Source organism: Nostoc sp. (genome assembly GCF_036917435.1).
Taxonomy (GTDB): Bacteria; Cyanobacteriota; Cyanobacteriia; order Cyanobacteriales; family Nostocaceae; genus Nostoc.
Genome location: NZ_JBALDM010000023.1, coordinates 1 through 115343, shown reverse-complemented (window position 1 = coordinate 115343; position 115343 = coordinate 1). Strand labels below are relative to the sequence as shown.

Below are 115343 nucleotides of genomic sequence, written 5' to 3'. Positions count from 1 at the left end.
TAACTTTAATCGCCTCTACATAAGCTTGTAAAGCTATATCCAGGCGATTTTTCTCCATGAATATATTGCCCAGATAATTTAGCGCAGCCCCAAGGCTAGGATCTCGCTGTAATGCTTGACGAAAAGCAGATTCTGCACCCTGTAAGTCTTTGCGGTTATAGCGTGTCACTCCCTGCTGGAAAAAGCTAGCTGCTTCGAGATCCTGAGAAACTGCGGTTTCTGCTAGCAGCTTACTTCCTAAAGAATTAGTAATTGCCGGTGCAGCTAAGATCAAAAATGCAGAACAGCTATAGAGTGTCACCCGGCGAAATAAATTTAACCACTGAGAAAATAGGAATTTTTCAGACATGAATCACAGACCTATACTTATTTTTCACTCCTCATAAGTCAGAGTACCCACCACGAAAGCAAAAATTCCAAATTTCCAACTTTTGTACAGACGCGATTCATCGCGTCTCTCCTAACTCCTAACTTCCACAGCTTCCGGTAAAATTAGCATGGCATCGCCGAATGAATAAAAACGATATTCAGAAGCGATCGCTTCGTTGTATATATTCAATAACCGTTGTCTGCCAATTAGCGCACTTACCAACATCAGCAAACTAGAACGTGGTAGATGAAAATTGGTAATTAAACCATCCACCACCCGCCATTGGTAGCCGGGATAAATAAACAAGTCTGTTTTACCGCAAAATGGTTGTAAATTCCCAGATTGAGCCGCCCCTTCCAAAGCCCGTACTACCGTTGTTCCTACAGCAATAATTCGACCGCCAGCTGCTTTAGTGGCGCGGATTTGCTCTACTGTGGCCGCAGGGACTTCAATCCATTCTTCATGCATCTGATGGGTAGTTACGTCTTCCACTTCCACAGGGCGAAATGTACCTACACCAACATGTAGGGTTACAAAAGCTTGATTGATTTTGCGATCGCGCAACTTTTGTAATAATTCTGGGGTAAAGTGTAATCCTGCCGTTGGAGCTGCGATCGCTCCTGGTTGTTTGGCATAAACTGTCTGATATTGCTCATCATCTGCTGACGAGGTAGTAATGTACGGTGGTAGCGGTACTTCACCAAATATCTCTAACAGTTGCACCAAAGGCTTTCCGTCTGGCACATCAAATTGCAACAAACGCCCCCCGGTTGCTGCGTCTGTTGCTAAAACCGTAGCTGTGAGGAAGTGAGGGGATGAGGGGGATGAGGAGGACAAACCAATTAATTTATCTCCCTCATCTCCCTCATCTCCCCCATCTCCCCTAGCTTCAAAAATAATCTTCGTTCCCTGTTTAAAACTTTTTCCTGGCTTCACTAAAGCTAACCAACAGTTATACTGTTGTTCTTCCAATAGCAAAACCTGGATTTTAGCACCAGTAGATTTATGACCATAAAGCCGCGCTGGAATAACTCTTGTATTGTTCATAACTAACAAATCACCAGAGCGTAACAGTGCAGGCAAATCATGGAAAATGTGGTGAGATGGTTCTGTCTCAGTCCCTGTAGTAAGAGAATTAACCACCAGTAACCGGGAACTATCTCTAGGAACTACTGGGTTTTGGGCAATGAGTTCTGGAGGTAGTTTGTAATCATAGCCTGCTACCGAGCAATCTAATTCCAAATCTTTTTCTTGTGAGCTAGAAGTATCTTTCAAATTGGCTTGTACTAGTTTCTGCTTTATTTTAGTATTTATACTCTCTTAAACAAGCTGGTTTGAATTTTCTCTTCTAAAGGAACTTTAAGGCATCTTTGCCCAATTTTCTCGCTAGGCGATAAGATTGTTACTATTAAGTAACACGGAAAAATTAACATAAAAATTGGGTAAACCTCCCCATCTAAAAACGGGGGCTTTTACCCTACCGGGAACAGGCACTGATTGACGAAAATAGATATGTAGGATTGGCTTTGATCCCAAGCACCAACAAACATGGAATATTTGTATTATCTGGCAAATGCCAGTCTAACCCTGAGGGTCGTTCAACACCTGCACGCTAGACCCCAGACACCAGTTTCGTTCGTCACCGTAATTCATCAAATTGATGGCTGGGTGGTTAGGATCAAACTCAAAGGTCAAGTCTCGCCCCAAGAAGATGGCGACTTTCGCGCTTTTCTAAATGAATTAGGAATTAGCTACGAACCGCCAATGAGGGTGCAAATGGCACTTTGGAGTTTGGAAGCGGGACAATGCCCTGTAGAAGTGATGCGTCGCTATCAGGTAGCGATCGTTTCTCATGGTAGTCCAGAGAGAGACGAAATCGAAGCTTTCCGGCAACAATTTGTCAGGGGCTTAGGCTACTGTCCAGAAACTTTGGCGTGATGGCATTTGGTTACAACACCATTACAAAATTATTGGTAATTAAGATATCTTAATCCATTACCAATTAACCATTCTCAATTGAAGAGTCGAAAGCTGCCAGAATGTATTCTTGCAGCTTAAACTTATATCCGGCTGCCGATGAAGTAGCTAGAGCTTCCTGAGTTGCTATAACCGCAGTCTGATTTTTTGATATCCTTTGACAGCAGACAATAGCAACATCAAATCGGCAAGAATAATCTGCCTTCTCAGGGTACTGGGCTAAGAATATTCCAGCTGTTCGTGAGATTTTTGCTTGCTTTTGTGGGGTAATTGCGCTTCTTCCCCCTGCATCCCAACTACCAAAACTGCGGGTTTTCACTTCAACAAATGCCAGTAATGAGTGTTGAGTCCTGAGTTCTGTTCCTACTCCCCCTGCTTCCCCGACTCTTCCATCATATTGGGCGATGATATCGATTTCTCCCCAACGGCTAGAAAAGCGACGATGCAGAATTATCCAACCTGTCGATTGCAACCATTGGGCAACTAGGTCTTCTCCTAATTCACCAATATTTGGATAATGAGATGGAGGAAGGTTAGCCATTTACTAAAAATATGATGAATTTTATGAATTCTAGGTTAAGCGATGCCTGCGGCGGGCTACGCCTATGCACAGCAGGTTCTACACTCGACTCATCCCGAAGACAATTCGGGTTTAAGTGTAAAACAGACTATCACTTTTGGGCAAGTATACTCAGCTTATTCCTGTGGGGAATAGTTGGCATCACAGCAACCGTGGGTTTTGCCCCAACAGCTTTGGCACTTGAATATAATAAGGAAATTTTGGTCGAGGCTGATTTTTCAGGGCGTGATTTAACTGACTCCAGCTTTACCAAGGCTAATCTTCGTCAGAGTAACTTCAGCCACGCAAATTTGAATGGTGTCAGTTTTTTTGCAGCAAATTTAGAATCTGCGAATTTGGAGAGTGCTGATTTAAGAAATGCGACTTTAGACTCAGCTCGTTTAGTGAGAGCAAATTTGACAAATGCGCTGTTAGAGGGTGCTTTTGCCGCTAACGCCAGATTTGATGGTGCAATCATTGACGGGGCAGATTTTACCGATACACTGCTGCGTTCGGATGAGCAAAAAAAATTGTGCAAACTTGCCAAAGGGACTAATCCAATCACCGGACGAGATACACGTGATACGTTGTTTTGTCCTTAGTATTTTCTACCTGGGAATTGGGAATTGGGGATGGGTTATTCTCATTGTCATCCTCATCTCCCCATTCCCAATTAACAAAGTACTGAGTAACTACCAACCAATCGCCCCAATCTTTTGACAAACAATTTTCATTCCTTTACCTGGTGAAGAATTTGCGACAAAAGGTATTTCTCCTTTTTCCTTATCTTCTTCAAGTAGCTGCCCCTCTGAACCGTAAATGGCAATGCGATTCCGAAAAAGCCGCGATTCTGTACATGATGCATCAAAGGTAGTCTCGAAGAGGCCATCTCCGTACATTCCGTAAAGTTTGTATGTTGTGCCCTTAATAGTTTTTGTGTCTATAGCTATGCTATTGCCTAATTTATCATGCCCCACAGTAATATATCTTTGTGCATCTTGAGCGATCGCTGAAAGTGTTGGCGCAGCGATCGCACTACCATTACTTAATAAAATAGCGATCGCTCCCACCATCCCGCCGATTTTAAAATACATACGCTTTCAAAATATAAGATTTCATATATTTCTATCCGCAATCAAAGTTGTTCTGGCAGGGTAGAAGCACTGAAATCAAGATATGTCAAGGTGTTATACTACTTCGTAATACCTGATGAGAAGCGTAAGACACTATATAAATAGCTGCAATACTTTTCAAAGTATGAGTGAAACACTTGCTGATATTGCCATACCACCCCAGTTTCCCGATCACACTCAATTACCAGAGTCTGATGGTACTTTTGTGAAAAATTTTCAAGAGCATCCCCAAACCATCATTCTCACAGACTCAATTGCTCAAATTTTGCAAAACTTACATCCAGATGGACAGTATTGCATTGGTCAAGATTGTGGTATTTACTGGCGAGAAACCGATCCACCAGAAAAAGGAGCAGCAGCACCAGACTGGTTTTATGTCCCTGGTGTACCACCAAGGCTAGATGGCAAAAACCGTCGCTCTTATGTTTTGTGGCGGGAATACATACCCCCATTGATTGCCATAGAACTAGCTAGTGGTAATGGCGATGAAGAACGAGATGTCACTCCTTTACCTCTAGCTGGTAGTCGGGAAGGTTCAAAACCCGGTAAATTTTGGGTATATGAGCGAGTAATCCGAATTCCCTACTATGCCATTTATGAAATTAGTCATGAGAAACTAGAGGTTTATCACCTGGTAGATTTCTCGTACCACAAAATGCAGCCTAATGAGCGAGGCCACTACCCGATTCCTCCTTTAGGAGTGGAACTAGGGTTGTGGCAGGGAAGCTACTTGAATAATCCTGAGCAATTTTGGTTGCGCTGGTGGGATTTAGAGGGAAATCTGTTGCTGATTGGTAAAGAAGAAGCCGAGTTGCAAAGGCAAAGAGCCGAGCAAGCAGAACAAAAAGCTGCACAATTAGCAGAACGGCTTAGGGCAATGGGTATCGACCCAGATGTAGAGTAATATTTACTAATTCCATGACCCAGAACTATGAAAAGCGATCGCCTCAATATCAAAAAACACTGATACTGGGACAAACTTACTTGGAGATTCACACCCCGATGTCGCCACTAGTCCTAATATTTTCTTATTTGTCAAGTTTCGTCTTTATAAATTTTACTTCGATGCCCTACTTTAACTACACTTATTAATAAAATATCATCATATATTTCATAAATTATCCGGTAATCTCCTACTCGAATACGATAAGAATTTTCATCACCTTTTATTTTTTTAACTCCGTCTGGACGCGGTTCTGTAGCTAAATCTAAAATTCTGACATCGATGCGTTCTTTAATGTTAATTGGTAGTTTGTTTAGTTGTTTTATAGCACCCTTAGTAAATTCGATTTGATACATTAAGCCGTTTCTCTGTTATATCCTTTATATTCACCCCAAGACACAGTACCATTGATATGTCTATCTTCTCTAGCTTCTTTAATAGCTAGTATATCTTCCTCATCTTCTATATCATCAATTCTTTTTAAATGCGCGAGTATTTCATCTAAAATACTGTCGTATGCTTGGTTTAACAGCACGTTGATAGCTTGAATTGTTTCTTTTCTTTCCTGTTCAGTTTTCATTTCTACTCATCCGCATTATTTTTACTTTTTCTGTCACCGCCTCTAGTTTCACCTAAAGACATCTCATCATTATCAATAATACCCACAGCAACTGCATAAACGGCATCAAAACCAATTCTTTCTCCCCAAAGTGCTGCATCGGTTTGCTTAGATCGTAATCGAAGACTAGTTTCGACTAAATCATCACCGATTTCGTAATCTCCTGTTTCAACATTAATCGAGATAATTTTGCCAATGTTCTCTTCTGTCTCAACTTTGGCACGGATACTTCTTTGATAGAGTTCCTTTCCACGTCGGGCGACTTCTTGGCTACTGAGGGTAGGGTGGGACATAAATAAATCCCCTGTTTAAGGTGCTAGATTCTTCACTTCATTGTAGAGCAGAAGCTCTATAGGTTAGAGAGCAAAGCTTGATCCTGTAGGAGTTAGGAGAGCGATCGCCTCAAAGCGACAAATGGTAAAAAAGCGAATAGAATTCGCGGCTATACAGACAAAACCCACCTCCGTGGGTTTCAAACACCCAACTTTTCCTTAGTCCGCAGAGGCGGCCTACCCTTCGGGAACGCTAGGGCAAACGTTTGTGTAGCCGCGATTTCTAATCGCTAGGTATATTTGCAAAGGTGAGATACTCCCTATCGTTTTTGCGTTGTCGCATTTCTCAAACTCCTTGCGTAGCCTCGCTTCACTGACCTTTCTGATCTAAAAAAAATTACAAACAAAATTATCGGCTCAACATTGAACTTGTGGGAGAATGTAAAACTAATACTGATGCAATTACCGTTTTGCGGCGTATTACTCAAGATTATTTTAAATTTTAGAAAAATAGTCCAATGAATCAGCATCTAAATAACGAAAATGAGCCGCCATACCTGAATGAGACATTAAGCAAAGCGCAACAGAAAGCCAAGTGGCAGATTCGCACTGGAGGCACCATGTTGGCGTTGTCTGTAGTTGGGGCAATAATCGCTGGAGTATATGCAAATAATATGCTTCAACAAGCAAAGGAGGCACAAAAAGATATAAAACTGGAACAACAAGGATTTATAGCTTTAAACCAGTTTCAGAACCAACAAATAAAAGCCTTACTAACAGCGATGGAAGCTGGAAACAGGTTGAAAAAACTAGTTAAAGATGGACAGCCATTAGAAAAATATCCGGCTGCAATTCCTATTCTTGCTTTACAGACAATTCTTGATAATATTCACGAGCGAAACCAAATACAAAAGTATCGTGATGAGGTCTATGACATCAGTTTTAGTTCAGATGGACAGCGCTTTGTTACTGTCTCTAAAGCAGGGTTTGCTGAAGTCCGCGATTTGTCGGGTAAGTTGATAGCAGAACTCAAAGGGCATTCGGATGTTAGAAGTGCTAGCTTTAGCCCAGATGAGCAGCGTATCCTCACTTGGTCATACAACAGTGTTCGTATCTGGGATTTATCAGGAAAGTTGCTATCAGAATTAAAAAATGACATCGGAGTCTCAAAAGCAAGTTTCACTCCAGATGGACAGCGTATCCTCACTTGGTCATACAACGGTATCCGTATCTGGGATTTATTAGGAAAGTTAATAACACAATTTGAAGTGAAAGATGGGTTGAAGAATAATGTAATCTTTAGTCCAGATGGACAAGTTCTCGCCATTACATCACAAGAAGGTATTTTTATTCGGGATTTGTCAGGAAAGCTGCTAGCAAAACTTGAAAATCCTCAAAAAGAATCTTTTACTCTACCAATTGCTAGTTTTAGCCCAGATGGACGACGCATCATAACCACTCAAGAGTTTGGGAAAAATGCTTCTATTTGGGACTTTTCAGGCAAGCTATTAAAGGAATTTAAGTTTGAAAATGGATACTGTGCTATTAGTCCGGGTGGACAGCATTTTGTCTGTTTGTCTTTTGAAGGTGATAAAGCTATAGGGCAAATTTGGGATTCGACAGGAAATCTTATTAAAAAATTTGAGCTATCCAGAATAGGAAATGTCAAGTTTAGTTTGGATGGAAAACATATAGTCATATCGTCATCAGAAAATACATTTGAGCCGTCATCAAAAAAAATAATTCAAGTATTGGATTTGTCTGGAAACAAATCTCTACCAAGCATGAAAGTGGATTTGCCAAGCTTGTTAGACAGTGTAATTGTTAAACCTGACAAACAAATTATAATCACTGTCAGCCAAGAATCAGATTATTTGTTTGGAGGAGGTACATGGAAAAATGTTCAAGTATGGGATTTGTCAGATAAGCAGCTAGCAAAAATAGGAAATGATCAAATCTCAGATGCAAGTTTTAGCCTAGATGGAAAGCATATTGTTACTTATGGCTACTCGAGTAAGACTCCCTTTGTTTGGGATTCTTCAGGCAATTATTTAGCAAAACTAGAAGGAATTCAAGCCGACACTAGGAGTGCAAATTTTAGCCCAGATGGAAAGTTGATAGTTACTACTTCAGAGGACAAAATAGCCAGAGTGTGGGATTTATCAGGGAAGCTGTTAACAAAACTGGAAGGACATCAAGATAGTGTCTCCAATGCAAGTTTTAGTCCAGATGGGCAGCGTATCATTACTACATCATCATACGTTGCCCAAATTTGGGATTTATCGGGTAAATTACTAACAACACTTGAACAAAACGCTTCTAAAGCTTCTATATATGAATCAAAAACTTTCTTAGAAAATGCAAGTTTTAGCCCAGATGGAAAGCACATCCTTGCAATACCATCTAAGTTCATTGGTGGACAAGATAAAAAGATTTTTATCTGGGACTTGTCGGGTAAACAACTAGCAAAATTAACTGGCACAAGTGCAGCTTTTAACCCAAACAGTCAGCAAATCGTTATTACAAATGGTTCTATTGCTTCAGTGCATGATTTATCTGGCAAGCTACTAGCAAAACTGGAAGGGCATCAAGCTTATGTCAACAGTGCAAGTTTTAGTCCTCATAGGGAATACATCGTTACAGCTTCCAGTGACCAAACAGCTCGTGTGTGGGATTTATCAGGAAAGCTCCTTGTCGAACTTAAAGGGCATAATGGAGAGGTTGAAAATGCAAGTTTTAGCTCGGATGGGCAGCGAATTATGACTACATCCAATAATACTCGAATTCCCAACAAGAATACTTATATTTGGGACTTGTCAGGCAGACAGTTAGCAAAATTTGAAAATTCAGGTAAGGCTAGTTTTAGTCCAGATGGAAAGCAAATTTTCATTGTTTCGTCTGGGGTAGAGGTGTGGCGAGTTGGCGGGTTGGATGAGTTGCTGGTACGGGGTTGCGACTGGCTAAACGATTACCTAGCTTCCCATTCAGAAGCGCGGGAGGAACTGAAGGAGTGTCAGCAAAGGTGAGTGGGGAGTAGGGTGATTCTTAAACGTGCAACCGCGCAAGCATGTTGAGATGTCGCTTTCGCCCCCTAATCGACAGCGCTTTTAGGCAAGTCAATGAATTCCGTTTCTTACTCAATTTTCTTAAAAGCGCTCAAGTGCATAAATGATTTCATCATTATTACTTGATAGGCATTGATTAAAATATATGTCAGGCGATCGCCTCAAAGCAGCAAATGGTAATATTTATGATTTCACAGCAGATATAACCGCTACTCCATATTTTCCAAAGATAGTATCGGAAGTAATTATAACCATCTTTTCTAACATCGCTTGTGCTATTAAAAGTCTATCAAAAGGGTCTTTATGATATTCAGGTAGCGATGCTGCTTTAACAGCGTGGTTTTCTGTCATTGATAAAAAACTAAACTGAGTATCAATAATCGCTTGTATTAAATTTTCCGGCGTTTTAAGCTGCCCTTTTTTTCTTTTTATTTCTATTTCCCAAACACTAACAGCGCTAACAAACACTTTATTTGAAGAATCTGAAATTTGCTGACGAGCTTCAGGTAAAAGACAAGGGTTATCTTCAAGTGACCATATTAAAGCACAGGTGTCAAGCAATAATTCCATTATCCTTCTATACCAAATTCACAAAGAATATCACTTGATGTTTTATAAAAATCTTCTGAGATTTCTATTTGACCTTTCCAAATACCTAAAGGTCTAGGAGATTTTTGAGTAGAAGTAATTTCTTTTATTTCACCACCAATGTTAAAACTGAATACAGGTGAACTAACTACAGTCGATTCCTTTACACATAATGTTTGAGGAATAGTTTTTTTATCCTTCAAACTTAATGGATGTAAAGTCAAAACATTCATGTCAGTAGTAGAATTATGAAATTCGATAGAACTATTGTAAATTCCTTCATTGATATATTCTTTAATATTATCTACATTTTGTGTACTAATAATAGAATCAATTTCTTCTTTCAACGATTGTAAGTCTGAAAGAGTTAAAGAAGATAGTATGGATGATATTAAACGTGCCTTATCGCTAATAGACATAATGTTATTAGGTGTAAAATAAACTACAGTCAACAGCTAAAGACGAAATTTTTATTTCACTACTATTTTAATCTATCTGGTTAGACTCTATATCTTCTAAAGCGTGTAGTAATGGTTGTTATTATCGCAACATTGAGCAAGAACTAGTTAAAAAATAGCGATGGGCTACGCCCCTGTGGAGGCGATCGCACTCCAGCAAGGTTAGAGAGCAATGCTTGGTTCTGTAAAACAGCGATCGCCTCAAAGCAGCAGAGAAGAAAAATACTTTGAAAACCCGAAAGTAACAAACTCCCGCACAAAACTTCTTACTTTAGTTTTTCTTAACAGACTACGGTTGTATGTCCAATAGAGCGATCTTCAGGTTTGGGTTTAATTGTAATTTCTACATCATTACCCAAAATATTCAGATAGCTAATTAATCTATCAGTTGAAAACCCACTTAATCTTCCTCTAATTAATGAAGAAACTTTAGGCTGATCAATTCCTAAAATTTCACCAGCTTGCACTTGTGTTAATTTTCGACTAGCAATGATTTCACTAATTTTACGGACAAGTTCGGCTTTTACTAGTCTTTCTTCGGGATTGGGTAATCCTAAATCAGCAAATACATTCCCGCTACTAACGTAAACATTATTTTCGTTGCTCATTTTTTAGCTGTTTCCGTTGAATAATCTTCCTGAGCGTCTTTTAATCTTTTTTTAATCAAATCTATGTCTTGTTGCGGTGTAGCAATACCATGTTTTGATTTCTTTTGAAATGAATGCAATAAGTAAACAACTCCTGCAAATTTAATAGTGTAAATTGCTCTGTATGTATCCCCATCAAAATTATCTACAATTTCTAAAACCCCAGCCCCTGAAAATCCATGTAGAGGTTTTGCATCAGGATGCTTTTCACCATGTTGTGCCAAATCTAGAGCATAACCCATTACATCTTGTACATCTTCAGGAAACTCCTTTAAATCATCAAGAGCGCTTGCAATCCATTTAAGGGGTTTTTCTTGTTGTTCACTCATGTAATATCAATTATGCTAAAATTGGCATATTGTGTCAACAAGTAATTTTGTTGTATCAAATTTAATCTATCGCCATCAAATACTGATTAAATCTTGCAAGTGACTTCAGAACTAAAAAAGAGCGATGGGCTACGCCCCGCCGGAGGCGATCGCACTTCACCAAATACAACACTCGTTTTACCTGCAAATCTATTTAACACTCCTAAACCACTCTGTAATCCCCTGAGCGATCGCAGCAGCCATTTTCTTCTGTTCTTCTGGGTTCACTATCTGCTCAAATTCATTGGGATTGCTCATAAAACCCAATTCCAGTAACACCGATGGCGCAGCTGTCGGACGTGTCAGCGCCAGGTTATCCCAAAACACACCATAAGAAGGCTTACCAAGTTTTTTAACTACATAGTTCTGTAAAAACATTGCCAAATTGTGGGCTTGGGGTTGATACCAAAAAGCGCCGAATCCCTTAATTTTTTCGGCATCGCCATTATCGGGTAAAGAATTGTGATGGATGGAAATAGCGATCGCAGGTTCTTCTTTACTAATAATTGCTTGACGTTCTACTAGAGAAAGTTCGCGATCGTCCTCCCGCGTCATCACTACCGTTGCTCCTCGCTTCACCAAATCGTCGCGCAGCAACTTAGATAGCACCAAATTCACATCTTTTTCTAAATATCCAGTTGGGCCACTGGCACCAGTTTCTTTACCGCCATGCCCTGGATCGAGTACAATCTTAAAATTAGCTAAAGGCTTGCGTCTTGTGTTACCGATCTTAGGCGGATGACGCAAAGCCAAAACCAGGGTTGTACCGTCATATCTCAGCTTGTATCCCCACTGTTGAGCTTTTTTGAGGTTAAAGGTGTATTTTACTTGTTCTGGAGCCTCCTGTTGCCAATCTAGGCGAGAAATTAGGGGGTCATTATCCAGGCGAATAATGTCAGTTTGGGCAGTGGTATTGTAAAGAGTGAGAGCGATCGCTTGCTCACTTTGTTGCACGCTCACAGGTACGGGAATTTGTAAGGGGAAAACTATCTCTGTGGCACCAGGGAGTTGACGGTATCCGACACTGCGAATTATTGTCTGTGGCGGAATTGCACCAGGTAGAATGCGGGTTTCTTTACTATTAATCCAAGCGCCATAGTCTAGGCGTAACCATTCACCTTCTCTACCTGTTATTGTGGCGCGTGTGCCTTTGGGCAGTGGTGTGAGTCGAGAATAATCGGTGCTTGGGCCAGTACGAGCAACGCCTGACTCTACTGTAACTTCAGAAATTGGCAATTCTGCTCTTGAGAGGATTTGAATTTTACCAGTCCCTGGTTGAGTTATCGTCTTGCCATTCAGCGTTAGTTGAAATTGAGGTTTTCCCAGATCGGCAGCTGTTGCCACTGTGGTGCAACCTTGATAATCGCCTACGCTAGACTGGGCATGAGGCTGATTTTGCCCTGTTAAAGCTGCCAAATTACTTGGTAGTTGTGCCTGTTGAGGTTGAGGTGAAAGAACAATGGTTTGATTAGCCAGGGTTACAGAGACATTGGCGTTAGGGGGTGCGATCGCGCTAAAACAAATTAGTTCTCCCGGTAATCTGGCAATGTCAACTGCGGGAGTTAGCGAATCTTTCGCAAAGGCTACCCCCTGTGGTAGTTCCGGGCTAGTGTTCAGCCGAATCACCTTAATCTTAAGTTCTTGATTTTGGCGACGCACAGTAAAAAGATTCTCCCCCAACTGCAAGGGGAAACTAGGGGAAAAATGACCGGCTTTGCTGCGAGTAATTGGCTTACTATTGATCAAAACCTGACCATCTGGTGGTGCAGTTCCCAAAAAAAAGATTTTTTCGGAACTAGTCTGGTAGTTTGTTTCGGGAAAAACGACTATAAGAGATGGCTCTGCCAATGCTATGGAGGATGCGAAAATACAGCCTAATATTACTAATCCTAAAAGTTTTTTCACGACAAAATCACAGAAGATTACACCACAACAACTGTGGCACAATGACGGGATGTATTTTTAGAAGTTGTGAGAAATTTAAACTACTATGACTAAGTTTATCTTCGTAACTGGAGGCGTTGTTTCCAGTATTGGTAAGGGCATTGTAGCAGCAAGTCTAGGGCGTTTGCTCAAGTCGCGCGAATATTCGGTGTCGATTCTCAAACTCGACCCTTATATCAATATCGATCCTGGCACAATGAGTCCCTTTCAGCATGGGGAAGTATTCGTTACCCAGGATGGTGCAGAGACAGATTTGGACTTGGGGCATTACGAACGCTTCACCGATACCTCAATGTCGCGCTTAAATTGTGTGACTACTGGCTCAATTTACCAGGCAGTCATTAATAAAGAGCGGCGTGGAGACTACAATGGCGGTACTGTACAGGTTATTCCTCATATTACCAATGAAATAAAAGAGCGAATTCTGCGAGTTGCTAAAAGTACAAACCCCTCTGTAGTAATTACAGAAATCGGCGGTACGGTGGGAGATATTGAATCACTACCGTTTTTGGAAGCCATTCGCCAGTTCCGCAAAGAGGTGGGAAAGCAGCATGTACTGTATATGCACGTAACGCTAGTACCTTGGATTGCTTCTGCGGGTGAGATGAAAACTAAGCCAACACAGCATTCAGTTAAGGAACTGAGATCCATTGGCATTCAACCAGATATTTTAGTTTGTCGAAGCGATCGCCCCTTACCCAAAGGATTAAAGCAGAAATTATCGGGATTTTGCGATGTCCCCGAAGAATGCGTCATTACTTCCCAAGATGCCAAAAGTATCTATGAAGTACCCCTGAATCTGGAACGGGAAGGAATGGCAGAACAAGTACTGAAGTTGCTGCAAATGGAACAACGCAAACCAAATTTGACGCAGTGGCAAACCTTGGTACAACGGTTACATACTCCCAAGCACGAGGTAGAAATTGCCATCGTCGGGAAATATGTGCAGTTAAGTGATGCCTATTTATCTGTAGTGGAAGCACTAAACCATGCTGCAATCTCCACTTATGGCAAACTACGCCTGCGTTGGGTGAACTCAGAAGATTTGGAAAGTGAATCAGCCGAAACTCATCTTCAGGGTGTCGATGGCATAGTTGTGCCAGGAGGTTTTGGGGTTCGGGGAGTGGATGGCAAAATTGCCGCTATTGAATATGCACGCGATCGCCAAATTCCCTTTTTGGGTTTATGCCTGGGGATGCAATGTTCTGTAATTGAGTGGGCTAGAAACGTAAGGGGATTAACAGATGCTAATAGTGCTGAATTTGACCCCCATACAACCAATCCCGTAATTAATTTATTGCCAGGACAGCAGGAAGTTGTTGATTTAGGGGGTACAATGCGGTTGGGGCTATATCCTTGTCGTGTTCTCCCTGATACTCTAGCTTTCAAGCTTTATCAAGAAGATGTAATTTATGAACGACATCGACATCGCTATGAGTTCAACAATGCTTACCGCGATTTGTTATTAAAGTCTGGCTATGTAATCAGTGGTACTTCTCCCGATGGACAGTTAGTTGAAATTGTGGAATTACCCAAACACCCATTCTTTCTTGCTTGCCAATTTCATCCAGAGTTTCAATCGCGCCCTAGTACCCCTCATCCTTTATTTAAAGGGTTTATTCAAGCAGCGATCGCTCTTTCTCTATCAATTCCAGGTACACCAAAACCATTGGAGGTGTCATAACAATTAAAAATTAAAATTAATTTTTAATTTGTACAGAGCAACATTAACTTAAGGCGTCAGTAGATTTTGACATATAGGGTGCATCATTCGTAAATTTTTGACTTGAGGAGATGTTGTGGCGTACTGGGTGAAAATCCTTTACGAGAGGAGAGAATATGTAGTGAATTTTGAACGTGTCCATGCTTTTTGTTATGAAGTAAATGGCAGAGTTACTTTTTGGCTACCCGATAGTGCCATTCCAATAGTAATTAACCCTCAAAATAACCTGGAAGACTATCAAAAAATTCTCGATTATTTAGAATGTGTGACGAGGTTAGAATTAGATCATGCCCATTGGGTAAAAATCTTTTACGACAAAAACGAATATGTAATTAATCTCAACTGCATCAGTTCCTTTTGTCATGAACCGAATGGCAGGATAACTTTCTGGTTGCCAGATGGTATTATTCCCATTATTATCAACCCTGCAAGTAATCCAGAATCTTATGAAAAAGTTGTGCAATACGTTCACAAGACAACAGGATATTCTTTGTCTTAGTATTACAAATTATGAATTGATTCTCCAAGGCGCTTCAATATACTAAGTACTTGGTGTAATTCTGAATCACGTTCAATTGATAGGGCATAAGATCGTCCATACCAAGCATGTTCTTGTCGAATTAACTTGACAAAAACAAATTCTCTCCCGTTGATTAGTAAGCCAAAAGTTGGTTGTGCAATATTTGGACAATCAAGCATATAAGCTAGTGCTTGAGGTAAAGCTGTCATCACATCAAATTTACTGCTTTTAGATTCGATGACAAGTACCCAAAAACGTTTTTGGATGACAAGAACATCAATGTTTCCTTTAACTATAAAACTCTCATCTTCAGCAGAAATTTCAATAGAAGTCTCGGTTTCAATTTCAAAAGGAAGTTGATAAAATCCAGCTAAATCGAGTAAAGGAGATAGCACCACCATTTTTACTGCCTCTTCTGACATCAGACGGTGCTTATTCAAGTTTACATAATTGCTTTTCACTCGTGCGATTGCTTGCTTTTCACCATCAGTTAGAGTTGGTAAATTTTCTGTCCATTCTGTAAAGAAGTTGCTATCTGTAGCAAGTTGCAAACCAAATTTTTCTTCTAATTCGTAAAGACTGATGTCTCTAGCTGGGATTGTTTGAACCATAATCTAAAACCCTGAATAGCATTGCCATGCCAACTTAGCTGCACCCACTATCCCGGCAAAATTTCCTAATTCGGCTGGCAAAATCTGTAAACCCGTTCGTGATAAAGGCTGAACTCGCTTCTCAATTTCTGCCTTCGCTGCTGGTAAGAAAAACTCAAAGCTGCCACTTATCCCACCACCAATGACGATCGCTTGCGGTGTGAGTACATAAATCAAACTCGTCAAACCAATCCCCAAATTCTTACCATACTCTTGCCAAAAAGTCAATGCTTCGGGATCTCCTTGTTGGGCAAGAATACCCAATTCGATGGGTTCCTTGAGAGTGCGGCGGCGAATGGCAGTAGCAGAGGCATGTTGTTCTAAAGAGCCTTGATTGCCACTATTACAAATTGGCCCATCAGGATTTAATGAAATTAAACCCAATTCCCCGGCGGCTCCTTGATGTCCAATAAATAGTTTGCCATCAAGGATAATTGCGCCACCAACCCCAGTTCCTAAAGTTAGCAGAATCAGATTTTGCAAATGGCGACCGGCTCCTAGCCAAGCTTCTCCCAAAAGAGCGCAGTTGGCATCGTTAGCGATCGCAGTAGGTTTGTCAGTTTTGGCTTCCAACCAGTCTGCTAAAGGCACATCGAGCCATCCAGGTAAGTTAATGGCGATTTTGGCGATGCGTCCTGCTGCATCGGAGGGGCCAGGAGTCCCAACGCCAATAGCAACAGCTTGATTATCTGGATCGATTTGTGCGATCGCATCTAGCAGCACCGCCAACACCGCCTCCGGCGTTGTCGGTTGGGGAGCCGCCACAGTCAAAGATTGCAGACAAGTACCATCGTCTGTAAACCGCCCCAGCTTAATTGCTGTTCCCCCTACATCAATGCCAATTACTTGAATTTTGTCATTTGTCATTTGTCATTTGTCATTGGTGAACAGCTATTACCTATTCCCTATTCCCTATTCCCTATTCTCCAGTTCATTTTTTTCATCCCCGATCTGTTCGCGCAGCCTCTTCTTCCAGGGGAAGACGCGAAGCTTTCAATTCCCATTTCTGTGAATTAGCAAAATTCGTGGTGCGGAAACTCGATTGTTCCTGCCAACCTGTAACCGGCGCACCTCTTAAAATGCCAGCGAGGGCAACAGAAAGGATAAATCCACCAGTGGCGGCGGCAATTAATGTCAGATTATCTTTCACACAAATCTCTCCAGTTATCAATTACTAGTTATCAATGATTAGTCCGTTGACTAATAAGTGTCCACTATTTATTAACTAACGCGATGTGCAACTTATTATTGGAACCCCGCTTCCATTCCTCTCCCCGTTGGCGTTAGCCTGTCGTCAGACAAGGGTCGAGAGGCTTTGATCTTGCTCCCCTTCCCTTGTAGGAAAGGGGTTGGGGGTTAGGTTCGAGAGAAAGTTGCACACGGCGTTAACTATTTTCGGATTCCATTTTCTCTCCGTAATCGGGGATTGACAAATTCGTTTAACCCTTCACCAAGTAGTGATAACCCTACCACCATGAATGTCATGGTTAAACCAGGGAAAAGTGTAGTCCACCAAATGCCAGTAGGTAGAGCTTCTAAGGCTTGTTTTAAATCATGTCCCCATTCTGGCACTTCTTCGGGAAGTCCTAGCCCCAAAAAGCCCAACCCGCCTAACACCAAAATTGCATCAGCAGCGTTGAGTGTAAAGAGGACGGGTACGCTTTGAATGACGTTGAAAAATAGATAACGAGAAAGCACAACCCAAGTGGAAGCGCCCATTGCTTGAGCCGCTTCGATAAACACTTCAGTTTTGACGCTAACGGTGTGGTTGCGAACAACGCGGTAATATTGGGGGATGTAAGCAATGCTAATAGCGATCGCTGCATTTAATATTCCCCGCCCCACCACAAAAGCTAGTGTCACAGACAGCAGTAGCCCCGGTAAAGTGTAGATGCTATCCATCATAAACAGCAACACTTTATCCAATTTACCGCCGAGATAGCCACTCAGCATCCCCAAAGGCACACCGATAATCATACTCAGCGACGTTGCCAAAATCACCACCTGCAAGGCAGCTTGAGCGCCGAACAATGTCCGAGAGAACACATCATAACCCAACCGACTAGTACCAAACCAATGTTTAGCCGAGGGTGGCTCGTGAATTGGATTAGAGAGAAAATCTTTCGGATTTTGCAGCCATCCCCAAGCCTGGAATAAAGGAGCGAAGAATGCCAGGAAAATGAAAAATAGGGTAATGGCTAACCCAATGAGCATGAGTCTTTGGGAAAGATTGGAACTTTTGCCAAATTGTAAAAATGTCGGTAGTCGCCGTTTTGTAATGGCCATAAAGCGATCGCCTGGAGCAAAGCTTGATACGCTGACCATTTTACATATCAGATAGGCGATTGCGTAAACATCCTTAATAAAAGTCCGACTGCTTCGAGGTGAATACAGAGCTAGACTGAGAAAGAGGCGAGATTATGCTTTATTTTTGGTTGAGGTAAATTACCAGCGAAGTGTTCCCACAAAGGTAAATGATTCCAAGTAAAGAAAGATTTTAATATACTTTGATATGCCTGCAAGAGATATTTATCATGATGCTGTTAAGAACGCCTTAATTAAAGAAAGCTGGATAATTACAGATGACCCCTTACATTTAAAGTGGGGTCAAAAAGATATGTATGTAGATTTAGGAGCCAAACAACTCTTAGCCGCAGAACAAGGAAGTAAAAAAATAGCTGTAGAAATTAAAAGTTTTGTCAGTCCCTCAGAAATGGCAGACCTCAAAAATGCCATTGGGGGATTTATTATGTATCGTGCTGTTATCCATCGCCTGGAACCAAAAAGAACATTATATTTGGCAGTGCGTAACAGCGTATTTACAGCTTTGTTTGAGGAACCAATTGGTACACTTTTAATAGAGACTGAAAATCTAAAGTTACTCGTTTTTAATCCAGAAACTGAGAGGATTATCCAATGGATACCTTAGATAATTATCGACGGATCGTTAAAGAGGTATTAGTACCCTATACACAGATTCCTTATTCGCACGCAGCGATTGAATGTCAAGTAGTATTTGACAGCGAAAATGACAGTTATTTGCTGATAACTTTAGGCTGGGATGGTGTTAAGCGAATTCACGGTTGCTTAGTTCATATTGACATTATTGATGATAAAATTTGGGTGCAACGGGATGACACAGAAGATGGTGTTACCTACGAATTAGTAGCAGCAGGAATTCCTAAAGAGAAAATTGTTTTGGGATTTCACCCGCCCAATGTTAGGCAACACACAGGATATGCTATTGCCTAACTTATTAAGGCTACCACTTAAGCAAAGTGTATTGGGTATTGGGCAAAGTCTTCCCCAACCCCAAATACCCACTATCTCAAAGATTGCTTTCAATTAACTGGCGATATTCGCTCTTTTGCTTCACACCTTTGACTTCCTTCACCAGTTCCTTATTTTTGAACAATTGAACTGTTGGCGTTCCTGTCACACCAGCATTTTCAGCAATATCTCGGTCTTTGTCGATGTCAATTTCTACGAAGTGAATAATGCTTTCAAATTCATCCACCACTTTATTTAAAATTGGCTTCAGGGTATGACAAGGGCCGCAACCAGGAGAGACGTATTTAACCAGGAGTAAGCGATCGCTTTCATGGAACAATTTCCGTAAAGCATAACCTCCCACATGGCGCGTTTCATCCAAGTTAAATCCAGCTTCTTCTTCGGCTTCAGTCTTTTTGGCTGGCTGATGTTCTAATTCATTGTCTGCTGCTTCTGGCTGTTGATGGAATTCTTGAATCAACCCACTAGATGATAACCAACGTTCTGCCAACATCGCCGCCATACAGCCAGTACCCGCAGCCGTAATTGCTTGCCGAAACTCATGATCTTGCACGTCACCAGCAGCAAAAACACCCTCTACACTGGTTTCCACAGTACCGTGCTTGGTGACAACGTAACCCACCTCATCTAGTTCTAATTGTCCCTTGAATAAAGAGGTATTGGGACTGTGACCAACAGCGTAGAATAAACCCTTAGCGTGTAGTTGGCTTTCTTCTCCAGTTTTAGTATTGCGGATTTTCACCCCTTCCATGCGATCGCTACCAAAGATATCCACCGCTTCTGTATTCCAATGCACCTGGATTTTTGGATTACTCAAAACCCTGTCTTGCATGGCTTTAGAAGCCCGCATCTTATCGGTGCGTACCAACATATTTACCTTAGAACCGTATTTGGTGAGGTAAATCGACTCTTCCGCCGCCGAGTCGCCAGCACCAATTACAGCCAATTCTGCGCCGTGAAAAATCGGTGTTGCACCATCACAAATTGCACAAGCAGAGATACCCCGACTCCAAAATTCATGTTCGCTAGGTAAACCCAAACGCTTTGCTGTCGCACCCGTAGCAATGACGATGCTATTGGTTTTAATTTCCCTTTCTTGCGATCGCACTGTAAATGGACGCTGACTCAAATCAACTGATATAACATCTTCTGTATATAGTTCAGCCCCCCAGCGCTCTGCCTGTGCCTTCATCTGATCCATCAGTTCCGGCCCCGTAATCCCTTGGGGAAACCCTGGAAAGTTCTCGACTTCCGTCGTTGTCATTAATTGTCCACCAGGTAAACCCCCGGCTTGGAAACCTTCAAATACAACAGGTTTCAGGTTAGCGCGTCCGGCATAAATGGCGGCTGTGTACCCTGCTGGGCCAGAACCAATAATTACTAAGTTTTCTACTGTGGGGTTAGTCATGCTTATATCAAACTCATAACGACTACGCTTAATATAGCATAATAAATTATGATTGGCTATGACAGATGATGAGCGATGTCTCCGACGGGCTACGCCTACGCACAACGCCTTCCTATGCGCTCAACACTTGCCAAACATCCTCTTAACCGCTAAGGAAGATGGATTAAATAAAATGCAAAACTTCATCCTGTCTCTAGCTTCCCTCTCCTTTATAAGGAGAGGGATTGAGGGTGAGGTAAGCGAGGGACACAAACCTGTATCTTATTTAATTCTTATTCCTAAGACTCTTCTTGGAGATATTTCCTGATAGTTTCAACATCTAGCTCTAAAAATTCAGCTATTTCTTGAATGCTCATACCTTTGTCAATACATTTTGTGACTAATTTCAGCTTGGTTTCTGGTTCTGTCTTGGCCAAGATACTCTCGTACAATCGAGTATTTTTGAATGCGTCTAAATCGAGCATGGCTTCAATTTCCTCTAAAGAAAGATTAGGAAACTTATAAAATATAATGGCTTGGATAAATGCTAGCACTTTCTTTTGAAGATTTTCATCAAGCAAGTTTTCCCTTGCCTGATTGATTAGCTGTTGGGCTAAGGAAGTAGCTTTTCTAGGTGTTTCTACAAGTAGTTTGGCAATTCCTATCCCCAAGGAATCTTCAGCCCTAGTAGAAAGTTCATTCAGGTAAATACAGCGTAGATGTTGTTCTACTAAAACCTGATAGCGTGGGTGAGGTGGGGTTTCATGAATGCGTTTATCGTAGATAACAATTGCGTACCAATCTGAGTTTGCGGGTTTATATTGACGAAAGTAAACAAAAATCTCCCCAAAAAGTCGCTCGTAAAATTCATCATCTTTGTAGGTTTGCAATTCTACAAAGTATATAGGTTCATTTTCAAATCCCTTGATAGTAGCAAACAACCCATCTAAACGAAATGATTGTTGTTTGACTTCCGGTGCAATAAATGTATAGATATTAAAATTAGTATCAGGTTTATCAATTAGTTCAAAAAATATCTGTGGTAGTTCCTTGATAAGTTCATAAAAAATTATATCTGTTTTCATTGATGCTAGTTATGGCAAACCTTAGATCCCCGACTTCTTTGAGAAGTCGGGGATCTGGACACCGCGAATTTTCGTTAAGATTGCTATATTGTAGCTTTCTTATAGGATACGTATTGATAGATATAAAAGCCTTATTTGGTGTATTACAGCAGATTGCAACAGGCGTGAGGTACAGATCATCGTAGGGGCACAACATGTTGTGCCCCTACCCCTGTACTTTATTTACCTGTGATACGCTGTATGTCCCTCACCATCACCGATTTAGAGCAACTACAAACTGAGCATCCAGAATGGCAGATGGAGTTGGTAGACGGAAAAATCATAGTTTCTCCGCCATCAGATTACGAGTCAGAAGAAATTGGCACTCGTCTAATTACACTCTTAAATAACTGGGTAATGTCTCGCAAGCTAGGGAGAGTAACTGGTTCTAGCGCAGGCTTCATATTACCCAGAATAGAAGAGGACGACTTGGAAAAAAGAAACCTGCGTGCCTCTGATGTATCTTTTGTCCGCGCCGATCGATTGAAGAAAACCAAGCGCGACTTTGTAGAGTTAGTTCCAGACTTGATAGTTGAGATTAAATCTAAAAGCGACAGAATCAAACCCCTTGAAGAGAAGATTCAGTTATTTTTGCAACTTGGATCTGTAGTCGGCATACTGATAGATCCTGATAAAATCACAGTAACAGTTTACCGATTAAATCAAACTCCAGTGATGTTGGAGAATGGAGACACACTTACATTACCGGACTTGCTACCGGGTTGGGAACTGGCGGTATCAGAACTCTGGCCACCTGAGTTTGAGTAAACGACTCTCACAAACGAAATTAAGAATCTAGCCCTTGGTGAACACAAGGGGCTTAGTTATATCTGTGTCAATTGGGATACAAGGATTTTGGATTGTATAACCAGATATTGCCAAATTTTTTTTCTGAGGGTGATAGGAAAGCGATCGCAGTTGGGTAAGTTATATCTAGAACAACCAAGCACTTCCTACCCCCAGGAAAACACTTATGAAAACCGAACTAAAAGCAAAATTTCTCCAACACATCCTCGACAAAAAGAAAGAAAATGAGGGTTTTACACTCATTGAATTACTAGTAGTAATTATTATCATCGGTATTTTGTCTGCGATCGCACTTCCTTCTTTCTTGAACCAAGCTAACAAAGCCAAACAGTCTGAAGCTAAAACTTATACAGGTTCCATGAACCGGGCCCAACAAGCTTTTTACTTGGAAAATACTGGATTTTCAAGTCAAATTGGTACTTTAGGACTTGGTGTTGCAACACAAACCGTAAATTACATCTACCAAATTAATGGTGGTGGTACTGGTTCTAGTCAAGCAAGCAACCAAGCAACAACAGTAGTTGCAAATGCACCTCTCAAAACTTATATGGGTAATGTGGGTGTAACAACCCAGGCCGCTACCAGTGAAGCTACTACCATAGCTGTTTTATGTGAAGCTACACAAGCTAGAGTTAACGGTGGTTCAGATGTAGTTACCACCGGCAATTTCAACGCCACTACTAATTCACCGACTTGCCCTGCTAACTTTGTCAGTTTAGCTAAGTAGATATATCAGTTAATAGGGTAACAGGGGAAACATTGCTAGTTCTTCAGTACTTGAGATAAAAGTTAACTTGTCACAACCGCTTTTATTAAGCTAAATTACGTATTTTCTCAAGTGGGTAGAGTATTCTATCCACTTTATTTCAGTTTTGTGATTTATTCACCATTAGATTGCCGATACTTTTTCTATGAAAATAAAAATGATTACTGATATTATATATAATTGGCAAAATCAGGCTGAAGAATACTTCATTCAAGAGAAATATTTGCAAGCAGCAAAGTTATACGAGCAAGCAATAGCAATAGAACCAAATACTATTTCTTATTATTGGCGTTTAGGACTACTAATGTTATTACAAGGGCAAGAAACTGAAGCTCAAATGACTTGGATGCTGCCAATGACAGAGGCTGATGAAGAACAGTTACCAATTTGGATAAATGAACTAGTTCAAGTTTTGCAAAGAGAAGCTGAAAGGCGTGAAACACTGGTAGAATACTCTCTAGCTTGGTTAATTCGCCAGCATATTCGTGAAATCAATCCTAGTTGTATAAATAATTTGCTTCAAATTGTCATCCTTTCTATCAAATTGGAAAAGCTTGAAGAAATTGATTATTTGAATGAGTGGGGATTAATTGAAAGATTAACCGCAAAAGAAAATATAGAAATTAATACCGAGTTACTAATCCAAGTTTTAAAAGAATTTTTAAATACTGTTCCCTTACATCCAATCAATCTAAATTTAATAGAAGCTAGTCTGCCTTATTTCTCTGATCCTCATCAATGCTTCTCTATACTCCTTCCTGCTGCTCTGAAAATTGGTCATACTTTGCGGCAGCCTTTACTAGCAGCATCTCTGCTAAAATTGCATTTACGATTGGAGCCAGATAATGTAGAAATTTTGCGGCACTTAGCGATTTTTTATCAAGACTCTCGTAATTATTCTCAAGGAATAGAGACAGCTAAGTTGTGTTATTCCTTATCAGAAGGCTTGGCTGATAAAATTTTTGCACTCCATTTACTGTTAAGGGGTCTAATGTCAGCAGGAGGATATTGGCAAGAGATATGTGAAACTTGTCAAGAATTGGAACCCGTGTTTCAACAGTTTATTAAAGCTGAACGAATTCCTTTAGAAGAAGGAAGAATATTACGGTTGCTTACTCCATCTTTTGCAATACCTCATATTAAAGATGCTCCTGCTGATTTCCGAGCTATTCATAATAAGGTAGCTGAGATTTTTAATAATTATATTCAAGCTTTTGCACAATCCGAAGGAAAAAAATACTGCCACAAAAATATCAACAATCAAGATTTATTTTCGCGTTCTAATAAATTAAAAATTGGTTATATATCTTACGCTTTAAGGAATCATTCTGTTGGTTGGCTAGCTCGCTGGTTATTTCATCATCACGATCGAGATAAGTTTGATATTCATACCTATTTTGTGAACTATCAATTAGTAGATGATTTTCTACAGGATTGGTATGCAGAAAATGCAGGTAATGCTCATAAATTAGGTATGAATGCTCTAGAAATTGCTGATCAGATATATCAAGATGAAATTGATATTTTAATTGACCTTGATAGCATCACTTTAGATATTACCAGTGAAGTGATGGCACTCAAGCCAGCCCCAATTCAAGTTACTTGGCTAGGGTGGGATGCATCGGGTATACCTGCAATTGATTACTTTATCGCAGATCCTTATGTACTGCCAGATGATGCACAAAATTACTATACAGAGAAAATCTGGCGATTACCCCAAACTTATATAGCAGTAGATGGTTTTGAAGTTGGTGTACCAACACTCCGCCGTGATGACTTAGATATCCCTATGGATGCCGTTGTATATCTTAGCGCCCAAAGAGGATATAAACGCCATCCAGAAACAACAAAATGGCAAATGCAAATTATCAAACAAGTACCTAACAGCTACTTTTTGATTAAGGGGCTTTCTGAAGAGGAAACAATTAAACGCTTCTTTTACCAAATTGCTGAAGAAGAAGGTGTAGATTTTTCTCGGTTACGATTTTTACCAATAGTTCATTCAGAATCAGTTCATCGTGCTAATTTAGGCATTGCTGATATTGTATTAGATACATTTCCCTACAACGGAGCGACAACAACCTTAGAAACATTATGGATGGGTATCCCCTTGGTGACGCGAGTCGGCGAACAATTTGCAGCGCGTAATAGCTACACCATGATGATGAATGCAGGAATCACAGAAGGTATTGCTTGGACTGATGAAGAATATATTGAGTGGGGTATCCGATTGGGGAAAGATGAGACTTTACGCCAGCAGGTGGCTTTAAAATTGAAAGCATCTCGACAAACAGCACCCCTATGGAATGGTAAGCAGTTTACCCGTGAAATGGAGAAAGCTTACCAACAGATGTGGGAGAATTATAGCGGTTCTCAATTGTATGGAATAAAGCAAGGTTTTTAACCAGATCGGGCGGGTTTTACCACTATAGGGGTATCACAGTTTCAGCAGATTGTTCTAGCTCATGACGAGGGCGAAGATGCAAGGTGATTTCCGTATCGAGTCGCTTGAGGAAAATGAGGAGTTTGCCCTCGCTGAACCGTTGAAACTCTCCTTTCATCAAATGAGATACTTCTGGCTGGGGAATGCCAAGAAGTTCGCTGATTTCGCGCTGTTTCAGGTTGCGTTGAGAGAGGAGGCGGAGTACCTGAATCCCTATTTTGCCCCGCGTAAAAAGTTCATCTGCATTCGACAAACCAAGGTCAGTGAATACGTTGCCACTGCTTTCTTCAAAAACGGTTTCCTGTGTCATTGTTGTTTCTCCCTAGCCATTGCGTCCTTATAGCGTTGTTTAATCAGGTCAACATCAGCCCGTGGGGTTTTAATTCCCTGCTTTGATTTCTTCTGAAAAGCATGTAGGACATAGATTTTCTCTCCAAGCTTTACCGCATAAACAGCCCTGTAAGTATTGGTATCGTAGCGTTTGACGATTTCATACACGCCGCTTCCAATCCCTTTAAAAGGCTTGGCATCTATTGGTGTTTCTCCTGCTTGCACTAATTGCAGCGCATAGCCCACTGATGCACGGACTTCTTCAGGAAATGAACGGATATTTTTGAGAGAATCTCCCATCCAAACCAAAGGTTGTAAAGGAATTTCTATAATATCTTCGCCATCATCCATTTTATATGAAATTTACTATAAAACAAGTTAGACAATAGCATAAAATGTCCCCCGCGCCACTCTGAGGTAAGTTGCGAGAGGGAAGATTCGGTACATTAGAAATTTAAGCACTTTAGTGCTTACTACAAACTTAAGTTGTCTACGTCGGATAATGGAAGAGTTTCGGCTTTTGCTAGTGCGATCGCACATTGATTATCTGTTTCTAAAGTAATTCGACTATTAATTCTAGGCAAAATAGTTTTCCATTGTGTCTCACTTATCTTACCTAGCAGAGAAATTTCTGGCCCCTCAGTTATATCTACATCATCTTCCATAAGCAAATTCATGGTCAAAGACGATAAAAGCATATCCGCTTCCTCCTCAGAAATATTTTGAGTATCTATCAGAAGAGTTATATGACTTTTATCTGGGTGAGTAGTGAGAATAGAAATAACATTTGCTAAATCTTGATATAGCAAGTCTTCTGGTTGTGACCAGTCTGGGAAAATAATTAGGTTAATATCTCCTAAGCGGAAATTTTGACTCAGAGTATCTGCAAGATATTTACTAAATAGTTCTTGGAAAAGTTCGCCTATTTTAGCTGAGTAAGAGCGACTATCTAGAAAACTAGGATTACCTTCCATTTTTTCTTTGATTTGGGCGCTCTTTTGTTGGCGTAATTCAGGATCAATTCCAAGTGCAACTGCTAACTGTATGTAAGACTCTTCACTATCCGCCACTAAGTCAGGGACATCCAATGCTTGAATCATTGCGGCTCCCATTGCAGATCGAAAGCTATTTCCCCGTCTAGCAATAACTGGCAGATTAACCTCTAATGGTTCTACTAGAGAAGTTGTTCCTGCAAATGGATAAGAATCTAAATACACATCAGCAATACTGAAATATGCTTTAACCTCTTGTCGATTTGGTACTGGTTGAGGATCTAAGACTATTAATCGATCTGCTGGTATTCCATGCTTTGAAAATACTTTATTCAAGTGATTCACAAAAGCTTTTTTAGGATAAGCATTTGACCAATTTGGGCCGAATGGTAGAAGTACTAAAACAGATTTTGGAACTGCAAAAATAATTTTTGTCCATGTATTAATGAGTTGTGGAATGCTTTTGAAGTAGTTAGCACCAGAGATAAAAATAACTGTTTCTTCAGATATACCCAAACTTTCCCGATCAACTTTTACAGTTGTATTGTCTTGTTCATTTCCATAACTAAAGCAATGAGCAGTTCCTTCAAGTTTCACCAACTTTTCTTGATATTGCTCTTGTGCCATTAGTGAGGGATCGGTTAGTGTACCAGAGATGTAATAATCAATATGTCGCATTCCGGTAGTAACAACCGATCCGCCACTTGTGACTTGTATTCTAGCCAACCGATGCATTGACAAGAGGCAGATTTGATTCATCACCGCCGTCACATTAGTAGCGATGAATAATATATCGAGATCGTCATCTCGAATAATATTTACCTGTTCTGCTAAATTTTGTGGTAGTAGCTTGAAGGAGTTTGCACAGCTTTGGCAATATTGCTCTAGTTGATGACCAGTTTGATTAAGAGAGTACAAAATTACTTCAAAATCTCTACTGATATACTCATAAATAGGAAGGTAAGCAAATGTTTCAGAGCCAGGTAAAAAATATGCAGCCAGGACACCCAACCGTATTTTTTTTCTTGTTATAGGTCTATCAGCAAACTCGTAATCTACCTCATAACCCTTAAGCTTCAGGAAAAACTCTATAATCTCTCCACGTTTAGTATAGATATCTTTAAGATTATGCTCATTAAAATATAGGGGAATAAAATTAGCAATGGGAGCAAAATTATTAATTATTTCATCCCACAAAGGAGAATCAGTATTTTTTAGTATCGATGTGTGTAAATAATCAATCCAACACTGGATATAGTAATAGTAATTATCTGCATCGTCTAGTTCTTGAAAGTTGACTGGGGATGAAAATAGGAATTGCAAATAGTCCTTAAGTAACCAACGAGGTATGGAAGATAGATCATGCTGTAATGGTAACTGGTCAGCACGACGATACAGCATAGCTGCTAGTAAATGCTGTATCGCTTTTGGCTGCTCAAAACCTTGAGATATATTTTTAACTATATGATTAGCGAAAATTTCTTCTTCCTCAGTTAGACTTTCATATTTGATGCTACTATTCAGTAACATCTGATGTGTTTTACCTAGCAGACTCACGTACCTATCTTTTATCTGTTCATCTGAAATATTTAGCCATTCTTCTGCTATTTGTTTTCGCAAGTGACATAATTCAGCATTCTGGTCATTTAAAGCTGCGTATCTATAAAGAGCCTGTTGTCTCGTTACTTGAGGATAGCGTGTATCATTGTAAATTGTCTGAAACAGCTTTTGGTAATCTAATAAAATAGTATCCTTTAAAGCAATATTTCGACGAGTTTGTTGTTCTGAATGTATCCTAAAATGAGATAAAATTTTGTCAACAAAACCAACTTTGTATCGACTCATAATTCTGAGCCACATCTCTAAATCTACAAGTTGACAAAATTCAGGATTAAATAATCCTACTTTGTCAAACACATCTTTTCTAATAAGGACTGTGCTTGGTTCTCCAATTTTATTAATTGGATTATCAAGTACATTTGCATCTAGTAAAAGTTCCTGTCCTGATTGAATCAGTTTTAATGTTGACCAAGCTTTGTGTACATCCTTGGCTTCGTGATGCATTAAAAAGTTTGAATCATAAACGGTATGACCAGTATTAGTGAAGAGTGCTCGCGGCGAAAAAACTAAACCTATCTCTTCATCTTGTTCGGACAAATTGACCATTTCTTCAATAGCATTTGGCTCTAATACATCATCTTGAAACAAAAACTTTATATATTTGCCTTTAGCTTGAGAAATACAAAAATTCCAATTATTAGCTAATCCATATCTCTCGTGCTTAATAACTGTAAAAATAGCAGTGGTTTTCTCTAGAACTAACTTGATGAGTTCTAGAGTTTGATCGCTAGAATCATCATCAGAAAAAATAATTTCTATAGAAGGATAAGTTTGAGATATTACACTAGAAATAGCTTCTAATATAAATGATTCTCCATTAAAAGTAGGAATACAAATACTAACTAAAGGTAATTCTTTATTTTTACATAATATGCTTTCTATCTGGATTGATTCACTGGACTTAGGAATGTTATCTCTTTCTAACCTGCTATTAAATACAACTTCGCTAGATAGAGAAATAATCCTAAATCTCGTTTGAGTCCTAAACAGAAGTTCAGCATCAATTAACTCTTGACAAAGTTCTAGGCTCGATTTAAGATTCTTAGCACCGAGGTAGTAATCAACTATCGCCATTTGTGCTGGTGTAGTCTGAGGTTGAGGCACGGCGAAAAGTGACTTTAAAGCTAATTCTCTATCAGGAGGTGTGTATGCAATGTCATGTTTGAGTAGAGCTTCACTTTCAGCCGTGTAAGTACTCTCAATTGAATTTATGTGAAAGTAAGAACAACCAGATTTGATGGAATAAAACATGTGTGTTCCTAGCTCATTACCAGAAGCATAGCGATACATGGAACAAAGATGATAAAAACGGAATAAAAAATTAGGGTCAAAAACATGTCCAGCAGAAACTATTTGTATTCCTCTTTTTTGAAATGGAATATGCCTACCTAAGTTAAAATCTTTCCAGTATAGACATACTGTAACAGGTTGATATTCATCATCAAGATGTATTAATTCTTCTGCAAGGGCTTCAAAGTCCATTTGAACTGTAACGTAACCAGTGGAGTGAGAAGGGAAAAAGATAGTTCCACTGCGATTAGGTTTTGGTTCTCTTTTCAGAATTTCTGTTGCATATAAAAATGGTGATGCTGCTGGGATAATACTTTTTTTAGCTTCGCAGTTTTTAACTGCGTTAATATATACATCTTCTCGATAACTTGGATAACAATATATATTAAGCAAAGGAGATTCTATCTCTGCTTGCCACAGATGGTTGTTGCTCAAATCTGGACCATGTACCAATAAAACTTTTAGCGGATATTTTTCAGGAAAATTTACGTATTTCTTGATAATGAAATCCATGCCATAAAAAGAATTTCCAAAAAATACCTCATTAGTTTGTAATGGTCGGTCAGCACATAGTAGAGCGAGGTCTTTTTGACTGGCAATTACATCTTCTATAGTTAACATTTTTAATTTCCGTATTTTAGTATTCTATCGATTGAAAAAGTACTAGGTTCCTAATATGTCTAAAAAATCTCTTTTTCTCAGATTTTTAACAACTTAGGGCGATCGCCTTAGTTTCTAACTAACTTACCCAATCCCATCTGGCTGGTGTTCCCCTTTTGACATCTTGTTTGATTTGTTTACCGAGGAGAAAGTCGTAATACTTTGGTGGTAAGCCAAGACTAGGACGTATTGCCTTCAGATTCTCCGGCGTAAATATATCTCCCGTCTTCATGTCTTGGGTAATGTAGAGCGATCGCCTAAAAGTCAAAGATGTTTTCTCCGCTTCCATCGGCCCGTAATTTATCTTACCCAGCGCTTGCCAAGCTTTTTCAGTTTCAACAACCAGTTGATGCATTTCTTCTGGTTCCATTGAAAAAGCAGAATCAACGCCACCATCAGCCCGACGGAGGGTAAAGTGTTTCTCAATGAATGTCGCCCCCAAAGCAACACCCGCAACAGCAACACCAATCCCCATTGTGTGATCAGATAACCCCACCTGCACATTGAATAAATCGCCAAGATGAGGAATGGTTAGCAAGTTAGTATCCTTTGGTGTAGCTGGATAAGTACTGGTGCATTTGAGTAATATCAAATCCCGACAACCAGCTTCCCTCGCTGTCTGCACTGTTTCGTCTAACTCTGAAATTGTCGCCATACCAGTAGAAATAATCATCGGTTTACCAGTGCTGGCAACTTTGCGAATTAGAGGTAAATCAGTATTTTCAAAAGAAGCAATTTTATAACAAGGTACTTCTAGAGATTCGAGAAAATCTACAGCAGTAGCATCAAAGGGAGTACTAAAACCAATGATTCCCAGTTCTTTACACCGAGCAAAAATCGGTTTATGCCATTCCCAAGGTGTATGAGCTTCTTGGTATAACTGATATAGTGATTTACCAAACCACAAACTCTGAGGATCTTTAATATAAAATTCACCCTTGTCTATGTCTAAAGTCATTGTATCGGCAGTATAAGTCTGGATTTTCAGACCATGTACCCCGGCTTGTGCCGCAGCTTCAACAATTTTTAGGGCTACTTCTAATGATTGATTATGATTCCCAGACATTTCGGCAATAATAAAAGGCTTATGGATGCTTCCTATCTTCTGTTGCTGGATTTCTATTTCATTCATAGGGCTAATTTTGTGAAAAACATAATTTTTCTAATTTAGGTTTATTAATTATCCATTCATCAACTAATAGAGCCATACTTATTACGTCTTGGTATATATTATTTTTGAATATATGCTGTTTAAAACAACCTTCTTCTCTAAAACCGAATTTCTGGTGTAACTTAATAGTCGTCAAATTAAATCCAAAAACTTCACAACATAGTTTTCTAATTTTCAATTCTTCAAAAATATATTTGAGAAAAAGAAACTCCATGACTGCCCCACTACCTAAAGGTACGTTTTCATCTCCTAAATAAAAAGCCCAAGAACATTTTTGATTAACTCTGTCTATTTGAGTAGCATTAACTACCCCTAATGAACGAGCCTTAAATTCAAATATTTTATAAACATCTTTATCATCTTTAGTAATTTTTTCAAACCATTCTCTATGCTCATCCATGCTAATAATGTGGTCAGTATACATATTTGCGCGGATACGATCAGAATTACGCCATTCTAACACCTGTTGTAAATCTGACTCTTCTAAGGCTCTGAGTCGGTAATCTTCACTCTTAGGTTTTTCCATTAATGGTATTTCCTCGCATAATAGATTTGCCTTCTTCACTAATATCATCTCTGGTATTTTCAAGAGATAAAGGTGCATTTATACTACTATTTACATGGTCTAAAAATGTATTGGAAGCAGTTGCAGATTTTGCAATTATATAACGCAAAGATATTCTAGAACGAGATTCTACTGTCGGTTGAGTACCGTGCAAAAAACAAGGATGCCAAAACCAGACATCACCAGCAAAACCAGTTAATGTTTGACACTGTAAAAGTTTACGATGACCTCGACGATCTGAATATGCCCAACCATTAGGAGCGTGTTCACTGGGTACTAAGTCATGGGGAAATGTTGTAGCTCCAAATGTGTGACTTTCAGGGAGAATAAACAAAGGTGAATCTAATTCAGAAACCTCATCTAAATATATATAAAGAGTAATAAAATCTGAGTAACAATTTTTGTAATCAATGATATCTTGGTGAAAATCTATACCTCTAAAATAAGTTATATCTCGATATTCTGGCTTAATAAAACATCCCAAGTTAGCAACTGGTAGATTGTCAATTTCTGAGCATACCCAGTTAGGTATCCATTCTTTTGGTACTCCACAAATTACTTTTTTAATTACAATATAATAATCATCACCTAACAATTCTGTTAGTAATGGATGCAGCACTTCATTCTCTTCTATAAAACTGAGATTTATCTTTTCCAGAAGATTTCTTCCAGGGACGGGATTTACACCTTTGTAGTGTGGGCTAACACGAAAATCTGCCTCATCTGAAAACAAGTCTAGACCAAAATTTCTGGTGCTTTTTGTATATTCCAGTACTTCGCGGCACTTTTGTTGATTGATAAGCTGACTCAGAAAAACGTAGCCTTGATCAAGCAATTGTTCGAGTTGATGAGATTTGATTTTCATAGTTTTGAGACTCCAATAAATAATAGTTCATAAAAATATAGAGACTATACTATTTCACGTTACGTTGAGTTTTTACCTGTCAAAAACATTACAACTCTAGCAGCCCCTTTGCCATCAACTAAACCCAAACTACATTTAGTCATATCTAATCGTGTTTTATTTGATGTGAGTAATTGTGAAACCGCATCTGCTATGTTAATAGCGGAAATATCCTTATGCCAACCTAGATTCCTAGCTACTCCCATTGCATTTAATTTTTGGGCGATCGCTTGTTGGTTTTCTGCCAAAATTAAAATCAAACTGGGTAAACCCATAAAAGCCAGTTCCCAACAAGTGCTACCACCAGCAGTTACCACCAAATCAGCCCAAGCCATTAACTCAGGCATATTTGTAACATTCCTTTCTATCCGAATTGGAAACTGCAATGCTTGTGATGCTAATTTCAGTTGTTCATAATGGGGATTATTGCCTCCGACAACAACCACAACTTCCAGTTCTTCAACTGATATTAGCTGTAACCCTTCAATCACTTTCAAAGTGACGTTATCAGGGTCAGCACCTCCCATTGTAATTATTAGCTTAGTGGCTATGGGCGGGTTGATTCGTTGCCATCCTTGCCACTGCCAAAACTCCTGCCGCAATAATGTGTAGCACGTGCCAAGTAATAATTGAGTATAAGGTTCTCGATTTCTATATAAACTCTCATGAGCCGAAATATTTTGATTTAAGACAATATCGGCATAGTAATGTTTTGCGTGTCCATAGTCATCAACAAATAAAAACTTTAACCCATAATCTTTAATTATTTGTTGATATTCTGCCTGAAAGTGATAGCCATCTACAACAACCCATTGACAATTAAGCTGCTGTGCCAGATTTGATATTTCTTGAGCATCTTCATTACTTCCTGGCGATGATTTTAAATAAACAACTTGCATGGATTGTGATATGAATCTAGATGCTAAAACTGATGCTTTATCATTTATGCAAAAAACAACTTTCCCTTCATTTCTTTGCCAAGTCTGGGCTAAAGCAAAACAGCGCATTAAATGACCTGTACCAATTTGACTTGAAGCATCTGCACGAATTACCAAATTCATTTAAGGTTTCCTAGCAACCAGTAACATATTTGATGAGAGTTTATTTTCCGATAAAAATTTCTGGAATGCTTCGCCTTTACTTTCCCAATCATCCATTAATATTTGTTTTAGAAAAGGTTGATTAGTCACATCAAATTCACCAGAAATAATTTTGTTGCGTACTAATTCAGCATCCAACTGTCCAGGAGTTTGTTTCTCAATAACTTCCAAACCACAAGATTCTAACAAAATCGTTAAAGATTGAATATTGAACAAATTAATATGTTCATTATCCACAGCACTAGAAATATTTCCTAAAGTTACTATATCAAAGCCCTTGACATTTGGACAAGTTAAAATAAATATTCCTCCTTCAACTAGAAGTTCATAACACTTCAATACAAATTCTTTAGGCGAGAATAGATGCTCAATTACTTCAAAATTAACAATTACATTGATTCGGTTATTCCCAAAATCAATTTGTTCTATGGGTTTTTCAATTACCTCTATACCACGATGACGACAAGTGTCGGCTAGATCCGGAGCAGGTTCTACCCCCAATACTCTTTGGAAAACACCAGTTTTTTTCATCTCCTCGCAAAAAATACCAAATCCTGTTCCCACTTCTAATATCGTGTCTGTTGATACATTAAACCTGTGGCAAATATCAATAACTTTTTGAACTCTTGGCTTGAAAATTTTTTCTCTTCTTGTTATTTCAGAAGCTGGAAATATATATTTATTCCAATAAGCATAATTTTTGGAGTACTTATAATACTCTTCCAAATGTTCCGGTCTAGGTCTTGGATTAGCATAAACTGTTTCGCATTCTCGGCAACTTACAAACTGAATACCGTACTTTTCATAAATGCGATCGCTATTTATTGAACAGCAAGCAGGACAAGAAACAGAGACAAAATCATTTTTGTATTTTAGTAAAAGATTTATATCATCAGCTAATATTTCAGCTTGTCCTGCTAATAATTCTTTTGGGCGAATGTCTGCTTCTTTAAACATAATTCTTTGATTTTATTAATTAAGCAAGTATTAATCCGTTGTCTCTAACTAATTGAAGAAAATCTTCTTGATATTGATAATCTTTCAAATAGTAATATGTTGGTCGGCTATAAATAAAATTTTTATAGCTAACAACATGCTCATTATTGGCACTACAGGCAATAAAAATTGCAAATTTCTGCTTTGAATCTGGTATTGAATCTACAGCACATTTAATTGGCAAAGAGGCTTTATGGTTAATGCGGAAATCAAATAAAACTAAATCACCAGCCTTACTTGGAATTGAATGAATATAAGGTGGTGGCGTGATTTTTGACCAAAAATCATGCGCTGTACTATTTGTTGATAGATCAGGATATAGATGAGAACCTGGAATAACATCAAGACCACCACCATACTCATCATTATCTTGAAGATATATGGCTGCTTCTAACATTAAATAGTTAGGTTCCCATTGAAACTGGAGTCCGTTCGCTTCTTGTGATGTTGTATCTTTATGCCAAGTTGAATAAAAGGATTTTTGCGCTCCGATCTCAGGAAGATAAACAAAGTCTGTTCCTAATAGAGACTTTAATACAGACAGTATAGGCTGATGTATAAGTAGCCATCGAAATTCCTGATACCTATTACAAATATCATTTCTTAAATTATTATTATCTCCTTCAAACTTGATTTCCGAGTTAAACAAACTGATCAGAGAATTTCTCAATTCCACAAGTTGCTCTTGTTTTAAAACCGATGGCATGAGTAGAAATCCATCTTTATGGAACTGTTCTATTTGAGTCTTATTAAGCATATTTAACCTTGTATATCCTGTAAGTAACCTCTATTTTTCACACTCTTTTTTTAGACTTTTTAACTCTGATGAACAGTGCCATAGGCTGATGGCTCTCCCCAAATGTTATCTTTTACCCACTGTCCGTTTTCAATACGCCACACACGGCGATCGCGGAAAGTATCACAAATGGAGTCAAACTCCTCTTCAGTCATATCAACGTACTTCAACCAGCGTTCTAAATCTCGACGCGGCTTGACGTGATCGTATTTTCTTACCATCTCAATTCCGTGTTCACGGGTCATAATGCCGGGTCGGATATCTCTACATGCATGATCTGATCCACGTCCATAACCGAATTTAATAAACTTTAGATAATCATGTATGCCGTTTTCGTGCATGTCATCTAAATTGGATATTCTGCGGTAAGTACGCTCAAAAGGTTGCTCTGCTGGACGCCACCCATACAGTTCTGTCATCAGCTTAGTTTGTTGATTTCCTTCCCAGTCCAGAAAGTTGAATAGGTAGAGACCACGCACCCCTACTTGATCAATCTCTTCATCAGATGGATACTGCCCCCACATCAAATCTTTAGCTGTCAAACCTTCTTTGAGTTCAGAACGCCCCAGCTTTTCCAAACCATCATCGGTGAAATCATCCCAGTCATATCCTCTAAGGTTATGCTCTAAACGATGTTTGGCGGTAAACTCCACTAAATCATTGTAGGAATACATACCCCCTAAATCCATAAAACCGTGTTCACCCCACAAGAGCAAAGGTACTTTATAACGAACTGCAACTTGAATCGGTACTGTAAAAATGCCACAGTGTGCGTGCCAGTTCATATCACCTTGTAGCTTGAAACCAACACGATTCATTTTAATTAGGGCATCCACACTAGGGCGAACAATTATATGGTCGCAATCAAATACTTCGCGCATACGATAAAGATTGTATTCGCCTTCAGGGAGATAGTTGTTGCCGTGATAAGTTACTAAAAGTGCCTTGAGACCTAATTCTTTAACAGCAATATGAGTCTGAAAGTAACTATCTTTACCTCCACTAACTGGGATAACAATGTCATAGTTACTATCACTACGATACTCATCAGTAAGTTCTTTCAGCCATTGCCAGCGTTGCTCCCAATCTATAGACTTTTTCTGTTCATGAACACGACACCCAGAACAAACTCCTTCCTCATCAAACATTAAAGGAACTGCACTTGATGAAGGATAAACACATTTTGTACAATATTGAACCGACATAATTTATCTTCCTTTTTGAATTTTTTACAACCTAACTTCAATACCAGCCTTTGCTAATGCTCGCTTTCCTCCTCTATCTGACAATTCCTTAAAATGCCAGATATTAGCAGCAGCGACAGCAGAAGCACCAGCTTTTATGCCTTCAACATAATGCTCATATCTACCAACACCACCACAAGCAATAACTGGAATTTTAGTATTAGAGGTAACTACACTAATGAGTTCTAAATCATAGCCTTGCCCAGTGCCATCACGATTTATACTATTCAGTAAAATCTCTCCTGCGCCTCTTTCTTCTGCTTCTTTAGCCCAGTCTTCAGGTTTCATGCCTGTAGGCTTACTACCACCATCAATAAAAACCTCTGTTTCTCCATTAGGATGTCGAAATACATCAATACTAACTACAATTGCTTGACTACCTAAAAAGTTTGCAGCTTGAGTAATTAAATCTGGATTTTCTACTGCTGCTGTGTTGATTGTAATTTTATCAGCACCTCTACTAATTATTTGTTGCATCTGGTCAATTGTACGAATTTTTCCTCCCCAAGTTAACGGCATAAAACAAGTTTTACTAACTTCGTCTAATATTGTTAGCGGTTCTGTTAAATCTTTAATTTTGTGGTCATCACGACGTAAGTCGTATGTCTGATTTTGACTAATGTCGAGATATATTAATTCATCAATATTCCATTCGTTAAAACGTTTAACTTCATGAATAGGATTACCAATAATTTGATGAATTTTAAATAACTCACTACGAACCAGCAAGCCATTTTTTAGAAGTAAAATAGGGATGAGTCTTTTTTTAAGCATTATCTGGCATTGTTGATTTAATAAAATTTCTTAACACTGCCAATCCAGCTTTTTGGCTCTTTTCTGGATGGAATTGAGTCGCATATATATTACCTTTATGAATACTGGAAATAAACTCTAAACCATGAGAAGTAACTCCACAGACTATACTTGTATCTTCTGGATGAAAGACATAACTGTGTACAAAATAAAAAACTTGAAAATCACCTAATCCAGTATATAAATAGTCATTTTTTAAAAAGTGAACATCATTCCATCCGATATGAGGTACTCGGATACATGATTCGTTGCTTTCTAACCGTTTAACCGTACCAGAAACCCAATTTAAGCCTTTGTGAAAACCATGCTCAGTTCCAGCAGTAGCTAATAACTGCATACCCAGACAAATTCCGAGAAATGGTTTACCGTTTTCTATGACTTCTTTTTCTAAAATATTTACCCAACCAGCAGATTGAAGATTTTTTATACCATCACCAAAAGCACCAACACCAGGTAAAACTATATGGCTAGCTTGGGATAAATCCTCTGGATTTTTGGTAATAAATGCAGGATAGTTGAGAGATGCAAAAGCATTAGCAACCGAACGCAGATTACCCATTCCATAGTCAATAATTGCAACTTTACTTTGATTCATTAAATTAGTTATGTATTTCTTTTTGCTGAATATGAGTATTTAGTGTTGCCAACTCTGGCTTTTCTTTGAAGAGTGAGATTACTTCTTCAGTTGAAAAGATTTCACTATCTTCATATAAGTTTGTGTAAATTGATTCTATCAATGTCCAATCAGCTTCAGTATCTAAAGTCAAGCGATAATGAGATATATCTTCATCGTTTGTTTGATTATGTAGAGAAAATTTTTCAGGATGCTCGTATATATAGGGCGTAACGTGTTCCCTCTCATAAGGCTTTTCTGCTTTTTCAAATGCTTTTTCTAAAACCTCATAGGTAAAAACCTCTGCATCTAAACCACGCGGATAGCTGCGATTCAAGCAATTACTCAAATAATCTATTTTTAAACCCTCAACTGTTTCAGTTTTAAAGTATTCCAACATCTGTGAAAGAACTTCAGGATCAAACAGTGGGCAGTCAGAAGTTACTCTGACCACCACATCAGCGCTATATTTTTTAGCTGCTAGATAGTAACGCTCTAGCACATCTTCTTCGCTTCCGCGAAACCATTTAACACCACATCTTTCTGATTCTGCCACAATCACATCATCAACTAAAGATGTAGTTGTTGCCACAACCACTTCATCAACTAATGGACAAGCTTGAACCCGACGTATTACGTGTGCCATAACAGTCTGACCGCAAAGTTGTTTCATTACCTTCCCAGGTAGGCGAGTAGATCCCATACGGGCTTGAATAATAGCGACAATTCTCATAAGACAATCTCTTGTAGTGTCTTGACTACTCTTTCTTGCTTTTCTTGTGTTAAGCCGTAGTACAAAGGAAGGGAAATTGCTTCCTGGTAATACTTCTCAACTTGGGGGAAGTCTCCCCACTTAAAATTTAGCTGCTGATAATAAGGTTGTGTGTGAACAGGAATATAGTGCAAATTCACACCAATTCCTGCATTGCGAAGTTCTTCAAATATCTGTCCATAAGTTTTATCAATCTTATCCAGCTTGAGCCGAACTACATAAAGATGCCAGCTAGAGTCAGTATTTGGATGTTGCCACGGCAGTATCAACGGTAAATCTTGCAGTAGCTGATTGTAGCGGTTGGCTAAAAACCACCGACGTTCTACAAACTCATCGAGTCGTTGCATCTGACTAGCACCCAATGCAGCTTGGATATCTGTAATCCGATAGTTGAAACCTAATTCCAATTGCTGATAATACCAAGAACCGTGAGATTCTCCTTTCATCAAATCTGAATTGCGAGTTATGCCATGACTTCTTAATCTAATCAATATCTGATATAACTCCTCCTGATTTGTTAGCACCATACCGCCTTCACCAGTTGTAATAATTTTTACTGGATGAAAGCTAAAAACCGCCATATCGGAAAATTGGCAGGAACCAATAGGTTGTCTCTGATAGCTTCCGCCAATCGCATGAGAAGCATCTTCGATAATTTTGAAACCATAACGCTGTGATAAAGCAGCAATTTGTTCCATTTCACAAGATTGCCCTGCAAAATGCACTGGTATTAATACTTCAGGCAAACAACCTTGCTTTTCTGCCCAAGTCAACTTACGTTCTAATTCATCTACGCTCAAATTGTAGGTATTTGGGTCAATATCAACAAAGTCAACCTTTGCACCACAGTAAAGTCCACAATTAGCTGAGGCAACAAAGGTATTTGGTGATGTCCAGAGAATATCTCCTTGCCCCAAACCAGCAGCAAGACAAGCAATATGTAATGCAGCTGTCGCACTAGAAACCGCTACAGCATATTTCGCTCCACAGTAGTTGGCAACAGCTTGCTCAAATCTCTCTATAGCTGGGCCTTGAGTAATCGAGTCTGAGCGCAAAACTTCAATTACGGCATCAATATCTTCTTGACTAATATCTTGTCGTCCATAGGGAATGTAGTCATTCATTGCTTCAACATATCTAGTAGTTGGAAACCTTTTAGCCATTCTGTATTGATCTCAGAACTATATTCAAATCCTTCTGGAACTGGAATTCCTTTTTCACTCAAAACGTTGCAGGTATAATCAACAGTATGAACACATTCAATGGTCGGTCTAATCAGATAATGATCAGCAAACTCTAAGGCTAAATGTGAAGCTTCAGCAGAAAACATAGCTTCATGTAGTTTTTCTCCTGGTCTAATGCCAACAATTTTAGTTGGGACTCCCGGTGCAAGTGTTTCAGCTAAATCGGTGATTTTCATTGAAGGAATTTTAGGTACAAATATTTCTCCTCCATGCATTCTTTCAAAGCTGTTAAACACTAAATCTACACACTGTTGGAGCGTAATCCAAAAGCGGGTCATGCGTGGATCTGTAATGGGAATCTCTGAGGCTTTTTCTTGAATCAGTTTTTGAAAGAAGGGTACAACTGAGCCTCTTGAACCCACTACATTTCCGTAACGAACTACAGCAAATCGAGTTTGGAGTGAACCAACAATGTTATTTGCAGCTACAAAGAGTTTATCAGCAGCTAGTTTTGTTGCACCGTAGAGATTAATTGGATTGACTGCTTTATCTGTGGACAGTGCAATTACCTTTTCCACATTTTGCTCAATTGCGGCATCAATGACATTATTACCGCCATAAATATTTGTCTTAATACATTCCATTGGGTTGTACTCAGCAGCAGGAATATGCTTAAGTGCAGCAGCATGAACTACATAGTTCACATCCCGCATTGCCAGACGCAGGCGATCGCGATCGCGCACATCCCCAATAAAGTAGCGCATTGCTGGTGCGTTAAACTCCTGCGCCATCTCATACTGCTTGAGTTCATCCCGTGAATAAACTATGACTTTATGCGGCTGATATCGACTGAGAACCGTTTTTACGAATTGCTTGCCGAATGAACCTGTACCACCAGTGATTAAAATAGATTTGCCATTAAACATTTTGTGCTTCTTTGTGATCTCAAAATTAGGTTTTTTGCAAAAATATTAAAGTGGAATTTTTAATTAGATTTGGGCTGCTTATCTGTGCTGCGATCGCTATTTCCCTCTTTTTGACCTTGTTGCTTCTTAACCCGCTCTAATACAATTTTGTAATCTTGCCGATCGGGGTGCAACTTCACCAGTTTCTCTAAAGGTTCCATTGCACCTTTAGCATCCTTCAATTGCAACCGCAGCATAGATAGTTTCTCCAAAGCAAGTTGATTTTCTGGTTCTCGTTGTAAAACCATCTCGTATCCTTGCGCCTGTTGCTGTAATACTGACTCAGCAGAAACAGACGCAGTTATAGGCTTAGGTTGACTAGCCCGTTGGATTACTGGAATGACTGCAAATACCGTAGATCCAAAAAACGAGAATATCGACACTATCGTTAAAATCTTTTGTCGCCGCCCAATCTGCTTTTTGCGGGCGATTAGGTATGCTTCGTCTGAGCCAGCCATGTATCAATTATTGCTGCGTTAAATAGTTAGGTGTCAGCAACCCTCCCGTTTTGAGGATACCCATCTGCTCAACAGAAACTAACATCTTGGCTAAAAATTTTTTACACAAACTTTAAAAGCTGACTCTGAAGACGGAAGAACTTTATGGTAAGCCCATGCTACAGCCATAATTTTGCCGTGCGTAGTTTACCGCCGTAGGCATCGCTCTTACGCTTTAAAATAAAACCTTCTCTTACCCCTGCACAGAGCTAACCCTCCAGGTCTGATTCATTGGAGAGAACATCAAGATTATATAAAGATTTGCGATTATTCTACCTAATGCTAGATGTTTGCGATATTCTAATAACGTTTAAATGAACATAAACAGTGGCAATTTATAGTCAATTGCAAATTTCCCTGTAAGTCAAAAACCTTTAAACTAGACTGTTTCCTATGGGTTTTTCAACAAGCAAGCATATTTTTCGCGATCAAAACAAATAGAATTTTCCTAGTGGTCTTCTGTCTCACTACTTAGTGTAATTTTTCAGGGGACTAATTGTTTTGCTCAGTGTTCACAATTTGGACTAACTTCTGCAAAAAGTTTATGCACTGCTTGGTGAAATTAGAGTTTTGTGGTGGTAATTACCGTACAAAACCGAATTTACCAGTAATTTAGTAGAGTTTGTTATGGTATAGTTAAAAAGTTAAGACTAGCTTTACCAAAATTACACCACTCTACGATCCGGCAACAATTGCAGAATGGGAAGCAGTTTTAATCAAGTATTTACCAACAAACAAAATCTGAATTGAATCGAGGTTATGACTCAGAAAGTGATTCACCCGATGGTGAAATTGCAGCGCAACGTGCAATCACTAATAGAATCTAATATTATCAAGCCAAGCGATAGCATCTGGAAAATCGCTTTGCTATATGGTAATGAATGGCAGCACTGGAAACAGGAACTGCTTGATTTTGGCTTTAGTATGCAAGACCCAGTTAGTGAATTGCTAGCTGTAGAAACTTGGGATGAAGAATTAGGGGATAGGGCATAGGGGATAGGGCATAGGGCATTGGACTCTCCGCCATTATTGCCTTTATTGGCAAGCAGCTAAGGCTGTGGCTAATTCCTTGGCAGTTTGGTAGCGATCGCGTGGCAATGGTTCTGTAGCGCGATCGATTACATCTCTTAATTGGGAACTGATGGTGGGAACTTTTGCCACATCAAACCTGAAGTTTCGCCCCCGTTGGCGGTAATACTTGAAAGGGTTTTCGCCTGTGAGGAGAAAAATTATCGTTGGCCCAATTGCATACAAATCAGATTGAGTCAAAGGTTGTCCCCGTTCTTGTTCAGGAGCGCAATAACCTTCTGCACCAATTCGAGTACCGGGCGCAGTGCCAATTTCCTTAACTGCGCCAAAATCCAGCACTACTATGCGATTTAGTGAACTTCGCACCATTAAGTTAGCGGGTTTAATGTCGCGGTGAATTAGCGGTGGCTCTTGGCTATGAAGATATTCTAAAATATCGCAGGTTTGGATCATCCAAGCGATCGCTTGTTTTGGTGTAACTGGGCCAGTAGTATAAACACGTTTCTCTAAATCTTGTCCCTGAATTAGTTCCATTGCCAAGTATTTTTTTCCGCCTTCTACAAAGAAGTCGTAATACTTGGGAATTCCCGGATGGTTAAGGGATTTGAGAGTATACGCCTCACGCTCAAATAATTCCTGAGCTTTGGCAATTTTTGCCATATCAGCATTCATTTGTTTTAACACCAGCAGTCGTGGGGTAATCCCAATCTGACTAGCCCCATCCCAAGCGAGATAAGTAGTACCCATACCTCCTTGTCCGAGAGTTCGCAACACCTGATAATGGCGAATTTTGTGTTGTACAGAGAGAGGTTGACCGCAGTGGATACAAAACAGATTGTTTGGGGAGTTACCTTCGTGCGTGCAAGTGTATTTGCCTTGGGCTGAATAGACTGTTGCAACAGCGTTTTCTTCTGTCTCTTGCATTTGTAGCGATCGCAAACCAGTTTCCAATACTGTTACTTCCTGAATTTGGAATTGCAATATTGGGCCTCCCTGTGCTAGTTGCAAAAGAGAATTATCTGGTAACGGACTCTGAATCACAAGGATACCGTTGAGGAAAGTCCCATTAGTACCCTGACTAATCAGCCGCCAACCACCATTATTGTCGGCAGAATCGACGTGTCTCAGTTCTAGATGATGCCGCGAAACTAAACTATCAGTTAAAACAACGTGATTATCTGCCGCTCGACCAATCCGAATTATGGAAGAGTTCTCAAAGCACCACTGTTGAAGGGGCGTTTTTTGTTTCGGTTCTAGCAGAGTCAGACTAACCACAATACAACCTATTGGGGAATTGGGAATTGGGAATTGGGCATTGGGAATTGGGCATTGGGCACTTGTACTGAGCGAAGTCGGAAGTCGAAGTATTGGGCATTTAACTATAGGTAAATTAGATTTTGAACCCTGATTTATAAGGCTTTAAGGTTAAATTGAAAATATCTATATTGGAAATTGATGATTGTACTTATTACCCATGCCCAATGCCCCATGCCCAATTCCCAATTCCAATTTATAATTAACTTTCCAAATTTGGACGTACTTTTGCCCGAATTAGTATACCAGTAATGTTGTCGTGACCATTATGTTGGTTTCCCAAATCAATTAAGTTTGTAACACCCTGTTCTAAGTTAGCGCCCGAACTAAGTAAGGGTTCTAAATGAGTCTGCCAATGGGTTTCTAGTAAATCATTATCTGATAGACCGTCTGATGCTAACAGCAGAAGAGTATCTTCATTAATATCGAAAAAGCCGACATCGGGATTAATTGAGTTTTCATCACGAGGCCCCAAGGCTTGGGTGAGTTGGTAGGCATCAGGGCGGGCATAAGCTATGCTTGCTTCCACTCCTCTGGTAATTTCCCGTTGCCCAACTTCGTGATCTACTGTGACTTGTTCTAGTCCCCGCTTACGCGTCAAGCAATAGAGACGGCTATCTCCTACGTGGGCAACTGCTGCTTGAGTATCTTGAATTAAGAGCATTACCAGAGTTGTACCCATACGCCCTACTCCAGAACGGGCATCTTTTTGATTTAGCTTATAAATCGCCTCATTAGCTAAATAGACTGCCTCACGAATACTATCTTCTGTTGGCAGTTGGTTAGTAATCCAATGTTCTTGAAAGTATTGCCGTAGGGTGTTGACTGCTAACTCACTGGCTATCTCGCCGCCAGCGTGTCCGCCCATACCATCGCAGAGAATATATAAACCATGTCCTTCTAGAACTCGACTTTTAGGGAACTCTAACTTCTGAATTTTGGTTTCAATGCCAAAGTAGTCTTCGTTATGATGACGTTGACGGCCTACATCTGTACGTCCGGCATCTTCCAAACTACTTAACTGCATGGCCAGCACAACAGTCGGCATATCATCACTTTTGCTAATGATGTCTTCTGGTTCGGCTGATTGCGGCATAGTGGGCACAGTAGTATTGTTTTCCTTTACTGGGGGCAAAGTTGCGGTTTCTAGTGCTTGTAGTTCAATAGAGATTTCTTCTAAACGCGATCGCAATTGTGCGATCGTGTTAATCTTACCTGCATCTAAATCCCCCAACATCTGGACTACAGAGCCAAATTGAGTGCGTTGAGACTGCCTAAATAGTGCTTGCCAAACCCGCCCTAAAGCTTGAATGCTTAACGGCTCTTCTGGAATCACAGATGTTTGAGCTTCGGCATTTTCTGACAATTCCGTGGCAAGCAAAGGACTTGATGATTCGAGATACAACCTTTGCAACGCTAGCGTTTGGTCTTCATCCAATCGCAAATTCGCCAAATCTAAAAGGCTTTGACGACAATTTACTGGTTCCAACAATGCCCAAAGTTGAGCCATTTGATAACACCAGTGCAAAATTTTTAACGAACTTGTTGTCTCTTCTTGCCACAAGTCTACTAAAGGCTGCCAATTTGAGCGGTCTTCAATTATTACTACCTGTATATCTCCCTGCTGCCATGCATCATGAATCAGTGGTATCTCGCGCTGACCTGGGGACTGTAAGGTAATATAAAGTTTAGCAAGGTGAGGAATTCCATTCGCTTCTATTGATGGCGTTAGCAAATCTGATTGCTGACTTGCTAGCATTGCCTCAATGCATGACATTTCATAAGGCTGGCAGTCTAGAACTCTCACACCTACATCAGTAATGGCGCTACTTTCCGTTTGGACAGGTAGCGGATCTAACAATTGATAGCGCTCTTGAGAGTCTAAATAGGAGCCTAATGCAATCTGGGAAGTAGGGGATAGTGGAGATGACGAGGATATTGTTTCCTCATTTCCCGGCTCTCTCTGTATTCCCAAAGCTTCTACAGTCGTTTTTTTAGCAATAATTGCCCAAAACACTGTTCCGCATTCCGCGCCACAGTTATGACAACTTAGTGCATTGACAGGTACATCTTCGGCACTACATTCAGGACAAACTTTGTGGGTTAGAGATGTGCCACAGCTTTGACAGAATTTGTTGTTTTTGGGGTTTTCAAATTTACACTGAGGGCAAATCAGCATAGTGGAAGTTCCTTTAATTCCCGCTCCAAGGTGCTTCTAGCTACTAAGAACCAAGGTGCCACAATTGGCTGTCCCTGACTAAAGTAGACCTACAAGAGATTGTAGTTTTTGAACCTCGCATTGACGTAAAGTCACGCGATTCCTGCTTCATAGATCCCTGCCTAAATTGCTCCAGGTCTTATGGGTTCTCCACAGGCGTTTTGATGAGTCTCCGACGCATCGGCGGCGACTTTTGAACAAGTACCTTAAAAGTATGTTCAACCTCAGTACCTTAAAGATTTTACCTACTACAAGGATGCGGCACAATGTACCTATTTCTCAGTAGAACCCCGTATCTTTAGTTGTCGTGGTTCTGTTAGCTTGGTTTTCACTATGTATATAGTGTATCAGAATATGGAAAGCTTTTCTCATGACTGGAAGTCACGAGTGTGCAGCTTGCAGAAATCAATTAATTTTGGTGGCAGTATTAATTGTGACGCATATTAGATAAATATTTAATATTTTGGGAATTGGGAATTGGGAATTGGGAATTGGGAATTGGGAATTGGGAATTGGGAATTGGGAATTGGGAATTGGGAATTGGGAAGATGAGTTTTTCCCTCTGCCTTTTTATCAATGCCCAATGCCCTATTGTCAAGAGTCTGGCAATTGCGGGGGTTCTGCATTAAACCATTTTTGATAAATTTGCTTGTAAGTACCGTTGGATAACAAAGTCCCTATAGCTTTGTTAATTGTATCCAGATGGGGGGAGTCTTTTGGTGTGGCAATCCCGTAGTATTCTTCGGTAAGCAAATCGGCAACAACTCTGATGCCTTTGAGGTTGCCGTTTTTTATCGCATACAGAGTTGCAAAAGCATCACTAATTACAGCATCAACATTGCCATTGAGTAAATCTTGGAAAAATTCTGGCCCAGAATTAAAAGTACTAATTTTGGCGTTGGGGATGGTTTTGGCAAAATCTGCGCCAGTAGAACCAATTTGGACAGCGATTTTTTTACCTCTGAGACTATTGAAATCTTGAATATTTTGGTTGTCTTCGCGGACAGAAATGGCTAGTCCGGCTTTAAAATAAGGTCGTGAAAAAGCAATTGTTTTCAGGCGTTCGGCGGTAATGGTGATTCCACTAATTGCTGCATCGACTCTTTTAGCTTGCAAAGTCGAGATCATGCCATCAAAGGGCAGACTTTCAAACTGGACTGCAAAACCTGCTACTTTAGCGATCGCATTCATCAAATCAATATCAAAGCCTTCCAAGTCCCCGCTAGCTTTTTGGATTTCAAAGGGGACAAAGGTGGGATCTGTCGCCACCCTAAGAGTTATGGCATCTGGGTTATTGGTGGGATAGAAACTTTTACAGGCAATAATCAGTAGCAGACAGCCTAAGCTGAGAATTAGCTGCTGCCACTTTATGTTAATTAATTTCACTGTAGTAATTCCGTTCTATCGGTCAATATTCACGATACTTGTCATGATGTTATAAGAAAGAATACATCCGTTAGCAGTGAAAATTTACTATAAATTCTGGGCGACTAATGAAAGTTTAAGACCCTCGTCTTGTGAAAAGTTTAGACCGGAGGAAGCTTCTAATCTGACTTTTCGTTAATTACTTACTTGTGTTTTCTGTATTTTGACTTCCAATTTTTAACTACTTATGGTTTCCACAACCCCTGCTTATCGAATTACTGATTTGTTCGCTGAACGAGCAAAAAACCTCGCACCACCTACTTACGGTACAGAGTTAAGCAAAGTTGTCACTGTCAGCTTTGCCTACGGTTTAGCCGATCCAATTCTTTTTCCTCACACTGAATTGGCTGCTGCAAGTGCCGTTGTGCTGGCAGAAGAGGCTCCGATCGCTCTCAATTACGGCCCACCTTCTGCTCAACTGTATGAGCAAATTATCCTCCGCTTGCAGGCTAAAGGAATCGCTGCCGATCGCGATCGCTTAATCATTGGCTACGGTTCTGGTCAGATTCTCGGTTTGCTACCAGATGTGTTTGTGGAACCTGGTGATGTAGTAATTGTGGAAGGGCCAACTTTTTTAGGAGTAGTTGCCAGATTTGTCCACGCTGGCGCACGCATAATTACTATTCCTGTGGATGAGTTGGGGATGGATGTAGATGCCCTAGAAGTCACATTGAACGATTTAAAGAAAAAGGGCATCCGACCCCGATTTATTTATACTATTCCTACCTTTCATAATCCTACGGGCGCTACTATGCCCTTATTTCGTCGCCAAAAGCTGGTAGCATTAGCGGCTGAGTATGGCGTTCTCGTAGTGGAAGACGATGCTTATAGCGATTTGCGCTTCCGTGGAGAAACTATGCCCCCACTGGCAAGTCTTGACCAAGATGGGTGGGTATTATATGTAAGTACCTTCTCGAAAATTATTGCGCCTGGTATCAGGTTAGGATGGGCTTGTGGCGATCCAGCAATTATTGAGCGGTTGGCAATGTTCAAAAGTGAGGGGCCTGTGGGGCCATTTGTCAGCCATGTTGTTGCTCGTTATTGTGCCACAGGGAAACTAGAGAATCACACTCAGGAGCTAATCGCCTGTTACAAGCATAAGTGCAATTTGTTGTTAGAAGCGATCGCTCAAGAGTTCCCCAGTGATGTAGTTGCCTTGCGTCCCGATGGCGGCTTTTTTGTTTGGTGTAAATTGCCACCAGATATCAGCGCTAAAGAACTCCTTATGGCTGCCAATGAACACGGTATAAGTTTTCTGCCAGGAACTCGCTGTTACACCAATGGACAAGGGGATGATGCTATGAGGTTAGCTTTTAGCTTTCAGCCTACACAGAAGATTGTTGAGGGAATCGCTACATTAGGAGCGGTGTTGCGCGGATTGCGGTAATTCGTAATTCGTAATTTACCTCGTTTTCAATATCAGACGGAAAATGCTTTTTAGGAGATTAACGCCTCCCAATAACTCTTGTGGGGTGGGCATCTTGCCCGCCCTCTATATGCAAATTAAATGTGGTAGAACTTACCTAAAAACGAGATTTCAGCAGATTTTAAATTTTGTAAATATTTAAAAAATTTGTTCTAAGCGTTGGAAATCGCGCTGCACTTCATACCAAAGACTTTTATTATGGGGGTCTGTTTTCAAAGCTTTTTTGAGATAAATTCTGGCTTTGAGCAGTTGGTTTTCAGAAATTAATGCCCGTCCCCAAATTTGATAAGCGATCGCTTGCCATTGTCGAACTTCTGCATCTGTTGACAAACGATCTGCCAAAGCTTCTACCAGTGCGATCGCTTGCGGAAATCGTTTCTCTTGCAAAAATCTCTGTAATTGCTCATAAGTCTTCCACTTCAGCCGTTCTTCTATTTCCAACAGATTAGGCGGCTTTGGTTTCCCTGGTTGTTGGTTTACCACCGTTGTGACTGGTGTTTTCTGTCGCTGCGTTGCCTTAGCGTCATTACTCCCAGTTGACACCTGACTTGAATGTGCAATAGTTTCCTCTGGCAGTACTACTGTCAGCAGGAGTTTGTAAGCCTCTGTCAAGGCAATAAACTTATCTTTGGCTTTGTTGTCATCTGGGTTGATATCGGGATGATATTGCTGCGCTAATCGTCGGTAAGACGCTTTGATGTCAGCAAAAGAAGCTCCCGATCTTAAACCTAGCAAACGGTAGCAATCTCCAAGATCCATCTTGAGCTATGAGCTATCGAATATTTAGCTATCGGCTATTATCTGTCTATTATCAGCTTTAAGCCTGGATTATTAATGATAAAGGCTAATTTTATATTTTAAAGTTCAATGTTGACTATTTGTTTATAAAAGGGCATTGGGCATTGGGCATTGGGCATTGGGCATTGGGCATTGGGCATTGGGCATTGGGCATTGGGCATTGGGCATTGGGCATTGGGAAAAGACTTACTGTAACTTCTCCTCATCTCCCTCATCTCCTTACTCCCTACTCCCTACTCCCTACTCCCTGCCCCCTGCTTCCCTACTCCCCTGGTACTATAGAAGTTCTTTCTTCAATCACACGGTCAATTAAACCGTATTCTTTCGCCTCTTCAGCAGACATGAAAAAGTCACGATCCATATCTTTTTCAATTTTTGCTATGGTCTGACCTGTTTTATCGGCATAAATGCCATTAAGCTGGTGACGAATCCGCAGAATTTCTCTAGCTTCAATTTCGATATCGGTTGCTTGTCCACGGGTTCCACCTGAAGGCTGGTGAATCATAATCCGGGAATGAGGCAATGCTAGGCGTTTACCTTTGGTGCCAGCAGCCAATAGGAAAGACCCCATTGAAGCAGCTAAACCTACGCAAATAGTTACCACATCTGATTTGATATGTTGCATGGTGTCAAAAATAGCCATGCCGGATGTAACCATTCCACCGGGTGAATTGATGTATAAATAAATATCTTTACCTGGATCGTCGGAGTCCAGATACAGCATTACAGCAATAATTTGATTGGCAATTTCATCATCAATATCTCGCCCCAAGAATATAATCCGTTCCCGGTAAAGGCGATCGTAAATGCTAATCCAATCTGTATATTGTCCTCCGGGCATCCGGTAAGGAACTTTAGGAACGCCTATAGGCATAATTTACTCCGTTCTTAATAATTTGGGGCGGTATGAGAGCTAGAAATAGCTCATAACTCCTGATACAGAAGCGATTCATCGCGTCTCTACTCAGCACTCAGCACTCACTAAAGGACACTGGCTGGAAGTGGAGGATTTGCGAGTTCTTCTTTTTCAAAAACTCGGTCAATTAGCCCGTATTCCTTCGCTTCGTAGGGTGTTAGATATAACAACCGATCCATGTCTTTAATAATCTTTTCTGGGGGCTGTCCTGTGGTGCGATGTAGAATATCAACTAACGCGCCTTTGTTTACCAAAACTTCCCTTGCCCGAATTTGAATATCCGTTGCTTGACCTTGGGCGTAGCTTTTGGGCTGATGCAGGATAATCGAAGAGTGAGGCAAACTAGCGCGGCAACCTTTTGTACCAGCGCTGAGAAGCATGGCTGCCATACCCATTGCGGAACCGACGCAAATGGTGTGGATAGGAGGCTTGATATATTTCATGGTGTCAAAGATGGCGAAAGCTTCGGTTTCAAAGCCAATGGGTTCGCCACTGTAACCGGATGTGCCGGTGGAGTTGATATAGATTTTAATGGGCTTTTCTGGATCGTCGGACTGCAAAAATAGCAATTCGGCCACAATTAATTCTGTGACAGCAGGCACCAGTGGCATCCCAATATAGACTATTCGCTCCTTCAATAAGAGGGAAGGTAAATCTGGCGGTGGTGTCCGGTAAGAGCTATCGCCGTAGTATGGGGCTTGAACAGCCTTGATTGGGGAAATGTCCATAGCAACTGATCGCCTGAAAGTATGCCGTTAACTGTAATACATCCTAGCGCGATGTACGATTACCTCAAGGTGCGGATTTCTCCCTAATGCTTCAGGTAGCTTCGCATCTGCCAATGCTTGGCTTGTAAGATATTCTGATTATTATATTGGATAAGTTTTCCGTAGAGCTAAAGTGGTGCTTTGAAGTTATTTATTAATATGTATATCCTGAATAGGGACTTTGAGTTATGAAGGTTAGTTTGCAGCCTGCCTTGAATGATGGTAATTTGGACGCGAATCAACTGAATAGTCAGCGTCAGTTGGGAATTTCGATTTCAGCGATCGCAGAAACTCAAGACCGGAATGTGCCACTTAATCTATGCTTGATTCTGGATCATAGTGGTTCCATGAATGGGCGATCGCTAGAAACGGTGAAAAAAGCAGCGAATCGTCTGGTAGACAGACTCAATCCTAGCGATCGCCTCAGTGTTGTAGTTTTCGATCACCGCGCCAAAGTCTTAGTACCTAGTCAAAGTGTCGAAGATCCAGAAAAAATCAAAAATCAAATCAACCGCCTAGCCGCAGATGGTGGAACTTCAATTGATGAAGGATTGCGTTTAGGTATTGAGGAATTGGCGAAGGGAAAAAAAGATACTGTTTCCCAAGCCTTCTTATTAACCGACGGGGAAAATGAACATGGTGATAACAATCGCTGTTTGAAATTTGCCCAATTAGCTGCTAGCTATAATTTGACTTTGAACACTCTGGGATTTGGTGACAATTGGAATCAAGATGTTTTAGAAAAAATTGCTGATGCTGGTTTGGGTACTTTATCTTACATTCAAAAACCAGAAGAGGCTGTGGATGAGTTTAATCGCCTGTTCAGCCGCATTCAAACAGTGGGATTGACTAATGCTTATCTGTTATTCTCCCTAATACCCAATGTCAGATTAGCCGAACTCAAACCTGTTGCTCAAGTTTCCCCAGACACAATCGAGTTACCACTGCAACAAGAAACTGATGGACGCTTCGCTGTGCGGTTGGGAGATTTAATGAAAGATGCGGAACGAGTTATTTTAGCTAATATTTATTTGGGACAATTGCCAGCAGGTGAACAAGCGATCGCTAATGTGCAAGTCCGGTACGACGATCCAGCCGCTAACAAGGTAGGTTTAGTTACACCAAATATCCCCGTTTATGCCCATGTGGTGAGAAACTACCAAGCAGATCCGAATCCCCAGGTGCAACATTCTATTTTAGCATTAGCTAAGTATCGCCAAACCCAGTTAGCCGAGACGAAATTGCAGCAAGGCGATCGCAGTGGTGCAGCGACAATGTTACAAACGGCTGCTAAAACTGCTCTGCAAATGGGAGATACTGGCGCGGCGACGGTGTTACAAACTTCTGCCACCCAGCTACAATCTGGTGGAGATTTATCGGAAAGCGATCGCAAGAAAACTAGAATGGTCTCCAAAACAGTTTTGCAAGATACTCCTCCCCAGTAAACTCAGGTTTAGATGAAAGTTAAATTGCTATCGGCGTTAAATGACAATAATGTTGATGTGGCTCAAACAAGTAGCCAACGTCAACTAGCAATAACGATTTTTGCGATTGCTGGCGAGTTTGACCAAAATCTGCCCCTTAACCTCTGCTTGATTCTAGATAGAAGCGGTTCTATGCACGGACAACCGATTAAAACGGTGATTCAGGCAGTGGAAGGATTAATAGATCGGTTAAAAGTTGGCGATCGCATCTCAGTTGTGGCTTTTTCTGGTTCTGCGGAAGTCATTATCCCCAACCAAGTCATCGAAGACCCCGAAAGCATCAAATCTCAAATAAAAAGCAAACTGACTGCTAGCGGCGGTACAGCGATCGCTGAAGGTTTGGAACTGGGAATTACAGAACTGATGAAAGGCACAAGAGGCGCTGTTTCCCAGGCGTTTCTGCTGACAGATGGGCATGGTGAAAGCGGTTTGCGAATTTGGAAGTGGGATATTGGGCGAGATGACAATAAGCGGTGCGTAAAACTAGCGCAAAAGGCTGCCAAGCTGAACCTAACTATCAACACTTTCGGATTTGGTAATAGCTGGAATCAGGATTTGTTAGAAAAAATTGCCGATGTCGGTGGTGGGACTTTAGCTCATATTGAACATCCTGAAGAAGCTTTAGAGCAATTTAGCCGACTGTTTGGACGGATTGAGTCCATTGGGCTAACTAATGCCTACTTGCTGTTATCTCTAGTGCCTAATGTCCGATTAGCAGAATTAAAACCCATTGCCCAAGTTGCCCCAGATACAATCGAGTTACCAGTGGAAGCAGAAGCTGATGGTGTCTTTGCTGTGCGTTTGGGAGATTTGATGCAGGATGTAGAACGGGTAGTTTTGGCGAACATTTATCTGGGACAATTGCCAGAAGGGAAACAAGCGATCGGGCATTTGCAAATTCGTTATGATGACCCGTTAATTAATGAAGAAGGCTTACTTTCGCCTCTTGTGCCAGTGTATGCAGATGTGGTGCGATCGTATCAACCGGATTCTAATCCCCAGGTACAGCAGTCTATTTTGGCATTAGCAAAGTATCGCCAAACCCAATTAGCCGAGGCGAAATTGCTACAAGGCGATCGCACTGGTGCAGCTACCATGCTACAAACAGCCGCCAAAACTGCTTTACAAATCGGAGATAAAGGTGCAGCGACAGTATTACAAACTTCCGCCACCCGCTTGCAAGCTGGCGAAGAACTTTCTGAAGCTGACCTCAAGAAAACTAGAATTGTATCAAAGACGATTTTACAGGAATAGTAAAAATCCAGCTTAAGGTAATGGATGGTTGAGATGGACAAGTATGATTCATATCCGTTTTAGTGACAACAATTATGGCGGTGAGATTGATCTGTCAGGTACACCGGGAGATTTGAGAAGCATTCGCCAATCGATTATTAAATTGCTTCAAGCTCAGGATGTGCAAGTTTGTATTCCTGCCAATGAAGTTAAGCCAGCACCTTATGATTCTTGTTTAAATTCGTTGGTCATTCGTAAGAGTGATTGTTCTGTCAAAGTTATGGTTGCTGGCAGTTCTTTAAAGATTGAAGGAACACCAGAAAAACTGAAAGTATTTGCAGACTGGTTTAATTTTGGCGATAGTACAGAATCAGGATATCATAACCACTTTGACTACTACGAAGGAAATGAGTGGGTTGATCCTGCCTCAGTTTCATTAATAATCTCGTGTAAATACAGAGGTACAAAATGACAATTAAAGAACAGATTACCCAAGAACTAGAAAAATTACCTGAACCGCTATTACAGGAAATTTTAGACTTTGTTCAGTTGTTACAAACCAAACATCAACAAATCGGTATATCTGCAAATAACCAACCAGAGCAACCATTTATAGCAGAGCATACTTTAACAGGTTCCACTGCCGAAGATTTATTAGATTTTGTGGGAACTTGGTCAGGTTCGGACATTAAAGAATGCCTACAACTGGTTCATTCTAGTCGTATGCCACTAGAATTTTAATCATGTATCTACTTGATACTAATCACTGTTCCTTCTTGATGGAAGGTGTACCAAGTGTCGCCAATCACTTGCGATCGCTTGGTCAAGTACAATTAGCAACTAGTGTCATTGTTGCAGGAGAGCTACGCTTTATGGCACAAAATTCAGAGCAAAAAGCCGCTAATTTAATCAAAATAAATGCGTTTTTGCGACGAATTAACCTATATGGAATCGACAAAGAAACAACAGAAATTTACGGTGATTTTAAATCAGAAATTATTAAGCAATTTGGCCCAAAAGAAAAAAGTAAACGTAGAACAACTAAATTAGCTACCATTGGCATTAGTGAAAATGACCTCTGGATAGCTGCGACAGCTTTACGTCACTCGTTGATTGTCGTTTCATGTGATAGTGACTTTGAGCGAATGCAACAAGTACGAGAATTTCTTTGGGAAAGTTGGGTTTAAAGCAAGGAACAAGAAATAGGACTTCTGCCACTAAAATATAAAAATTATTCACGAGCGTTGTAGTTATGGGTAATGAAGTTGAACTACTTGAACAGTGGCGAGAACTCACATCCCAAAAGCAACAAAAAGTTTTGGAGTTTGTTGAACTACTTAAATCTGAGTCAGAAATAACACCCCCCGAATCTGATTTTGTGTCACAAACACCCTTAGCCAAAAAATTATGGTCGATCCGACAACGAGCGATCGCTGCTGGATTGCAACTTCGTAAACGTTGACGAAATTCTGTTCACGGCTGTCATTTAAACGAGAATTTTATGCTTCCAGAATTTCAGAGATTTTTTTAAACCCCAGTTATATACAAATCTTCTCAAGTAAGTTATTATTCTTCTGATGATTTGATAGTAATTATAACTAATAAGGTTATCCATGCTTTTTCCCTTCTTGATTATGTTCAGAGAGGGCGTTGAAGCTGCACTTGTCGTGGGCATCATTGCCAGTTATCTCAAGCAGACTGGGCGTACCCATTTGATGAAGTCAGTGTGGGTTGGCATCGCACTAGCGACTTTTGTTTGTCTAGTTACTGCAATTATCTTGCAAATGACCAGTCAGGATTTTCCCCAACAAGAACAAGAATTATTTGCAGCAGTAATTTCTATCGTCGCAGTTGGGGTTCTCACCTGGATGGTTTTTTGGATGCGCCGTGCTGCTCGTTCTATGAAAGGCGAGTTGCAGTCTCAAATTGAAACAGCTATTCAGTCAGGGGATAAATGGGGTACAGCACTGGTGGGGATGGCATTTTTTGCTGTGCTGCGAGAAGGTTTAGAAACAGTAGTGTTTCTGCTGGCAACATTCCAGCAAAATTTAGGACTTCAAGCCCCAATGGGAGCATTGTTTGGATATGCAGCCGCAGTCGCTGTCGGTGTAGGCATTTATCAAGGTGGTATCCGCATCAATCTGAAGCGATTTTTTAAATGGACAGGAGCCTTTATTATCCTGGTTGCTGCTGGACTCTTAGCAAGTGGGGTGAGAGCTTTCCATGAAGCTGGAGTGTGGAATTTACTGCAATCAGTGGTATTCGATGCTAGTGGGGTAATTCCTAATAATGGATTTATAGGTTCACTTTTGGCGGGATTTTTTGGATATAACGATGCCCCGACAGTGAGCGAGGCGATCGCCTATTGTGGCTATCTAATTCCTACCATGTTGCTGTTCTTCTTGGGGGATAACGCTGGACAGAAGCCTACAGCAAGGCATTCGTAATTCGTAACGGTTTTAGATATTTCAACTAGTGGTTTATTTTGGCCTTGCTGTAGTAGCTAGTTCAATAATTTTTAGGAAGATATAACAATGAAAAAATTTTTAAAGCGCTCAACAATCATCTGTCTGATTGCCTTGACAGTAGCTGCGTGTGAATCGAATAAATCAAATGATACTTTGGGAAGTAATTCTCCAGAAGCGAAAGTAGCTAGTGATACTTCTACTAACAATTCTGCCGAAACAGCTTTGACTGTAACAGATAAAGGTTGCGAACCTAATCAGCTGACACTGAAATCTGGACAAAACAGCTTTGTAATTACCAACAAAAGCAGTCAACCTTTGGAGTGGGAAATTTTATCTGGGGTAAAAGTCATTGAGGAACGGGAAAATATTGCTCCCGGTTTCGTTCAAAAACTCAAGACGAATCTAGAAGCAGGTGAGTATGACATGGCTTGCGGTTTACGTAGCAATCCCAAAGGAAAAATCACAGTGAAGGCAGGAGTTGGAGATTCTCAAGCCAAAGGGACTATAGATCAAGGTAAATTAGTCGGTGCGATCGCAGAATACAAAGTCTACGTTACCAAAGAAACTGACCAGTTGGTGGCAGATAACAAGACTTTCACAGATGCCGTAATTGCTGGCGACCTTGCTAAGGCTCAGAAACTCTATGCCTCTACCCATGTTCATTGGGAACGCGCAGAACCGATAGCGGAATTGTTCTCCGACCTCGATAAAACGATGGATTCTCGTGCCGATGACTTTGCTAAAAAAGAGGCTGACCCGCAATTCACTGGATACCATCGCCTAGAGAAAGCTTTATTCCAGGACAAAACGACAAAAGGCATGAAACCTTTTGCCGAAAAGCTACAGAAAGATGGATTGGAATTACAAAAGCGCATTGCTACCCTGACCATTGAACCGAAAAACATGGTTGGCGGTGCTGCTGGTTTGATTGAAGAAGTGGCTGCTACCAAAATTTCTGGGGAAGAAGACCGTTACAGCCATACTGACCTATGGGACTTTAGCGCTAACGTCGAGGGTTCCCAAAAGATAGTGGAGTTATTGCGCCCCGTTATCCAAAAAGCTAACCCCGATTTACTAGCGCGTGTGGATGCTAACTTTACCAAAGTTAATCAAGGACTTGGAAAATACAAAACCCCTGATGGTGGTTTTGCTACCTACGACAAAGTGAGTGAAACAGATAAGAAAGAGATGAAAACAGCGATCGCTGCTCTTTCTGAAGATTTGTCTCAACTGCGCGGCACTTTAGGCGTTAATTAAATTTTTGCATAATTTCTAGAAGAGTAAACTATGTCTAGTTCGGAACCACCAAGTTTACGGATTACTCCGCGAATCAGCCGTCGTGACTTGCTCATTGGCATGGCAGCAGCAGGTGGAGTAGCAGCTTTGACCAGTTTGGGTTATCGCACTCTTTCGGAAAGTGCTGAAGACCCATCAGAAGAGACTGTGCCATTTTTTGGTATTCACCAAGCAGGTATTATTACCCCTGTGCCGGCTTCTGCCCTGATGGTTGCATTTGACACAACAGCTAAAACCAAAGCGGATTTAGTGCGATTGTTTCAAACCTTGAGCGATCGCATTCAGTTTCTCATGGCAGGGGGAACACCCAAGCTACGCGACCCCAAATTTCCACCCAATGATTCGGGAATTCTTGGGTCTGTAGTGGTTCCCGATAACCTCACCATCACCCTAGCAGTGGGTGACTCGCTTTTCGATAACCGTTTTGGACTTGGCAACTTGAAACCCAAGCGGTTAAACACCATGCCAGGTTTTTCCAATGACCAACTCGACCCGGATTTGTGTCATGGGGATATACTGCTGCAATTTTGTGCCAACACAGAAGAGGCGAATATCCACGCTTTGCGGGATATTATCAAGAATCTGCCTGACTTGCTAACTCTGCGTTGGCAAATAGAGGGATTTCTACCGCCCAATACTCATAAAAAGCTTGGCAAAACCACAGTGCGAAATCTACTTGGTTTTAAAGATGGCACAGCAAATCTAGATGCTAGCGATGATAAATTGATTAACCGCCTTGTCTGGGTAAAGCCAAACAACGGCGAACCGGCTTGGACAGCAGGGGGAAGCTATCAAGTAGTTCGGGTAATTCGTAACTTAGTCGAACGCTGGGATCGGACACCACTACAGGAGCAACAGACAATTATTGGACGCAGTAAGGATTCTGGCGCACCCTTGGGGATGAACCACGAGAAAGATATTCCCAATTATGCTCAAGATCCGAAAGGTCAACAAATTCCCCTAGATGCTCATATCCGCCTTGCTAATCCCCGAAAATCAGAGTTAGGTTTGATTCTGCGGCGTGGTTTCAACTATTCACGCGGCTTTGACAAAGCCGGACATTTAGATATGGGTTTGTTGTTTGTCTGTTTTCAGGCTGATTTAGAAAAGGGGTTTGTGACAGTGCAAAATCGCTTAAGTGGGGAACCTTTGGAGGAGTATATTCGCCCTATTGGTGGTGGATATTTCTTTGCCTTACCTGGTGTCAAAGCTGAAGGAGGTTATCTTGGTCAGTCATTACTAGAAGCTTAATTTTTAATTTTTTGACGGTGGTTAGCAGCTTGCAATAACAGAGATTCGGCAAAAGCGATCGCATCACTTGCTGATTTACCACCAGCTAATTGTGCTAATTCTTCCCGGCGTGTGGTTAAATTATCCAAGCTAGTAACTCGCACAACAGTACGCTGTTCAGCGTTGCCATTGTTGGCTTTTTTACCTTTGCCTTGATTAATAGTTTGCTTATCCACCCGGAAATGGCGATCGGCCATTGCTGCAACTAAAGGCTGGTGGGTAACACACAATACTTGGTTGCGTTGACTTAGCTGGTGTAATTTTTCCGCGATCGCTTGGGCGACTCTTCCCGAAACACCGACATCAATTTCATCAAATACCATCGTCCCAGCCACATCAACCTGAGAAAAACAAGCTTTCAGCGCCAGTAAAAAGCGGCTCATTTCCCCACCAGAAGCAACTTCTGTCAAAGGTTGCAGTGGTTCTCCAGGATTGGAACTAAATGTAAAAGTAATTTTATCTGCTCCCATAGCAGTGGGGAAAGTTGGTAATATCTCAACTAGAAACTTCACCTTTTCCATCGCTAGGGGCTTGAGTTCAGCTATCAAACGAGATTCTAAATTAGCAGCCGCCTTACTCCGCAGTTGACTTAACTGATTAGTTGCTTGAGTGAGTTTTTCTAAACATGCCTTTTCTTGCTGTTCTAGATTTTCAATCGATTGTTCGCTATTGTTAAGTTCGCCTAACTCCCCTTGGATACGTTGGTAATAAGCGATCGCTTCGGTAAGCGTCGGCCCATACTTGCGACAAATTTGCTTTAATTCCTGAATTCGTTCTTCTACCTCTTCCAATCGCTGTGGATCGGCTTCCAAACCATCCCCATAAGCATTAATTTGTCTTCCCACTTCCATTACCGCAGCTTGCGCGTCTCGCACCAATTCCAACAAGTGTTGTAGTTGGGTATCGTACTCCACCATGTCATTTAATATCGCTTCACTGTCTCCCAACAAATCTGCCGCCGCAGGAGTTTCACGATCGTTTTGATACAAAGCCTCATAAACCTTGTAACTCATCTGTTGCAAATCGACGACATGATTCAGGCGTTCCCGTTCTTGTCCCAACTGTTCCAATTCATTAGCTTCGCACAGATTGGCAGCTCCCAATTCCTGTACTTGATAAGCAAGTAAATCTAGTTGTTGTAACCGTTCCCGTTCTGATGTCCGGCGTTTTTGTAGCGCTAAATGCGCCTGTTGGTAAGTAGTGAAATTCGTGGCGACTTTATGGCGCTGCTGCATTAGAGAGTCGCCGCCATATAAATCCAACCAGTCGCGGACTTGGGCAGATTGTCCAACTTGTACAGTTTGACCTTGGGCTGTGATTTCCACCAAGCGATCGCGCATTCCTCCCATAATCTGCCGATTTACCAACACACCATTTACCCGCGATCGACTGCGGATATTACTACCAGTGGCTGTGATTTCTCGGCTAATGACTACGGAATTTTCATCAAGCAAATCTATTTCTTGTTCAATCAACCAAGCAGCTAGGGGAGCATTTGAGGTGAAAGTAGCTTCTACCATCGCCCGACTTGTCCCCGTGCGAATGACTCGACTAGAGACTTTACCGCCCAAAGCGGCATCAATAGCATCCAAGATAATCGATTTTCCAGCGCCGGTTTCACCTGTCAGCACATTTAATCCCGCGCCAAATTCCAATTCTAGTTGGTCAATTAAGGCAAAGTTTTCAATTCGCAGGCAAAGCAACATCAAGCCAAATTCTCCATAAGGACAGATGCCGGATACTTCTAATTTACAGGACAATAAGTATAATTTTTCAGCAACTAGCAATACCTAATACTATTGAACTAGTATGCCCGTTTAAGTGTAGCAAACCTTTGCAAAATGGGGACTGGGGACTGGGGACTGAAGAATGAGGAACATGGGTAAGAGTTCTATTGATTATCGCTCAATGCCCAATGCCCAATTCCCAATTCCCAATTCGTAAAGATATTGTTACAATACTTAATGTGATCGTTCTGACTGGTGGCCTTCTTCATGATTGTTAAGACACTTCCCCCTAGTTCCCGACCGATTCAGGAAGACAGTCGCAACGGCACTAATAGCCGAGGCGAACTGGACGTTATAGATATAGTGGCAGAAGAAAATGGTACATCAAGTTTAGTTGTACGTTCGCCAAGACTGTTAGCTGCCCAAAAGGTGAGGACAGCTGCTCAACCGGAGACGCTTTACGATCCTGTGAGCATAGCGGCGCATTACCAAAATAGACCCCTGCAAGTTTTACGGCGGATTTTCGCCGTGTTGGGGCCGACTTTCTCCTTTGTTTTTGGGTTGTGGTCGGATAATAAACGGGGAATTGTCGTCAAAAACGATCGCCGCAGAGCCACTCAACTACGAGAATTGCTAACTAAACTGGGGCCTGCTTATATCAAAATTGGACAAGCTTTGTCCACCAGACCAGATTTAGTTCCTACCGTATATCTAGAAGAATTAACTAAGCTACAAGACCAATTACCACCTTTTCCCAACGAACTTGCTTACCAGTTTATCCAGGAAGAATTAGGCGCACCTCCAGAAGAGGTTTATGCTGAACTCTCAGCCCAGCCAATTGCTGCGGCTTCCTTGGGACAAGTATATAAAGGCAAGCTAAAAACAGGTGAAGAAGTCGCCGTAAAAGTCCAACGCCCGGACTTAAGAGAGCGGATCGCTATTGACTTATATATCTTACGTAACCTTGCCGCCTGGGTACAGAAAAAAGTCAAACGGGTAAGAAGTGACTTAGTTGGGATTCTTGATGAATTAGGCGATCGCATCTTTGAAGAGATGGACTATATTCATGAGGGTGAAAACGCCGAAAGATTTTTTGAATTATACGGTCATATAAAAGACATTTACGTACCGAAAATTTATTGGGAATATACCAATCGTCGCGTTTTGACGATGGAATGGATTAACGGTATTAAATTAACCCAGACAGCAGAAATTACCGCCCAAGGCATAGATGCTCGTTATCTAATTGAAGTGGGTGTTCAATGTTCTTTGCGCCAGTTGCTAGAACATGGATTTTTCCACGCCGATCCCCACCCTGGTAATTTATTAGCAACACCAGATGGCAAATTAGCTTATCTTGACTTCGGAATGATGAGCGAAATTAAGCCACTACAGCGTTATGGTTTAATTGAAGCGATCGTCCATGTTGTCAATCGGGACTTTGAAGGGTTAGCAAAAGACTACGTTAAATTAGACTTTTTATCACCAGAAACCGATTTAACACCGATTATCCCAGCTTTTGCCAGAGTCTTTGCTGATGCCCAAGGAGCTAGTGTTGCCGACCTTAACATTAAAAGCATCACCGATGAACTATCGTCTTTGATGTATGAGTATCCTTTCCGCGTACCGCCTTACTACGCCTTAATTATTCGTTCCCTCGTTACCCTCGAAGGGATTGCAATATTTATAGATCCCAACTTTAAAGTCCTGAGCGAAGCTTATCCTTACGTTTCAAAACGCCTGTTAACAGACCAAGCACCGCAATTAAGAGCATCATTGCAAGATTTGCTATTTAAAGATGGGAGATTTCGCTGGAATCGGTTAGAGAACTTGTTACTTAATGCGCGTAACAGTCAAGACTACGATTTCAACTTAGTGCTGAATCAGGGGATAGAATTTCTGTCATCTGAACGTGGTGCTTTTATTCGTGACAAGCTAGTAGATGAATCTGTTAATGGAATTGATGCTTTAAGTAAAAATGTTTTGCATAACTTTACCTCGTTGTTACGAGAACGTGTTGGATTGACAGCAGTTAATGAAACTCCAGCAGCGACAGTTGAGCAACAACAAACTCTAGAGCATATCAAACGTATATTAGGTATTCTGCAAGAAACACAAGGCTTTGATCCAATACAATTTGCGCCCAAACTTGCCCAATTATTGGTCAATTCAGATGTACAACGTTTAGGTCAACAAATTGCCAGCCGCTTCACCCAAAAAGCTGTAGCTAGGTTGATTCGGCAATTATTGGCATCTTAGTTAAGAGTTATGAGTTAAAAACTTCCTTTAACTCATAACTCATTAAGATTAGGAACTATGTAACCCAACTCTTCCAGCTTTTCTAAAACCTTGGCTGCACTTTGGAGAACGCTTTCTTGGTTAGTCTTACATTCGACTTCAGGACGGAGTGGTATTTCATAAGGAGCGTCAAGTCGCTTCGCTCCAATTAAAAATTAAAAATTATTAATTAAAAAAGGTAGTCTAACTTTTGCGAAATAACCTAACAAAAGAGCTTTCAATACTTCTTAAGGAAACGTACTTTTAACTTTCCTCTTGGGGATAATCATTTTTCTCGCGTTTGAGGCTTTCTTCTAAGGCTTGAATTTGTTCACGACGAGCTTCCAATTCTAAAGAACGTCGCGCTAAGTCTTGATTTTGTAACGTCAGGGATTGTCGCCAATGTTCTGCTCGCTCGGCTTCGTACTGCAAAAATTCTGGGGTAATGCCAATGGTGAGGTAGTTTTCTACTAAATGGAGTACCCAGTTGGTAGCGTCTTCTATTCTTTCAATGTCGCCAGTAGGAGAAAGTTCTACTAAAACAAGCAAGTTCTCATTGATAATTTTTCCCTTTCCTAATAAAATGAAAGCCTCTTCTGGAATTATCGCCCACAAGTTATCAGCTTCTTGACGCGCTAATAAGCGTAACTGGTACTGGTCTAAAAAATCGTTTTTACGCGCCTGGGCTAGATATAGCATGAGGGTCGCTTCGCTCCAATTCAAAATTCAAAATTCAAAAAAAATAACTGCCCGAATTGATATTTGGATTTTGTTAATTGGTAATGGGTAATTGGGAATTATTGACACTCCATTACCCATTACAGTTATCCTAAGCTACGCAGGCGATCGCTACAACAATGCCTTAAGGCGATCGCGCAAAATTTCCGCTTGTTTCTGTGCCTCCGCTAAAGAGTCCCGCGCTGCTTGCACTACATCAGCAGGTGCTTGTTCAACAAACTTAGCATTGCTTAATCTACCATGTAGCCCGCTAATTTCTGCTTCTACCTTGTTCAGGCGTTTTTGTAGTTTGGCACTAACTGCTTCGACATCTACCACACCAGCCAGGGGAATTAGGACTTGGACTGTACCAATCACACCAGCGATCGCATTTTCTGGTTCTTGTGGTTGTTCTAATTCTCTCTGTGGGAAAAAGCGTCCCCATAGCCTAAGTCTTGCTTTAGCAGTGAGTAAATTTTGGCTAACAAACCAAGCTGTGTAACCAAAACCCACCATTTCAAAGAAAGTTCCGATGATGGGAATATCATCAATGGCATTTCCCACAGCTAACCCCAATCTACCAAAGACAATGGCGGCGATAATTAAGCCGATTGTCTTCAAGCCCCTTTGAGGTTTTTTAACAGCAACAGTTTGACTTTTTTCCTTGTCAGTAATAGTTAAAGTCTCAACTTTAGCCAAATCTTTAATATAAGACTGTCCAGCAGTGAGAATTTCTCGCTCCTTCTGGCTTTCAGTTTGCAAATTCGCTGTTACTTTCACCCCTGGCTTAATATCCGCTTCAGCCCGCAAATTCCGAATTGTGCGGATAGTAGCAATCAGCAATTCAAACTGTTCTTCTAAAGCTAGATCGATCAAGCTTGCATCTATCTGGGGATATAGTTGCAATGGTAAAGTTTGCGGTGAATCTGGCGGTTGTTGGGTGAGAGTTTGCCAAATTTCCTCGGTAATATGAGGCATGAAGGGATGAAGCAGTTTCATAATCCCTTCTAGTATGTAGCCAAGGGTTTGCTGTGCTACCCGCCGCGATTCTGGATCGGCATCTGCTTGCAATCTGGATTTTGCTAGTTCAATATACTGATCGCAGAAATCACCCCAGAAGAATTCGTAGAGTCCTTTTGCTGCTTCCCCTAAACCATAATTATCGATGTAATTGGTGGTTTGTTTGACAACTTGATGATACCGCGAGATGATCCAGCGATCGCTCAATTCGGTAGCAACTGGGTTCCCTAATTGTTGCGGCGTTTGTCCATCCAAATTCATCATCACAAATCGGGCAGCATTCCACAACTTATTTGCAAAATTGCGTGATGCCTCTACAGATGCTGATTCATCCTTTTTGCGATCGTATTCCAAACGGATATCTTGTCCCGCACCTGCCACTTCCCTAATTAGGGTATAGCGCAGGGCATCAGTACCATATTTGTCAATCAGTAATAATGGATCAATGCCATTACCTTTGCTCTTTGACATCTTCTGACCTTTTTCATCCAGCACCAAACCGTGTATGTAAACCGTTTGGAAAGGCATTTGCTGCGTAAAATGCCCCGCCATCATCGTCATTCTGGCTACCCAGAAAAAGATGATGTCAAAGCCTGTTACCAAAGTGGTAGTTGGGTAATAAGTTGCGAAATCTTGAGTTTGTTCCGGCCAGCCTAAAGTTGAAAATGGCCAGAGTCCAGAAGAAAACCAAGTATCTAGAACATCTGGGTCTTGTTCTAACTTGACATTTTCACCAAATTGTAATTTAGCTTTCTCCCAAGCTTCAGTTTCCGATTTCGCCACCACAAAGGGAGTGTTATCGGTAATTTGTCCACCCGTTTCACTGATGGCGTACCAAGCCGGAATTTGGTGTCCCCACCATAATTGGCGAGAAATACACCAATCTTTGAGTTTTACTAGCCAATCACGATAGACCTTAGTCCAGCGTTGGGGGACGAACTCAGGGGAAGTTTGTTGGTCGAGGAATTCGAGAGTGTTGTCAGCTAAGGGGCGAATTTTGACGAACCATTGAGTTGAGAGCAGGGGTTCAATAGGTACTTTACCGCGATCGCTGTAGGGAACAGTATGTTTATAATCTTCTATCTTCACCAAAAAGCCATCTGCTTCTAAGCGAGAAACCACATTTTTTCTAGCAACAAAGCGGTCTTGTCCTTGAAACTCCCCAGCATTAGCGTTGAGAGTGCCGTCTTTGTTCATAATATTGATTAACGGCAGATTGTGACGCTTACCCATGTCAAAATCGTTCGGGTCATGGGCGGGAGTCACCTTTACGCAACCTGTGCCGAAAGTTGGGTCAACAAATTCATCGCCAATGATGGGAATCTCTCGTTGTAGAATTGGCAGAGTTAGAGTTTTGCCAATGAGATGTTTGTAGCGATCGTCATTGGGATTAACTGCTACTGCTGTATCGCCCAGCATCGTTTCTGGTCGAGTTGTCGCCACCTCCACAAAACCGGAACCATCGGTGAGAGGATAACGGAAGTGCCAGAGATTTCCATTCACCTCTTGATTTTCTACCTCCACATCAGACACAGCCGACTGAGAAGCGGGACACCAGTTAACTAAATATTCACCACGATAAATTAAGCCTTCTTCGTAAAGACGAGTAAATGCCTCCACAACAGCTTTAGATAAACCCTCATCCAGAGTAAACCTTTCCCGTGACCAGTCTACCGAGACACCCAAGCGTCGTAGCTGATTCAGAATCGTTCCCTCAGACTCCGCCTTCCATTGCCAAGCGCGTTCTAGGAACTTCTCGCGCCCCAATTCGTAGCGAGTTTTACCCTCTGTTTTGAGTTGCTTTTCCAGCATGGAATGCACAGCAATGCTGGCGTGGTCTGTTCCGGGTAGCCATAGGGTATTGCGTCCCTGCATCCGGTGGTAGCGCACGAGGGTATCAATCAAGGAACTTTCAAAGGCGTGACCCATGTGTAAGCTGCCGGTGACATTCGGGGGTGGGATGACGATGCAGTAGGGTTCGCCGCCTTTGTTGGGGTCAGCTTTGTAAATTTGGTTGTCTTCCCAGAATTTTTGCCACTTGGCTTCGGTGGAGAAGGGGTCGTAAAGACTGGGGAGATTGGGAATGGTTGCGGTCATGCTGGGCAAACTAAGGAAGGACTTTTATAAATTTTGCCACAGGGTTGGGGAGGGATTGATGGAAACGAACCGCCAAGACGCCAAGGACGCCAAGAGAAGGGAGCCAAGTGAGGAGGTGGATAGATTAGTTTATGCTGTGATTGGGGCGGCGATTGAGGTGCATAAGGTGTTGGGGCCAGGGTTTTTGGAGGAGGTGTATAAGGAAGCGTTGATTATAGAATTGTTCAGGTGCGGGATACCTCATCTGGTTGAGAAGTCGGTAACAGTAAATTACAAAGGACATGAAGTAGGTAAGGGTAGATTGGACTTTCTGGTTGCCAATTGTCTAATTGTGGAATTAAAAGCTGTCCAAAATTTAGCCCCAATCCACGAAGCTCAAGTCCTCTCCTACCTTAAAATGACTAATTACCCCCTAGCTCTCCTCATCAACTTTAACGTCCCCCTCCTCAAAGACGGCATCAAACGCATCATCCTCTCTTCTTAATCTTCTCTTGGCGCACTTGGCGTCTTGGCGGTTCGTTCCCAAAATCCCATGAAACACCAAACAACCTCCCCTTGGACATTCATCCCCACCCTATATTTCACCTCCGGCATCCCTTACGTCATTATCAACACAGTTTCCGTAATCTTCTACAAAAAACTCGGAATCGATAACGCGCAAATTGCCCTTTGGACAAGCTTCCTCTATCTACCTTGGGTCATCAAAATGTTTTGGGCCCCAATTGTCGATACTTACTCTAGCAAACGCAAATGGATACTTTATACCCAATTTGCCATGTTCGCTTGTCTAGGTTTAATAGCCTTCTCCTTACAACTGCCAAATTTCTTTTTCATCTCCCTAGCAGCATTAACAATAGGAGCATTTATTTCTGCAACTTATGACATTGCCACAGATGGCTTCTATCTCCTCGCCTTATCTCCAGAACAACAAGCTTTTTTTGTCGGTATTCGTTCACTTTGTTATAGACTTGCCGTAATCTTTGGCTCTGGAATCTTAGTAGTTTTAGCAGGTCAGCTTGAAGTATCTCTCAACAACATTCCTTTAAGCTGGACTATAGCTATTGGCTTCTCAGCTTTAATTTTAGCAATCTTGTTTATTTCCCATCGCCTAATTTTACCATTACCGGAATCAGATAACCAACGGCAAATACAAGCTAGAGAAAATCTACCCTTTTGGTCAATTATTAGCTCATATTTTGCTCAGGATAAAATTATCAGTATTTTAGCATTTATCTTGTTATACAGACTTGGCGAAGCGATGCTTGTCAAAATAGCCTCTTTATTTTTATTGGATAAACCAGAAGTAGGAGGCTTAGGGTTATCAACGTCAGATGTTGGATTAGTCTACGGGACGTTTGGGGTAATTTCCCTGATTTGTGGAGGAATTTTAGGAGGCTTGCTAATCTCTAAATATGGATTAAAAAAGTGTCTATTTCCTATGGCTTTGGCGTTAAATTTGCCTGATATATTTTATGTGTATCTGGCTTACAATAAACCTTCGTTGACATTAATATATCCCTTGGTTTCCTTGGAGCAATTTGGCTATGGTTTTGGATTTACAGCTTTTAGTGTTTATTTAATGTATATCTGCCAAGGCGAATATAAAACTTCTCATTTTGCTATCTCTACTGGTATTATGGCTTTAGGAATGATGCTACCAGGTTTAATTAGCGGTTATCTGCAAAAAGCACTTGGTTATCCATTATTTTTTGTCTTGGTCTGCTTGCTTACAATTCCTGGAATGATTGCTATCTTTTTCATACCTTTAAAAGAAGAACCGAAGCGTCAAAATAATTAATCTTATTACAGATAATGGTCTATGTCTTAGGAATAGATGGCGGCGGCAGCAAGACTGTTTGTGTCTTGATGGATGATTTACATCAAGTGCTAGGTCGTGGTGAAGCTGGTTCATCTAACTATCAGAGTATAGGAATAGAAGCCACTTTACAATCTATTCAATCAGCAATTTACAACGCGGTTGAAGCAGCAATAATTACAAATAATGTGAAGATTGGGGCGATATGCCTCGGTTTAGCAGGTGTAGGACGTGCAGCAGATATCAAAGTAGTAAAAAGTTTGGTACAAGAGTTGCAGAATAACAAATCTCTTCCTATTATCTGGGCATTACAGCCAGTGAATATTGTAATTTGTAATGATGCTTTAATTGCTTTAGTTGGTGGAATTGGTCAGCCTGTAGGAATTGTGGTTGCAGCCGGCACTGGTTCGATAATTTTCGGACGAAATCATCAGGGAGATACCAAGCGAGTCGGTGGCTGGGGTTATATTTTAGGGGATGAAGGTAGCGCTTATAAAATTGCGATCGCAGCCATGAACGCAGCATTAAAATCTTATGATGGCCGGGAAATATCAACGAGTTTGCTAGAGGATTTCAAACAGCATCTTGATTTGGAGAGTATAGAAGATTTAATAGAAGTAATATATCGCCGAGGATGGGGGGTTAAAAAAATCGCTGCTTTAGCACCAATTGTAGATTTGGCAGCAGCATCAGGTGATATAGTAGCGAATAATATAATTGATGATGCTGTAAAAGAGTTGGTGAAAGCTACATCTACAGTAATTGATGCAATTTTTAATGCTGACTCAGTTTTAGAAGTAGTTAGAACAGGAAGTGTGTGGCAGGGTAAATGCAATATCCATGATAGATTTGCAGCATCAATTGTTAAAATTTTTCCTGAAGTAAAGGTGATTTTTCCGAGGTATGAAGCTGCTTACGGTGCTGCTTTGTTAGCGTTGCAGATAACTCAAAATTGACGCGAAGAAAGCAATAATATAAGTTTTCAGTCTGCAAATATCCGCCCTAAGAAAGTTACTATTTCAGACCAAGCTGCGGTGGTAGCACTAGAATCATAACGATAACCGTCGTCGCGCATGAATGTATGTTCTGCTTCATACAAAAAAACTTGGTGAGGTATGTTAGCATTCTCCATTGCTTTTATTAGGGTTTTGCGATCGCTCTCTGGTATGTGAGGATCGAGAGTACCAAACACCATTAGCATCTCACCTTCGATTTCACTTAGCCTCTGGATTGTATCAGCTACCTCTTTACCCAGTTTACCACTGGGAATACCAGTAGGGTAACAGCAGACACAAGCCCCAATTTCGCTTTTAAATGCTGCGCGGAATGCTAAATGTCCACCAATACAAAAGCCGAGAGTGCCTATTTTATCTGGAGAAACCGCACTCTCTCCTTTCAGAAATTCAATCACAGCTAGGCAATCTGCATCATAATCAGCTACGGCGGTTCGACGCGCATCGTCATTACCCCGCATCCTTCCCAGATCGTCCGGCTCAATTACTAAACCAACTGGCTCAATTCGATGAAAAATTTCTGGGGCTGCTACTACATAGCCGTATCCTGCTAAGTAGTTAGCTAGACGAATCATTGCATCACCTAACTGATAAATATCACTGTAGAAGACAATACCAGGGTATTTTCCGGCTGCTTTGGGAGCTGCAACATAAACACGCATTAAGCTGCCATCTACTCTTAACTCAACGTTGCGCTTAGTGATTTGCACTTCTTTGTCTCCGTGTTACGCTTGCTGTCATTAGCTTCTACACTGTAGCGCCGCAGCATCCGGTTACTTTAAACCCACAATTTGGCGTTTTTCTGCCATGATTGCGATCGCTTAATATCCCCAGCTGTTAAGAAACTTCCTAATGTAAAAGTAATTTTTCTGAGGTATGAACCTGCTTATAGTGCTGGTTTATTAGCGTTACAAAGGTTAGCGAGTGAAGCAGAATGGGAAAGCGATCGCATTTTCACAAATTTTTTACGAACCACAGCTTTCTTTTACCATCACCGCGATCGTTTAATATCCCCAGTGAAAGTTTGTCATATTTACCTTAATACACTAAAAATGCATTTCTAGGACTTACGCATTGACAGAAGCAATTAAATATGGGTGTGGATTTTCAGGCATTCAAGTTTGATTTTTTCACCATTAGTCAACGATTGCCTACGGCGGGCTACGCCTACGCTACTGATAATTAAGCTAGTAGCCAATAGCCTGAAACAACGGATTTTCCTGAATACACATGATAGTCATTTTGTACAGTGCGTAAGTCCTAATTTCTTCTCTCTGCGTCCTCTGCGCCTCTGCGGTTCGTTAAAAAAAATAAAAATTTTTCGCCTTAACCCAACCGTATCCCCTCAGAATTCACACCGATAATTAGTAAAGGGGACAGATGACATTCGCTTGCTGCGAAGCACCCATCCCCGAATAGCTGCCCAGATCATGAACCTGGAATCTATAGTCCGGTATCTAATCATCCCAGTATCGTCCGAGATATGTTGATTGTCACTAGGATAGATACTGATTTACAAAATATCTACGAAAAGATAGCTACACAATTACTTTTGTTACTCCTTCCATCGCTAACAGTGCCGTCCCGTAAGCAGCTTCTGTGTAAACTGAAGCTACTACAGTAACCTGCAAATAACGCGCCCTAATCGCTGTCCAAGTGTTATTTGCTGCGCCACCGCCAGCAGTATAAACACGACTCAATTTGTCTACTCCCATTTGCTGTAATAATTCATACCCTTGCGCTTCTATGCGGGCAATACTTTCTAACAAGCCATGCAGAAATTCTACTGGGTTATTTGGGCGTGGTTCCAAACGTGGAGCTAAATTGGGATCGTTAATGGGGAAGCGATCGCCAACCTTCAATAATGGATAATAATCTAACTCGCTGGCAATTGAAGCATCAATCTCACTGCTAAGGCTTTCTAACTCGGCCTTTGTGAAAAATTGCTTAAGTACTGCACCCCCAGTATTAGAAGCACCACCAGTCAGCCATAAATCCCCCAAACGATGGCTGTAAATCCCATATCTGGCATCTTCCACACGGGTACGACTTAACAACTTTAGTACCAACGTTGAACCAAGGGAAGTTACGGCTTCACCGGGTAATTTTGCACCACTGGCGAGAAAAGCCGCAATACTATCAGTCGTACCTGCACACACGAGACAATCACGGCGTAAACCGAATTTATCCGCAATTTCAGGGCGCAATTCGGCAATAGGAGTACCAGGAGTTAAAACTTTGGGTAGCTGAATCGGTATTTGCAACTTCTCTAGCCATTCTGGGTATTTCAACTCTTCTACGTCATAACCCAGCTTTAAAGCATTATGGTAATCGCTAATCCCCAATTGTCCATGTATGAGAAACCCTAGCCAGTCTGCTTGATGCAGGAAATATCTAGCTTCACTAAAAGAGGTTGATTGCCTCATCCACAAAAGTTTAGCTAGGCTGGAGGTGGCACTTAATACGGTATGATTAGGGGGTGCTATACTCCTCAAATGCTCTATCAGCAATGATCCCCGCGCATCGTTGTACAAAAGTGGTGCATCTACAGGGTTGCCAGTAGCATCTACCAGCAAGACTGTAGAAGAAGTCCCATTAATTGCGATCGCTCTAATTTTTCGCCGCAACTCTTCAGGTATTTGTTCCACCAGCACAAACAAAGTCTGTTGCCAGATTTTGGGCGTAACGGCGGCTGATGAGTCTTGGAAGGGATATCGCACGTCAGCCTGAATACAATGGGTTTCCTCGTCAATCACTACGCCGCGTGCGCCAGATGTGCCGAAGTCGATACCCAAATACAAATTCATAATTTTTATAAATTTTTTTAATGGAGAATAAATAAAGACTACTGACTAATAACTGCTTTTGTTGCATCTTGTAACAAGATATTCCCCAATCCTGGCAAAACAAGGAAAAGTAGTAAACGAACTGTTCAAAATCTATTCAGGTTAGGAGGTTTTCAGCCATGCCTATCTTAGATACTCTGTACATCGCTCAGATATCTTCCATCTCGGATACTCAAGTCTACATCGCTCTAGTTGTGGCGCTGATTCCAGGAGTTCTAGCTTGGCGATTAGCCACAGAACTTTACAAATAACGCTTCGATGTGACACAGTTGAAAAGCTAATAATCCTGGCAGTACGGGGTGTAATTTCCTTTCTTCTTGTGGCTTTCTGCCATAAGTAACTAGGAAACTGGCACTTACGTAAGCCAGGTTATTTTTTAACTGGTACAACACTTGTAGCTATTTCAAAAAAATGAAGTAATATGACAGCTAAATCAAGCATTCAAGAGTCCTGAGTACTGTTAGCGGTAGCGGGGCGTTTAGCCTGTGCTGAGTGCCCAGGAAAAAGTAATGAGTAAAAAGTAGTACTTATGAACCTTCCCACTCTAAGCCGAGGCACTAGCTACTCTAAACTGATTCGATGCTGAGTGTGATTAGTGATTTTTTTACTCAGCACTCATAACTCAGCACTCAGCACTCTTCATAGTGCTTCCCTTCACCAAGCGAGGTTATTTTTTAGCATCATGAACGCGACTCAACCCTCCAGACCACCGTTACAACCTATACAAAAACGCCGGGTCATTCCTCGACCAAAGCGGCATCTTCGTCAACGTTCTTACCAGGTGATGGCACTGGAAAGCACAGCCAAGATAGCTGTTAATCTTGTCGTTACAGCCGTTGCAGCATCTGCTTTGGCACAACTTTTGCCTTATCATTGGTTACAGCAAGAAAAATTGCGAGAAATTAATACTGAAGTCAAGTTGATGGAAGTACATGTCAATGGTTTGCAGACGGAATTTAGCCATAACTTCGATCCTCAGCAAACTAGAAGCATTATGCAACAACAAGGATTCCGGTTTGCTCCCAACCAGCGTCGGGTTGTGGTGATGAATAAGGATCGCCAAGAAGATGAACAAACACAATCATCACCTTAAGCTCAATGGCGAATTTGGGATTATTTAGGTTTCTTGTGGTTTTAGGTAACGTAAAAACCGGGTGTTTATTTATATTATTACTAATAAATAATGGTTAATAGCTGATTTTTGAATAGCTATGTAGTTATCATCTATTAGTAAAATCTAATTCAAAATTTAATCAATTATTTTGAATTTTGAATCCCCTATTAGAACTCATCTACCAAATAGGATGCTCAGGAGATAACAAATCGTTTAGCCAATTTTCGATTTGTAAATGCAAACGAGAACCAGTAACGTCCTTAGTTGTTTTGAGATCGGGCAGTTGAGTGAGGGCGCGACGGTAATCAGCAATCGCACAATTCCAGTCACCCCAAAGATGGTAAGTTCTGCCACGTTCAGCCCAGATATGACCTTCTAGTTGACCGAAAAGCAGTGCTACCTCAAAATTCTCAATTGCCTCTTCATATTGCCCTAAGTCCCGCCAGGTAATGCCTCTGTTAATCCACGCCCGGACATGACAAGGATTCAAATCAATGGCTCGATCGTAGTCTACAAGTGCTGTTGCTAATTCTCCACAAGCCGCGTAGTAATTTGCGCGATTATTATAAGCACTAGCCAAAGAAGGATTAAGTTTTAGGGCGGTGTTATAGTCGTAAAGCGCTTTTTGCCTTTCACCACTTTGGAAATAGATCAGCCCTCGGTTGTTGTAATCAACGGCATTGTGCGGATGGCGGTAAATTAGTTGGCTTAAAAGTGCGATCGCCTCGGTATAATTTCCTTGTTGAGCCGACTTCAAAGCAAAAGAGCGTAAGTAGTTATTCTGTAAAGTAGATGCGCTGCGATCGTTTTTGCTCTGCTCTTGGACTTTATTTGTATTATTTAAAACATATTTATATTGCTTGCTTTGCTGGTTATCGTCAGCTAAAAATGAGTGAATATTCATCTTTCCCTGCCTGAAATCCCTGCTTTGTGAAATTAAATTCTAGTTTTTGATGGGTAGTGGTTTTACCACTGTGTCTATTCTTAAGGTATTTAGGGTTACAAAAAAGCCATCTAAAGAGAGAACTTAACCTAGCCGCACAAGAGAAATCTCCACTTTAAATAAACAATTGCTCTCAAACCTAATCATGGATACTTGATCCCAAAGGTGAATTCCAGAAATAGCAGATGTCAATCTCAAAGACTGGTCAAGTAGTGAGAGCGACAAATTGGTAGAATGCCAACAAGCCGTTCTTTTAAAGATGAGAAAGAAGGTAGAGGGGCAGAGAGGAGATGAGGGAGCAAGGGAAGCAGGGGAAGCAGGGGAAGCGGGGGAAGCAGGGGGAGAAAGAATAAAGAACTAATGCCCCATGCCCCATGCCCCATGCCCCATGCCCCATGCCCCATGCCCAATGCCCAATGCCCAATGCCCAATGCCCAATGCCCAATGCCCAATGCCCAATGCCCAATGCCCAATGCCCCATGCCCAATGCCCCATTCCCTAGATTAAATTTTTAAGTTTTGAGAAATTTTCTGATGACAACCGCAATTTCCTATCCCAATGCTCCTGATTTAGCAACCGATGACTACATTGTTATCGGCTTGGCAACCTGCTTCGTCAAAGAAGATGGAGAAGTTTATCAAATTGAAGTTATAGAACCGATTCCCTCTGCGGCTTTGGAAGCGCTCTTAAAGGGCATTCCTACCTCCTATAAGCTGGCTCATGCAACAACTTTGGGATCTGTGTTAGATGGCGATTCCCAACTCCTACCAGATGGCTTCCCAGAGTCGGCTCAGTTTGGAGAAGAATTTATGCCGAGGGCATTTGCAGCTGCTCGTACATACAAGCGTCGTGAATGTGCAAAATCCCTGATTCCATTAGGTACAAACTACAGTGATTTTAAGTATTCCATTGAGCGCAAACGGGTGCTAAATGCCGCTAGAGTTGTAACGAAAGAAGATAACGTTAAACAGCATTCTCACACTCACAAAGTTCTTTAAGAAATTATGCTCAAACTTTACGGTGGCGCTCGGAGTCGAGCCTCAATTGTTCAATGGTATTTAGAGGAAATCCAAGTTCCTTACGAATTCGTCAAACTCGATATGCAAGCGGGTGAACACCTCAAGCCTGAATATTTGGCAATTAACCCAGTTGCTAAAGTTCCAGCAGTTGTTGATGGGGATTTTCAGCTTTGGGAATCTGGAGCAATTTTGCTGTATCTTGCCGAGAAGTACAGTAAAAGTCCACTTTCACTAGAGGAACGTGCTGTATTTTCTCAATGGGTCTTGTTTGGCAATTCTACGCTGGCTACAGGGATTTTTGTGGAAGCAAATCGGGAGCGAGAAATGCCCCGCTTGTTGAATGCGTTAAATGAAATTTTCAGTAAGCAGCCTTTTTTGCTGGGTAATGAGTTTACTGTTGCTGATGTGGGAGTGGGTTCTATTCTGAGTTATATTCCCATCATGCTGAAGCTAGACCTCAGCCCTTACCCAGAGGTGTTGAACTATATCAAGCAGTTATCTGAGCGTCCGGCATTTCAAAAAAGTATTGGCGGAGGAGCTTAGAATAATTCGTAATTCGTAATTCATGTATTTGAACCACATCTATCATAAGGGCACAGCAATGCTGTGCCCCTACCGCGTTCTCTGTTTACTTGAAAATGTCTGTAACTACGAATTACGAATTTTTTAGCGATAGTTTGTAAATTGCAAAGCTACCGGGTAGTCTTCTTGTTTTAGTCGCTGCATAATTTCTTGTAAGTCATCTTTAGATTTGGCAGAAACCCGCACGGCATCCCCTTGGATTGAGGCTTGTACTTTTTTGAATTCGTCCCGAATCAATTTGGAAATTTGTTTGGCGATTTCTTGACTTATGCCTTTTTTGAGTTTGATTTCTTGACGGACGCGATTACCGCTAGCTGATTCAACTTTGCCAAATTCAAAAATTTTCTGGGAGAGATTACGCTTGGCGGCTTTTTCCCGCAGGACGGTATGTACAGAATCTAAGGTAAACTCGCTGTCAGTACTAACGTTAATGCTTTCTTCGACCAACTCGACAGTCGTTTCTGTGTCTTTGAGGTCGTAACGACCTTTGATGTCTCGGATAACTTGATCGACGGCGTTAACTAACTCTTGTCGGTCAAAGTCGCTCACAATGTCAAAGGAAAATGTAGAAGCCATAAAACATTTTGGATTTTAGATTTTAGATTTTGGATTGGGCATGGGGCATGGGGCATAGGGCATTGTTATTTTCCTTGTCTCCCTCATCTCCCCACTTCCCACTCAATTAACTACCACTAGCTTGGATGATGCTCAAGAAGATAAGAGTGATAGAGCTAACTATGCCAGTGGCAAACATGAGCGATCGCAAAAGGGGTATATTCAAAATATAAAAAACTGAGTATAGCAAACGAGCCACCACAAAGGCGATCGCAGCAACTTGGGCTGTAGAAGAATTTACACCAGTTACATAAGCCATTAATGCGGCTGCGGCAAACACCATAAAGGCTTCAAAGGTGTTCTGATGTGCCCAAGTCGCTCGTTGGGCATAAGGCGGCAATTTATCAACCATTGCACGAGGAGTAGCAAGCATTTCCTTGCCAATGCGCACACGGGCATAAGCTACTACCAAAAATGGCAGGTAAATCAGAACGACAGCAGCAGCGATCGAGTACAAAAAAATTATCATTACTTATTGTTGTTGGTTATTAGTCATAAGTCATCAGTCATTAGTCATGAGTCAAATACAAATGACAAATGACAAATGACTAATCAAAGTAGAAAAGCGTTACCACTTTTCTTTGTTCTTCTGCATCTTGACAAGTTTGCAACAATGTGCGGCTGTCATGAAATGCAAAACAGATCAGTTGCTGGCAACGGGAGACAATCTCCTTGTTGCACAGGTAACTAGCTTCGGCAAGGGACAGATTATCATTACTGGGATTTTCCACTAAATGCATTACCTGTTCTAGTTGCTGGCGCGATTCTAAGGGCTGGCGTTCCAGGCTTTGGGGTAGAATCACCGTCAACAAATTTGCATCAGCCCGCGTTGCTCCCTTGATGGCAGCTGAATTTGTACCTGTAGCACCAGATGTAATGATGCGATTACCCGATAAAACTAGGGCATAAGTCATCATTTCAATCAGACTCTGATGCGTAATCGGAACGTGGCGAGAACCCAACAAGGCGATTTTTTTGGAACCCGTTTGCTGGATTGTCGCCAGTTCTTGCGCTAATGTATCGAGTTTAATAAGGTCTGTTGATTGGCTCAAAGATAGTCATAATCCGATTAAACAACCCAGATATTTTACCAAACAGCGTGTAGGTGCGAGGAAAACTTGAGTTAGACATTGCTAGAATTTTTCGATTGTTTGGTTGAATAACTCGATTACGGTGCCCAGGCAGACAGCACGCGATCGCCTCTGAGGTGACAACATGCCGACTTTATCTTCGCCAGTAATACAGGCTCCTACCTGATAATTGAGCATAGATGCTCTTAATTATTTGAGTTGATGAATCTAAGACAATGCTGCTGCTGGAGTTAAACCCAGTTTAGATAACAAGCGGTCAATGTCAAAATGCTCAGACATTAACTGCCGAATGCAATGAACCTTAACCGGTTCGTGGAGGCGGACTTGTCCGAAAGTACGGTTAACAATTTCAACAGTGGTGAGGGTGTCTAAGTCAACGGATAGAATGGGGATTTCTAGTTCTTCTGCGCGGCTGAGAATGAACGGCGGCGGCGGTAGTTGCCCGGTGAGAATTAGACACTGGGTGGAAGTTTCTAAAGCCGCTTGCTGAATTTCCACGCGATCGCCTCCGGTTACAACTGCCATATTTCGGCGTTTGCGGAAATACTTGACAGCAGAATTGACATTCATTGCTCCAATTGCTAGACTCTCGACCAATAAATCCATGCGATCGTTGCGACAGAGAACATCAGCCTTTAACTGCTTCACCAGTTCACCAACGCTGATACTACGGAGCAAATCGCTATTCGGCAGCATTGCTAGCACGGGAATCCCTTGCTGTTCCAAAAATGGACGTAAGAGAGTGTCAACCGCTTCTAGTTGGGTGACAGGGATATCATTGATCACAACTCCCATCAAGCGATCGCCCACACGCCCTTTAGCAGCCAATAGCGCCTCAACCGAAAGCAACGATTTATAGCGGCTTACTAACAGCACACCAGCATCCAATACTTCAGCCATTTGCAGCAAAGACAAGTCAAACAAATTGCCTTCAGAAAAATCACCAGGCCCCTCCAGTAATACCAAATCTCCTTGGGACATTTGTAAATATTGCTGCATTAGGGACTGCTGATAATCGGTTTTGTCTTCCCCTCGTAAGCGCTTCTGCACATTGAGTTCATCCAAAGCCAGCATTGTAGGTGCAACACGGTTTTCCGGCAAATTGAGGCTAAGAGCGATGAATTGGACATCCTCCTCAATTACGGTTCCACTAGAGGAATTTAGACACGTACCGAGCGGTTTACCGTAGGTAATATCAAGTCCTTTTTGCTGTAGCTGATAAGACAAACCCAGAACAGTTGCAGATTTACCGCTATAAGTCTCGGTTGAGCCAATCAGCAAATATTTAGGGGATTTTGGCACACATGCACTCCTAATTTCAAAATTCAGAAGAACCCAGCTAGGTGTTTCCTAATTCTAGTTCCTTCTGGCAAAAGCCTTTCGCTCTCACAAATTAAGGTTTCCCATAATTACCTTCTGAATCAGCAGGTGTACACGAACTTGCTACCATTGCGTTATCCGCTTTTTCAATCGGGATGAATTTTGTTTGATATGGGACTTACGCAAAATTACACGCAGTAGGGGGAATTCATGAATTGCCCCTACCTGAAAATAAGGGTTTTGGCTAAAGTTTTCCGTAAGTCAGACGATCAATATATTTTTTAATTACTTTTATCAGGAAATACTTCTAAGTGTAGATGACTAGGTGATAGGGAAAGAGGTAATTCTGAAAGAGTTGATTTTCTCTGACTCACTAGGAGATTATGTGATGAAAACCAGAAAGCTAGGCAAACTTGGGTTAGAAGTTTCAGCCATCGGACTTGGTTGCATGGGAATGTCTGAGTTTTATAGTGGTCGTGATGAAATTGAGGCGATCGCAACAATTCATCGAGCATTGGAACTTGGAGTTAATTTTCTTGATACTGCTGATATGTATGGGCCTTTTACTAACGAGCAATTAGTAGGCAAAGCCATTAAAGACCGCCGAGATAAAGTAGTATTAGCAACCAAGTTTGGCAATGTCCGTACTGAAGATGGTGGTTGGAAAGGGGTTAATGGCAAACCCGAATATGTCCATGAAGCTTGCGATGCCTCACTAAAGCGTCTGGGAGTGGAAGTGATTGACCTCTATTATCAACATCGGGTAGATACAACCGTACCCATTGAGGATACTGTAGGAGCAATGGCGGAGTTAGTAAAGCTGGGAAAAGTCCGTTATTTAGGGCTTTCAGAGGCTGCTCCGGCGACGATTCGGCGGGCTGTGGCAGTCCACCCCATTGCGGCACTGCAAACAGAATACTCGCTTTGGAGTCGAGAGCCAGAGGATGAAATTTTACCTACTGTGCGGGAATTAGGAATTGGGTTTGTTCCCTATAGCCCATTAGGAAGAGGGTTTTTATCAGGTGCGATCGCTAGCCCTGACGATCTAGCACCTGATGACTATCGCAGAAATGCGCCTCGCTTTCAAGGTGAGAATTTTTATAAGAACCTGCAATTAGTTGAGCAAGTTAAGGCGATCGCCACCGAAAAAGGAGTAACTGCGAGTCAGCTTGCATTAGCATGGCTATTCGCTCAAGGAGAAGATATTGTCCCAATTCCTGGGACAAAACGCCGTACCTACTTAGAGGAGAATGTTGCAGCTACCGAAATTACCCTGACTGAACAAGAGTTGAATCGACTGGAAGCAGTTGCACCCAAAGGTGTAGTAGCAGGTGAGCGCTACTCTGACATGAGTACTGTTAACCGTTGATCCATTAACCAAGTACTGCGATGTTTACGACGGGCTATTTGGTGTACCAGGTGAAAAGCGTTCATTCAAGATTTTTTTCAAAAGCCCAACACCTGCATTGATTTCTCAAGTACTTCTTTGGGTCGGAATGGTTTAGTTAAATATAAATCTGCACCAACCTCAACTCCTTTTTGTTTATCAAATTCCTGTCCTTTAGCTGTCAATATTACAATATAGATATCAGTCATTTGCAAGTCGTGTTTAACAATGTGGCAGACTTGCAAACCGTTCATTTTAGGCATCATCACATCAAGAAAAACTAGATTTGGTTTTTCAGTTTTAATAGTTTCGAGAGCTTCTTCTCCATTTCTCGCAGTTAAAAGTTCAACACCCTTGTCTTCTAACGCTTCTAGGGCTTGTTCCATCAAAATCAAGATATTGGGTTCATCGTCAACAATTAGAATTTTCTGGGTCGTCATAGGGATTAGGGATTGGGCATTGGGCATTGGGCATTGGGCATTGGGCATTGGGCATTGGGCATTGGGAATTGGGAATTATTTTTCTATTACCCAGTCCCCAGTCCCCAGTCACACCAATTACTGATCGGACAGCATAATAAAAAATACATTTTCTAACTCTTTCTCAAAGCGTAGGGTTTTCACCAAATCGGCTTCTTGAGAAAAGATAGAATCGATGATGATCATGTCAGGTTTGGCTGACAAAGCTTTATTGATGCATTCTTGCGGATTGGAGGCTTCAATCACGCTGTATCCCTGAGCTTGCAATACATCTGATAGGGTTTTTAAGGCTGATGCATTTTTATCTACAACTAATACCTTTTTACTAGAAGTCCCCTGATAAAGTAGTGAGCCTATTTCGCTGAGAAGTTTCTCTGTGTTAATAGGCTTGGTGAGATAGCGATCGATACCAATATGGTAGCCCCGTTCTTTGTTTTCAATAATTGACAAAATAATGATCGGGATGTCTGCGGTCTGAGGATCATTTTTAAGAACTGCTGCCACATCAAAACCATTGATTTGGGGCATCATTACGTCCAAGAGAATCAGATCGGGACGGGCTGTTTTGATTTGATGAATTGCATCTACACCGTCTTTTCCTTCCCGAACGTTGTAGCCTTCGTTTTCCAGTTGTTGACGAAGCAATTCCCGAATGTTAGCGTCATCATCCACAACCAAAATAGTTTTACGGTTTTCGTCTAGTACGGTTTTTGTGGTGATGACATGTTCTTTGAGTTGTTTGACTAGGGTATCCAAATTCAGATTAGTAGTGGTTTTTGGATCGCTGGCGTAGGTGGGAATGATGAAGGAGAATATGCTACCGTTACCTGGTTCACTTTCGACCCAGATTCTACCGCCGTGATGATCGACGATTTGTTTACAGATGGGCAGTCCTAAGCCTGTGCCTTTGGGTTTGTCGGTGAGGGTGTCGCCAACTTGCCGGAATTTCTCGAATACTTTCGGCTGGTCTTCAGGTGCAATACCAATACCTGTATCGATTATGCTGATGCAAACACCTTCGTCTTCTTGTTTGACGCGGCAAGTGACACATCCAGATTCGGTAAATTTAACGGCATTAGAAATCAGATTGATTAAAACTTGTAGTAAACGATTGCGATCGCCTATTATCTGAGGCAACCCAGGTTCAATCTCGCTAACTAACTGCAAGCCATTGGTTTCAAACAATCCGGCGGTAGAATTGGCTGCCCAATGGATTAATTCACTGGGATCGAGAGGCTGCATCTGCCATTCCACCTTACCTGCTTCCATCTTGGCAATATCTAGGACATCGTTAATCAAAGACGTGAGGCGTTCTGCTTCCGACACAATAATGTTGAGATTGTCACCTACCCGCTTGATGGTTTTCTGAAGCTTGCGATCTTCGGTAGAAATTATTGGGAAGACATCGGTTTCTAGCTTTTCTTTAATAATTGATGCAAAACCGAGAACAGAAGTTAGTGGTGTTCGCAGTTCATGGGAAACCGTTGAGATGAAGTCGGTCTTCATCTTGTCAATCTCTTTTTCTGCCGTCACATCCCGAATCAGCAACGCTGAACCGAAGCAAGCAAGGGGTTCTCGATCTACCGTCTTTTTGAAAATGGCGGTGGCCACTGCCTGACCAATGCGTTCCTTTGTCAGTGCAACTTCGGCAGAAAATACCTCTCCAGGATGGGACTGAGTTCGTGTAACCAGTTCTGCTAAACCAGATATCGGCAGTTCTAAGTAGTGACCATTGACGATAGTAGCTGTCAATTCATACATACCTAAAAAGGCAGGATTGAAGTGAGTAATTTGTCCTGCGGTGTCTACCACTAACAAACCATCTGCTAAGTTATCTAAAATGGCATTTAATCCCTGGGCTTCTGCTAAGGTATTTTGCAGGGCAGCTGTCCGCTCTACAACTCTGGCTTCCAGTTTTTGATTCAGTTGCCGCAGAGCAATTTCTGCTTCTTTGCGTGCAGTAATATCGGTATTAATTTCCAGCACCGCGCAGGGCTGACCATTCATGTCTCGTTGCAGAGTCCATCGGCTCTGGACGATAATCAGTTTGCTATCATGGGTGAGATGTTGCACTTCCCCTTCCCAATTACCTTGCTCTAATAACTCTGCGATGATTTCTGCTTTTGGTTTGGGAAAGGTTTTCTTGATAAATGTGTGAATGTATTGGTCTTTCACTTCTTCACGCGTCCAACCGTAGAGTCTTTCGGCACCCTGATTCCAGTGAGAGATTTTGTCGCTCATGTCGCGGACGATGATGGCATCGCTGGAATGATTCAACATATCTAATAAACGTTGATTTTCGGCTTCTGCTAATTTGCGATCGTGAATATCCGTGCAGGTGCCAATCCATTCTCGGACGCTGCCGTCTTCTTCAAAGACGGGGGCACCACAGACAAAAAAGTGGCGGTAGCTACCGTCTTTGGCACGAAATCGATATTCGGTTTGAAAGAGACTCTGATTTGCCACAGCAGTATTCCAGGCAAGGGCTGTGTGGGTACGGTCATCGGGGTGAATTGGATCGAGCCAGCCCAAACCCTCGACTTCCTTCACACTTTGACCTGTGTACGCTAACCAGGTAGGCATTTCATGGCTCACCGCCAGTCCTTCAGGCGTAGCCACCCAGACAATTTGTGAACTGGCTGTTACCAGAGAACGAAACCTTTGTTCGCTTCGTTGCAGAGTTTGTTCTCCTAGCTTGCGATCGTGAATATCAGTGCAAGTGCCAACCCACTCTCGAATGCTGCCATCTGCTTCCAAAACAGGAACTCCATTGGCAAAAAAGTAGCGATAAGTGCCGTCTTTGGCACGCAACCGATATTCAATTTGATAAAGACTCTGGTTCGCCACAGCAGCACTCCAAACTTCAGCACTGTGGGCACGGTCATCGGGATGTATGACATCCAACCAGCCCCAGCCCAACATTTCGGCTGCACTCTGACCTGTATATGCCTCCCAACCGACTATTTCCGAGTTCACCATTCCTTCCGGCGATGCCGTCCAGACCATTTGGGAAGTGGCAGTTACTAATGAGAGATACCGTTGCTCGATATACTGCTTTTGGGCTTCTGCCACCTTGCGATCGTGAATATCTGTGCAGGTGCCAATCCACTCCCGAACGCTGCCGTCTTCTTCGAGAACGGGGGTACCACAAACCCAAAAGTAGCGATAGTTGCCATCCTTGCCACGAATTCGGTATTCAATTTGGTAGAGGCTGCGGTTCACCACGGCTGCACCCCAGACTTCGGCTGTGCGATCGCGATCTTCGGGATGAACGGCATCAATCCAGCCCCCATTTTCCGTTTCAGCTAGACTTTGACCTGTATAGGCTACCCAGCTTACCATCTCAAAGCAAATTCCTTCTGGTGTGCTTACCCAAACAATTTGTGTAGTAGCTGTCACCACAGAGCGATATCGGGCTTCACTCTTTTTCAGAATTTGTTCACTATATTGGCGTTCCTGCTGGGCGCGTCGAAGGTCGGTGATGTCCTCCACACTATACCAGATCAGGCGCTCCCCATCTTTCTCAATCATCAGTCCAGATAACCTGACCGGAACCAGATGTCCGCCTTTGTGGATGTACTCCTTCTCATAAGGCCCATAGCAACCAGTTCGTTCCAAGTCTTCTAGGCTAGATTGCTCCGTAGCAGCATATTTTTCTGGGGTAATCTCCCAGTAGCTGAGATTCAGGGTTTCTGGAACAGTACGCCCTAAAATGGCAGCATAGGCGGGGTTGATGTTAATTAGTGTCCCATCTGTTCGGCATAGTGCTAGCCCAACAAGACATTGTTCAAATAGCTGACCGTTATATTCATCAAATTGCTTAAACATCGTTGAGGTTTTTCTAGTGGTGTACTTAGATAGGGTTAGAACAAGAGAACCAAGACAACAAAGTGGCGTAAAGCTTTAATGAAATTGGCTGGCGTTGGAATATCTGGTAAATTTCATCGGCTGATGCAGCATCAACACCGGGACTGTGTTGTGAAAGTCGCTCGATCAAATGAGTATGGCGGATCAGCAAATCCGTTGGTTTGAGCATTGGCGCTGCTGATGGAATGAAGCCGTCGGCATCGGGTATGTGGGATAATTCTGTTGTGGAAGTTGGCGAGGCAGAGGTGTAATTTTGTTCTTCAGTAGCGTCCACCACTGCACAATTTAAAGGAATCTGAATCCAGAATTCTGTGCCTTCGTCTGGCTGAGAACGACACTTGAGTATTCCCCCATGTTTGTCTACTACAATTTGGTAGCTGATTGCCATGCCTAATCCGGTTCCTTTACCAACTTCTTTTGTAGTGAAGAAGGGATCGTAAATGCGATGGATGACATCTTCCTTCATCCCTGGGCCATTGTCGGCAATGCGAATCACAACCGAATGGCGATCGACAACTTGGGTGCGAATGGTGATGGTCGGAAGTATCTTTTGTCCTTTGTCATTTGTTACTTGTGATTCGTTTGATGCCAATGACCAATGACTAATGACTAATGACTCTTCGAGCGCATCAATAGCATTTGCCAGGATGTTCATAAATACCTGATTCAACTGTCCGGGATAACATTCAATTAGGGGAAGTTTTGCATAATCTTTAACAATTTCAATTGCCGGACGGCGAATATCTGCTTTCAGCCGATGGTGAAGAATCATTAGGGTTCCGTCGATGCCATCATGGATGTTGACGGCTTTCATTTCGGCTTCATCATGGCGAGAGAAATTTTTCAGTGATTGGACAATTTCGACGATGCGACTTGTGCCCACTTTCATTGAATCTAGAAGTTTGGGGAGATCCTCCATGATAAATTCCAGGTCTATATTCTCTAACTCTGATTCCAACTCTGGAGGAACAACAGGTAGGAATTTCTGATACTTTTCCAATAGGTGTAACAAGTCTTGAGAATATTCGGCAACATACCTTAAATTGCCGCAAATAAAGTTAACCGGGTTGTTGATTTCGTGGGCAACTCCGGCAATGAGCTGTCCGAGGCTGGACATTTTTTCGCTTTGGATTAACTGAGTTTGAGCTAATTGCAATTCATGCAGAGCTTTCTGAAGCTTCTGTGTTTGGGCTTTTGCCTGGACTGCTGCTTGAGTGCTTTGCTCGTAAAGTAAAGCTTTGTCAATAGCGATCGCACTTTGAGAGGCAAAGATACTCACAAGTTTCAGGTGTTCGGCTTTGTATGAGTCAGTTTTGGATGTCCCAATAGCGATCGCCCCCAGTACCCGCTCCTTAGCTCGTAACGGTACACAAATCATGGCGCTAACGTTTTTTTGCCTCTCTAATCGAGGATCGGCTTGTACATCATTGATCAGTTCTGCTCGGTTGCATTGCACAATGTTGCCAATAATTCCCTTACCTGGTTCCGGCTGACTGTCGTCAAAAAACACTCCAAATTCGGCGATGATTTCAAATGCAGTTCCATCTGGATTCAAGAGTAGAATCATCCCCCCAGACGATTCAATCAATTGACTCAATTCTTGAAGCACGAGTTGGGCAATCTGTCGGGGATCTAAACTTGTTGTGAGTTTAGTTGAGATATCTTCAAACAAATCAATTTCCTGATATCGCTCTAGCAATTCTATGGCGAGTACTTTCTTCTCAGCTTCCTGCTTGGCCAAAAACGAGAGCAAAGTTGCAAGTAGAGTAGCCTGTTCTCCTCCAACAACCCAACCGATGATTTCTCCTGATGCCTCAACTGGATATCGGTTTTCGGTAGTCTGCTCCCCAATGCTAATTAGTTTCGTGCCGTCTACCAGTTCAACATCAATGGCAACGTTGAACTGGTAAACTAAGTTATGAAGAAGAGATGGCAATTCTTTTTTGTTAAGAATCTTTCTGAGGCTAACTACGGACATAAAACACCTCATCTAAATTGACCGCATTCAAGCCAACCAGGTTATTAATTTTATCTGCCACCTCTGCTGCTAAGTTTTCTAAGACGGATGTTTTCTCACCTTCTACCAGTTGCGATCGCGCAGCCTCTCGGATAGAAAAGAAGCCTACACTATATTTCAACCTTCTGACTCCTGGCGACGATCGCGGACTCGCTACGGTTGCCCTATCCTGCCTCCTACCGTCTTCACCGTAACTATCCGTACCCTTTCCCTGTGGGACGCTCCGCAAACGGATAAACAGGCTACGCCGAGCATCTCCGAAAAAGAGATGAATTGTCATAAAAATCTAGGGATATAATAATTTACTAATTAAGACTAGTTTTCCCAAAAATATTGGCGATGTAACAGTGAAGTTAGGCGGTAGCAAATACCCTTAAACTCCTTACCAGAGGTATGCTTTCCTTCGTATAACTCGCTTATTCTTTGATGACACGCCCTAGAAAAACTGTAAGGGTTCTCGCTTGAGTGAGGTACACCCGTAGGGGCACGGCATTGCCGTGCCCTTAAACTTCGCGATTAATGTTGTAGTGCATCTGAATGGGAACCGCTATCAATACTGCTCGGTTTTGCCTAAAAAATAAAAATGTGTAGGTTGGGTTGAGGAACGAAACCCAACATTTTTCGGGGTTTGTTGGGTAACGCATTGCCTCAACCCAACCTACGAATATTCAAAACCTACGCAGTATTGGAACCGCTATATACAGCAGATTGCAACAGGCGTGAGGAAAAGATCATCGTAGGGGCACAACATGTTGTGCCCCTACCCGTGTACTTCATTTACCTGCAATACGCTGTAAGTAAAGCTTTAAGAATTTTGATAAAAGCATAGATTTAATTGTATGGTCGATTGATATCTCTTGTTGCTAGCGTATTTCTGAGACTGTAAAATATAAATAGCGTACCAAAAGAGGCTGCGATCGCAGCTTATTTTGGTACTTTTAAAAAGTATTGAGATCAGCATTAGCTTCAGTTAGGATCGTGGATTAAATAAAATGCAAAACTTTATCCTGTCTCTAGCTTCCCTCTCCTTTATAAGCAGAGGGAATGAGGGTGAGGTAAGCCAGGGACATAAACTGGATGTTATTTAATTCTTATTCCTTAGATGCGAGAGTACCGAAAACGAATCCTGAGTAACCGAAGCCAGCGTAACCACATTTGTGCAGGTTGTTCAAAAAAGGTGAAAATATCACCGAAACCTAAATTAGTTTTGTGATGATGTAACCAGTGTCTCTCAGGAGTAGTAATAAATAGAATTTGACATAAAATATTTACAGGCTTTGAAGTTTCCCAACCGAGTACACTTATGTGTCTCCACCATACATGAAACTGACCAAGCAGTAATCCCGAAATAACTCCAATGGGAGAGAAAGACCACAAGACTACTGCTATGAGTACATAAGGCAAAGCTCCCAAGATCCCATCTAAAAGAACCTGGGGATTAAAAGTCAAAATAGCGTAGTGGCGGAAGTCCTTTTTCCAGGAGTGATGCGTTTTTAAATGAAGGCTACCAAAAACATGCTCGGGTACGTGGTAAATAAATGTAGATAGAAAATCACCAAAAAACAGTAATAACCAAGCAACAGCGATAGCCTCAAGCATTTTTACTCCTCAAGAATAGTTAAGAAAACTCCACAGAAAATATGCAAATTTCATGCTGTCGGCGTAGACACCTGGTTTCCGCTATGCAAGCAGCATCTGTGTTTTTCATGAGTCTACGCTCCAGTGAATTTGGCTCAGAGTATATGCAATTGGATCAGTTGCAGTTTCATCAATCTCCGAATCCTTAATGCAGTAAACAGCAACTCCTAAGAACCTCCAATTTGACTTCTAGCTCTGGGTTAATGGTAACAATACATCTAAAATTCGATGGGAATACTGTATTTTATTACAGCTACTACACAATCTTCTTACTAGGGGATACAGCGCAGGCAAAGATTTAGTTAAAGTTAGTACAAATTTAGGTTAAGGTTTTTTTCAGATTGTTAATTTTAAATTGATTGCAATTAACAAGGCTGAAAAAATATTTGAAACTTATGCTATTGATCTATAAAATAATTTTATATCCTTCTAAATATGCTTTAAAAAATAAGAATTAGATTTCGGTTTTACCTTTTTTAAGAGTAACGACTAATTGACATCCTCGCCGACCTAAAGGCGCGGTGATTATGGAGTAAGGAGTAATAATTAATGACGAAATACCCATTTTTCATCCACTCATTACTCCTTACTCATTACTTTAAAGCCGTGCTTCTAGCACGGGGCTTTAGACCCAATTCTTTGGTAACTATATCAAGAAAGACAAACTAGACTACAATCCTCTTCTATCGTGCCTTCTGGTTTAGTTTCTTCAAGTCGAGCAAGTGGCATGGTTTGGGGAGATAAATAAGTGCCTCAAATCTCCTCTGAATTAGAGAAAAACCTTTGATCGGGTTATCGGAAGTTTTTCAGATTTATCAAGGATGCTGAAGTATTTTAACTGTCATACTTGATTCATTGACGAATTCATCCTATTTTTAGATAAAATAAAACCCTGGACAAAGTTTTACCTTCTTGTACAGGGTTGATTATTCTTTTGTATGCTTAAGAGAGGCTCTTTTAGACTTGGGCTGTGTAGACTTGGCATGAAAAATCAGGTCAAGGTAGGGCTTGAATGAGTTCCCGAATCACATCCATTGCGGGTCTACCTGTCTGTTCACAATACTTTTCAAGGTTTTGAGCTTCATCTGATGTCAAGCTTAAGGTAATTCGCTTAAGCACCTTTTTTTTACTGGAGGTTGCCAAACGGGGAGATTTAAGTGCAGTAGTTTTATTCATTGATTGATAGTCTAGATATATACAAGCTTTCTTTATCAAGATTGCCAATTCCGAACTGTCTTTACCAGTGAAAATCGGGATTTTTAGATTGAACTTAAGCTTTATACCCAAATATATTACTGAAAAATTAAGGTAGCAAATAAATAATATACACGTAATTAATCTGCCGTTACCTGTGCTACTAGAAACTTTTAGCTAAAGAGTTTATGTCAGTAATATCCTATAAAGTAGATTGTCTGTTGAGCAAGTGGTATTAAATTACTGAGACTAGTAGATTGCAAAAGATGGTTTTATCAGTAAAGATTCTTGTTAATATATTATGTTTTAAATCCTCTGCAATATGAGGTTATTGCTTTGTGATAGCTATCACTTCATACTTATAGCAACCTAGTAGATAATTCCTTTTAGTCAAAGGTGATTACACCAATAGTGAGTTAATACATGACTTTACAGAATTGGAGACGCAAGCGTGGCGTTGCACTTACTACCAAGGGGTTACAAAAAATTAAGGAAGCAAAGCATCAGTCAGAAGCGAAAGAGAATTTTGGAAACAGGTATACTCTTGAAGAAATGAGTGCCCGCTCTGGGTTATATTCTGCTACCATCTCGAAAGTATTGAATCGAGAAGGAGGAGTTGATAAACAGACTATTGAAAAGCTTTTTTCAGTTTTCCACTTAAAAATAGATAAAAGTGACTATTCAAGCTCAACTAATCGTCTAGATTGGGGAGAAGCTATCTTTAACTCGATTTTTTATGGACGTATTGAAGAACTGACTACGCTGGAGCGATGGATTCTCAATGAACACTGCCAATTAGTTGCACTATTAGGAATAGGAGGGATTGGGAAAACTACGCTGTCTGTAAAGCTTGCTCAACAAATTCAGGATAACTTTGAGTATGTGATCTGGCGATCGCTACGAGAAGCCCCACCTGTTAAAATTATTCTCAGTAACCTAATCCAATTTCTCTCTGACGAACAAGAAACAGAAGGTAACTTACCAGAAAGCTTTAGCGATAGGGTATCACGACTCCTCTATTATTTGCAAAATCATCGCTGTTTAGTGATTCTTGATAATGCAGAGTCAATTCTCCGCAGTGGTAGCCGCGCCGGACTTTATCGAGAAGGATATGAGGAATATGGTGAGCTTTTAAGACGCATAGGAGAAGCAACTCACCAAAGCTGCTTAATACTGACTAGTCGTGAAAAACCGAAAGAAGTAGCATTACTCGAAGGACAAGCAATACCTGTTCGCTCACTATCATTAAGTGGTTTGAAGATAGCAGAAGGGCAAGAAATCTTAAAACTCAAAGGGCTATCTGCGGTAGAGGATGAATGGAAAGTAATGATTGAGCGCTATGCAGGTAATCCACTAGCCCTAAAGATAGTTGCTACAACCATTCAACATATTTTTGGTGGTAATGTCACTGAATTTTTACAACAAGACACGGCTGTTTTTGGCGACATTCGCGATATTTTAGAGCAGCAGTTTGAGCGCTTGTCAGATTTAGAAAAGGATATCATGTACTGGCTAGCGATTAATGGGGAGTCAGTTACACTGTCAGAATTGCGAGAGGATATTGTATCACCAGTAGCACCAGCAAAATTACTAGAGGCTGTAGAATCGCTAGGGAGGCGATCGCTAATCGAGAAAGCTACACCTACGCTGACGGGAAAAACTGGATCGCTTTTTACCCTCCAGCCTGTGGTCATGGAGTATGTGACTAATCGCTTGATAGAACAAGTTTGTGAAGAGATTCTCACTCAGAATATTTATTTATTTAAGAGTAAAGCTCTAACAAAAGCGACAGCAAAAGAATATGTTAGAGATACTCAAATTCGCCTCATCATTCAACCAGTTATAGATGGGCTGCTTACTGCCTTTAGAAGTAAAAAAAACCTCGAAAATCACTTAGCTCAAATTTTAGCAACGCTACGAGAGATATCCCCTCTAGAACAAAGTTATACAGCAGGAAATGTCTTTAACCTGTTTTGTCATTTAGAAACCGATCTCAGCAATTATGATTTTTCTTATCTAACTATTTGGCAAGCCGACTTGCAGTATGTAAAGTTGCATAATGCAAATTTTGCTCATACTCATCTAGCTAAGTGTGTTTTTATTGAAACCTTTGGTGGTATTTTTTCGGTAGCTTTTAGCCCGAATGGTAAACTTTTAGCTACTGGTGATACCAATGGAGAAATCCGCTTGTACGAAGTTGCCAATAGTCAGCAACTTATGACTTGTAAAGGTCATACTGGTTGGGTTTGGTCAGTTACTTTTAGTCACGACGGTCAAGTTCTTGCTAGTGGCAGTAATGACCAAACAATAAAGCTGTGGGATACCAGTACTGGTCAGTGCTTAAAAACTTTTGAGGGTCATAGTGGTGGGGTTCGTTCAGTCACTTTTAGTCCCGACGATCAGGTTCTTGCTAGTGGCAGTGATGACCAAAGAATAAAGTTGTGGAATATCAGTACAGGCAAATGTTTGAAAACGTTACAGGAAAATGGTTGTAGTGTCTGGTCTGTTGCCTTTAATCCAAAAGGTGATGTGTTGGCGAGTGGAAATGATGACTATAAGGTAAGGCTGTGGGATATTAATAGCAGTTCATGTATTCACACTTTAGAGGGTCATACTCAGTGGGTATACTCAGTCACCTTCAGCCCTGACGGTAATACACTAGCTAGCGCCAGTCATGACCAAACAGTTAAACTTTGGGACACAAATACTGGTAAATATATTAAAACTTTGCAGGGGCATACAGACTTGGTACATTCAGTTACCTTTAGTGTAGATGGTAGCACTCTTGTTAGTTGCGGTGAAGACCAAACAGTTAAGGTATGGGATTTTGTGAGTGGACAATGCCTTAAAACTCTACAAGGACATAAAAGTAGGGTATGGTCGTTAGCAATATGTATAAATCAAAATATTTGTGCTAGTAGCAGTGATGACCAAACGGTAAAGTTATGGAATATCAGTACTGGTCGATGCATTAAGACCTTCCAGGGTTACAACAATGGGATATGGTCAGTTGCTGTTAGCCCAAACGATAATTTCCTGGTCAGTGGTAGTAATGACCAAACAGTAACAGTGTGGGATGCTATGACTGGTAAGTGTTTCAAAACTTTACGGGGACATGGTAGGAGAGTTACATCAGTTGTTTTTAGCCCTGATTCTCACTTGATTGCTAGTGGCAGCGAAGACCAAACCGTAAGGTTATGGGATCTAAGTACTAGTAAATGCCTTAAAATATTGAAAGGACATAATAATCGAGTTACATCAGTTACTTTTAGTGCTGACAGCTATTTTTTGGCAAGTGGTAGCGACGACCAAACAATAAGAATATGGGATGTCAGCACTGGTCAATGCCTCAATATTTTACGAGAACATAGTGGTAGAACATGGTCAGTCACCTTCAGTCCTGACACTCATGTATTAGCTAGTGGTAGTCATGACGGAACAGTGAAACTCTGGGATATTCGCACTTGCAGATGTCTTCATACTTTACAAAGTCATACCGAATGGGTTTGGGCAGTTGGCTTTAGTTCAGATGGTGGTATGCTAGCTAGCGGTAGCGGAGACCAAACGATTAAACTCTGGGATGTCACTACTGGTCAGTGTCTAAGAACTTTGCAAGGCCATACAAATACTATATATTCAGTTGCTTTCAGTTCTGATGGTCGCATACTGGCAAGTGGTAGTGGCGACCAAACAATTAAGCTTTGGGATGTTAACACAGGTAGCTGTTTAAGAACTTTATTAGGACATACTAGATGGGTTTGGTCAGTTACCTTTAGTTCTGATGGTCAGACTGTGATCAGTTGTAGTGAAGATGAGACAATTAAGATTTGGGATGTACAAACAGGTGAATGTTTGAAAACTTTGAAAAGTAAAAATCCTTATGAGGGAATGAATATCACTAGCATAAGTGGATTAACTGAGTCTCAAAAGGATACTTTAAAAGCTCTTGGAGCAGTTGAATATTAAAGGAGACTTAATATTAAAGTTATAATACAAAGTCAAGCCAGCTTGGAACAAGTGCTAATTCAATTAGTTATTTTGCGTTTAAATAGCGAAACTGCACCTAAAATGCTGTATGCTAACATTCCTAATCCAGCAGATGCTTCAGGTACTGGTAGTGGCTGAAGCGCTGAGAATGCTAATTCTCCAATTAGCTTATGAGCAGTAGTTGTAGGATGCACTCCGTCCCAAAACAAAAATTCTTCAGGGTTACAGGAAACTTGTTGTGTGGGAATATCTATAGGCACTACTGATAAGTCTTCGCTAATACAAGAGTTAGTGACGTTTGTAAAACCGAATTCCTCTGGAGCGGCAAGGATCCTATCAAACAGAGAATTAACATTCAGTTCTATAATGTTGATATCGGGGCTTAATTGTTGAATCAAAACTTGGAGTTCTGTATTCAAGCTAGAGTTATGTTCGCTGCTAAATGTGCTAAATAAGTTGGAACGTTGACTGGTGAAATTTGCAAAAGGCGATTTTCCCAAATCTGGTAAGTTGACGACCATGATATCTTTAGCACCATCAGCAACAAGTGATGTCAACGCTGTTGATAAATTTGCCACTGTATTAGTAGGATTGGGATCGCCACCAAAAAAGTAACTGAGGTAGTCATTAGTACCAGCCCAAATAATATAGAGAGCATTTGGATCGGCAGTTTGATTTGTTGCTACAAAGTTATTTATCTGTTGTTGTAATCCTGGTAAAGTAGCCAAACCAATATTCTCAGTTCCCGTAGTTGCACCACCAAAAGCAAAGTTATTTTTCAGATTTAATCTTAATCCTAGATCAGAAGCAAGATAATCAACCCAATTTGGCCCATTAGAGAAATGTCCATTATAGTAGGTTGGACTTGGGGGGATAATTCCATTAGTGGCATTAAATACATTTCCGGTATCAGATAAACTGTCTCCAAAGACGTAAATATTGTCATAATCTTTTGCTAATACTTTGAGTGGAAATATCAAAGATAACAGCAAAAATCCTGTTGTTATAATTCGTCTTTGCACGCTTAACTCCTTTATTTATAAAGATGCCAGTAAGAAATTCTGCTCCTTTTTAGAGAGATTTTTCGGCTAATTTAGAGCTTTCAAGAGGGTGAGGGGCTAGCACCACATTACCCCAACGCATTACACTTGCAGAAGCAACACCTGCTGCACCAGAACCATAAATGAGAACTAAGTCATTTTCGTGAATCTTACCCAAATGTGCAGCATGGTAAAGATTTGCCACAGTCAGTACTGGCCCTATATTTGCATATTGAGGGTAGATATTGATCGTGCGCTCTGGGTTAATACCCAGTAGCCGCGTGCAGAAGCGCGTCATCCAAGCAGTAGGGGTATTGAAAAGAAAAAAGTCGATTTGCTCTAACGTTACACCAGCAGATGCGATCGCACCTTCGCAACAAATAGAAAGAAACTCCGCAGCCGTTTCGCGTAGAGCCTTTGCATTCTTACCAGTCTGTATGCGAATTCGTGAATTTCCTTGTTTATCCTTTGTCAGTTCACTAGATACTACTTCACACAGCGCACCTGTATGAATTGTCTTAGTGCCAAGGATACCCTGATTTCCTGCGAGTGAACTGACTACAAAGGCTCCAGCACCATCACCAAGAAACCAAGACACAGTATCTTGCTCGTCACAAACGCGAGAGTAAGAACACGAAATAACTACAAGTACATTGCGATACTCTCCCGCACGCACCAAAGCAGAGGCAGTTTGAAGTACAACTGGCGTACTCCCACACGTTGCATCAAGATTCCATGCAGCACCCACAAGGCCGAGTTTACGGGCAAGAAAGGCAGCATTACCAAATCCAATTTGTTCAGGCCAAACTGAGGCCACAATCATCAAATCAATATCATTAACAGAAAGTTTAGCTGCATTCAAGGCATCTGTTGCCGCGCGATACTCCAAGGTTAAGGATGATTCCTCATCACTAAGCAGCCAGCGTTCAACAGTACCACGAAATGGATCTGAGAGATAAGGCAGCATCTCTATATCAAACTCATTATTCGGAGTGCTTCCAGTTAGCGAAAACAGCCTTGCCAGTCCTTTTTGTTCAGCCTGAGCTATTAGCTCAGGGTATTTTTCTACGTAATAGTTATTGGTACGTCTAATAGTTGGAAAACTTAGTGCAAGTGAGCGAATACCTACTGGTAAATGCACCATATAAAAAATTCTCTCTTATCTTAATAGTTGGTAGCGCCCTGTAAAATCAGGCTTAGATTACGACTTTGAGTGGGTGCTATTTGGGTGGGATCTATGATTACATCAACTACAAATGGTCTGTTTGCCGCGATCGCTTTTTCTAGTGCTACTTGAACGTCGGCTTCTCTTTCAACCCGAATACCTTCTGCTCCCATTCCCTGAGCAATCTTGACGAAATCTGCCTGTGGAATCGTTGCATCTACGTTCTTGAATTCTAGATATGCTATCCCCTGTTCGCAAATGTTATAACGCCCATCGTTGAGTACAATCCAGACGGCAGGAACTTGATATTTTACAGCCGTGTTTACCTCGCTGTTCATCAACATGGCACCATCTCCGACAATGGCAACAGCCTTGCCATTCCGTGCCAAAGCAGCACCTACTACACCTGTAACAAAATGCCCCATAGAACCAAATCCGTTGCTAATCCGGTAACGACTTGGTGTGGTAAATTGTAGCAGATGAATTACCCAAGCAAAAGAGTTACCTGGCTCTGCCATTACTACTGCATTGCTTCCATCAACAATCACTTGTTGAATCACATCCATGAGCAGTTCTGGTCGCACTAGACCAACTGTGCGTGGCTTGATGACATCACGTTTGAATTGAGGCAGCACTATTGTCTTTGATCGACCAGTATCTGGGAAGTTCTTCAGCAGGCTCTTCAGGAAGATTCTCACGTCGGACTGGATGGCGAAAGTTTCAGTAGATGGATATGCACTTCCCGGTATTTCCGGGTCGATGTCAACATGCACGAAGCCCTGCCGGGGAATCATCTCAGGGTTCCAAAAGGAGGTAAATTCACCAAGGCGTGTTCCCAGAACCAGTATACGCCTTGGACGTTGCTCCCTCATGTAGGTTAAAACCGACTCATGCCCACCAAAGCCGGTAACGCCTACAAACTGGGGATGATCTTCAGGAAAAATACCCTTAGCTCGTGGTGAACACATTACAGCAGCCCCTGTTCTCTCAGCAAGCTGGCGAATCTCTTTTGCAGCACTCCGTGCCCCGAAGCCCACCCAGATTGCAAACGGCCCCTCAGAGAGTAAGTGAACACATTCGGCTATTGTCTCGTCACTTGCTGTTGACACAGCCTGAGACAAAGTTATTCGTGGTAAAGATGTATTTATTGAACTTGTCTGAATGTTTGTCGGAATACTAATATGAGCTACAAATCCTCCTGGTTGTACTAGACCAATAGCAATACTTTGAGCAACCTCTGGAAGTTCATCGCTGGATTCGAGGGTTGTCGCATAGTGGAATATTGTTCCTGAAGTAAAAATACCTGCACTAGGCATTGTGTAGGTGCTTGTTTCTTGGCAAGCCCACCGCCCACGCTGTGGTGCAGAGGTCGAAGCTGATACGAAAATCACCTTAGCTCCCTCCCAACGGGCAGCTAACAGCCCTGTTAAAGCATTGGTGATCCCCGGCCCTGTAGTAGTGAATACCACAACCGGGCGATCGCTAGCAAAGTAAGCCTCAATTGCTGCAAAAGCTGCTCCAGCTTCGTGGCGAAAGTGCAGCACCTGTATGGAACTTTGGTGTAATGCAGCCCATATTGGCGCGATCGCACCTCCCGAAACACCAAAGGCATACTCTACTCCCATTTCTCCTAGCATTTTAACCATTACCTCTGCTACTGAAGAAGGTCTAGATGGCGTGCTATGAGATTGCTGTTCAGTAGAGTTTAATTGTTCGGCGGTATTTGCTTGCGTATCCTGAAATTTAAGATGCATACAAACTATACTTATTAGGAATAATTACCCCTGTGAAGTAACATTATCCCACACGCTAAACTCAGCAATATCACTTTTTTTGGATGAGTACTATACATTTTTTTTAGCACTGCTTTACGAAAGCAGTTAGTTAAGGTTAAAACGACCCTTACACTTCGCTTTGTCAATTTTTTAATAGAACAGTTGATGTGGCGATGCCTGTGGCGGGCTGCGCCAACGCAGATGGCTTAACCCATCTTTTGACTGGTCAAAATTAAACACTATGGAATCAAGCCAGGAGTATAAAAAGGTGATTAACTTCAATCAGTATAAAGCTTTAACTTTCGATTGTTACGGAACCCTGATTGATTGGGAGAACGGCATTTTAGGAGCGCTCAAGCCACTTCTGCTGGCACATAACACTAATTTAGATGACGATCAAATTCTAGAAAATTTTGCTGATTTTGAATCGGAACTGGAGAAAGGTTACTATATCAAATATCGGGAAGTTCTGAAGAGAGTAGTCAAGAAATTTGGTGAAAAATTTGGCTTTGAACCAACTGCCAAGGAACTAAATTCACTTCCTGATTCGATTCAGCATTGGCTGCCTTTCACCGATACAGTTGAGGCACTGAAAACCCTCAAGCAAAAGTTTCAGCTAGTAATTATCTCAAATGTCGATGACGATCTCTTTGCTTTCTCGGCAAAGCACTTGGAGGTGGAATTTGACCAGATAATCACAGCAGAACAAGCAAAAAGTTACAAACCCTCCTTGAACAACTTCAGACTAGCTATTGAGAAAATTGATTTGCCGCTAGAACAGATATTACATGTTGCTGCTAGTGTATATCACGATATCGTTACAGCCAAATCTTTAGGACTATCAACAGTCTGGGTAAACCGTCGAACAGATTCACAAGGAGTCAACATCACAAAATCAGCAGTAAGTCAACCTGACTTAGAAATGCCTGATTTAAAAACTCTCGCTGCTATGATTTCACAGAAACAATCCTGAGCAATTTCGATCGGGATCTGTTGTTACAAAACTAAATAGGGATTGCAACATAGATTAATTCTGTCTTACTCTGGAAAAACTACTACACCAGTTTGACGGCATGTTCAACCTTCTGTTGAGGGCGACACATAAGGGATGGGTAACGCTCTTAGCAACCCTCTCCTTATGGCTCTCGAAGATCAGCATCCTGCCGATAAACTTGTTAAATCAAACACTTTGATAGCCTAAAACGATGAAAGCATCTGCTAATTTCGACTTTGAAGACGAGAAATTTAATGCACCGCCTTCTCAAGTCATCCCTTGGTGTCAGATGATTAATCCTCGGTATGGCACAGATGGTATGCAATCCCACGGTTTGGCAATTAAGCTAGATAATGCCAATGCTGTCGGCTTTGTGCCAGATGATAATTGGCAGCAAGTAGAGCATGAATTTAGCTCTGGAGTCGAAACAGTCTTTATTAGCAATACTCCAAACTTGGTTTTGGTGCGTCGGGGGCCATTGTCTGTCAAAGACCGGGAAAGTGGTCTAAAACTGGGTACACTCAAAGAGAATTATGATGCTTTTTTAGCAGATAAACTTAAATTTAAAACCTTTACTCGCTATCTAATTTTTATAGTGGGTGAGAATAAAAAGTTTTTGCATGAATCACCATTACAACTAACTCTTAATGGGGCCGCCGGAGCGAGTTTCAGTAAAACCTACTGCGAATATCAACAAGGCAAAGTAGTAAGTGGATTTGTTGCTGAACTAGAAAAGGCTTATGCTATTTACCGCAAGCAACCATTGACACCGAAAGGCCCTTTGTTCCACGCTCACGGGATTTTTTGTCCGATAATTGAATGTGAAGAAAGAGGTATCGAACCAAATACTGTTCTAGTAGCTTCAACTGTAGACTACAAACATCCGACGGTAGGGACTTTAACACAATATTTAATTGCTTCGGATTCTCTTGAATCTGCAATGATTTGCAAGACTTTTGAAGAATACAAAGATTTTGGAAAGGAACCTGTAAAAGCAGAAACGCCTAAGTTAGCAATGGCAGGAGTTTCTAACTCTTACGTTTATGCTGATGAAGATGATTTTGCTTATCCACCGTATTAGGTGGGAATGGGGAATGGGGAATGGGGAATGGGGAATGGGGAATGGGGAATGGGGAAGAGGCAAGGGAGCAGGGGGCAGGGGGCAGGGAGAAATAATCAATGCCCAATGCCCAATGCCCAATGCCCAATGCCCAATGCCCAATGCCCCATGCCCCATGCCCAATATCTATTCTTTGAGCAGCAAATAATATAGTGAACCATTACCGCCTGTGATGCCAGCGCGATCGCCTGCTAGTTTACCAGAACCCATAAAATAATCCACCCGTCCCGGGCCTTTGATGGCGCTTCCTGTATCCTGATCAAGCACATAGCGGCTGACAGTACGGTTCTCTAGTTTGCCACGGCCAGCAGGATAGGGAAATGAGTTGTAAATCAGCGCTAGCGCTCCCGGAGGCATGAGAGACTTATCTGTGGCAATGGAACGTTCTGCTGTCACTGGCACATGAATACTACCAGTCGCCGATCTACCGCTTGTTTCTTGGAAGAAAATAAATCGTTCCCAGCGCGGCAGATAATTACTCAACTCCTGGGGTTTTTGCCGGAAATAAGCAATCATCCGTGGTAGCGTCAATCCATTTAGTGACATTTTGCCATCTTTGGCTAGTTCTTTGCCGATGCTAGTCCAAGGGTAATCAGTTCCACCTGCATAGCCAATTGATGTTGTTTTGCCATTGGTTAATTTAATTTGGGCAGAACCTTGGATATGTACCATGTATGCGTCGAAGCGATCGCGGAACCAAAGCAGTTCTAAACCGCGCAATTTGCTTTTATTCCCTTTTAAACCATCCTTCCCTTCCAAATCAATTCTTTTGGGGTGGGGTTTTGGCCATTGGCTAAAATCAGGTGGTAGCCGATAAAGGGGATATTTATATATTGCAGTCCTGACACGGCTAGCAGTGTAAACAGGTTCATAGTAAGCAGTGAATTTAACAGTACCCTTGCCATCGTTGCCTACAGACTGGTAAAAGACAAACTCACGGCGGACGGCGGCTTGTAGTTGGGCTGGTGACTTAGAACTGACAACTAGTTGGCGGAAACGTAACAAACTCTGGCGGACGCGATCGAGAGTAATTTCCTTGACTGGATAATTTTGATATGCTGCGATCGCATCACCCTTTGTTAGGTAAAGCAAACTGTTGTCAATGGAAGCTAATAACGCATTGCGATCGCCTCCGGTGGACGAAACACCTCTTTGACCCCAAATTTGATCGTCCCAACCCAAGCAATTCTGCCGGAGCGTACAATCGCTTCCTATGGCGATCGGTTTTAGCACAGGCGCGATCTCAGGAGTGATTGGTATTGGCACCGGTGAGAGATCGGGAGCAGTAGGTACTGGCAAGGGCAGGAAGTTAGGAACCTGAGCAACAGACGACCAGAAAGGGTTTACAAGGACAACTCCCAGACTCAAGGAAAGGAAAGCAAGGGTTTTTCTCATCAATTTAGTTGAATCTTTCAACACTGGAACTAAAAACGGGTTCTACCCGGATTGCCACAATCCGAGAAGGGCGGATTACCATATATTCCCCTTGAATATTTTTGATCGGCACACTAATAAAGTCATTAGAAGCAGATTTTGGCACAAGTTCGCCGCTATACCACTTCTGAAACTCTTGAATAGTAGCAAAACGTACTTCTTCCCGGTGGCCGCTTTCCAGTAGGAGGTAGACGGAATATTCATTTGGAGTTCTAGCCATAAGATTGAATCACTTGAAAAACATTCAACCTATTGTTAACCACATAACCCCCGAATGAAAAGGGTAAGCATACGGGAGCGAGAACAAGGGGAACAAATAACTCCTAACACCTAAGTCTTCACTGTAGACGGCTAATCCTTTAACCAGTTCCTTAAAAAGTGTAAGTTTACATTATTTTGCATGTATTAGCTGTGGAGTTAGATAAAATTTCGAGAATTACATAAAGTTTGGTAATTCTAAAATACAAATCTTGCCAAAGCTGGCAGTTGTGCCAAGATTAATTTGAGGACTTAGGCAGTGACACCATGTTAGGACAATTATTAGACGGACGTTACCAAGTCCTCCAGGTCTTAGGTGGAGGTGGATTTGGTCAAACTTATATAGCCCAAGATACCCATCGGCCAGGTTTCCCGAAATGCGTTGTCAAACACCTTAAGCCCGTAACTCGTAGCCCCGAATTTCTCGAAACTGCTAGACGGCTATTTACTAATGAGGCAGAAACACTAGAGCAACTAGGCAACCATGACCAAATCCCTCGGCTTTTAGCCTATTTTGAAGACAACCAAGAGTTCTTCTTGGTGCAAGAGTTCATTGAAGGGCATACCCTGAAAGCCGAACTCTTACCCAATCAACTTTGGACAGAATATCAAGTAATTCAGCTTCTCCAAGAGATGTTGGGTATTCTGCAATTTATTCACAGCCACAACGTTATCCATCGAGATATCAAACCAGACAATATAATTAGGCGGCAGCAAGACGGCAAGTTAGTGCTAATTGATTTTGGCGCAGTTAAACAAGTCCAAACTCAATTGCTTACTGTTTCAGGGCGTACAGCAGCTACTATTATCATCGGTACTCCAGGATATATGTCTACAGAACAGGGGCAAGGTAAGCCGCGTCCCAACAGTGATATTTATTCTTTGGGTATTATTTGCATTCAATCGCTGACAGGGTTACATCCTATAAATTTTGAGGAAGATATAGATACTGGTGAGATTTCTTGGGAACATCAGGCTAAAGTTAGTTCTGAGTTGGCATCTGTGTTATCTAAGATGGTGTTACACCACTTCAAACAGCGCTATCAGTCTGCGGCTGAAGTTCTACAAGTGCTTAAGCATCTTGATACGAGAGTAAAAGCGCAATCATTTCAATCACCATCTTTTACACAACCGCCTCAAGCTTCACTTTCTCCACAAAACTCAATTGGGCATTCGTCTGCTGTTATGCTGTCTGCGGAAAATTACAGCCGCTTAGAAACAATTCTTTTGGAATTTGTTGGCCCTGTTGCCTCAAGGTTACTACAGCAAGTTACGGCATCAACGCCCAATTTGGAAGAATTAATTAGTCGATTAGCCCTTCATCTTCGAGAAAATCAACAAATTGATTTTCAGAAAAAAACAATATTTTTACTAGAGAAACCTACTCAACTACAAGAAATTACTGTTAAATCTGAAATTAAGTCTAATACTTTACCAAGCCAAGAATCTCAAGTAATCACCGAGCGCTTTCTCCATCAGTGTGAGCGGGAATTGGCTGATTTAATTGGCCCAATAGCTAAGTTTCTAGTCCAAAAAGCTGTTAAGTCTTCTGGACAAATTTCCCGTGCAGAATTTGTGAAAATTCTAGCATCACAAATCCCCGAACCTCAAAAAGCTTTGCAATTTCAGCAACGTCTACTTTCTTGATTTATTAAATATTGCGTTTTTCTTTCCAAAAATTGCCAATTACATAAAGCCTGCGGCATAGCTCCGCTTACGAACAAGAATTAAATAACATACAGTTTATGTCCCTAGCTTACCTCACCCTCAATCCCTCTCCTTATAAAGGAGAGGGAAGCTAGAGACAGGATGAAGTTTTGGATTTTATTTAATCCACATTCCTTAGAGCGTAGCGTTAGCGAGTATTCGTTCCCTTTTAGCGTCTCGTAGAAAGCGTCATTACGAATTACGAATTACAAATTATCAGCTTTGATTATTCAACATCTCCATAGCTATTTTCAAGCTCGCCTTCATCCGATTAAATGCTTCTGCTAACCCACCAATTTCATCATTAGAGCTTTCTTCAAAATCAGCGTTCATATCACCAATACTAACTTTTTGGGCTATCTTCTCTATTTTTCTGATGCGCTGAATTACATATTTTTTGATTAGGAAGTTAATTAAGAAAACTACGATCGCAAAAATAGTAATTAAAAGTCCCATAATTAAAATCCAAGTCCGTTTGGCATTGGCAAAAATCTCTTGGGAAGGAACAGAGATTATTTGAGCAGAAACAATCTGATTGAGTTGCCAGCCAAAACCATTTTCCGAGCCATAAGTTACCAACTGACTCTTAGGAGCCTGATCTGGTGTAGAATGACATCGCAGACATTTCTGTTGTGTAATCTTTAGTGGTCGCGCTATGTAAAATACTTCGCCTTCTGACAAGTTGCGAAAGCCTGTAATTTCTTCAGTTTTGGAGTCGTTGCGAAAACGTTCTACAAGTTGAGTTTCAAAACTATCAGCTTTATCTGCTAAATTTGTGGGATTAAGTGTTGCATCTTTATGAAAAAAGTTTTTAAATTCAGGTTTTTTACGAAAATTCTCAAACACTTCTTTAGAAGAAAAAGTTGGCACAACTTCAGGCATGAATGTTGGGTTAGTGTCTAATCTAGGTTCTAATAGAGGAACTATACGATTTTGTGTATAATCTCTAACTGCGTTCACCATTTGGATGAGAATCTGCGCTTGAGAAGTTACTTCATTTTGCGCTCTCCCCTGAAGTACACTGGATAGGGCAATGCCACTTCCCACAATACTGACTATGAAAACTAATATTAAAAGCAAGTTAAATTTAGCACCTATTTTTAAGTTTTTTAACGTAATGTTGTTTAACATAACCTAACCAACGAAGGTGGTAAGTAGGTAGGCGTAATTAAATATAAGATCAAACCTCACCCTCAATCCATCTCCAAAGTATCGGAGAGGGAAGCCGGAGGCAGGGTAAAATTTTATATTTAATTTGACCCAGTTACTTATGTGAGTTTGTCTAATATTTATTTATACCTGTTAGAAAGCATCTCAACAATATTTAAATAAATATTAATTTTTTTTGCAATATAACCTATTTAGGCAGCAGTCAAACTTCTCTCAATTCGTCCTGAAAACTAAGTTATTTACTTAAGCATAATTACGATGTCTTTGCGATTTTCCCGGCGTTTATTTCTGTTTCATCTGCTAGGTTTTACATTTGCTGCCTGCAAACCCAAAAATGACTTTGAGGGTACGTTAACTGTTGGCGTTATCAATTATGGTGGAGGCGAACAGATAATTAATCAATATGCTAAATTTAATAATTATTTGGGCGAAAAAACCAACTCATATATTCAGCTAGAGCCTGTTTTTAATGAAAATAGAGCGGTTGAGCGCCTTGACGCTCGTGCTTGGTCATTGGTATTTGCTCCACCGGGTTTAGCGGCTATTGCGATCGCACGTCACCAATATTCAGCCCTATTTCCTTTAATAGGTATCAGTAATTTGCGCTCAATCTTCGTTGTTCGCAAAGACAGTCCAATCACTCAATTGAAAGAACTTCAAGGCAAAACACTGGCTTTAGGGCAGTTAGGCTCTGCAACAGGATATTATTTCCCTCTTTATAATCTTTATGGTACAACGCTAGCTGAGATCCTATTTGCACCCACACCCAAAGCCGCGCTAGACTTGGTGGCTCAAGGAAAAGCGATCGCCTGTGCAGTCTCAGAGGCAGAATTGTCTCTCTACGCTTCACAGTTGGCTCCTACCGAATTCCGCATACTATTTAAAGATCCTCATTATGTACCATTGGGCGTGGTCTTGATTGGGCCGAATATAGAACGTAACCGTCAAGAGTTTATCCGTAAAGTGATGAGTGATGCGCCTTCAGGTTTAGCTCAAGAAGTTGGGTATGTAGCCAATGGACAAGTACCAGATTACAAATACATAATTTCTGTAGTCGATCGGGTAAGCTCGATTACTTCTAAGCTGCAAAAGAAACCTGTCCAACTATTTTGATTTACATCAGCGACAAGGTAAAAGGCAAAAGGAATTTATCTACGATTATTAACTTTTTACTATTTACTGATTGCTCAATAAAACAATTTAAATCGGGCTAGCTGGTTTTGAATTGTTCCGGTGAGAATTTTATTTAGTTCTGTGGTGTCTTGAAATTGCAAAATTTGCTGTGTGGGTAAGTCGAAGGGAAATTGCCCTTCAATGTCTGGACGTTGCATTTGCGCTAGTACAATCTGTTCAGATCGCTTACTTTGGATGGCATAGCCAATCTCAATACAGACATTGGGACTGGGAATTAGTTGGGGGGTTTCTTTACCGTCAATACTAGCGATGGGTGTGGTGTCAGCGATAAACAACAAACTCTTACGGATTTTTCGCATAATCGTGCGGTTAATACGGACAGTAGCACCAGTGGGACGAGAGGATTCTACTAATGTTAGAGGAAGGCGCGATCGCAAGTTTAAACTTTCCAAACTTTTTCGTAGTTCTTCTCTTAAAGCATTTGTCGCTGCCACATACTCAGTTTGATAAGATAAAAAAATCGTTGGTTCTAACTGAGCCAAGAGTGCTTGTTTGGTAAAATAAATTTCGTGACTAATTAAGTCAATGTTGGCGACGCAATAGCCACCACTACCTTCAATATAAAATTCAATATTTTCCCCTTCTAGATAGCGCACAAACCAAGTTGATTTCTTAACTTCGTCGCTTTCTTCTAAAAAGTCTGCTCGCAATGCCGATCTTAGCAGGCTTTTTTTGCTTAAGCGAATGTCTGGCGGACGTTTTTCCAGTTCTGGAATCGGCTCGTAATCTTGTAGATACCACGCTCTGAGCGCAATAATTGACATAAGGCGCTATTTAAACTATTTTTCACTATTTAAATTAGTATAATCTTACACCAATTGAAGCCTAAATATTAGACTTCTCTTTAAACACAACAACACCCAAGCCTCTACTCGCTGAACTATCTTCTCTCGTTGTTTATCAGATACAGGGATGTACTAACTTTCATTGCTTGTGTAAACAAGTTATGAAAACTAGTTACAGCGCCCCCTAGTCTTCCACATTTGAGGAAATAGCAGTTTTCGTGCTGGGTGTTGCTGTGTTTTGACGAGACAGATGTAAGTTAAACAGCGTCCTTTACCTTTTACTACGATTACAAATGCAGCTGTTATATCTGCCAGGGAAGCCTGTTTTTTAGCTTCTATTTTTAGATTATCACTTCTAAATAGGAAGTATTGTTTTTGCAACAAAACTTTACTTCTAAAGTATTTGTAGTTATATTAACGGGATAAGTTTTAAATAAAATATCATCAACCTTTTGGATGAATAAAATAATTGCTAATTCAGATTTTAAGTTCTGAAACTAACATTCTGAAAATAAGGTAGAAAATTGTTCCTTCTACTTTTAGCGATCTATTTTAGCTGGAGGTTTGACAGGAATTTCAATCCAGAACTCTGTACCTTTGCCAGGTTCTGAAATGCACTCCATTATTCCCCCATGTTTTTCGACAATAATCTGATAGCTGATTGCTAATCCCAGTCCTGTACCCTTACCCACGGGTTTGGTAGTATAAAACGGGTCAAAAATTCGCTTTTTCACTTCTAGAGTCATTCCAGGGCCATTGTCACTAATCCGAATCAATAAACGAGAGTTATCTGTTGAGATTGTAGTGGAAATGTGGATAGTAGGCATTGGGGATGATTTATCCTTTTTATCCTTTTTATCTTCGTTGTTCTTATTCACTATTCCCCAGTCACCAGCCCCCATTCCTAATTCCCCATTCCCCATTTGTAAAGCATCTATAGCATTGCTGAAAATATTCATGAATACCTGATTCATTTGACCAGCATAGCATTCTACTGTTGGGATATTGCCATAATCTTTGATTACCTGAATGCCTGGGAATTCGTCCTTTGATCTCAGTTGAGATTGCAAAATTAATAACGTGTTGTCAATACCTTCATGCAAGTCAACGCGCTTGTTTTCAGCCTCATCCAAGCGAGAAAAATTGCGTAATGATAGCACTATTGAACGGATGCGATCGCTTCCTGCTTGCATTGAAGTAACGATTTTTGGGAGGTCTTCTACTAAAAATTCAAAATCGGTTGAAGCGATCGCAGCACGAATTTTACTATGAGGATCGGGATAGTGTAGCTGGTAGAGGCGTAAAATTTCTAGTAGTTGTCCGATGTAATCACTGGCGTGGCATAGATTGCCGTAGATAAAGTTAACGGGGTTGTTAATTTCGTGGGCGATACCTGCGACTAACTGTCCCAAGCCAGACATTTTTTCAGTTTGAACCAATCTTGTCTGCATTTCTTGGAGTTTATGTAGAGTATGCTCTAACTGTGCAGCTTGATTTCTGGCTTCCGTTTCGGCATTATGGGTTTGTTCGTAGAGTTGTGCTTGTTGAATAGCGATCGCAGCCTGATCTCCTAACTGTTGCAATAAATCAATTTCTGCATCCTGCCAAGTTCTGGGAGCGCTACATTCATGGACAATTAGTAAGCCCCATAGTTCTATACCTATATTAATCGGAACTGTTAAGCTTGCTTGAATTTGCAGATTTTCTAAAAACTCTCGATGACAATCACTTAAAGAATCGGTTGAAACGTTGTTCATTGGCCGTATCCTACCCTTAGAGTATAAATGTCTATAGTCATTAGGAAAGCATTCCAGTGGTGCATTCACTCCCAAAACTGACTGCCAATTACCATTTATCTCTTCCACAATGACCGATTCACTGCTCAGCTGAAAAATCACCACGCGGTCTGAATTTAGCAGTGGGCGAACTTCCCGGACAATAGTTTGCAGGGTTGTCTGCAAGTCTAACGTGCGGCGAATCTGCTCTGTGATTTGCTTGATTACCTTGGTGATTAGTAATGATTTTTCCAGTTCGGCAGTTTGTTCTTCCACCCGCAGTTCTAGGTTGGCATTCAGAGCTTGTACCTCTTTATACATTTGTTGCTGCTGAATTGCCATTGAAAAATGATCGCACAAGGCTTGGGCTAATGTCATATCTTCCGGCTTCCACTCAGGCGCTTGCCCCTTTTTTTGTTCTCGCCAAACTTCAAAGGAAAGCTGGGGTAACAGTTGTCGCCGATTCACGTCACATCGTCCCGCCCACAATATCTCGGTTTCAAATTCAGCGCGAAAAATGCTTAATACACCGATAAATTTTTCTCGGTAATGTAGAGGAATGACCATGAGTCCGCGAATTTGAGTAGAACGGAACGCTAAAGCCAAAACTCGCAAATGCGGTTCTTTATAGAGGTCAGAACTTGCCCAAATATTACCTGGTTTACACTCAGCCATCCACTTTTGCCATGTAGGATGCTGTTCAATAATGCTGTTATCTAATTCGTAGGGTAGTGTGGGTTGATGGCCCCAGGTGTATAGTTCCCGACTCTGTTCAATATAAAGCCTGCCACCTACTCCACTAAATGCGGTAAGAACTTCTTCTATAGCTGCCTGCAATTGAATTGTTGGTAGTTTATGCAATAGTGTGGTGACTCTGTTAACAATAGCTTCTCGCTTTTGCTGGCTAAGGGCTTCGGTGAGTAGATTACTTTGATCGATCGCGATCGCAACCTGATCGGCAACTTGCTGCAATACTTTTATTTCCCGCTTCAAAATCTTTCGCGGTTCACTGTGGTGAGATACCAACAATCCCCACAATTTAGGCTTTACCGATGCTTCTTGTGGATCGCGATCTAAAATTGGCACTACTAAGGAAGATTGCACCCCCATTGCCTTTAAGTATTGAATATGGCACGAGTCTACTTGCCGATAGTGGATATTAGTTTGTAGGCGTTTGCCAGTTTCTGTTGATTGTATAGGTGATAGCCCGATTTTCTCGTTTGCTACATCGACAATTGAACGTTGCCCCGCTAACAAAAACATCTCTCTGGCCGCTTCGGGGATATCATCAACTGGGAAGCGCAACCCCAACAAGGATGGCAAACGCTGGTCATGAATAGATTCAGCGATGACTTCACCACTATCATCAGTATCAAACCGATATACTTTAACTCGATCTGAACGTAAAAATAACCGTACTTCTGTAACGGTAGTTGTTAATATTTCTGGAAGATCGAGCGATCGCCTAATCTGTTTGATCATCCGATGCAGCAAGCTTTCTTGGTCTGAGCTTTGCTGTAATGGGTTTGATTTATCGGTAGATGTCATTGCTTATGTACACCATGACTGAAGTATAGTTTTTCTTATAAGTTGTCCCTAATGATAATTTTCAACTGCCAATGCCTTGATTTTCATTCCATTTCCAATAAATTCCTGCTATAAATGTTTTGCCATAAACATAGATCTATTGCAAATATTTTTAGAAAGGGATCAGAGGACATTTGAAAAGTATTAGATATTTTACTTGATATCCCTAGTCCTTAAAAAGTTGATTTAGGAAGATATCAAACCGCTTGGTAGATTAGTAGTCACTTTTGCAATATCCTCTCAAGTAGACAATCAAGAAAAATTTAATCATTGACACCTTATTGATTTTATATTCTCGTTCAGTAAACTATTTCAGTATTTTTACTTAAATACTGCCTTCGTCATTGCCTAAAACTAAAAATATTTTTTACGATTTTTGCCCCCGAATATCCCCCAAAAATCCACTACCTTACCTTAAAAGCTGTATGTTAGCCGGATATTTTTTAAGATTTGCCATAGGGATCGCTATGGCAAATTACGAAGCCTTAAGTCTACATCGTCTATTCTCAATCTCGTGAGTTTTATTCATAAGATAATGGCTAATTTATGAAAATCTCCAGCTTTTAAAGTCTTATTAAATAATAGTTTTAATTGTAATATGACTAATAATAATTTCCTTTGGAGGTATGGTTAATTAGGCTGAATTTTGAACTTAACTATATTGAGTTAGTGGCGAATTTTAAAAAAAATTAACTGTAAAGTGTCATATTATCTGTTTAGTTGCTGATTTTATGTTGAATGTAACTATTTTGATTAAATTATTCGTTGATTCTCATTAAAGATAGTAAATTACGGATTTCTTCACGTACACTCATGAGAGTTTTACCAAGATAGTTAAGACCGACTTTATTAGCACCACAGCCCCAAAAAGAATCGGTTGGGGAGTTTTCGACCAAAAGCTCATCACCTGTCTTCAGTAGAACTTCTCTAATATCAGCATGAGTGAGAAACTTTTTTAGTACAGCTTCTCGCATAATTTGCGTTTTGACTAAATCCCAGTCTTTACGAAGTTGGCGAGTACTACATCTTCCCAAAGCGGCTGCTTCTTCTGGGGTGGCGGCGGCATGGATAAGGGGTATAATTGCCGCATCTTTGCTGCTAACAAACTTTTGCGCTTGATAATAATGCTCAACTGTTGCCCAGTAAGTGCCCTGGATGTGGATTTCGTGGGGAGAAAAGTTAGAAAAACAGCCATAAGGCTGCCAAACCTTATAAAAGTAAATAGTCATTTGAAAATTGCTCTTTCATATATAGCAATCCTATTTGATTTGTGAGAATTACAACCCAAAAGCAGAACTTATCTAAATTCTGTGACTTCCAGGACTTACGCAAAAAATAGCCCAAACCTTGAGTTTCCCGTAGGGGCAATTCATGAATTGCCCCTACCGCGTGTAGTTTTGCGTAAGTCCTAACTTAATTAAAGAAATCAGTTGTTGCAGAGGTCAGTTTTTCTCCTGCCTCGTGCCTCCTACCCCCTTCATCGGCAAGGTGAGGGTAAAAGCTGTTTGACCAAAAGCTGTTGAGTCAAGGGTGAGATCGCCATGATGTGCCCTGGCAATTTCACGGGCTAGGCTGAGTCCTAGTCCGATGCCTTCTATCTTGCGGGTTCGAGCCGGATCGCCGCGATAGAAGCGGTCAAAAATGCGTAGGCGTTCGCTCACTGGAATATCTTTGGATGCATTGGCAATGGTGATGTGGAGAGTTGTTTGAGTTTGATGAGTGCGAATCTCGATCCAGCCGTTGGGGAGATTGTATTTTATAGCATTACTGAACAGGTTTTGTAAAACTTGAATCAGAAGATCGCGATCGCCCTGTAAACGCAACCCATCAGTAAATTCAGTTTGCACAGTCAAGTTGGGAGCCAGCATTTCCACATCTTCTAGCATCTCCATCAGCAACTCAGACATATCCACCTCAACCATATACAAGCTCATTTTTCCGGCATCAGCTAGAGATAGCAGCAAGAGTTTCCGCATAATTCCACTCAGGCGGCGCACCTCATCCAATAGGTTACTTAAGCGCTGTTGTACTTCACTTCCAGGATCGACCTGTTGCAGCGTTCGTTCTAGTTCGCCTTGTAAAATAGTCAGTGGAGTTTTCAGTTCATGAGCCGCATCACCACTAAAGCGGGAAGCCTGGGTAAAACTGCGTTCCAAACGTTCCAACATCAGGTTAAAGACCTGAATCAACTCGACAAATTCAACATCAGTTGTTCCAATGGGAATCCGTTGATCTAGCCCTTTGACATTTACCTGTTGAATAACGCCTGTTAATTGCCGGATGGGACGCAAAGCACCACCAGAAACTAACCATGCTCCGACTGCAACTAGAAGTAGCCCTCCCGGAATTGAAACCAGGAAGATATTCTGAATGGTAGCCATCTCTTGATTGACAGCTTGGAGATTAACCGCAATAGCAACCTGAGCATTGGGAAACTTAGTAGCCGCAATTCGCCAAGCTGCTTTTGCTGTATGTTCAGTGATAAATTGAGGTGGGCGTGGACGAAGAAAGTGTGGCGGGCCAACGGATGGATTTCTATTAGAGGGTGGCGGTGGTTCTATCTGCTGGGGTGGTGGTAAAGGTATCAACTTAAGACGCTCAAGCAGCAGGCGATTCACCTCAACGTGGGCAGATAGGGAGTTTGATTGATAAACTATGTTCCCGTTTGCATCAATCACCAGTAGGACAATGGGGGTTTTTGTATTACTTCCGAAGGCATCAGATAATGAATCTTCGTAAAATTTCCATCTTGAGGGTCGGTTTTCTTTGCCTAGAAGTTCGGTAGGTTCCCACCGTGGTGGCAAGTTTGGAGTTGCCCGCATCAAGTGATTTAACAGTTCTGCATCAAGACGGCTGATTTTAGCATTGTAAATTTGAAACCAGGAGACTGCACCAAACCCTACTAATGTGGTTCCAGCTAGAGCCGCAGATGAAAGAGCTATTCGCAGGCGAAAGGAAGGGAACTTCATGAGCTAGACTCTGGTTTGCGAAACCGATATCCAACTCCTCGAATGCTTTCAATCCAGACTCCTTCATGAATGGGGTCAATTTTTTTACGAATTCGCTGGATACAAACATCTACGACGTTAGTGTTGGGGTTAAAGTCATAGCCCCAAACATGCTCCAGAATTTGGGTGCGAGTGAAAACCCTTCCGGGAGAGCGCATGAGATATTCTAGAAGATTAAACTCGCGGCTGGTGAGTTCTATCGCCTGGCGATCGCAAGTGACTTCTCTGGTGATGCGATCGAGTTTGATAGGCCCAACACAAAGGAGATTTTGGCGCTCGCTCACACTCCGGCGGACAACGGCATGAATTCGAGCCGCTAACTCTTCCACAAAAAACGGTTTAGCGATGTAATCATCGGCTCCCAAATTTAGCCCTGCCAAGCGATCGTCTAGTTCATTCCGAGCCGTCAACAAAATTACTGGCGCATTCCGACCTTGCCGCCGCAAGAGTTTTAGAATCGATAATCCATCCTTTCCCGGCACCATAATATCGAGGATAAGAACATCATATTCATTTTCTAATGCCCGCAGATATCCTTCATCACCGTTGTCACAGTAGTCTACAACAAATCCCTGCTCCTTCAGTCCAGCCCGGACGAAGTTAGCAATTTTCGCTTCATCTTCGACAAATAGAACGTTCACAACTATTTATTAATTTATATATTATTGTTCCATTCTAGATTCATTACCTTTTTGGTTAAATTACAAAACTGTAATTTAGAAAGCATCTAGACTGTAATTTTCAGGTGGCTTAATCAGAAATATGAACACCCTACCTTTTGCAGGTTAATTTTATGAATGTTCGTCGAGTTTTAGCCGTAGCAGCGATTCCTTTTTTGATTGGTACATTCGGTTTTGTTACACCCAATCAGGCTTATGCTGCTAATCCATCCAATCGGAACGCCCAGATTTCTCAACAGCCTCAAAGGCTAGAAATATCTGATAAGAAGCCACAGGTTAGATATTCTAAACCCCGTCTAAATCAGAAAAAACATCCTCACCAACATCCCCAAAATCATAATCAGGACGCGGTTCAAAATCGTGTAGAAGGCAATAACCGTTAATTGCAGCACCCTTTCTTCCTTAAAATTACAAAATGATAATTTACAACCAGGGTAAACTGTAATTTGGGTTTGATTGAATCAGAAATGTAAACTATCTATCTTTAGGAAAACGATCGTGAATATTCGTAGAATACTAGTTGCAACAGCAATTCCAGTTCTGGTTGGCACATTTGGTTTTATTTCACTCAATCAGGCAAATGCCGCTAATCAATTCCCTCAAATTGCACAGGCGCAACAACCGCCTAGCCAACCACCAGAGGGAGAACAACGCCCACCTCGACCTGATTTTGCGGCGGCTGCGGCGAAATTAGGAGTTACTGAACAACAGTTAAAGAATGCCTTGGGAGTCCCTGCTAATCCTCCAACGGGCGATCGCAATCAGCGTCCACCCCGTCCTAACTTTGCAGCGGCTGCGACCAAGTTAGGAGTGACTGAACAACAGTTAAAGAATGCCTTGGGAGTTCCTGCTAATCCTCCAACAGGCGATCGCAGTCAGCGCCCACCCCGTCCTAACTTTGCAGCAGCTGCGACCAAGTTAGGAGTGACTGAACAACAGTTAAAGAATGCCTTGGGAGTCCCTGCTAATCCTCCAACAGGCGATCGCAGTCAGCGCCCACCCCGTCCTAACTTTGCAGCAGCTGCGACCAAGTTAGGAGTGACTGAACAACAGTT

At 41.3% G+C, this 115343-nt stretch carries 113 protein-coding genes (1 of these 113 running past the window's edge); 41 read left to right on the top strand and 72 right to left on the bottom strand.

Features of this window, described 5'->3' with window-relative positions; genetic code table 11:
- Both V7K98_RS10165 and queA read right to left on the bottom strand, forming a co-directional pair.
- Positions 1–349, bottom strand: partial view of a tetratricopeptide repeat protein gene (locus tag V7K98_RS10165; RefSeq protein WP_335021309.1) — the beginning only. The gene continues 764 nt to the left of window position 1, outside the view; only the first 349 of its 1113 coding nucleotides appear in the window; its start codon is at positions 347–349; its stop codon lies off the left edge, out of view.
- A gap of 111 nt (positions 350–460) precedes the next feature.
- Entirely contained in the window at positions 461–1672 is a 1212-nt protein-coding gene (gene queA, locus V7K98_RS10160) for a tRNA preQ1(34) S-adenosylmethionine ribosyltransferase-isomerase QueA (protein WP_335021400.1), read from the bottom strand.
- 246 nt (positions 1673–1918) lie between these two features.
- Between queA and V7K98_RS10155 the strand changes: the two genes are divergently transcribed.
- Entirely contained in the window at positions 1919–2308 is a 390-nt protein-coding gene (locus V7K98_RS10155; protein ID WP_094333021.1) for a hypothetical protein, read from the top strand.
- Between the two features lie 64 nt (positions 2309–2372).
- Here V7K98_RS10155 and V7K98_RS10150 read toward each other — a convergent pair whose 3' ends face one another.
- Positions 2373–2888, bottom strand: a complete 516-nt coding sequence (locus V7K98_RS10150; protein ID WP_335021307.1) for a YraN family protein — start codon at positions 2886–2888, stop codon at positions 2373–2375.
- A gap of 23 nt (positions 2889–2911) precedes the next feature.
- On the opposite strand from V7K98_RS10150, the gene V7K98_RS10145 reads away from it, so the two are divergent.
- On the top strand, positions 2912–3508 hold the full coding sequence (locus tag V7K98_RS10145; RefSeq protein WP_335021305.1) for a pentapeptide repeat-containing protein: 597 nt from the start codon (positions 2912–2914) through the stop codon (positions 3506–3508).
- 90 nt (positions 3509–3598) lie between these two features.
- Here V7K98_RS10145 and V7K98_RS10140 read toward each other — a convergent pair whose 3' ends face one another.
- Entirely contained in the window at positions 3599–4000 is a 402-nt protein-coding gene (locus tag V7K98_RS10140; RefSeq protein ID WP_335021303.1) for a hypothetical protein, read from the bottom strand.
- A gap of 163 nt (positions 4001–4163) precedes the next feature.
- Here V7K98_RS10140 and V7K98_RS10135 point away from each other — a divergent pair, with 163 nt between their 5' ends.
- Positions 4164–4943 (top strand): Uma2 family endonuclease, encoded by a 780-nt coding sequence (locus V7K98_RS10135; RefSeq protein ID WP_335021301.1) that lies wholly within the window; start codon positions 4164–4166, stop codon positions 4941–4943.
- A gap of 131 nt (positions 4944–5074) precedes the next feature.
- Here V7K98_RS10135 and V7K98_RS10130 read toward each other — a convergent pair whose 3' ends face one another.
- From V7K98_RS10130 to V7K98_RS10120, 3 genes are read right to left on the bottom strand one after another with little or no spacing between them, the layout of a single operon-like run.
- Positions 5075–5338 carry a type II toxin-antitoxin system RelE family toxin gene (locus tag V7K98_RS10130; RefSeq protein WP_335021299.1) on the bottom strand — a complete coding sequence of 88 codons (264 nt, stop codon included), beginning with the start codon at positions 5336–5338 and terminating at the stop codon, positions 5075–5077.
- Positions 5338–5562: a hypothetical protein gene (locus tag V7K98_RS10125; protein WP_335021297.1), complete on the bottom strand. Its 225-nt coding sequence runs from the start codon at positions 5560–5562 to the stop codon at positions 5338–5340. The genes V7K98_RS10130 and V7K98_RS10125 overlap by 1 nt, the downstream gene beginning before the upstream one ends.
- A 2-nt stretch (positions 5563–5564) precedes the next feature.
- Positions 5565–5894: a hypothetical protein gene (locus V7K98_RS10120; protein ID WP_335021295.1), complete on the bottom strand. Its 330-nt coding sequence runs from the start codon at positions 5892–5894 to the stop codon at positions 5565–5567.
- A 497-nt stretch (positions 5895–6391) separates the two neighbouring features.
- On the opposite strand from V7K98_RS10120, the gene V7K98_RS10115 reads away from it, so the two are divergent.
- Positions 6392–8899, top strand: a complete 2508-nt coding sequence (locus V7K98_RS10115) for a WD40 repeat domain-containing protein (protein ID WP_335021293.1) — start codon at positions 6392–6394, stop codon at positions 8897–8899.
- A 222-nt stretch (positions 8900–9121) separates the two neighbouring features.
- Here the strand turns inward: V7K98_RS10115 and V7K98_RS10110 are convergent, their stop codons facing one another.
- The 6 genes from V7K98_RS10110 to V7K98_RS10085 form a co-directional block, all read right to left on the bottom strand.
- A complete protein-coding gene (locus V7K98_RS10110; protein ID WP_335021291.1) occupies positions 9122–9508 on the bottom strand; it encodes a type II toxin-antitoxin system VapC family toxin in 387 nt (128 codons plus the stop codon).
- Positions 9508–9945, bottom strand: a complete 438-nt coding sequence (locus tag V7K98_RS10105) for a hypothetical protein (RefSeq protein ID WP_335021289.1) — start codon at positions 9943–9945, stop codon at positions 9508–9510. The genes V7K98_RS10110 and V7K98_RS10105 overlap by 1 nt, the downstream gene beginning before the upstream one ends.
- 143 nt (positions 9946–10088) lie before the next feature.
- Complete coding sequence (locus V7K98_RS10100; protein ID WP_335021287.1) at positions 10089–10244, bottom strand: hypothetical protein; 156 nt, start codon at positions 10242–10244, stop codon at positions 10089–10091.
- A gap of 21 nt (positions 10245–10265) precedes the next feature.
- A complete protein-coding gene (locus tag V7K98_RS10095) occupies positions 10266–10592 on the bottom strand; it encodes a helix-turn-helix domain-containing protein (protein WP_335021285.1) in 327 nt (108 codons plus the stop codon).
- Positions 10589–10960, bottom strand: coding sequence for a type II toxin-antitoxin system RelE/ParE family toxin (locus V7K98_RS10090; protein WP_335021283.1), 372 nt, complete (start codon positions 10958–10960; stop codon positions 10589–10591). The genes V7K98_RS10095 and V7K98_RS10090 overlap by 4 nt, the downstream gene beginning before the upstream one ends.
- A gap of 189 nt (positions 10961–11149) precedes the next feature.
- On the bottom strand, positions 11150–12904 hold the full coding sequence (locus V7K98_RS10085; RefSeq protein WP_335021281.1) for an N-acetylmuramoyl-L-alanine amidase: 1755 nt from the start codon (positions 12902–12904) through the stop codon (positions 11150–11152).
- An 85-nt stretch (positions 12905–12989) separates the two neighbouring features.
- On the opposite strand from V7K98_RS10085, the gene V7K98_RS10080 reads away from it, so the two are divergent.
- Positions 12990–14627: a CTP synthase gene (locus tag V7K98_RS10080; RefSeq protein ID WP_335021279.1), complete on the top strand. Its 1638-nt coding sequence runs from the start codon at positions 12990–12992 to the stop codon at positions 14625–14627.
- A 115-nt stretch (positions 14628–14742) separates the two neighbouring features.
- Positions 14743–15165, top strand: coding sequence for a hypothetical protein (locus V7K98_RS10075; protein ID WP_335021277.1), 423 nt, complete (start codon positions 14743–14745; stop codon positions 15163–15165).
- A gap of 2 nt (positions 15166–15167) precedes the next feature.
- Here V7K98_RS10075 and V7K98_RS10070 read toward each other — a convergent pair whose 3' ends face one another.
- The 4 genes from V7K98_RS10070 to V7K98_RS10055 all read right to left on the bottom strand — a co-directional run bounded on the left by V7K98_RS10070 (position 15168) and on the right by V7K98_RS10055 (position 18122).
- Positions 15168–15797, bottom strand: coding sequence for a type I restriction endonuclease subunit R (locus V7K98_RS10070; RefSeq protein ID WP_335021275.1), 630 nt, complete (start codon positions 15795–15797; stop codon positions 15168–15170).
- 3 nt (positions 15798–15800) lie between these two features.
- A complete protein-coding gene (locus V7K98_RS10065) occupies positions 15801–16703 on the bottom strand; it encodes an ROK family protein (protein WP_335021273.1) in 903 nt (300 codons plus the stop codon).
- A 73-nt stretch (positions 16704–16776) separates the two neighbouring features.
- Positions 16777–16986 carry a hypothetical protein gene (locus V7K98_RS10060; RefSeq protein ID WP_335021271.1) on the bottom strand — a complete coding sequence of 70 codons (210 nt, stop codon included), beginning with the start codon at positions 16984–16986 and terminating at the stop codon, positions 16777–16779.
- A gap of 239 nt (positions 16987–17225) precedes the next feature.
- A complete protein-coding gene (locus V7K98_RS10055; protein ID WP_335021398.1) occupies positions 17226–18122 on the bottom strand; it encodes an ABC transporter permease in 897 nt (298 codons plus the stop codon).
- Between the two features lie 226 nt (positions 18123–18348).
- Between V7K98_RS10055 and V7K98_RS10050 the strand changes: the two genes are divergently transcribed.
- Entirely contained in the window at positions 18349–18765 is a 417-nt protein-coding gene (locus V7K98_RS10050; protein ID WP_335021269.1) for a XisH family protein, read from the top strand.
- Positions 18753–19088 carry a XisI protein gene (locus V7K98_RS10045; RefSeq protein WP_335021267.1) on the top strand — a complete coding sequence of 112 codons (336 nt, stop codon included), beginning with the start codon at positions 18753–18755 and terminating at the stop codon, positions 19086–19088. Before V7K98_RS10050 ends, V7K98_RS10045 begins: the two co-directional genes overlap by 13 nt.
- A 76-nt stretch (positions 19089–19164) precedes the next feature.
- On the opposite strand, the gene trxB is transcribed toward V7K98_RS10045, so the two are convergent.
- Both trxB and V7K98_RS10035 read right to left on the bottom strand, forming a co-directional pair.
- Entirely contained in the window at positions 19165–20535 is a 1371-nt protein-coding gene (gene trxB / locus V7K98_RS10040) for a thioredoxin-disulfide reductase (protein WP_335021265.1), read from the bottom strand.
- Positions 20536–20813: 278 nt separating this feature from the next.
- On the bottom strand, positions 20814–21599 hold the full coding sequence (locus V7K98_RS10035; RefSeq protein WP_335021263.1) for an Rpn family recombination-promoting nuclease/putative transposase: 786 nt from the start codon (positions 21597–21599) through the stop codon (positions 20814–20816).
- A 240-nt stretch (positions 21600–21839) separates the two neighbouring features.
- Here V7K98_RS10035 and V7K98_RS10030 point away from each other — a divergent pair, with 240 nt between their 5' ends.
- The 3 genes from V7K98_RS10030 (at position 21840) to V7K98_RS10020 (ending at position 25615) form a co-directional block, all read left to right on the top strand.
- Positions 21840–22406, top strand: a complete 567-nt coding sequence (locus tag V7K98_RS10030) for a Uma2 family endonuclease (protein WP_335021261.1) — start codon at positions 21840–21842, stop codon at positions 22404–22406.
- A gap of 205 nt (positions 22407–22611) precedes the next feature.
- Positions 22612–23172 carry a type IV pilin-like G/H family protein gene (locus V7K98_RS10025; RefSeq protein WP_335021259.1) on the top strand — a complete coding sequence of 187 codons (561 nt, stop codon included), beginning with the start codon at positions 22612–22614 and terminating at the stop codon, positions 23170–23172.
- Between the two features lie 196 nt (positions 23173–23368).
- Positions 23369–25615 (top strand): O-linked N-acetylglucosamine transferase, SPINDLY family protein, encoded by a 2247-nt coding sequence (locus V7K98_RS10020; protein WP_335021257.1) that lies wholly within the window; start codon positions 23369–23371, stop codon positions 25613–25615.
- 22 nt (positions 25616–25637) lie between these two features.
- Here V7K98_RS10020 and V7K98_RS10015 read toward each other — a convergent pair whose 3' ends face one another.
- The 16 genes from V7K98_RS10015 to V7K98_RS09940 all read right to left on the bottom strand — a co-directional run bounded on the left by V7K98_RS10015 (position 25638) and on the right by V7K98_RS09940 (position 42127).
- Positions 25638–25964 carry a helix-turn-helix domain-containing protein gene (locus tag V7K98_RS10015; RefSeq protein WP_335021255.1) on the bottom strand — a complete coding sequence of 109 codons (327 nt, stop codon included), beginning with the start codon at positions 25962–25964 and terminating at the stop codon, positions 25638–25640.
- On the bottom strand, positions 25961–26335 hold the full coding sequence (locus tag V7K98_RS10010) for a type II toxin-antitoxin system RelE/ParE family toxin (protein ID WP_335021253.1): 375 nt from the start codon (positions 26333–26335) through the stop codon (positions 25961–25963). The genes V7K98_RS10015 and V7K98_RS10010 overlap by 4 nt, the downstream gene beginning before the upstream one ends.
- Positions 26336–26457: 122 nt before the next feature.
- The gene (locus V7K98_RS10005) at positions 26458–30507 is read right to left on the bottom strand and encodes a glycosyltransferase (protein ID WP_335021251.1); all 4050 of its coding nucleotides are present in this window, start codon (positions 30505–30507) and stop codon (positions 26458–26460) included.
- A 118-nt stretch (positions 30508–30625) separates the two neighbouring features.
- Entirely contained in the window at positions 30626–31678 is a 1053-nt protein-coding gene (pseI, locus tag V7K98_RS10000) for a pseudaminic acid synthase (protein WP_335021249.1), read from the bottom strand.
- Positions 31679–31682: 4 nt separating this feature from the next.
- Positions 31683–32243, bottom strand: coding sequence for a UDP-4-amino-4,6-dideoxy-N-acetyl-beta-L-altrosamine N-acetyltransferase (gene pseH / locus V7K98_RS09995; protein ID WP_335021247.1), 561 nt, complete (start codon positions 32241–32243; stop codon positions 31683–31685).
- On the bottom strand, positions 32230–33147 hold the full coding sequence (locus tag V7K98_RS09990) for a phytanoyl-CoA dioxygenase family protein (protein ID WP_335021245.1): 918 nt from the start codon (positions 33145–33147) through the stop codon (positions 32230–32232). Before V7K98_RS09990 ends, pseH begins: the two co-directional genes overlap by 14 nt.
- A 59-nt stretch (positions 33148–33206) precedes the next feature.
- Positions 33207–34247 carry a UDP-2,4-diacetamido-2,4,6-trideoxy-beta-L-altropyranose hydrolase gene (gene pseG / locus V7K98_RS09985; protein ID WP_335021243.1) on the bottom strand — a complete coding sequence of 347 codons (1041 nt, stop codon included), beginning with the start codon at positions 34245–34247 and terminating at the stop codon, positions 33207–33209.
- Positions 34248–35243: a class I SAM-dependent methyltransferase gene (locus V7K98_RS09980; protein ID WP_335021241.1), complete on the bottom strand. Its 996-nt coding sequence runs from the start codon at positions 35241–35243 to the stop codon at positions 34248–34250.
- A 19-nt stretch (positions 35244–35262) separates the two neighbouring features.
- Positions 35263–36039, bottom strand: coding sequence for a phytanoyl-CoA dioxygenase family protein (locus V7K98_RS09975; RefSeq protein ID WP_335021239.1), 777 nt, complete (start codon positions 36037–36039; stop codon positions 35263–35265).
- 59 nt (positions 36040–36098) lie between these two features.
- Entirely contained in the window at positions 36099–37283 is a 1185-nt protein-coding gene (locus V7K98_RS09970) for an N-acetyl sugar amidotransferase (protein ID WP_335021237.1), read from the bottom strand.
- Between the two features lie 24 nt (positions 37284–37307).
- The gene (hisF, locus tag V7K98_RS09965; protein ID WP_335021235.1) at positions 37308–38096 is read right to left on the bottom strand and encodes an imidazole glycerol phosphate synthase subunit HisF; all 789 of its coding nucleotides are present in this window, start codon (positions 38094–38096) and stop codon (positions 37308–37310) included.
- Positions 38089–38730, bottom strand: a complete 642-nt coding sequence (gene hisH, locus V7K98_RS09960; protein ID WP_335021233.1) for an imidazole glycerol phosphate synthase subunit HisH — start codon at positions 38728–38730, stop codon at positions 38089–38091. The genes hisF and hisH overlap by 8 nt, the downstream gene beginning before the upstream one ends.
- A 4-nt stretch (positions 38731–38734) precedes the next feature.
- On the bottom strand, positions 38735–39481 hold the full coding sequence (locus V7K98_RS09955; RefSeq protein WP_335021231.1) for a glycosyltransferase family protein: 747 nt from the start codon (positions 39479–39481) through the stop codon (positions 38735–38737).
- Entirely contained in the window at positions 39478–40683 is a 1206-nt protein-coding gene (gene pseC, locus V7K98_RS09950; RefSeq protein WP_335021229.1) for a UDP-4-amino-4,6-dideoxy-N-acetyl-beta-L-altrosamine transaminase, read from the bottom strand. The genes V7K98_RS09955 and pseC overlap by 4 nt, the downstream gene beginning before the upstream one ends.
- Positions 40641–41630 carry a UDP-N-acetylglucosamine 4,6-dehydratase (inverting) gene (pseB, locus tag V7K98_RS09945; protein WP_335021227.1) on the bottom strand — a complete coding sequence of 330 codons (990 nt, stop codon included), beginning with the start codon at positions 41628–41630 and terminating at the stop codon, positions 40641–40643. Before pseB ends, pseC begins: the two co-directional genes overlap by 43 nt.
- A 59-nt stretch (positions 41631–41689) precedes the next feature.
- Positions 41690–42127: a tetratricopeptide repeat protein gene (locus V7K98_RS09940; protein ID WP_335021225.1), complete on the bottom strand. Its 438-nt coding sequence runs from the start codon at positions 42125–42127 to the stop codon at positions 41690–41692.
- 798 nt (positions 42128–42925) lie between these two features.
- Between V7K98_RS09940 and V7K98_RS09935 the strand changes: the two genes are divergently transcribed.
- Positions 42926–43159, top strand: a complete 234-nt coding sequence (locus V7K98_RS09935; protein WP_335021223.1) for a DUF4327 family protein — start codon at positions 42926–42928, stop codon at positions 43157–43159.
- 42 nt (positions 43160–43201) lie between these two features.
- Here V7K98_RS09935 and V7K98_RS09930 read toward each other — a convergent pair whose 3' ends face one another.
- From V7K98_RS09930 to V7K98_RS09915, 4 genes are all read right to left on the bottom strand, one after another.
- Entirely contained in the window at positions 43202–44470 is a 1269-nt protein-coding gene (locus V7K98_RS09930; protein ID WP_335021221.1) for a protein kinase domain-containing protein, read from the bottom strand.
- Positions 44471–44711: 241 nt separating this feature from the next.
- Complete coding sequence (locus tag V7K98_RS09925; RefSeq protein WP_335021219.1) at positions 44712–46688, bottom strand: serine/threonine phosphatase; 1977 nt, start codon at positions 46686–46688, stop codon at positions 44712–44714.
- Positions 46689–47182: 494 nt separating this feature from the next.
- Positions 47183–47311, bottom strand: coding sequence for a hypothetical protein (locus tag V7K98_RS09920; protein ID WP_335021217.1), 129 nt, complete (start codon positions 47309–47311; stop codon positions 47183–47185).
- 10 nt (positions 47312–47321) lie between these two features.
- Positions 47322–48113: a basic amino acid ABC transporter substrate-binding protein gene (locus V7K98_RS09915; RefSeq protein WP_335021215.1), complete on the bottom strand. Its 792-nt coding sequence runs from the start codon at positions 48111–48113 to the stop codon at positions 47322–47324.
- Between the two features lie 226 nt (positions 48114–48339).
- On the opposite strand from V7K98_RS09915, the gene V7K98_RS09910 reads away from it, so the two are divergent.
- On the top strand, positions 48340–49539 hold the full coding sequence (locus tag V7K98_RS09910; protein WP_335021213.1) for an aminotransferase-like domain-containing protein: 1200 nt from the start codon (positions 48340–48342) through the stop codon (positions 49537–49539).
- A 177-nt stretch (positions 49540–49716) separates the two neighbouring features.
- On the opposite strand, the gene V7K98_RS09905 is transcribed toward V7K98_RS09910, so the two are convergent.
- From V7K98_RS09905 to V7K98_RS09890, 4 genes are all read right to left on the bottom strand, one after another.
- Positions 49717–50337 carry a J domain-containing protein gene (locus V7K98_RS09905; protein WP_335021211.1) on the bottom strand — a complete coding sequence of 207 codons (621 nt, stop codon included), beginning with the start codon at positions 50335–50337 and terminating at the stop codon, positions 49717–49719.
- A 98-nt stretch (positions 50338–50435) separates the two neighbouring features.
- Positions 50436–50582 carry a hypothetical protein gene (locus tag V7K98_RS09900; RefSeq protein WP_335021209.1) on the bottom strand — a complete coding sequence of 49 codons (147 nt, stop codon included), beginning with the start codon at positions 50580–50582 and terminating at the stop codon, positions 50436–50438.
- Positions 50583–50638: 56 nt separating this feature from the next.
- A complete protein-coding gene (locus tag V7K98_RS09895) occupies positions 50639–51250 on the bottom strand; it encodes an ATP-dependent Clp protease proteolytic subunit (RefSeq protein ID WP_335021207.1) in 612 nt (203 codons plus the stop codon).
- Between the two features lie 107 nt (positions 51251–51357).
- Entirely contained in the window at positions 51358–52020 is a 663-nt protein-coding gene (locus V7K98_RS09890; RefSeq protein ID WP_334833042.1) for an ATP-dependent Clp protease proteolytic subunit, read from the bottom strand.
- A gap of 227 nt (positions 52021–52247) precedes the next feature.
- On the opposite strand from V7K98_RS09890, the gene V7K98_RS09885 reads away from it, so the two are divergent.
- From V7K98_RS09885 to efeB, 9 genes are all read left to right on the top strand, one after another.
- Positions 52248–53504 carry a vWA domain-containing protein gene (locus tag V7K98_RS09885; protein ID WP_335021205.1) on the top strand — a complete coding sequence of 419 codons (1257 nt, stop codon included), beginning with the start codon at positions 52248–52250 and terminating at the stop codon, positions 53502–53504.
- A gap of 12 nt (positions 53505–53516) precedes the next feature.
- Positions 53517–54797: a vWA domain-containing protein gene (locus V7K98_RS09880; protein WP_335021203.1), complete on the top strand. Its 1281-nt coding sequence runs from the start codon at positions 53517–53519 to the stop codon at positions 54795–54797.
- Positions 54798–54840: 43 nt separating this feature from the next.
- Positions 54841–55248: an Imm32 family immunity protein gene (locus tag V7K98_RS09875; protein ID WP_335021201.1), complete on the top strand. Its 408-nt coding sequence runs from the start codon at positions 54841–54843 to the stop codon at positions 55246–55248.
- Positions 55245–55517, top strand: a complete 273-nt coding sequence (locus V7K98_RS09870; protein ID WP_335021199.1) for a DUF2281 domain-containing protein — start codon at positions 55245–55247, stop codon at positions 55515–55517. Before V7K98_RS09875 ends, V7K98_RS09870 begins: the two co-directional genes overlap by 4 nt.
- A gap of 2 nt (positions 55518–55519) precedes the next feature.
- Positions 55520–55963 carry a type II toxin-antitoxin system VapC family toxin gene (locus V7K98_RS09865; RefSeq protein ID WP_335021197.1) on the top strand — a complete coding sequence of 148 codons (444 nt, stop codon included), beginning with the start codon at positions 55520–55522 and terminating at the stop codon, positions 55961–55963.
- Between the two features lie 65 nt (positions 55964–56028).
- Positions 56029–56238 (top strand): hypothetical protein, encoded by a 210-nt coding sequence (locus V7K98_RS09860; protein WP_335021195.1) that lies wholly within the window; start codon positions 56029–56031, stop codon positions 56236–56238.
- A gap of 151 nt (positions 56239–56389) precedes the next feature.
- Positions 56390–57223 carry an iron uptake transporter permease EfeU gene (efeU, locus tag V7K98_RS09855; protein ID WP_335021193.1) on the top strand — a complete coding sequence of 278 codons (834 nt, stop codon included), beginning with the start codon at positions 56390–56392 and terminating at the stop codon, positions 57221–57223.
- A gap of 87 nt (positions 57224–57310) precedes the next feature.
- Positions 57311–58501, top strand: coding sequence for an iron uptake system protein EfeO (gene efeO, locus V7K98_RS09850; RefSeq protein WP_335021191.1), 1191 nt, complete (start codon positions 57311–57313; stop codon positions 58499–58501).
- Between the two features lie 30 nt (positions 58502–58531).
- A complete protein-coding gene (efeB, locus tag V7K98_RS09845) occupies positions 58532–59791 on the top strand; it encodes an iron uptake transporter deferrochelatase/peroxidase subunit (protein WP_335021189.1) in 1260 nt (419 codons plus the stop codon).
- Here efeB and recN read toward each other — a convergent pair.
- Positions 59788–61536 carry a DNA repair protein RecN gene (gene recN / locus V7K98_RS09840; protein ID WP_335021396.1) on the bottom strand — a complete coding sequence of 583 codons (1749 nt, stop codon included), beginning with the start codon at positions 61534–61536 and terminating at the stop codon, positions 59788–59790. The two genes, efeB and recN, sit on opposite strands and share 4 nt — an antisense overlap.
- Before the next feature lie 288 nt (positions 61537–61824).
- Between recN and V7K98_RS09835 the strand changes: the two genes are divergently transcribed.
- Complete coding sequence (locus V7K98_RS09835) at positions 61825–63816, top strand: ABC1 kinase family protein (RefSeq protein WP_335021188.1); 1992 nt, start codon at positions 61825–61827, stop codon at positions 63814–63816.
- A gap of 282 nt (positions 63817–64098) precedes the next feature.
- On the opposite strand, the gene V7K98_RS09830 is transcribed toward V7K98_RS09835, so the two are convergent.
- Positions 64099–64533, bottom strand: coding sequence for a hypothetical protein (locus tag V7K98_RS09830; protein ID WP_335021186.1), 435 nt, complete (start codon positions 64531–64533; stop codon positions 64099–64101).
- Positions 64534–64683: 150 nt separating this feature from the next.
- On the bottom strand, positions 64684–67668 hold the full coding sequence (locus tag V7K98_RS09825; RefSeq protein WP_335021184.1) for a valine--tRNA ligase: 2985 nt from the start codon (positions 67666–67668) through the stop codon (positions 64684–64686).
- A gap of 58 nt (positions 67669–67726) precedes the next feature.
- Between V7K98_RS09825 and V7K98_RS09820 the strand changes: the two genes are divergently transcribed.
- The 3 genes from V7K98_RS09820 to V7K98_RS09810 are packed head-to-tail and all read left to right on the top strand — an operon-like array spanning position 67727 to position 70440.
- The gene (locus V7K98_RS09820) at positions 67727–68152 is read left to right on the top strand and encodes a GxxExxY protein (RefSeq protein WP_335021394.1); all 426 of its coding nucleotides are present in this window, start codon (positions 67727–67729) and stop codon (positions 68150–68152) included.
- Between the two features lie 48 nt (positions 68153–68200).
- A complete protein-coding gene (locus tag V7K98_RS09815; protein ID WP_335021182.1) occupies positions 68201–69466 on the top strand; it encodes an AmpG family muropeptide MFS transporter in 1266 nt (421 codons plus the stop codon).
- Positions 69467–69480: 14 nt separating this feature from the next.
- Positions 69481–70440 (top strand): N-acetylglucosamine kinase, encoded by a 960-nt coding sequence (locus V7K98_RS09810; RefSeq protein WP_335021180.1) that lies wholly within the window; start codon positions 69481–69483, stop codon positions 70438–70440.
- A gap of 26 nt (positions 70441–70466) precedes the next feature.
- Here V7K98_RS09810 and V7K98_RS09805 read toward each other — a convergent pair whose 3' ends face one another.
- Positions 70467–71207: a dienelactone hydrolase family protein gene (locus V7K98_RS09805; protein ID WP_335021178.1), complete on the bottom strand. Its 741-nt coding sequence runs from the start codon at positions 71205–71207 to the stop codon at positions 70467–70469.
- 81 nt (positions 71208–71288) lie between these two features.
- On the opposite strand from V7K98_RS09805, the gene V7K98_RS09800 reads away from it, so the two are divergent.
- Positions 71289–71561: a hypothetical protein gene (locus V7K98_RS09800; protein WP_335021176.1), complete on the top strand. Its 273-nt coding sequence runs from the start codon at positions 71289–71291 to the stop codon at positions 71559–71561.
- A 474-nt stretch (positions 71562–72035) separates the two neighbouring features.
- Here the strand turns inward: V7K98_RS09800 and V7K98_RS09795 are convergent, their stop codons facing one another.
- Entirely contained in the window at positions 72036–73304 is a 1269-nt protein-coding gene (locus V7K98_RS09795) for an FGGY-family carbohydrate kinase (protein ID WP_335021174.1), read from the bottom strand.
- 200 nt (positions 73305–73504) lie between these two features.
- Between V7K98_RS09795 and psaM the strand changes: the two genes are divergently transcribed.
- Both psaM and V7K98_RS09785 read left to right on the top strand, forming a co-directional pair.
- The gene (gene psaM, locus V7K98_RS09790) at positions 73505–73594 is read left to right on the top strand and encodes a photosystem I reaction center subunit XII (RefSeq protein WP_040630342.1); all 90 of its coding nucleotides are present in this window, start codon (positions 73505–73507) and stop codon (positions 73592–73594) included.
- A gap of 431 nt (positions 73595–74025) precedes the next feature.
- Complete coding sequence (locus V7K98_RS09785) at positions 74026–74436, top strand: hypothetical protein (protein ID WP_335021172.1); 411 nt, start codon at positions 74026–74028, stop codon at positions 74434–74436.
- Positions 74437–74635: 199 nt separating this feature from the next.
- Here V7K98_RS09785 and V7K98_RS09780 read toward each other — a convergent pair whose 3' ends face one another.
- Positions 74636–75361 (bottom strand): tetratricopeptide repeat protein, encoded by a 726-nt coding sequence (locus V7K98_RS09780; RefSeq protein WP_335021170.1) that lies wholly within the window; start codon positions 75359–75361, stop codon positions 74636–74638.
- A gap of 413 nt (positions 75362–75774) precedes the next feature.
- Between V7K98_RS09780 and V7K98_RS09775 the strand changes: the two genes are divergently transcribed.
- Genes V7K98_RS09775 through V7K98_RS09765 form a run of 3 tightly spaced genes read left to right on the top strand, consistent with a single transcriptional unit; the run spans position 75775 to position 76962 of the window.
- Entirely contained in the window at positions 75775–75915 is a 141-nt protein-coding gene (locus V7K98_RS09775; RefSeq protein ID WP_335021168.1) for a hypothetical protein, read from the top strand.
- An 18-nt stretch (positions 75916–75933) separates the two neighbouring features.
- The gene (locus V7K98_RS09770) at positions 75934–76398 is read left to right on the top strand and encodes a hypothetical protein (RefSeq protein WP_335021166.1); all 465 of its coding nucleotides are present in this window, start codon (positions 75934–75936) and stop codon (positions 76396–76398) included.
- A gap of 6 nt (positions 76399–76404) precedes the next feature.
- A complete protein-coding gene (locus V7K98_RS09765) occupies positions 76405–76962 on the top strand; it encodes a glutathione S-transferase family protein (protein WP_335021164.1) in 558 nt (185 codons plus the stop codon).
- 123 nt (positions 76963–77085) lie between these two features.
- Here V7K98_RS09765 and V7K98_RS09760 read toward each other — a convergent pair whose 3' ends face one another.
- The 5 genes from V7K98_RS09760 to V7K98_RS09740 form a co-directional block, all read right to left on the bottom strand.
- Entirely contained in the window at positions 77086–77577 is a 492-nt protein-coding gene (locus V7K98_RS09760) for a YajQ family cyclic di-GMP-binding protein (protein WP_335021162.1), read from the bottom strand.
- Positions 77578–77683: 106 nt separating this feature from the next.
- The gene (locus V7K98_RS09755; RefSeq protein WP_335021160.1) at positions 77684–78085 is read right to left on the bottom strand and encodes an MAPEG family protein; all 402 of its coding nucleotides are present in this window, start codon (positions 78083–78085) and stop codon (positions 77684–77686) included.
- Positions 78086–78164: 79 nt separating this feature from the next.
- Positions 78165–78668 (bottom strand): DNA recombination-mediator protein A, encoded by a 504-nt coding sequence (locus V7K98_RS09750; protein WP_335021158.1) that lies wholly within the window; start codon positions 78666–78668, stop codon positions 78165–78167.
- An 81-nt stretch (positions 78669–78749) separates the two neighbouring features.
- A complete protein-coding gene (locus V7K98_RS09745) occupies positions 78750–78884 on the bottom strand; it encodes a hypothetical protein (protein WP_335021156.1) in 135 nt (44 codons plus the stop codon).
- Positions 78885–78914: 30 nt separating this feature from the next.
- Positions 78915–80009 carry a phosphotransacetylase family protein gene (locus V7K98_RS09740; protein WP_335021154.1) on the bottom strand — a complete coding sequence of 365 codons (1095 nt, stop codon included), beginning with the start codon at positions 80007–80009 and terminating at the stop codon, positions 78915–78917.
- Positions 80010–80415: 406 nt separating this feature from the next.
- Between V7K98_RS09740 and V7K98_RS09735 the strand changes: the two genes are divergently transcribed.
- A complete protein-coding gene (locus tag V7K98_RS09735; protein ID WP_335021152.1) occupies positions 80416–81396 on the top strand; it encodes an aldo/keto reductase in 981 nt (326 codons plus the stop codon).
- A 77-nt stretch (positions 81397–81473) separates the two neighbouring features.
- Here V7K98_RS09735 and V7K98_RS09730 read toward each other — a convergent pair whose 3' ends face one another.
- The 7 genes from V7K98_RS09730 to V7K98_RS09700 all read right to left on the bottom strand — a co-directional run bounded on the left by V7K98_RS09730 (position 81474) and on the right by V7K98_RS09700 (position 90591).
- Positions 81474–81854, bottom strand: coding sequence for a response regulator transcription factor (locus V7K98_RS09730; protein WP_335021392.1), 381 nt, complete (start codon positions 81852–81854; stop codon positions 81474–81476).
- Positions 81826–81966: a hypothetical protein gene (locus V7K98_RS09725; protein ID WP_335021150.1), complete on the bottom strand. Its 141-nt coding sequence runs from the start codon at positions 81964–81966 to the stop codon at positions 81826–81828. The genes V7K98_RS09730 and V7K98_RS09725 overlap by 29 nt, the downstream gene beginning before the upstream one ends.
- A 5-nt stretch (positions 81967–81971) precedes the next feature.
- A complete protein-coding gene (locus tag V7K98_RS09720) occupies positions 81972–85721 on the bottom strand; it encodes a PAS domain S-box protein (RefSeq protein WP_335021148.1) in 3750 nt (1249 codons plus the stop codon).
- A gap of 25 nt (positions 85722–85746) precedes the next feature.
- Positions 85747–87738, bottom strand: a complete 1992-nt coding sequence (locus V7K98_RS09715) for an ATP-binding protein (RefSeq protein WP_335021146.1) — start codon at positions 87736–87738, stop codon at positions 85747–85749.
- A complete protein-coding gene (locus V7K98_RS09710; RefSeq protein ID WP_335021144.1) occupies positions 87725–88057 on the bottom strand; it encodes a hypothetical protein in 333 nt (110 codons plus the stop codon). Before V7K98_RS09710 ends, V7K98_RS09715 begins: the two co-directional genes overlap by 14 nt.
- A gap of 818 nt (positions 88058–88875) precedes the next feature.
- On the bottom strand, positions 88876–89376 hold the full coding sequence (locus tag V7K98_RS09705) for a fatty acid hydroxylase (protein WP_335021142.1): 501 nt from the start codon (positions 89374–89376) through the stop codon (positions 88876–88878).
- A gap of 1035 nt (positions 89377–90411) precedes the next feature.
- The gene (locus tag V7K98_RS09700; RefSeq protein ID WP_335021140.1) at positions 90412–90591 is read right to left on the bottom strand and encodes a CopG family transcriptional regulator; all 180 of its coding nucleotides are present in this window, start codon (positions 90589–90591) and stop codon (positions 90412–90414) included.
- Positions 90592–91032: 441 nt separating this feature from the next.
- Here V7K98_RS09700 and V7K98_RS09695 point away from each other — a divergent pair, with 441 nt between their 5' ends.
- On the top strand, positions 91033–94575 hold the full coding sequence (locus V7K98_RS09695) for an NB-ARC domain-containing protein (RefSeq protein WP_335021138.1): 3543 nt from the start codon (positions 91033–91035) through the stop codon (positions 94573–94575).
- A gap of 59 nt (positions 94576–94634) precedes the next feature.
- Here the strand turns inward: V7K98_RS09695 and V7K98_RS09690 are convergent, their stop codons facing one another.
- From V7K98_RS09690 to V7K98_RS09680, 3 genes are read right to left on the bottom strand one after another with little or no spacing between them, the layout of a single operon-like run.
- The gene (locus V7K98_RS09690) at positions 94635–95618 is read right to left on the bottom strand and encodes an SGNH/GDSL hydrolase family protein (RefSeq protein WP_335021136.1); all 984 of its coding nucleotides are present in this window, start codon (positions 95616–95618) and stop codon (positions 94635–94637) included.
- A gap of 49 nt (positions 95619–95667) precedes the next feature.
- Complete coding sequence (locus V7K98_RS09685) at positions 95668–96780, bottom strand: 3-oxoacyl-ACP synthase III family protein (RefSeq protein ID WP_335021134.1); 1113 nt, start codon at positions 96778–96780, stop codon at positions 95668–95670.
- Positions 96781–96800: 20 nt separating this feature from the next.
- Positions 96801–98555, bottom strand: a complete 1755-nt coding sequence (locus tag V7K98_RS09680) for a ScyA-related TPP-binding enzyme (protein WP_335021132.1) — start codon at positions 98553–98555, stop codon at positions 96801–96803.
- A 262-nt stretch (positions 98556–98817) separates the two neighbouring features.
- On the opposite strand from V7K98_RS09680, the gene V7K98_RS09675 reads away from it, so the two are divergent.
- The 3 genes from V7K98_RS09675 (at position 98818) to V7K98_RS09665 (ending at position 100838) form a co-directional block, all read left to right on the top strand.
- Positions 98818–99549 (top strand): haloacid dehalogenase type II, encoded by a 732-nt coding sequence (locus V7K98_RS09675; RefSeq protein ID WP_335021130.1) that lies wholly within the window; start codon positions 98818–98820, stop codon positions 99547–99549.
- Between the two features lie 232 nt (positions 99550–99781).
- Entirely contained in the window at positions 99782–100651 is an 870-nt protein-coding gene (locus V7K98_RS09670; RefSeq protein WP_335021128.1) for a DUF5895 domain-containing protein, read from the top strand.
- Positions 100652–100664: 13 nt separating this feature from the next.
- Positions 100665–100838, top strand: a complete 174-nt coding sequence (locus V7K98_RS09665; protein WP_335021126.1) for a hypothetical protein — start codon at positions 100665–100667, stop codon at positions 100836–100838.
- On the opposite strand, the gene mltA is transcribed toward V7K98_RS09665, so the two are convergent.
- Positions 100817–102085 carry a murein transglycosylase A gene (gene mltA, locus V7K98_RS09660; RefSeq protein WP_335021124.1) on the bottom strand — a complete coding sequence of 423 codons (1269 nt, stop codon included), beginning with the start codon at positions 102083–102085 and terminating at the stop codon, positions 100817–100819. The two genes, V7K98_RS09665 and mltA, sit on opposite strands and share 22 nt — an antisense overlap.
- A 4-nt stretch (positions 102086–102089) precedes the next feature.
- Entirely contained in the window at positions 102090–102344 is a 255-nt protein-coding gene (locus V7K98_RS09655) for a hypothetical protein (RefSeq protein ID WP_335021122.1), read from the bottom strand.
- Between the two features lie 305 nt (positions 102345–102649).
- On the opposite strand from V7K98_RS09655, the gene V7K98_RS09650 reads away from it, so the two are divergent.
- Positions 102650–104029, top strand: coding sequence for a serine/threonine-protein kinase (locus V7K98_RS09650; protein ID WP_335021120.1), 1380 nt, complete (start codon positions 102650–102652; stop codon positions 104027–104029).
- Between the two features lie 276 nt (positions 104030–104305).
- On the opposite strand, the gene V7K98_RS09645 is transcribed toward V7K98_RS09650, so the two are convergent.
- Positions 104306–105220: a Tll0287-like domain-containing protein gene (locus V7K98_RS09645; RefSeq protein ID WP_335021118.1), complete on the bottom strand. Its 915-nt coding sequence runs from the start codon at positions 105218–105220 to the stop codon at positions 104306–104308.
- Between the two features lie 297 nt (positions 105221–105517).
- On the opposite strand from V7K98_RS09645, the gene V7K98_RS09640 reads away from it, so the two are divergent.
- On the top strand, positions 105518–106372 hold the full coding sequence (locus V7K98_RS09640; RefSeq protein WP_335021116.1) for a phosphate/phosphite/phosphonate ABC transporter substrate-binding protein: 855 nt from the start codon (positions 105518–105520) through the stop codon (positions 106370–106372).
- 74 nt (positions 106373–106446) lie between these two features.
- Here V7K98_RS09640 and V7K98_RS09635 read toward each other — a convergent pair whose 3' ends face one another.
- The 5 genes from V7K98_RS09635 to V7K98_RS09615 form a co-directional block, all read right to left on the bottom strand.
- Positions 106447–107217, bottom strand: coding sequence for a hypothetical protein (locus V7K98_RS09635; protein ID WP_335021114.1), 771 nt, complete (start codon positions 107215–107217; stop codon positions 106447–106449).
- A 560-nt stretch (positions 107218–107777) separates the two neighbouring features.
- Entirely contained in the window at positions 107778–110561 is a 2784-nt protein-coding gene (locus V7K98_RS09630; RefSeq protein ID WP_335021112.1) for a GAF domain-containing protein, read from the bottom strand.
- Positions 110562–111358: 797 nt separating this feature from the next.
- Positions 111359–111829 carry an N-glycosidase gene (locus tag V7K98_RS09625; protein ID WP_335021110.1) on the bottom strand — a complete coding sequence of 157 codons (471 nt, stop codon included), beginning with the start codon at positions 111827–111829 and terminating at the stop codon, positions 111359–111361.
- Between the two features lie 213 nt (positions 111830–112042).
- A complete protein-coding gene (locus V7K98_RS09620) occupies positions 112043–113569 on the bottom strand; it encodes an ATP-binding protein (RefSeq protein ID WP_335021108.1) in 1527 nt (508 codons plus the stop codon).
- Positions 113566–114249, bottom strand: coding sequence for a response regulator transcription factor (locus V7K98_RS09615; protein WP_335021106.1), 684 nt, complete (start codon positions 114247–114249; stop codon positions 113566–113568). Before V7K98_RS09615 ends, V7K98_RS09620 begins: the two co-directional genes overlap by 4 nt.
- Before the next feature lie 152 nt (positions 114250–114401).
- Between V7K98_RS09615 and V7K98_RS09610 the strand changes: the two genes are divergently transcribed.
- A complete protein-coding gene (locus V7K98_RS09610) occupies positions 114402–114671 on the top strand; it encodes a hypothetical protein (protein WP_335021104.1) in 270 nt (89 codons plus the stop codon).
- A gap of 115 nt (positions 114672–114786) precedes the next feature.
- Positions 114787–115343, top strand: a 557-nt coding sequence (locus tag V7K98_RS09605) for a hypothetical protein (RefSeq protein ID WP_335021102.1), incomplete at its 3' end; no start/stop codon positions are given.

Excerpts from the sequence above, each read along its gene's own strand:
- trxB (WP_335021265.1), bottom strand. The coding sequence starts at position 20,535 with ATGACTAACCCCACAGTAGAAAACTTAGTAATTATTGGTTCTGGCCCA.
- V7K98_RS10035 (WP_335021263.1), bottom strand. The coding sequence starts at position 21,599 with ATGAAAACAGATATAATTTTTTATGAACTTATCAAGGAACTACCACAG.
- V7K98_RS09820 (WP_335021394.1), top strand. The coding sequence starts at position 67,727 with ATGGAAACGAACCGCCAAGACGCCAAGGACGCCAAGAGAAGGGAGCCA.
- V7K98_RS09955 (WP_335021231.1), bottom strand. The coding sequence starts at position 39,481 with ATGAGAATTGTCGCTATTATTCAAGCCCGTATGGGATCTACTCGCCTA.
- pseI (WP_335021249.1), bottom strand. The coding sequence starts at position 31,678 with ATGAATGAAATAGAAATCCAGCAACAGAAGATAGGAAGCATCCATAAG.
- V7K98_RS09925 (WP_335021219.1), bottom strand. The coding sequence starts at position 46,688 with ATGCTGATTTGCCCTCAGTGTAAATTTGAAAACCCCAAAAACAACAAA.
- V7K98_RS10140 (WP_335021303.1), bottom strand. The coding sequence starts at position 4,000 with ATGTATTTTAAAATCGGCGGGATGGTGGGAGCGATCGCTATTTTATTA.
- V7K98_RS09890 (WP_334833042.1), bottom strand. The coding sequence starts at position 52,020 with ATGGACATTTCCCCAATCAAGGCTGTTCAAGCCCCATACTACGGCGAT.
- V7K98_RS09635 (WP_335021114.1), bottom strand. The coding sequence starts at position 107,217 with ATGTCAATTATTGCGCTCAGAGCGTGGTATCTACAAGATTACGAGCCG.
- V7K98_RS09715 (WP_335021146.1), bottom strand. The coding sequence starts at position 87,738 with ATGTCCGTAGTTAGCCTCAGAAAGATTCTTAACAAAAAAGAATTGCCA.
- V7K98_RS09705 (WP_335021142.1), bottom strand. The coding sequence starts at position 89,376 with ATGCTTGAGGCTATCGCTGTTGCTTGGTTATTACTGTTTTTTGGTGAT.
- V7K98_RS09830 (WP_335021186.1), bottom strand. The coding sequence starts at position 64,533 with ATGCTATATCTAGCCCAGGCGCGTAAAAACGATTTTTTAGACCAGTAC.
- V7K98_RS09655 (WP_335021122.1), bottom strand. The coding sequence starts at position 102,344 with ATGGCTAGAACTCCAAATGAATATTCCGTCTACCTCCTACTGGAAAGC.
- V7K98_RS10155 (WP_094333021.1), top strand. The coding sequence starts at position 1,919 with ATGGAATATTTGTATTATCTGGCAAATGCCAGTCTAACCCTGAGGGTC.
- V7K98_RS10045 (WP_335021267.1), top strand. The coding sequence starts at position 18,753 with ATGGATACCTTAGATAATTATCGACGGATCGTTAAAGAGGTATTAGTA.
- V7K98_RS09645 (WP_335021118.1), bottom strand. The coding sequence starts at position 105,220 with ATGTTAAACAACATTACGTTAAAAAACTTAAAAATAGGTGCTAAATTT.
- V7K98_RS10080 (WP_335021279.1), top strand. The coding sequence starts at position 12,990 with ATGACTAAGTTTATCTTCGTAACTGGAGGCGTTGTTTCCAGTATTGGT.
- V7K98_RS09625 (WP_335021110.1), bottom strand. The coding sequence starts at position 111,829 with ATGACTATTTACTTTTATAAGGTTTGGCAGCCTTATGGCTGTTTTTCT.
- recN (WP_335021396.1), bottom strand. The coding sequence starts at position 61,536 with ATGTTGCTTTGCCTGCGAATTGAAAACTTTGCCTTAATTGACCAACTA.
- V7K98_RS09870 (WP_335021199.1), top strand. The coding sequence starts at position 55,245 with ATGACAATTAAAGAACAGATTACCCAAGAACTAGAAAAATTACCTGAA.
- V7K98_RS09910 (WP_335021213.1), top strand. The coding sequence starts at position 48,340 with ATGGTTTCCACAACCCCTGCTTATCGAATTACTGATTTGTTCGCTGAA.
- hisF (WP_335021235.1), bottom strand. The coding sequence starts at position 38,096 with ATGCTTAAAAAAAGACTCATCCCTATTTTACTTCTAAAAAATGGCTTG.
- V7K98_RS10070 (WP_335021275.1), bottom strand. The coding sequence starts at position 15,797 with ATGGTTCAAACAATCCCAGCTAGAGACATCAGTCTTTACGAATTAGAA.
- V7K98_RS09940 (WP_335021225.1), bottom strand. The coding sequence starts at position 42,127 with ATGGCTGGCTCAGACGAAGCATACCTAATCGCCCGCAAAAAGCAGATT.
- V7K98_RS09990 (WP_335021245.1), bottom strand. The coding sequence starts at position 33,147 with ATGAAAATCAAATCTCATCAACTCGAACAATTGCTTGATCAAGGCTAC.
- V7K98_RS09745 (WP_335021156.1), bottom strand. The coding sequence starts at position 78,884 with ATGCTCAATTATCAGGTAGGAGCCTGTATTACTGGCGAAGATAAAGTC.
- V7K98_RS09880 (WP_335021203.1), top strand. The coding sequence starts at position 53,517 with ATGAAAGTTAAATTGCTATCGGCGTTAAATGACAATAATGTTGATGTG.
- V7K98_RS09730 (WP_335021392.1), bottom strand. The coding sequence starts at position 81,854 with ATGACGACCCAGAAAATTCTAATTGTTGACGATGAACCCAATATCTTG.
- V7K98_RS09670 (WP_335021128.1), top strand. The coding sequence starts at position 99,782 with ATGAAAGCATCTGCTAATTTCGACTTTGAAGACGAGAAATTTAATGCA.
- V7K98_RS09640 (WP_335021116.1), top strand. The coding sequence starts at position 105,518 with ATGTCTTTGCGATTTTCCCGGCGTTTATTTCTGTTTCATCTGCTAGGT.
- V7K98_RS09860 (WP_335021195.1), top strand. The coding sequence starts at position 56,029 with ATGGGTAATGAAGTTGAACTACTTGAACAGTGGCGAGAACTCACATCC.
- V7K98_RS10115 (WP_335021293.1), top strand. The coding sequence starts at position 6,392 with ATGAATCAGCATCTAAATAACGAAAATGAGCCGCCATACCTGAATGAG.
- V7K98_RS10145 (WP_335021305.1), top strand. The coding sequence starts at position 2,912 with ATGAATTCTAGGTTAAGCGATGCCTGCGGCGGGCTACGCCTATGCACA.
- V7K98_RS09680 (WP_335021132.1), bottom strand. The coding sequence starts at position 98,555 with ATGCATCTTAAATTTCAGGATACGCAAGCAAATACCGCCGAACAATTA.
- V7K98_RS09755 (WP_335021160.1), bottom strand. The coding sequence starts at position 78,085 with ATGATAATTTTTTTGTACTCGATCGCTGCTGCTGTCGTTCTGATTTAC.
- V7K98_RS09875 (WP_335021201.1), top strand. The coding sequence starts at position 54,841 with ATGATTCATATCCGTTTTAGTGACAACAATTATGGCGGTGAGATTGAT.
- V7K98_RS09780 (WP_335021170.1), bottom strand. The coding sequence starts at position 75,361 with ATGAATATTCACTCATTTTTAGCTGACGATAACCAGCAAAGCAAGCAA.
- V7K98_RS09935 (WP_335021223.1), top strand. The coding sequence starts at position 42,926 with ATGACTCAGAAAGTGATTCACCCGATGGTGAAATTGCAGCGCAACGTG.
- V7K98_RS10135 (WP_335021301.1), top strand. The coding sequence starts at position 4,164 with ATGAGTGAAACACTTGCTGATATTGCCATACCACCCCAGTTTCCCGAT.
- V7K98_RS09900 (WP_335021209.1), bottom strand. The coding sequence starts at position 50,582 with ATGAGGAGAAGTTACAGTAAGTCTTTTCCCAATGCCCAATGCCCAATG.
- V7K98_RS09970 (WP_335021237.1), bottom strand. The coding sequence starts at position 37,283 with ATGTCGGTTCAATATTGTACAAAATGTGTTTATCCTTCATCAAGTGCA.
- V7K98_RS09905 (WP_335021211.1), bottom strand. The coding sequence starts at position 50,337 with ATGGATCTTGGAGATTGCTACCGTTTGCTAGGTTTAAGATCGGGAGCT.
- V7K98_RS09980 (WP_335021241.1), bottom strand. The coding sequence starts at position 35,243 with ATGTTTAAAGAAGCAGACATTCGCCCAAAAGAATTATTAGCAGGACAA.
- V7K98_RS10065 (WP_335021273.1), bottom strand. The coding sequence starts at position 16,703 with ATGACAAATGACAAAATTCAAGTAATTGGCATTGATGTAGGGGGAACA.
- V7K98_RS10120 (WP_335021295.1), bottom strand. The coding sequence starts at position 5,894 with ATGTCCCACCCTACCCTCAGTAGCCAAGAAGTCGCCCGACGTGGAAAG.
- V7K98_RS09770 (WP_335021166.1), top strand. The coding sequence starts at position 75,934 with ATGACAACCGCAATTTCCTATCCCAATGCTCCTGATTTAGCAACCGAT.
- V7K98_RS09810 (WP_335021180.1), top strand. The coding sequence starts at position 69,481 with ATGGTCTATGTCTTAGGAATAGATGGCGGCGGCAGCAAGACTGTTTGT.
- hisH (WP_335021233.1), bottom strand. The coding sequence starts at position 38,730 with ATGAATCAAAGTAAAGTTGCAATTATTGACTATGGAATGGGTAATCTG.
- V7K98_RS10050 (WP_335021269.1), top strand. The coding sequence starts at position 18,349 with ATGCCTGCAAGAGATATTTATCATGATGCTGTTAAGAACGCCTTAATT.
- V7K98_RS10055 (WP_335021398.1), bottom strand. The coding sequence starts at position 18,122 with ATGGCCATTACAAAACGGCGACTACCGACATTTTTACAATTTGGCAAA.
- V7K98_RS09685 (WP_335021134.1), bottom strand. The coding sequence starts at position 96,780 with ATGGTGCATTTACCAGTAGGTATTCGCTCACTTGCACTAAGTTTTCCA.
- V7K98_RS09620 (WP_335021108.1), bottom strand. The coding sequence starts at position 113,569 with ATGAAGTTCCCTTCCTTTCGCCTGCGAATAGCTCTTTCATCTGCGGCT.
- V7K98_RS10110 (WP_335021291.1), bottom strand. The coding sequence starts at position 9,508 with ATGGAATTATTGCTTGACACCTGTGCTTTAATATGGTCACTTGAAGAT.
- V7K98_RS10015 (WP_335021255.1), bottom strand. The coding sequence starts at position 25,964 with ATGACACAGGAAACCGTTTTTGAAGAAAGCAGTGGCAACGTATTCACT.
- efeB (WP_335021189.1), top strand. The coding sequence starts at position 58,532 with ATGTCTAGTTCGGAACCACCAAGTTTACGGATTACTCCGCGAATCAGC.
- mltA (WP_335021124.1), bottom strand. The coding sequence starts at position 102,085 with ATGAGAAAAACCCTTGCTTTCCTTTCCTTGAGTCTGGGAGTTGTCCTT.
- V7K98_RS09630 (WP_335021112.1), bottom strand. The coding sequence starts at position 110,561 with ATGACATCTACCGATAAATCAAACCCATTACAGCAAAGCTCAGACCAA.
- pseB (WP_335021227.1), bottom strand. The coding sequence starts at position 41,630 with ATGTTTAATGGCAAATCTATTTTAATCACTGGTGGTACAGGTTCATTC.
- V7K98_RS09765 (WP_335021164.1), top strand. The coding sequence starts at position 76,405 with ATGCTCAAACTTTACGGTGGCGCTCGGAGTCGAGCCTCAATTGTTCAA.
- V7K98_RS10090 (WP_335021283.1), bottom strand. The coding sequence starts at position 10,960 with ATGAGTGAACAACAAGAAAAACCCCTTAAATGGATTGCAAGCGCTCTT.
- pseH (WP_335021247.1), bottom strand. The coding sequence starts at position 32,243 with ATGGAAAAACCTAAGAGTGAAGATTACCGACTCAGAGCCTTAGAAGAG.
- V7K98_RS10020 (WP_335021257.1), top strand. The coding sequence starts at position 23,369 with ATGATTACTGATATTATATATAATTGGCAAAATCAGGCTGAAGAATAC.
- V7K98_RS09695 (WP_335021138.1), top strand. The coding sequence starts at position 91,033 with ATGACTTTACAGAATTGGAGACGCAAGCGTGGCGTTGCACTTACTACC.
- V7K98_RS10150 (WP_335021307.1), bottom strand. The coding sequence starts at position 2,888 with ATGGCTAACCTTCCTCCATCTCATTATCCAAATATTGGTGAATTAGGA.
- V7K98_RS10030 (WP_335021261.1), top strand. The coding sequence starts at position 21,840 with ATGTCCCTCACCATCACCGATTTAGAGCAACTACAAACTGAGCATCCA.
- V7K98_RS09700 (WP_335021140.1), bottom strand. The coding sequence starts at position 90,591 with ATGAATAAAACTACTGCACTTAAATCTCCCCGTTTGGCAACCTCCAGT.
- V7K98_RS09720 (WP_335021148.1), bottom strand. The coding sequence starts at position 85,721 with ATGTTTAAGCAATTTGATGAATATAACGGTCAGCTATTTGAACAATGT.
- V7K98_RS10095 (WP_335021285.1), bottom strand. The coding sequence starts at position 10,592 with ATGAGCAACGAAAATAATGTTTACGTTAGTAGCGGGAATGTATTTGCT.
- V7K98_RS09610 (WP_335021104.1), top strand. The coding sequence starts at position 114,402 with ATGAATGTTCGTCGAGTTTTAGCCGTAGCAGCGATTCCTTTTTTGATT.
- V7K98_RS10125 (WP_335021297.1), bottom strand. The coding sequence starts at position 5,562 with ATGAAAACTGAACAGGAAAGAAAAGAAACAATTCAAGCTATCAACGTG.
- V7K98_RS10025 (WP_335021259.1), top strand. The coding sequence starts at position 22,612 with ATGAAAACCGAACTAAAAGCAAAATTTCTCCAACACATCCTCGACAAA.
- V7K98_RS10105 (WP_335021289.1), bottom strand. The coding sequence starts at position 9,945 with ATGTCTATTAGCGATAAGGCACGTTTAATATCATCCATACTATCTTCT.
- V7K98_RS09785 (WP_335021172.1), top strand. The coding sequence starts at position 74,026 with ATGAACGCGACTCAACCCTCCAGACCACCGTTACAACCTATACAAAAA.
- V7K98_RS09735 (WP_335021152.1), top strand. The coding sequence starts at position 80,416 with ATGAAAACCAGAAAGCTAGGCAAACTTGGGTTAGAAGTTTCAGCCATC.
- V7K98_RS09775 (WP_335021168.1), top strand. The coding sequence starts at position 75,775 with ATGCCCCATGCCCCATGCCCCATGCCCCATGCCCAATGCCCAATGCCC.
- V7K98_RS09815 (WP_335021182.1), top strand. The coding sequence starts at position 68,201 with ATGAAACACCAAACAACCTCCCCTTGGACATTCATCCCCACCCTATAT.
- V7K98_RS09885 (WP_335021205.1), top strand. The coding sequence starts at position 52,248 with ATGAAGGTTAGTTTGCAGCCTGCCTTGAATGATGGTAATTTGGACGCG.
- V7K98_RS09710 (WP_335021144.1), bottom strand. The coding sequence starts at position 88,057 with ATGACAATTCATCTCTTTTTCGGAGATGCTCGGCGTAGCCTGTTTATC.
- efeO (WP_335021191.1), top strand. The coding sequence starts at position 57,311 with ATGAAAAAATTTTTAAAGCGCTCAACAATCATCTGTCTGATTGCCTTG.
- pseC (WP_335021229.1), bottom strand. The coding sequence starts at position 40,683 with ATGGCTAAAAGGTTTCCAACTACTAGATATGTTGAAGCAATGAATGAC.
- V7K98_RS09825 (WP_335021184.1), bottom strand. The coding sequence starts at position 67,668 with ATGACCGCAACCATTCCCAATCTCCCCAGTCTTTACGACCCCTTCTCC.
- V7K98_RS09760 (WP_335021162.1), bottom strand. The coding sequence starts at position 77,577 with ATGGCTTCTACATTTTCCTTTGACATTGTGAGCGACTTTGACCGACAA.
- V7K98_RS09795 (WP_335021174.1), bottom strand. The coding sequence starts at position 73,304 with ATGAATTTGTATTTGGGTATCGACTTCGGCACATCTGGCGCACGCGGC.
- V7K98_RS09895 (WP_335021207.1), bottom strand. The coding sequence starts at position 51,250 with ATGCCTATAGGCGTTCCTAAAGTTCCTTACCGGATGCCCGGAGGACAA.
- V7K98_RS10130 (WP_335021299.1), bottom strand. The coding sequence starts at position 5,338 with ATGTATCAAATCGAATTTACTAAGGGTGCTATAAAACAACTAAACAAA.
- V7K98_RS09665 (WP_335021126.1), top strand. The coding sequence starts at position 100,665 with ATGGGGAATGGGGAATGGGGAATGGGGAATGGGGAATGGGGAAGAGGC.
- V7K98_RS09675 (WP_335021130.1), top strand. The coding sequence starts at position 98,818 with ATGGAATCAAGCCAGGAGTATAAAAAGGTGATTAACTTCAATCAGTAT.
- efeU (WP_335021193.1), top strand. The coding sequence starts at position 56,390 with ATGCTTTTTCCCTTCTTGATTATGTTCAGAGAGGGCGTTGAAGCTGCA.
- V7K98_RS10010 (WP_335021253.1), bottom strand. The coding sequence starts at position 26,335 with ATGGATGATGGCGAAGATATTATAGAAATTCCTTTACAACCTTTGGTT.
- V7K98_RS09835 (WP_335021188.1), top strand. The coding sequence starts at position 61,825 with ATGATTGTTAAGACACTTCCCCCTAGTTCCCGACCGATTCAGGAAGAC.
- V7K98_RS09865 (WP_335021197.1), top strand. The coding sequence starts at position 55,520 with ATGTATCTACTTGATACTAATCACTGTTCCTTCTTGATGGAAGGTGTA.
- V7K98_RS09975 (WP_335021239.1), bottom strand. The coding sequence starts at position 36,039 with ATGCTTAATAAGACTCAAATAGAACAGTTCCATAAAGATGGATTTCTA.
- V7K98_RS09650 (WP_335021120.1), top strand. The coding sequence starts at position 102,650 with ATGTTAGGACAATTATTAGACGGACGTTACCAAGTCCTCCAGGTCTTA.
- pseG (WP_335021243.1), bottom strand. The coding sequence starts at position 34,247 with ATGAATTTGGTAATTCGTGCAGATGCTTCAAGTCAAATTGGTACAGGT.
- V7K98_RS10005 (WP_335021251.1), bottom strand. The coding sequence starts at position 30,507 with ATGTTAACTATAGAAGATGTAATTGCCAGTCAAAAAGACCTCGCTCTA.